Raw genomic sequence first — 115,343 nt, 5'->3', positions numbered from 1 at the left:
TAGCGTTTAGCCTATTTCTTTTATTTCCAAAATTTCACCATGTTTCACGTGGAACATAGTGTAGTTTTTCTTATTTTCGTTTTCGCTAATTATAGGGTTTAGCGCGCCCACATCAATTGCAGTAATTACTACCTGACAATTTAACTTATTTAAAGCTGTATTAAACTTTTTCCTAGAATTAGAGTCTAGTTCAGCTCCTAAATCGTCGACTAATAAAATTGCTTTTACTTGCTTAACTTCTTCTATCAATCGCATCTGAGCGAAAGTTAAAGCTACTAAAAACAACTTTTGTTGACCTCTAGATAACTTCAATTCTATGGATTTTCCATCAACATAAAATTTTAAGTCAAATTTCTGAGCGCCAGCTTGGCTATATCCTAATTGATACTCTTTTTCTTTTTGCTCATAAAGTGTATCTGATAGAGACCTATTCTTAGACCACCCCTTGTAATAACTTAAACTTACTCTATCTGCTACTTCCGGTAACAAAATAGCTATCCATTTTTCCAATTCCGAATCTAACTTCTTACAATAGATTTCTCTTAATAAAGAGAGATTCTCAGATGATTCAACAAACTCATTCGTCCAATAATCCAAATGTTCTTTAGTTAACTTCGACTTGAGTACAGCATTCCGCTGTCTATGAATCTTCGTAAACAGCTTCCACGCATGACCAAAACTATGTTCCACGTGAAACATACCCAAATCTAAAAAACGACGGCGCTCTTTTGCACCTCCGAAAAACAACTTAAAACTTTCTGGAGTAACAATCTGAATAGCAAAATCATTCGCTAGTTCTGACAGCTTCCCCAATTTACTACCGTTTTTTTTTACTATAAAGTTCGCTTGGCTACGATGCTTACTTAAACCGAAACTTGCGTTACTTTCATCTTTAATATGTACAGCAAATTCATCATGATCAAAATTACAAACCATGTCAGACTTAGTTGTTCGAAAAGATTTACCATGTCCTATAAAAAAAACAGATTCTAAAATGCTGCTTTTACCACTGCCGTTATCCCCAATAAAAAAATTCAATTGAGGATTAAGGTTAAACTTTTGTTCTTCTAGGTTTCGAAAATTTTTTACGTAAATACTTTCTATACTCATTACAGACGCATTGGCATTACTACGTAAATAGCTTCACTGGTTTCACTACCCTCAATAACAACACTGCTATTGGCATCGGCTAATGTAAATTTAACTGCACTTTCCTTTATCGCGTTTAGCACATCTAATACATAACTTACATTAAAGCCAATTTCTAAATCTTCATATGGATAGCTAATTTCAAGTACTTCTTCGGCTTGCTCTTGTTCAGGGTTATTTGCCGTGATTTTTAATTCGCTGCTTGCGAAATTTAAACGAACGCCCTTGAACTTTTCATTGGATAAAATTGAAGCACGAGATAAAACTTGTCTCAGTTGATCTTTATCTGTTTCCAGCACTTTATCACCATTTCTAGGTAACACTCTTCTGTAATCTGGAAAACGACCATCTACTAACTTACTAGTGAAGGAATATTCACTATCAATAATTCTAATATGATTAGAACCCATGAAAAGTTGTACCTCTTCTTCAACGGGATCTAACAAACGAATAATTTCTAAAATGCCTTTTCTAGGAACGATTACTTGTCTAGCAGGGAGTGCAAGCTCCGGATTACTAATCTTGCAAATAGCCAATCGATGACCATCTGTTGCAACTGAGCGTATTTCATTGCCCTCAGTCTCAATAGACATACCATTCAAATAATATCTAACATCTTGATTTGCCATAGAAAAATGAGTGCTTTCTATTAAACGTAACAAGTCAGATTTTTGAATTTTGAACTCTACGTCACCTTTCCATTCTTCTATATTAGGAAAATCAGTAGCTGCTAATGTTGACAAAGAATATTTACTTCTTCCTGTACTTATAGTGATAGCTTCTGCATTAGACTCAAATGACAATAAAGAGTCTTCAGGTAAACTTTTACAAATATCTAAAAGCTTTTTAGCTGGAATAGTAACCTTGCCATTTTCACCTTGGTTATTAACAGGTGTGCTTGCAACCATTTCCAATTCTAAATCTGTCGCCGTTAAAGTAAGCGTTTGATCGACAACATCAAATAAAATATTACTTAAAATTGGTAGAGTACTTTTACGTTCAACAGCACCCGAAACTAAAAGTAACGGTTTAAGTAATGATTCCCTGCTTAATGAAAACTTCATTCTAAATACCTGTTTTATAACGCCTTTATTAAGACGACAGTGTTCTTATTAAATTCGAATAATCTTCTTTTATATCGTGAGTTTCCTCACGTAAATCCTTAACTTTTCTACATGCATGTAATACCGTTGTATGATCTCGACCGCCAAACGCATCGCCAATTTCCGGTAAGCTGTGATTAGTTAATTCTTTAGATAATGCCATTGCTATTTGTCTAGGTCTAGCAACAGATCGACTTCTACGTTTAGATAATAAATCTGCGACCTTAATTTTATAGTATTCAGCAACTGTTTTCTGAATATTATCTATAGTTACTAACTTGTCTTGCAACGCTAACAAATCTCTAAGCGCTTCTCGCACAAAGTCGATTGTTATAGGTCTGCCCGTAAAGTTTGCATTAGCAATAACACGATTCAAAGCACCCTCTAATTCTCTCACATTTGAACGCAAACGTTTAGCAATAAAAAAAGCAACTTCATCTGCTAAGTTAACATTATTTTCCTGAGCTTTCTTTTTGAGTATTGCAACACGAGTTTCTAATTCAGGAGGTTCAATAGCAAGCGTTAACCCCCAACCAAATCGAGATTTAAGTCGGTCTTCTACCCCATCAATTTCTTTAGGGTAACGATCACTGGTTAAAATAATTTGCTGATTACCTTCTAAAAGCGCATTGAAAGTATGAAAGAATTCTTCTTGAGTACGCTCTTTATTAGCGAAAAACTGAATATCGTCAATAAGCAATGCGTCTACTGAACGATAATACTGTTTAAATTTTTCGATAGCATTATTTTGAAGCGCTTTAACCATATCCTGAACAAAACGTTCAGAATGCATGTAAGCTATTTTTGCTTTAGGGTTATTTAGAAGGATCCCATTTCCAACGGCGTGCAATAAATGCGTTTTACCTAATCCTGTACCACCATAAATAAATAGTGGGTTATATGCGGAACCAGGATTATCCGCTACTTGAGATGCCGCAGCTCTTGCTAATTGGTTAGATTTACCTTCAACAAAGTTATCAAACGTATATTTATTTCTTACATTAGTTGTTTTTGGTAGATTAGTTTCAGGCTCTTTAACAGGACTTATTTCTGCAGGAATTGCTGCTTTACTAATAGCAATAGTCTGATTGCTTGACTCGGTCGAGGGCTTACTTCCTACATCAAACCTTAATAAAGGAGGGTTACTAGTTTCAGTTAACGAAACGATGGTTGAAATGCGTTCTACATACTTATCCCTAACCCAATCTAAAACAAAACGGTTAGGTGCGTACAAAGTCATAATGTTATCTTCAACTACGCATTGCAGTGGTCTAATCCACATACTAAATTGCTGGGCTGGCAACTCTTCCTGCAGCACAGAAAGACACTTCTGCCAAAGGGACTGATCCAAGTTTAACTCCCGGAGTAATACTTCCTTCTTAGAACATAAAAGCAGGCTAAAGATCGTTTTATGTTTTTTGGGATAGGCTAAGTAATATTATTATCTGAATTGATCCATTATCGCCATAGTTATCCACAGTTGCAACAGCTTAACTAGACTTAATAATCGACTTATCCATCCAAATTCGTTAAAACATTGTTTTAATGGCATTTAATTTATTTCTTATAGCATTTTATTCCTAAAAACTGAGTATTATATTTTTTAAATATTTAAACTTAAACCGTTAAATAACTGCTGATTTTTCGAACAATGTGATTAAAGTGTGGATATTTTTTTGATCTACTAGATCTCTACAAGGATCCTTTATTAATTTATTACAGGAAAACATTGACAATCTGCCCAATACTATTTAGAATTCGGCCTCTTTTTTAGACCTGTGTGCTCACAACGGCTGTTTTGCCAGGGCAACAACAACCGAAACGGAAAAGCGTAATGAAAAGAACATTTCAACCTTCTGTATTAAAGCGTAAGCGCAACCACGGATTCCGTGCACGTATGGCTACAAAAAACGGTCGTGCCGTTTTAGCTCGTCGTCGTGCAAAAGGTCGTGCTAGCCTTAGTGCTTAATCTCTATTTAATTAGAGAAAGTAACCACGTTACTTAATGAATATGGTTACGTACGAATTTAACCGGGAGTCTAGATTACTTACTCCCGGTCAATTTCAACAAGTCTTCTCAAAATCTTCTCGTTTTGGCTCAAGCCATTTCACGATATTAATTACTTCAAACAACATTAATAAACCACGAATAGGCTTTGCTATAGCCAAAAAGCGTGTAAAACTTGCTGCTCAACGTAATAGAATAAAACGAATTACAAGAGAAAGTTTCCGCTTACAACAACACGAACTTCCAAATATAGATATTGTTGTTTTAGTAAAATCAGGTATTGATAACCTAGATAATGCCACCATAAATAAACAGTTGGTAAAAATATGGCGAAAAATAATTCAGCGCCACAAAAGCTAGCTATTTCGCTTGTAAAATTTTACCAAAAGCTTATAAGCCCTATCTTAGGGAACAATTGTCGCTTTCAACCAACCTGTTCAAATTATGCTATTGAAGCAATAAATCGCTTTGGAGTGTTAAAAGGTTGTTGGTTAGCAGCTAAACGTATACTAAAATGCCATCCACTTAATGCGGGTGGTGAAGACCCCGTACCACCATTAAACAAAGAGAAATAACACATTATGGAATCCCTACGCAGTATGCTCTTTATTGGTTTATTGGTAGTCACCTATATGCTCTATCAACAGTGGCAACTAGATTATGCCCCTGCACCGGTGCAGCCGACTACTAGCCAATTAGAAGAACAAACGCCAATATCTGACGATTTTGTACCTGCTTCTTCTGATACAGCGACACCAGCAGTAGAACCAACAAAAGCAGCTCGAAGCACGATTGAAGTAGAAACTGACGTTTTGAGAATAAAAATTAATTCTCAAGGTGGCGACATCGTTGAAGCGACCTTACTTCAATATGAAACCGAGCAAGGCAGCGGCATACCGTTCACCATAATGCAAAACGGCCAAATGAAATATATCGCTCAAAGCGGTTTAACAGGTGCCAATGGCGTAGATCGCACTGTACCGGGTCGTCCTATCTATAGTAGTGAAAAACAAACGTACACGATGACCGACGGTGAACCATTAACGGTTAAACTAAACTACCTTGGAGAGACTGGTCTTAACGTTACCAAGTCTTATATATTTACGCCAGGAAGCTACGAAGTCGCTGTTGAATATAGTGTTCAAAACAACATGAGCGCGCCGGCAAGTGTTCAAATGTATGGACAACTTAAACAATCAACTTATGTTGATAGCTCTAGCGGTTTAATTCCTACATACCGAGGTGCAGCGTACTCTACATCTGAAGAACGCTACGAAAAGTATGATTTCGACGATATTGCCGAAGCAAACCTTAATCAAACAACACCTGGTGGTTGGGTAGCAATGCTACAACACTACTTTGTATCTGCTTGGGTTCCAAAAGCCGATGCAGCTAATCAATTATATACAAGTTATTCTAATGCTGGTGATGCTGTTATTGGCTTTAAAGCACCTACTTTAAATATTGACCCGAATTCAACAGCTAAAACATCAGCAATATTTTATGTTGGACCAAAAGATCAGGAAGCATTAGAACAAATAGCAGATGGACTTGACCTAACTGTTGATTACGGATTCCTATTCATGATCAGCCAACCTTTATTCTGGCTACTATTAAAGATCCAGTCAGTAGTGTCTAACTGGGGTGTTGCAATCATCATCATCACTATCATCGTAAAAGGTGCTATGTATCCGCTAACTAAAGCACAATACACCTCGATGGCAAGAATGCGAGAACTTCAACCGAAAATGCAGCAATTAAAAGAGCGTTTTGGTGATGACAGACAAAAGATGGGTCAAGCGACTATGGAGCTTTACCGTAAAGAGAAAGTAAATCCTGCTGGTGGTTGTTTACCTATTTTAATTCAAATGCCAATATTCTTAGCGCTTTACTGGGTATTCCTAGAAAGTGTTGAGTTAAGACATGCTGAGTTTGGATTATGGTTAACGGATTTATCTTCTAAAGATCCGTACTATGTAATGCCTATCTTAATGGGTATTAGCATGTTCTTAATGCAAAGAATGACGCCTATGACAGTACAAGATCCGATGCAGCAAAAAATGATGCAATATATGCCGGTAATATTTACTGTATTCTTTTTCTGGTTCCCATCAGGGTTAGTACTTTACTGGTTCATCAGTAACGTCATATCTATCATTCAAATGAAAATAATATTTAGCTCGCTTGAGAAGGCCAAAGACAAGTAATATTTTTGAAGAAATTAAAAGGTGGCATTAGCCACCTTTTTTGTTTTACTTACAAAACGCTATAATAGCCCCTAATTGTGAATTAAAGAGTATATCTATGTCGTTGCTTTCTGCTAACACCGAAACTATTGCAGCTCAAGCTACAGCACCTGGTAGAGGCGGTGTAGGAATTATTAGAATATCAGGACCTAAGGCATCCATTGTCGCTGAAAAGCTACTGGGTAAGTGTCCTAAAGTACGCTACGCCGATTACTTAAGTTTTAACGATCTAAATGGAAACACATTAGATCAAGGTATCGCACTATATTTTAAAGGTCCAAACTCGTTTACCGGTGAAGATGTGCTCGAGCTACAAGGACACGGTGGCCCGGTTATTCTCGACATGCTGTTAAAAGAAATTCTAAAAGTTGACGGAATTCGAATGGCTAAACCTGGCGAATTTAGTGAACAAGCATTCCTTAACGACAAACTTGACCTAACCCAAGCAGAAGCAATTGCTGACTTAATCAATTCAAATTCAGAACAAGCTGCCCGATGTGCGTTGCACTCCTTACAGGGGGATTTTTCAAAGCTTGTCCATCGACTCGTAGAAAACGTTATACATTTAAGAATGTATGTCGAAGCAGCGATAGACTTCCCTGAAGAAGAAATAGATTTTTTAGCCGATGAAAAAGTAGTCAATGATCTAAAATCTATAATTACCGATGTTGAGGAAGTTCAGCAACAAGCCAAGCAAGGAAGCATTATTCGAGAAGGTATGCGGGTTGTTATTGCCGGTAAGCCAAATGCTGGTAAATCGAGTCTACTCAATGCACTAAGTGGTAAAGAAACCGCTATTGTTACCGACATCGAAGGTACCACGCGAGATGTACTTACCGAGCAAATTCATATCGATGGTATGCCATTACACATTATTGATACAGCAGGATTACGGGAAAGCCCTGATAAAGTTGAACAAATAGGAATAGAACGAGCTTGGGCTGAAATAGTAAAAGCCGATCGAGTATTGCTTATGGTTGACTCTTCTACGACTCAGAACCAAGATCCTAGAGATTTTTGGCCAGAGTTTTTTAACCAGCTACCCGAAAATATGGGTGTGACAATTGTTCGTAACAAAGCAGATATTAGCGGCGCCCGAACAGGTCTGGCTGAAGATGAAACTTATCCAGCAATTACCATATCAGCGAAAAGTGGTGAAGGCGTACAAACTCTAAAAGATCACTTAAAGGCCATTATGGGTTACCAAGGTAACATTGAGGGTGGGTTTATGGCCCGCAGGCGCCATTTGGTAGCTTTAGAAAATGCTCATCAACACCTTCAAACAGGGCTAGATCAATTAGAATCATATGTAGCAGGTGAAATACTGGCGGAAGAACTTAGGATCTGCCAACAAGAGCTTAATGAAATTACCGGTGAGTTTTCCTCGGATGATTTGCTAGGCAAGATATTCTCATCTTTTTGTATTGGTAAGTAACTCACCTACCCGACTAAATTATTCTTTAAATAGCTTTTCAGTGCCTTAATTTTAGGCGCTGTGGCACTGCTTTTTCTAAACTCTAAATTCAACGGTAGTATACCACCGTTAACTTCTGGCAAAACCCTAACCAAATCACTACCATTAGGATCAATTAAATAATCTGGTAATAACGCAATACCTAAGTCTTGTTCAGCCATAGTTTTTAATACGAAATAATCATTAACTTGCATGCTGGGTTTTAACTGCAATTTATAACTAGAATTTTTGCTAATTAATTGCCAAAACGAGTTATTTGCACTATCACCAAAAACTAAACATGAATGGTTAGCTAGATCTTCAGGACGATTAATATCAGGAGCATTGGCTAAGTATTGTTTGCTGGCAAACAATTGAAGTTCAATATCGATCAACCTTATTGATGAAATATCAGAGGAATTGGAAGTTCCATGGCGAATAACAATATCAAATTCCTTTTCCACTATATCCTCCATTTGTTTTGTTAACACTACATCTAGTGATAAATGTGTGTATTGTCGACGGAACTCTGCTAAATGATAGGCTAGAAATTCTTGTCCTATTCCTACAGGACTGCATATACGGATACGACCGGTAATAACACCTTCCAGTTGCTCGCTGGTAGGTGCTATATAAGCCAACTCTTCGTGAATTCTAAGGCAGTGCTGATAATATAACTCCCCTTCATCAGTCATCGCTATTGTGCGAGTAGTTCGCTCTAGTAGGCACACATTAAGTGAATCCTCCAAGCGTTTTATTCTACGAGATACATTCGATTTAGGCACCGATAGTTGTCTTGCTGCAGCGGTAAAACTGCCACTATCAACTACCGTTTTGTATATCATTAAGTCGTTTAAATCGATCATTGTTATCAAAAGTAGAACAAATCTAGTTTTTTAGAAATTTAATTACTTTATAGATAACAATCTAAAGGAATGCCAATTAATGATTTGAATAAAGCTTAAAGCGACTCTACTCGTGATAAAATATCACAATAAATTATTATCGAGATTTTTAAAATGACTCAAATTCAAATTATCGTTGGCAGTATGTTAGGTGGAACGGAATATGTTGCAGAGGCATGCCAAGAAACATTAGAGGATCTTGGCCATAATGTTACTCTTCACTTAGTGCCTAAGTTCGATGACATTTTAAAAGAAAATCAACTTTGGTTGATCTGTACTTCAACTCATGGCGCAGGAGACTACCCGGACAATATTAAATCATTTGTCGATCAACTTACACAATACACACAAGATCTTAACCACACCTCATTTGCAGTGATCGGCATAGGTGACAGTAGCTACGATACATTTTGTTTAGCAGCTAAAAACATAAATACTCTTTTGCTATCAAAAGGTTGTAAAGAGAAAATCAAGTTACTTACTTTAGATATGACGCTAGATATAGATCCAGAAGAACAAGCACAACACTGGATAAGTCAGCATAAAGATCAATTATCCTGATCTTATAAAAAGCTTATCCACATATTTAATTTATTTTCAAAGAGAATGTGGATAAATAACGTATAACCCTGTGAATTAGCATTTATTATTAAGTGTATATAAAAATAACTAATTCAGTCTGTGGATAAAACAGTGTTTTGATCAAAGCTTTTACAGCAATAGATCAAACTTTGATCACAAGATCGTATATGGGCTATATTATTGTAATTAAAGCATTTATTTACCTTATCCACAGAAAACGGCTTTACTAATAATAAGTAATAATAAGATCTTTATATAGATCTATATATTTATTCACGATCATCTATACGATCTTTTCATCAAATGATCATTCCCCTGACACTAAAAAAAATGCTAAAATACGTGTCCTTTTTCAACAGGTGTTGTTTATAAATGTGGTATCAAGACTCTTTTGATGTGATTGTTGTTGGTGGTGGTCATGCAGGAACTGAAGCCTGTTTAGCTGCTGCGCGCATGGGATGCAAAACTTTATTGTTAACCCATAATATTGATACATTAGGGCAAATGTCTTGTAATCCAGCAATTGGTGGTATTGGTAAAGGACATTTAGTTAAAGAGATTGATGCGTTAGGTGGCATAATGGCTACGGCAATAGATCACGCAGCGATCCAATTTAGAACATTAAATGCAAGCAAGGGCCCTGCAGTTAGGGCAACACGTGCTCAAGCAGACCGTGCACTTTATCGAGCATTTGTACGTCAACACCTAGAAAATCAAGAAAACTTAACAATATTTCAGCAACCTTGTGACGACTTGATCTTAGAAAACGATCAGGTAGTTGGTGTATCCACCCAAATGGGTCTTAGATTTAAAGCTAAATCTGTAGTTTTAACAGTAGGAACCTTCCTAGCTGGTCAAATTCATATTGGCTTAAACAATTATCAAGGTGGTCGAGCTGGTGATCCTGCATCGGTTAATTTAGCTCAGAAATTACGTGATATGCCGTTTAGAATGGATCGACTTAAAACAGGAACGCCACCTAGATTGGATGCGAGAACACTCGATTTTTCTGTGATGCAAGAGCAACCTGGTGATACACCAAGGCCAATCTTTTCATTTATGGGATCGCACGATGATCATCCTAAGCAAATTTCTTGCTATATCACGCATACTAATGAGAAAACTCATGACATCATTCGCGGTGGTATGGATCGCTCACCTATGTATACCGGTATCATTGAGGGAGTTGGTCCTCGCTACTGTCCTTCTATCGAAGATAAGATCACGCGTTTTGCCGATAAAGATACTCATCAAATTTTTGTTGAGCCAGAAGGGCTAACAACAAATGAAGTGTATCCGAATGGTATTTCTACTAGCTTACCTTTTGATGTACAAATGGACTTAGTACGTTCAATTAAAGGTTTTGAAAATGCTCATATTACGCGACCTGGTTATGCTATTGAGTATGATTTTTTTGATCCACGAGATCTTAAACAAACTTTAGAAAGTAAATTTGTTAATAATTTATATTTCGCTGGACAAATAAATGGTACTACTGGTTATGAAGAAGCTGGTGCACAAGGTTTAGTGGCGGCAACCAATGCAGCATTACGTGTACAAGAAAAAGAAGAGTGGATTATTGGTCGTGATCAAGCATACATGGGTGTACTTATCGATGATCTAGCGACATTAGGAACCAAAGAACCTTATCGCATGTTCACTTCTCGCGCGGAATATCGTTTGCTACTGCGTGAAGATAACGCTGATATTAGATTGACTGAAAAAGGTCGTGAATTAGGGCTAGTGTGTGACCAACGTTGGGCGAGATTCAATGAAAAAATGGAAAGTGTTGAAGCCGAACGTCAGCGATTAAAGTCTACTTGGGTACAAAAAGATCATGAGGCTGTTGCAAAACTGAATACTTTATTGAAAAACCCAATGAGTAAAGAGGCTACGTTAGAAGATATATTGCGACGCCCTGAGACTAAATATGATGATGTCATGGCTATTGAGGCATTTGGTCCTGCTATTGCCGATAAGCAAGCAGCTGAACAAGTGGAAATTCAGATCAAATATCAAGGTTATATTGATCGTCAAATGGACGAAATAGAAAAGAAAAAACGTCATGAAAATACGTTAATTCCAGTAGATTTTAATTTTGGCCAAATTTCTGGTTTATCAAACGAAGTTGTTGCTAAGCTTACAGATGCTCGACCTGAAACTATAGGCAAAGCCTCTCGAATTTCTGGTATAACACCAGCTGCGATTTCATTGTTATTAGTTTATTTGAAGAAACACGGTTTGTTGAGAAAAACAGCTTAAACTTGGAAGTTTGATGTTAAAAGAAAAATTAAAGGCGCTGATTGCCGAAACTGATATTCAAGCTACCGAAGTTCAAGTTGACCAGCTTATTCAATATGTTGAACTATTAGATAAGTGGAATAAAACCTATAACTTAACTTCTGTTCGTGATCCGAATGAAATGTTGATAAAACACATTATGGACAGTTTAGTTGTAGGTAAGTTATTAAAAGGTAATAATTTTATAGATGTTGGAACGGGTCCTGGATTACCAGGAATACCGCTTTCGATATTGTATCCTGAGCGAAATTTTGTATTATTAGATAGCTTAGGTAAACGAATAACTTTTTTGCGTCAGGTAATTTATCAACTTAAACTAACTAATGTTGAGCCAGTGCAATCTCGTGTCGAAAAATATCAGCCAGAATTATTGTTTGATGGTGTTTTAAGTCGAGCATTTTCATCGTTACAAGATATGGTTTCTTGGTGTCAACATTTGGTTGATGCTAAGGAAGGTCGTTTTTATGCATTGAAAGGGTTATATCCTGAAGATGAATTAGTAGAATTACCTAGCAATATAGAACTCGTAGAGAGCTTTCGATTAAAGGTACCTAGACTTGACGGCGAACGTCATTTAATCGAGCTGAAAAAAAATAATTAATATTCGAGGCGCTTGTGGGCAGAATAATCGCAGTTGCAAACCAGAAAGGTGGTGTAGGTAAAACAACTACATCTGTCAATTTAGCAGCATCCCTTGCTGCAACTAAACGCAAAGTTTTATTGATCGACCTTGACCCACAAGGTAATGCGACCATGGGAAGTGGTGTCGACAAATATGAAGAAATAGCGACTAGCTATGAATTACTTGTTGAGCAACAACCTTTTGATAAAGTCGTTTGCAAAGAAACTTCGGGTATTTACGATTTAATTGCCGCTAATGCCGATGTTACTGCAGCTGAAATTAAACTAATGGAAGTCTATGCTCGTGAGCTTCGCTTACGAAACGCTTTAGAGCCGATAAAGAGTCAATACGATTATATAATTATTGACTGCCCACCTTCGTTAAACATGTTAACGGTCAATGCGATGGCTGCTGCCGACTCCGTTCTCGTTCCTATGCAATGTGAATACTACGCGTTAGAGGGACTAACTGCATTAATGGAAACAATTTCACAATTGACCTCTGTTATTAATGGTGAGCTAAAGATTGAGGGGATTTTGCGAACCATGTACGATCCTCGTAATCGTCTAGCTAACGATGTTTCTGAACAATTAAAACGCCATTTTGGTGATAAAGTTTATCGTACAGTAATCCCTCGTAATGTTAGACTTGCCGAAGCACCAAGTTTTGGTGCACCTGCAATGTATTATGATAAGTCATCTACTGGCGCAAAGGCGTATTTAGCGCTTGCGGGTGAAATTTTAAGACGCGATGAATCAGCTAAAAAAGTGACTAAAGAACAAAAAGTTACAGAACAATAATTATAGATAAATAGGATTGATATGAGCCCTGCAAAACGTCGAGGTTTAGGACGCGGATTAGACGCATTATTAACGCCAAGCCCTAAAGCGGAAGCTGACCAAGATGCAGCAAGTACTGATCAGGCAGTTGATAAAGGTGAATTAAGAAAGTTACCTATCGAGCAATTGCAGCCAGGCAAATACCAACCTCGTAAGGATATGTCTCCTGATGCGTTAGAAGATCTGTCTAATTCAATTAAGTCTCAAGGTATAATCCAGCCTATCGTTGTTCGCACTATTGCTGACAATAGTTTTGAAATTATTGCAGGAGAGCGTCGCTGGCGAGCAGCACAATTAGCTGATATCGATCTAGTACCTTGTTTAGTTAAAGATGTTCCTGATGAAGCCGCGGTCGCGATTGCTTTAATTGAAAATATTCAACGTGAAGATTTAAATGCAATGGAAGAAGCGATTGCATTAGAACGTTTATTGACTGAATTTGAATTAACGCATCAAGAAGTTGCTGAGGCGGTAGGAAAATCAAGAACTACAGTAACAAACTTACTCCGTTTAAATAATTTAAATGATGAAGTAAAAACCTTGCTTGAACATGGTGATATAGAAATGGGCCATGCGCGTGCCTTGCTCTCTTTAGAAGGTGACCAACAAACAACAACTGCACGTGCTGTTGTTGCTAAAGAGCTAACTGTTAGGGAAACAGAGTCTTTAGTTAAAAAGGTACAAACTCCAGAGCAACCTAAACAAGAAAAAGTTAAAGATCCAAATACCGTATCGCTTGAAGAGCAGTTAACAGAGCGCCTTGGTTCACAAGTAAGCATTAGCCATAACAAAAAAGGTAAAGGTAAGCTTGTTATTTCGTATACCAATCTTGACGAATTAGATGGCATACTTTCTAAAATTCAATAAATATTAGCCTTTTATGAATAGCTATCGTCTATTTTGAATATTCACCAATATTTTCGCACAAATTAGGGGCTTCAGTGCCCTCTTTTGTTGCAATAAAACCGTAATTGAGTATACTTGCGGGGATTTTTTGAGATGTAAAATTATCTCAGAAAAAATGTAGAGTTTACGAAGGTTTTCGTTAGAGGTTTAAAATTTGAATCAGTTGGTTAAGCCAGGTCGAAAATTATCGCGGCAACAATTGATTTTTGCTTCTTCGTTAGTACTAGTCTCTACAGTAACAATATTTTTAAGTTGGGGGTTAAGCCATGCCCAGTCAGCACTAGCTGGTGGTTGTATCGGCGTAATCCCTAATTTTGTGTTTGCTCTTTATGCTTTTAGGTTTGCAGGAGCTAGCGCCTCGAAACAAGTAATGGATTCATTCTTTAAGGGCGCGAAAATTAAAATGGTACTAACGGCGCTATTATTTGCCTTGAGCTTTAAGTTTTTGTCTATATCGTTAGTTCCTTTTTTCAGCACATACATTTTGGCGGTGGTATCTCCCATACTTTATACCGCCTTGAGCAAGTTTACTTTTAATCAACAATAATTGGGATACAAGATGGCAGCAGATACTGGCTCTTATATCAAGCACCACTTAACTAACTGGTCGGTTAGCATTGGTGAAGGAAGTTTTTGGACACTCCACGTCGATACGTTGGGTTGGTCAATATTTCTAGGCTTGGTTTTCTTACTTACTTTCCGTTCAGTCGCGAAAAAAGCTACTACTGGCGTTCCGGGCAAAATGCAATGTGCCGTGGAAATGATCGTAGAGTTCGTAGACAAAAGCGTTAAAGAAACCTTTCACGGTAAAAACGCTTTAATCGCACCTTTATCATTAACTATCTTCGTATGGATTTTGTTAATGAATGCGATGGACTGGGTACCAGTTGACTGGATTCCGACAATTGCGGGCTTAATTGGTCAACACGCATTTGGTATGGACCCACACGATGTTTACATAAAGTCAGTACCTACTACTGATATGAACATGACATTTGCTTTATCACTTGGTGTGTTCTTCTTAATTATTTACTACTCAATCAAAATTAAAGGTTTAGGTGGTTTTGCTAAAGAATTGACTTTACAACCATTTAATCACCCTGCTTTTATTCCAGTAAACTTTATTTTGGAATCAGTAACATTGATTGCGCGTCCGGTATCATTAGCACTTCGTCTATTCGGTAACTTGTACGCTGGTGAATTAATTTTCATCTTGATTGCAACAATTGGTTTATTCCAATTACCGGTTCACTTCCTATGGGCAGCGTTCCACTTATTAGTTATTCCGCTTCAAGCTTTCATTTTCATGATGTTAACCATCGTGTACTTAAGCTTGGCGCACGAAGATCACTAACTCTTCGGGATTGAGTTAGGCGGCTGCTTTTATTTTTGGTAAAAGCAGTCAAAGAACCCGAAGGGTTTAGGACAGGATGTCCACAAAGAATTTTTAATTTTTTAACTTTATAACTTACTTTAAATAATCGGAGATAAATATGTTATATATCGCTGTTGCATTGCTAATCGGCTTAGGTGCTTTAGGTACTGCGATTGGTTTTGGTCTATTAGGTGGTAAATTCTTAGAGTCTGCTGCTCGTCAACCTGAACTTGCTCCTCAACTTCAAGTGAAAATGTTCATCGTAGCAGGTCTTATCGATGCGATCGCTATGATCGGTGTTGGTATTGGTCTATATCTTCTATTCGCTGTTGGTGCATAAGACAATATCCAACAAACCCTGCGAATTTAATAGATATTAGGAGCTAACGAATATGAATATTAATGCAACCCTTATCGGTGAATCTATTGCATTTATCGTATTTGTAATCTTCTGCATGAAGTTTGTGTGGCCGCCAATTATGGCTGCTATCGAAGACCGTCAAAAAACTATTGCTGACGGCCTTGCTGCTTCTGACCGTGCTGCTAAAGATCTTGAGCTTGCTCAAGAGAAAGCTGCTGCACAGTTAAAAGAAGCTAAAGCACAAGCTGCAGAAATCATTGAAGCTGCGAAGAAACGCGAAGCTCAAATGATTGATGAAGCTGCTGAAAAAGCACAAGCAGAGCGTGAGAAAATCATCGCTTCTGGTCATGCAGAAATTGAGTCTGAACGCAATCGCGCTACAGAAGAGCTACGTCAGCAAGTGTCTGCGTTAGCTGTTGCTGGTGCCGAGAAAATTCTTGAGCGTTCAATTGATGCCGCTGCACATAGCGACATCTTAGATAAATTAGTCGCTGAACTTTAAGAGGGAATAGAGCTATGTCTGAATTGACAACTATCGCTCGCCCTTACGCTAAAGCAGCGTTCGATTTTGCTGTTGAAGCTAAGGCCATTGATAACTGGTTAGAAATGCTAGTTTTTGCCGCTGAAGTTTCAAAAAATGAAACGATGACTTCTTACCTTTCTGGTGGGACGTCAGTAGAGCAAGCACAAGAAATATTTTTAAGTGTTTGTGGCGAACAGCTAAATGAACAAGGTCAAAACTTAGTAAAAGTTATGGCTGAAAACGAACGTCTGTTGGTGCTACCACAGGTTGCTAGTCAATTCGCTGAATTAAAAGCTGAATTCGATAAAGAAGTAACTGTAGATGTGTCGTCTGCTGTTGAATTAACAGCTGACCAACAATCAAACATTAGCGCCGCGCTTGAAAAGCGTTTGGCTCGTAAAGTGAAGCTTAATTGTGTTGTTGACGCAACAATCGTGTCTGGCTTAGTAATAAAAGCAAATGACATGGTAATCGATGGTTCAGTAAGAGGTAAACTGGACCGTTTAGCAGCAACAATGCAATCTTAACGGGGAACAGAGCATGCAACTGAATTCCACTGAAATCGCCGAACTGATCAAAAATCGTATTGAGAAGTTCGACGTAGTTAGTGAAGCTCGTAACGAAGGTACTATCGTTTCTGTAACAGATGGTATTATTCGCATCCACGGTCTTGCTGATGTAATGCAAGGTGAGATGATCGAACTTCCTGGCAACCGCTATGCAATCGCGTTGAACTTAGAACGTGATTCTGTAGGTGCGGTTGTTATGGGTCCTTACGCGGACCTAGCTGAAGGCGTAAAAGTTAAAGGTACTGGCCGTATTTTGGAAGTACCAGTAGGACGTGGTTTATTAGGCCGCGTTGTAAACACTCTAGGTGAGCCGATTGACGGTAAAGGTCCAGTCGACAACGATGGTTTCGCACCAATCGAAGTAGTAGCACCAGGTGTTATCGATCGTAAATCTGTTGATGAGCCAGTTCAAACTGGTATCAAGTCAATCGATGCAATGATTCCAATTGGTCGTGGTCAGCGTGAGCTTATCATTGGTGACCGTCAAATTGGTAAATCTGCGATCGCTTTAGATGCAATTATTAACCAGAAAAACACTGGTATTAAGTGTGTGTACGTAGCAATTGGTCAGAAAGCTTCGACTGTTGCTAACTTAGTACGTTCTTTAGAAGAGCACGGCGCATTAGACAACACTATCGTTGTTGTTGCATCAGCTTCTGAAGCAGCTGCACTTCAGTACTTATCAGCTTATTCTGGTTGTACTATGGGTGAATACTTCCGTGACCGCGGTGAAGATGCACTAATCGTATATGATGACTTATCTAAGCAAGCAGTTGCTTACCGTCAAATATCATTACTATTGCGTCGTCCGCCAGGTCGTGAAGCATACCCAGGTGACGTTTTCTATCTTCACTCACGTCTACTAGAGCGTGCTGCTCGTGTAAACGAAGAGTATGTTGAGAAGTTCACTAACGGTGAAGTAAAAGGTAAAACAGGTTCTTTAACTGCATTACCTATCATCGAAACGCAAGCGGGTGACGTATCTGCTTTCGTACCAACTAACGTAATCTCAATTACCGATGGTCAGATTTTCTTAGAATCTAACCTATTTAACTCAGGTATTCGTCCTGCTGTTAACGCTGGTATCTCAGTATCTCGTGTTGGTGGTGCTGCTCAAACTAAAATCATCAAGAAACTTGGTGGTGGTATTCGTTTAGCATTAGCACAGTACGCTGAATTAGCGGCCTTTGCTCAATTCGCTTCTGACTTAGATGACGCTACACGTGCTCAATTAGAGCATGGTCAACGCGTAACTGAATTAATGAAGCAGAAGCAATACAGCCCGCTATCAGTTGCTGAGACAGCTGTATCATTATTCGCTGCTGAAAAAGGCTACTTAAATGACGTAGCTATTAATAAGGTAGTTGATTTTGAAGCTGCATTATTATCTTACGTAAATAATGAGCAAGCTGAGTTGATGGCTACTATCAACGAGAAAGGCGACTATAACAAAGACATTGAAGCAGGTTTAGTTAAAGCACTTGATACATTCAAGTCTACTCAAACTTGGTAATAGTTAACTTTTTCGTGGAGAAATAGTCATGTCCGGCGCTAAAGAGATAAAATCGAAGATTGGAAGTGTACAAAATACACAGAAGATCACCAGCGCAATGGAAATGGTTGCAGCCAGTAAGATGCGTCGTGCACAAGACGCGATGGCTGCTTCTCGCCCATACGCTGAAAATATGCGAAATGTGATCGGTCACATCGCGCTTGGTAACTTAGAATATCGCCATCCATATTTGGAAGAGCGTGAAGTTAAGCGCGTAGGCTATATCGTTGTCTCTACTGACCGTGGTTTGTGTGGTGGTTTAAACATTAACTTGTTTAAACAAGTACTTGCTGATGCTGGTAAGCATCAAACAGCAGGCGCTGAAGTTGAATTTGCAGTTGTTGGCTCTAAAGCTACAGCGTTTTTCAACAATATGGGCGCTAATGTAAAAGCACAAATTTCGGGATTGGGTGACCATCCATCTGTAACTGACCTAATTGGTTCAGTTCGTGTTATGTTGGATGCATACGATAACGGTGAAATTGACAAGTTGTACGTGGTTTACAATAAGTTTGTAAATACCATGACGCAACAGCCAACAATCGATCAACTTTTACCTTTGCCTAAGTCAGACGATGACGAAATTAAACATCGCTGGGATTACATGTACGAACCAGATGCTCAAGTTTTACTTGATCAGTTACTTGTTCGTTACACTGAATCTCAAGTGTACCAAGGTGTTGTTGAAAACCTAGCATGTGAGCAAGCTGCTCGTATGGTTGCAATGAAAGCTGCAACTGATAATGCTGGTGATTTAATCGACGACCTACAGTTGGTATACAACAAAGCACGTCAAGCAAGTATTACTCAAGAATTGAGTGAAATTTGTGCTGGTGCGGCAGCGGTTTAAGCAAAGGTTCTTTTTAAGAGCACAAGATTAGAGGATTAAACATGAGTACAGGTAAAGTCGTCCAAATCATTGGCGCAGTTGTGGATGTAGAATTCCCACAAGATGCTGTACCTCAGGTATATGACGCGTTAAATGTAACTGAAGGTGACCTTTCAGGCTTAGTACTAGAAGTACAACAGCAATTAGGTGGTGGTGTAGTACGTACTATCGCTATGGGTTCATCTGACGGTTTGCGTCGTGGTCTGAACGTAGAAAATACAGGTAATAACATCCAAGTTCCAGTTGGTACTGCAACTTTGGGTCGTATTATGAACGTATTGGGTGAGCCAATCGATGAAGCTGGCCCAATCGGTGAAGAAGAAAGATGGGCAATTCACCGCGAAGCGCCAGCATATGCTGAGCAAGCTACGTCAAATGAATTGCTAGAAACTGGTATCAAAGTAATCGACTTAGTATGTCCATTCGCTAAAGGTGGTAAAGTTGGTTTATTCGGTGGTGCTGGTGTTGGTAAAACCGTAAACATGATGGAACTTATCCGTAACATCGCTATCGAGCACAGTGGTTACTCAGTATTCGCTGGTGTTGGTGAGCGTACTCGTGAAGGTAACGATTTCTATCATGAAATGAACGATTCAAACGTACTTGATAAAGTATCGCTTGTATACGGTCAAATGAATGAGCCACCGGGTAACCGTTTACGTGTTGCGATGACTGGTTTAACAATGGCTGAGAAGTTCCGTGACGAAGGTCGTGACGTACTTTTCTTCGTTGATAACATTTATCGTTATACACTTGCTGGTACAGAAGTATCTGCACTTCTAGGTCGTATGCCATCAGCGGTAGGTTACCAACCTACACTTGCTGAAGAAATGGGTGTACTTCAAGAGCGTATTACGTCTACTAAGAAAGGTTCAATCACTTCGATCCAAGCGGTATATGTACCTGCGGATGATTTGACTGATCCATCTCCTGCAACGACTTTCGCTCACTTAGATGCAACAGTTGTACTTTCTCGTGATATCGCATCACAAGGTATTTACCCTGCGATCGACCCACTAGATTCAACTTCTCGTCAGCTTGATCCATTAGTGGTTGGTACTGAGCATTATGAAGTGGCTCGTGGTGTTCAATCGACATTACAACGTTACAAAGAACTTAAAGACATCATCGCTATCTTAGGTATGGATGAATTGTCTGAAGAAGATAAGCAAACAGTTGATCGTGCACGTAAGATTCAACGTTACTTATCTCAACCATTCTTCGTTGCTGAAGTATTCACAGGTTCTCCTGGTAAGTATGTATCTCTTAAAGACACAATTTCTGGCTTTAAAGGTATCTTAGCGGGTGAATACGATGATTTACCAGAGCAAGCGTTCTACATGGTTGGTTCTATGGAAGAAGCTTTAGAGAAAGCTAAATCAATGTAAGGTGTTTAGCCGCAATTACTGTTAAGTAGTTCGGCTACTCGTTAGGAGGTCAAACAATGGCAGCAATGACTGTACATTTGAATGTAGTAAGTGCGGAAGAAGAGTTATTTTCTGGTCGTATTGAATCATTACAAATAACTGGTAGTGAAGGTGAACTTGGTATTATGCCTGGTCACGCACCTTTACTGACCTCACTAAAACCTGGCATGGCACGCATCGTTAAACAACACGGTGAAGAAGAAGTGATTTACCTTTCTGGCGGCATGCTAGAAGTTCAACCAAACAATGTAACCGTATTAGCTGACATAGCTACTCGAGTTGCCGATTTGGATGAACAAGCGGCAGAACAAGCGAAACAACGCGCTGAAGAGCACTTAAATGCTCATAGTGGCGATGTAAATTACGCTGAAGCTGCTTCTGAACTAGCTCGTGCGGTAGCACAATTACGTGTTATTCAGGCAGCAAAGAAAAAGCTATAAGCCACTAAGAAATTAATTCACTAAGTTTTAGTGATTAAAAGCGATTATTTACGTTTAGTAGATAGTCGCTTTTTTATTTTATGCGTTAAATTAATTGATCTATAACAATTAATTTATTTATTTTCTTCAATTACATACTAATGTTTCCTATAAATAGATAAGTACTAACTTTAGTGAACTATTTCTACCATCGAATATAATTATTTTGTCAGTGCAGCGCTTATAGCTGCAAAACTTGAAAGAGCTAATAAAGTAGCCCGCAAACTCCTAATTACCGCTAGTAACGCAAGGGCTGTAGCATTGCGCGCAGGAGAAAGTGCGGCAGGGTTTAAACCATTAACTGATTTTATTGATCAGCTAGCAAAAGTGACCATTAGTTCCTCACAGAAAATTAATAGTATTGCGGCAAAATTAAGTAAAACGTCATCGAATAAAGTGAGAGTAGATAGTGCTATTACTCATTTTGAAAAAGCTTATCGAATATCAGGTTATCAAGGTCAAATCTTATGTTTGAATGATATTTATAACGAAATCCAAGATAATCAAAATCAATTACAAACTGCATATGTTAATGAATTAGCGTCACTTTCAAATGAACTTGAGATGCTAAGTTTAGAATTACGAACAGCCATAATATTAGCAACATTGTCTAGAGTAGAGGCGTCACAAGCAGGAAGCTTATACCAAGACTCGTTAATTAATGTCGCGGATAATGTAGAGTCTTCAGCATTATCTATTAAAGCGTTAATTTACGAATCACAAAAGCTAGCCCAAGGATTAGAAACTTAATGCAAACCTATAAATTATTTGAAAATAAAAATCATCAGTGGCTCGTATTTGGCAGAGATCCAGAAAAGCCAAATAAAATAATCGATACAAATCAATACATGGTTGTAACTAAACGTAATGCGTTATTAATGGATCCAGGTGGTATTGAGTTGTTTGCTACAATGCTTGCGGCGGTGATTAAACAAGTAGCACCAGACAAATTAACGCACCTTTTTGCCTCGCATCAAGATCCGGATATTATTTCTTCATTAGGTCTATGGGACCAGGCACTTCCTGAAGCTACTTTGCACTCACCTTGGCTTTGGGAAGGATTTATTCGTCATTTCGGTATGGACAATATTACGTTTAATCCAATACCTGACGAAGGGAGTAAACTAACCTTAGACGAAACTTCATTAGAGTTTATACCTGCGCATTATATGCATTCTTCTGGTAATTTTAATGTGTATGACCCGGAAGCAAAAATTTTAATGTCGGGAGATATTGGCGCGGCGTTAGAATCTATTGATGCACCACTATTCGTAGAAAATTTTGATCGACACGTCGATAAGATGGAGATGTTCCATAAACGCTGGATGCCGTCTAATAGAGCAAAAAGTGATTGGATTGACCGGGTAAGCAAGCTAGATATAGACATGATGTGCCCTCAGCATGGTCGAATTTTCCAAGGAGATGATGTAAAACGATTTTTAGATTGGTTTGATAAGCTAGAAGTCGGCGTAGCTATTCAAGAGAAGGAATAGCATTATCCTCAATTTTTAATATCACATCAGATTAAAAGTCGTTAAAATATAGGCAATTAATAAAGGAATAATGGCTTAAACATGTCTCTTTCAGTTGTAATACTTGCTGCGGGTAAAGGTACCCGTATGCGGTCTTCTTTACCTAAAGTGCTTCACCCTGTAGCTCATAAACCTATGGTCAGTCATGTTATAGATGCGGCTCGTCAAGTTAGTGCTGAAAACATTTACCTAGTTTATGGTTTTGGTGGTGAAGTTTTACAAGAACAAGTTAAAGGAGATGACTTAACTTTTGTCGAACAAAAAGAACAGTTAGGTACGGGTCATGCCGTTGATATGGCGTCACCATTTTTAAAAGATGATGAAGATGTTCTAGTGCTATATGGTGATGTGCCATTAACTAAGGTATCGACTTTGCAGAGGCTAAAAGCTGCTAAGCCAGTTGAAGGTATGGCATTACTTACAGTTAAACTTTCAGATCCTACAGGTTATGGTCGCATAATACGTAAGGAAGGCGATGTCGTCGGTATTGTCGAGCAGAAAGACGCTAACGAAGAGCAGCTAGCAGTTAACGAATGCAATACCGGTATATTGTTAGCAAATGGTGGTGACTTAAAACGCTGGCTTTCAAATCTTTCGAATGACAATGCTCAAGGTGAATACTATCTCACCGACGTAATTGCTATGGCACATAGTGAAGGGAAGCAAATAACGACAGCTCACCCTGACACTGAAATTGAAGTAGAAGGTGCTAATAATCGCGTACAGTTAGCCGCATTAGAGCGAGCATACCAATATAGACAAGCAGAAGAATTAATGATTGCTGGAGCAAGTTTAAGAGATCCTGCACGTATTGACGTTCGTGGTAACTTACTTGTTGGACAAGAAGTTAAAATAGATATCAACTGCATATTCGAAGGTGATGTTGAGCTTGAAGATGAAGTAGTGATCGGCGCTAACTGTATTCTTAAAAATTGTAAAATTGGTAAAGGTGCTGAAATTAAGCCTAACACTATTATTGAAGATGCCGTAATTGGTGAACTTGCTTCAGCGGGTCCTTTTGCTCGAATTCGCCCTGGTTCAGAACTTAAACGTGATGCGCATGTTGGCAATTTCGTTGAAATGAAAAAATCTACATTAGGCGAAGGCGCTAAAGCTGGCCACTTAACCTATTTAGGTGATGCTGATATCGGCAGCAATGCGAACATAGGTGCAGGAACTATTACCTGTAATTATGATGGTGTAAATAAATCTAAAACCATCATTGGAGACGGCGCATTTATCGGTTCTAATGCTTCTTTAGTAGCACCTGTATCAGTCGGAGCTATGGCGACTACAGCAGCAGGCTCCGTGATTGTTAAAGATGTTAATGATAATGAGTTAGGTGTTGCACGCGGTAAACAGCGTAATATTAGTGGTTGGCAACGACCAACAAAGAAAAGCTAATACTGGTTAAATTAAAAAAGGGAGCTTAGCTCCCTTTTTTATTATTACTTTTTGTAAAACTTAACACCCGTTAACCAACGTTCTGGAAAGCCAATCCAGGCTTTAGAGTATTTTCCATTCGCCAGTTTTTGTTGAGTACCTTCGATTCTTGTTGGTAAATACTCACATTGCTGCTGTTTTAGATTACAGTTCAAAAATGCCAGAACAAAGTGTTGATTAATGCGGTTTAACTTTTCAGTACTCCAGCTGGGCTCATAATAGTGGCCTAAATCAGTATCATTTTGATAAGCGATACGTGGTGCTGGATGTGGAGCTATATTGTGGCGAGCATTTTCATAAACTAAGAGAAAATTACTATCGCTGCCAGTCTGTTCAAACAGCTTCTTAACGCCATGCTCAAAGCCAGAAATATCGTCTTGCTCACCAGATATATATAAACTTGGCACTTTTAGGTTTGCAAGAGAATCAGCGCTATGAAGGTTGTGCTCTTGCCCCCATGGTGCAAATGCAACCATTGCTTTCCATGAAGGATCTACCGTTTCCCTTCCTGCGCTACATGAACTAAATAGTGGTGCTAAGGTGTTGGCAAGTTCCTGTTTAACTCCAATTGCCATAAGGTTTGCTGGTTTTACTTCATAACAGCCACCAACAGTATTAATTGCGCCATAGCCACCCATTGAATATCCAATGACAGTAGCTTTGTTAAAGTTAGTAATGGCAGAAATTGGCGATTTTGTTTTACGGAAATAGTCTAAAACAAATTGCTGATCGCGGCTGCGATGAATTAGTGTGCTAGCAAAACCTTTCATGGGAGCGTTTGTCACGTCTATTTCTTTTGTTGTTGAATCCGTATGATCAATTGCTGCAACAATATATCCATGACTAGCTAAGTGTTCTGCTAAATAGAACAATAATGTTCTATCACCGGTATAACCATGAGAAATAACTACAAATGGAAAACTTCCTTCATCTATTGGATTAGCATTTCGTAATGCATTGCCCTTAATGGTAAATGTTTTATGTGAACGAGTAACTGCTTGGTAAGTGGCGATTGTTTTACTTTCCTTAGCCGGATACCAGAGTTCAATCGTTAATTTACGTTGGTATGTCCCATTGAAGTTATTGTGATCAAATGCCTTTGAATTAACAATGCTCTGTGTTTTTACACCAACGTTATAGCTTCCTGCTTTAGCCAGCTCAGGCATAACGCCAGATAAATCACGGTAAAGTTGCTCTGCTGCTAAAGTGACGTTTGATAAAACAACGCTTAGCAACAAAATTAAAAATGGCTTATTGGCTTTTATCATTATTTACATTATCTAAAATCTAATTAAGTAATATAAATAATATTTTACTAATGCAAAGTAAAGATAAATATTATTGATACTTGGTTTGATTTGTCGTGACTTTTTTAAGGTAACGCCGAGACTCGCTTCTTGGGTGTTTATTGGTTAACGCCCAAAAAACAGACTTTGACGAAAGTTTATTTATGTTATTGATCGCCTTTTCTCTATTGGGGTTAAACGTATTAAAGACATTACCGGCGCCACCGTTGTAGGCAGAAATAACAGAATAGTGCTTACTCTCACTATTATTAATTTTGGCTAAATAGCGTTTTTTTAATAAATGAAGGTATGCAGAGCCAATATCAATATTGTCTTCTGGTTTAAATAGTAAAGATTTGGAAGGTTGCCCAGGCTTTTGTTTCACTTTTTGATAAACATCTTTACCTGCGGTCGATGGGACCACCTGCATTAAGCCATAAGCATTGGCATGACTTACTGCAAAAGGATTAAAGCTACTTTCTGTTTCGATAATCGCGTATATAAGATCAGGCGCGATATTGTAGCGCCTTGCAGAGGCAAGCACGTACTTGCTGTATTTTTCTTTTCGTAAATGTTGGTGTCGATTAACAAGCGCTCGCTGCACACTATGTATGCCATCAGATTTGATTAGCTTTTGCTTTATTAAATAGTCTGCAAATCGATTTGCTCGCCACTGATAGCGAATGGCTTTTTCATCTTGGTCAATAATTTGTTGGTACAAGAATGGCTCAGCGCCAAGTTGTGGAGCATCACTTGAAAAGATATCAGTATCATTTGGGTTAGCTGGCGAAAGTAAGGTTGTGGCGATAGCTTGTTTGAGCTTAATTAATGGCTGTTTCTTGGCAATCGTTTCAACGGTCACCACACCCTTTTCAAAATCAACTATTGCCCTAGCTTTATAGTCATTACTGTATTTAACGTATTTCTTTGCCGATGGTAGTTTGACATTTTCTTTACCCCAGATAGATTCGACAATTTCTTTAAGTGCAGATAAAGCGAGTTTTACTTGTTTTATATCCTGCTCAATCGCCTTTTTACTTCGTTGTGTTTGTTCAATAACTCTAGGCAGGTTTTCTGGCTGCTTATTAATTTGTTTCACTAGCTTTTCAACTTCCCGAACAGAAGTTAATGACGAAGTACTTTGACAACCAGTCAATAAAATAAATAAAGCCGCAAAAACTAAACGCATAGCCAATTAATGTAAATACCATGAGACTGAGGACAGCATATATAAAAAGTAAAGGTAATTCACCCTTAGTATTCTTTATTTGACTTTATTATTATTGAAACTATAATCTTTCGAAACGAAACTTAATAAACGAAAAAATGTCGAAACGAAACACGCAACAACGCCGTCATATAATTATTAATGAGCTCAACCTACACGGTGAGATCAGCGTTGATGCGTTAGCTAAGCGTTTTGAAACGTCAGAAGTTACGATTCGAAAGGACTTGGCGGCATTGGAGAAGAGTGGCTTATTATTAAGGCGATACGGTGGAGCGGTGCCACTACCAAAAGAAATTGTTGAGTCACAACCGCAGAAAGTCTCTAAACAAAAAGATGCAATTGCCATTGAAGCTGCAAAACTCATTAAAGATCACTACCGAATTGTCATCGACAGTGGGAGAACGACATCGGCTATCGTAAATCATCTACTAGACAAGAAAGGTTTAGTAGTGATGACCAATTCACTTGCTGTTGCCAGTAAACTCAATGAACTTGAAAATGAGCCAACCTTATTGATGACCGGTGGTACTTGGGATCCAACGTCGGAATCATTTCAAGGGCAAGTAGCGGAACAGGTATTGCGTTCATATGATTTTGACCAGCTATTTATTGGCGCTGATGGCATAGATATCGATAGAGGAACGACGACTTTCAATGAACTGATTGGACTAAGCAAAACCATGGCAGAAGTCGCACGAGAAGTGATTGTGATGGTGGAGTCAGAAAAAATTGGTCGTCGTATTCCAAATGTAGAACTACCCTGGCAGCAGGTGCACACCTTAATTACCGATAGTGGTTTACCTGCTGATATTAAAAAAGAATTAACGTTAAAAGGCGTAAGTGTTATTTGCGCTGAAATAAACTAAGGATATTAAATTATGTGTGGCATTGTAGGCGCTATAGCGCAACGTGATGTAGCGGAAATTTTAGTTGAAGGATTAAAACGACTTGAATACCGTGGGTATGACTCGGCAGGTGTTGCTGTTATTGGTGGAGATAAACAGCTTCAACGCGTTCGTCGTTTAGGTAAAGTACAAGCGTTAGCAGATGCCATAGCAGAAACGCCTCTTAACGGTGGTACAGGTATCGCTCATACTCGTTGGGCAACTCATGGTGCGCCTAGCGAAGCTAATGCTCATCCTCACGTTTCATGTGAAACGATCGCAGTAGTACATAACGGTATTATTGAAAACCATGAAAAGCTTCGTACCGAGCTTAAGGCTCTAGGGTATGATTTTGTTTCGGAAACTGACACCGAAGTTATTGCTCACCTTGTTCATCATGAACTGAAATCTCATGATAGTTTATTAGCAGCAGTGCAAAGCGCAGTAAAACAATTGGAAGGTGCTTACGGCACGGTAATTTTTGATACACGAGATCCGGAACGTGTCGTGGTTGCTCGCTCAGGCAGTCCGCTTGTCATTGGTTACGGTTTGGGTGAAAACTTCATCGCGTCAGATATGATGGCGTTATTACCAGTTACTCGAAAATTTTCATTTCTTGAAGAAGGCGACGTTGCTGAAGTTACGCGCTTTGAAGTGAATATTTTTGATTTAGATGGTAACGCGGTAGTACGTGAAGCGAAGGAATCAGAGGTCTCACATGAGGCAGGCGATAAAGGTGAATATCGCCATTATATGCTTAAAGAAATCTATGAGCAGCCAACGGCTATTCGCAATTCACTTGAAGGTCGACTATTAGGTGGTCAACTTGATACAGCAACATTTGGTGCAAGTGCTGATGATATATTTAAAGATGTCGAGCATGTGCAGATTATTGCCTGTGGTACCAGTTATCATTCAGGCATGGTAGCGCGCTATTGGCTAGAGGCGTATGCAGGTGTTTCTTGTAATGTCGAAATTGCTAGCGAGTTCCGCTACCGCAAATCTCATGTCCCTAAAAATGCTTTACTCGTTACTATTTCGCAATCTGGGGAAACCGCAGATACGTTAGCCGCTCTTCGACTGGCAAAAGAGTTAGGCTACCGTGCTAGCTTAACTATTTGTAATGTTCCAGGCTCTAGTTTAGTGCGTGAATCAGATTTAGCGTTTATGACTAAAGCCGGAGCGGAAATCGGTGTGGCTTCTACTAAAGCTTTTACTACGCAATTAGTTGGTTTAATGATGATGACACTTGCACTTGGTAAACATCATGGTATGAGTGACGCCGATCAAAAGGCGATGGCACAAGCCTTAGTAACCTTGCCAAACAAAGTCGAAGAAACGTTTGCATTGGCTGAAGACATAGAAGCGTTGGCAGAAGACTTTGCTGATAAAAATCATTCGTTGTTTTTAGGTCGTGGCGATCAATACCCTATTGCAATGGAAGGGGCGTTAAAGCTTAAAGAAATTTCTTATATTCATGCAGAAGCTTATGCCGCAGGCGAATTAAAGCATGGTCCATTAGCACTTATTGATGCAGAAATGCCGGTTATTGTTGTTGCGCCGAAAAACGACTTAATTGAAAAGTTAAAATCGAATGTAGAAGAAGTGCGAGCGCGTGGTGGCTTAATGTATGTATTTGCTGATACCGAGGCAAAATTCGAAAGCGATGACACGATGAAAGTGATCAATGTGCCACATTGTGACGATATGATTGCGCCAATCGTTTATACCTTACCGCTACAACTACTTTCATATTACGTAGCAATTATTAAAGGTACTGATGTTGACCAACCTCGCAACCTAGCAAAGTCTGTTACTGTGGAATAGCAAAGTAACATATTTAAGTTGTTGAAATTTAAATGTTATATGTATTTACTTGATTGGTACTAGATTAACTAATTGATTTGATTAAAATTCTAGAAGCGACTGTTTTAACACATGGTCGCTTTTTATTTTTATAGTTGCAGGAAAAACATGGTCGAGCAAAAAGTGAAATTCGAATTTGAAAAGCTAAACAAGAATAGCGTTAGGTACAAAGAGATACCTAAAGACGGAATGCCACCTATTATTGGCAGTATCTATGTTCAAAAGTGGTTTGCTGGTGATGCCAAAGAAATAGAGATAATAATCAGTAAAAAAGATTAACTAAGGCGCTTATTTAGTTCGTACAGTATCGAATTACAAATTGCTTGTTGCTTGATTAATTTGGTTCATCTATTTCAAACTCTGTAATGTTATATGCTACGGATATATACATCTAACTGCCGGCTTCGTTGTGTGGAGTCATTTGCTTAATGTTCTTTCCTTAATGTAGTTGTCATAAATTCGTCTCGGATTTGCAATCTACCAGTCATATCTAAGCCTTTAAATAGCAGATAACTCATATTATTTGTTTAGGTTTAGGATGCAGAATGGGTATGTATGCTCAGCAAGTCGTTCAAAAACAAGATGCAAAATCTATTGAATATGCCCGCGCCTTAATAACGCGCCCTTCTATCACTCCTGAAGATGCTGGTTGCCAAGACTGGCTGATTGAGCAATTAAAACGACTTGGCTATAGCTGTCAACAATTTGAAGTTAATGGCGTGTCAAACCTTGTTGCTCGTATTGGACAAGGGGGAAAAAATATCGGCTTTGTTGGTCATACCGATGTTGTACCGCCAGGTCCATTAGATAAATGGCGTACTTCCCCGTTTGAACCAACCATCCAAGATGATTTTTTGATTGGCCGAGGCTCGGCTGATATGAAAACGGGCTTAGCTGCCATGTTGTCTGCTTTTGAACGATTTACAAACGCTGGCGGTGCCATGAATAACACTTTCTATTGGTTGATAACAAGTGATGAAGAAGGTGAAGCGGAATACGGCAGTAAGTGGATTGTAGAGTATCTTGCTAAGCAAAATGTCGCGTTGGATATGTGTATTGTCGGCGAGCCTTCCTCTACGCATAAAACAGGTGATGCGATCAAGTTGGGCAGAAGAGGTTCGTTGTCGGGCAAGCTTATTGTTTATGGTAAACAGGGGCATGTTGCTTATCCACAATATGCAGTAAATGCCATTCATATCATGGGTAAAATTGTCGCTGGTTTACAGGCGATTGAATGGGATAGCGGTACTTCGGACTTTCCTGGTTCCAGCTTACAAGTTACTCATGTTGAAAGTGGTACATTTACCGACAATCTAGTGCCAGGGCAATGCGAAGTTTGTTTTAATATTCGTTATAGCGCTAGGTACGATCGCGAACAGCTAAATATAAAAGTGAGTGAGGTTATAGAAAAAATAACTGACAATTTTAAATTAAGTTGGGATAGACCCTGTGACCCGTATTTAACATCAACAAAGAGTAATGGCTGTTTAATTGAAGCAATAGAAAAAGCTATTCATCTCAATACAGGTAGCTTTCCTATATTATCGACATCTGGCGGTACCTCAGACGGTCGATTCTATGCATCAAGTGAAACTCAAGTGGTGGAAATTGGTGTACCAAATCAAACGATTCATCAGGTTAATGAACGTATTCAGATAACAGACTTAGTATTGTTAGAAAACATCTACACAGATCTGCTAACCGAACTGCTTTAATAGTTTTATATAGTTAACAAAGCGCTAATTAGTCAGGCATGTATCGTTGGCGCTTTTTATCCTTTAGCATTTGTATATCTACTAGCACTAAGCCATCAATGCAGTCATTGAAATCTGGGTCGATATTAAAACTTAAAAATTTAACGCCACCCGCTTCTGCTATCTCTGAATATTGTTTATATAACGTGGGAATAGCAACGCCCATATTTGCTAATAGATGCTTTAGCTTAGTGAAGTCTTTTTTGTAATCTTGCCCACAAAAAGAATCCTTGAGTTCGGCAGGCAATTGATAAGGTGCCTTTGCTGTCGCCGTTGTACTGTTTCCTGAAAAATACTGTAGATAAAACTGTACCAATAAATCTTTTGCTGCTTTAGGGTAGGCGTCGCTCAAGCTTACAGGACCAAAAAGATAACGATACTGTGGGCGAGTTTTGAGGAAAGCGCCTATGCCATACCAAAGGTAGTCTAGACTTCTCTTCCCCCAATACCTTGGTTGTACAAAACTTCGTCCTAATTCTAAGCCTTGTTCGAAGTATTCATTCATCGATTCTTGGTAGTCAAACAATGTCGCCGAATATAAGCCTGCTTTACCTTGTGTTTTTATTAACTGATTTGCATCGCCGAATCGATAGGCGCCAGCAATTTCAAGATCTTCAAAGTCCCATAAAATAAGGTGATAATAATGGCTGTCAAATTGGTCGATGTCTCGGCGTTTATTGCTGCCCTCACCTACCGCTCTAAAAGCAATTTCTCGCAACCTGCCAATTTCTCGCATAATCGGAGAGCTATTTTGGTGTTGATACAAGTAAATAGCTTTTCCGTCACTTGTTTCACCTAGCAATTCACACTGCTTTTTAATTGCTTTACTAAGTTCTTTGCGATCTTCAGGCAATGCAATTGGTTTCTGGGTATCAAAAATACCGGATTTTCCACGGCCTATACGATATAGATGTTTTTTGAATAGTTTGACTTGGTGATTAGCGTTTATTTTTGTGTGGGCATAAGCATCGTAAGGTATTAATTCACCAATACGTACAGGTAAGTGCTTTTGCTTACGTGTGAACATTTCTTTAACTAGCAACATAGTAGCTAACGGTTTATATATCATGGATACACCGTAAAAAAGCGGTGAATTCCTAGCATCGATAAACACCGGAAGTATAGGGGCTTTAGCTTGTTTTGCCATACGAAGAAAGCCATTTCGCCAGCGTGTATCCATTACGCCCTGCGGACGCAATCGAGAAACTTCACCTGCTGGAAAAATCAAAATTGCTGATTCATCTTGTAAGTGAGACTGAATCGCTTGCAGATCTTGTTTGGTCGTTCCGCCTTTCATGTTGTTAACGGGAAGCAGCATACCATGCAGGGGCTCTATCGCCATGAGCATTTGATTAGCAACAACTTTTATATCACTACGCACTTCCGCTACGAGTTTAATGAGTGCCAATCCATCTAGTGAACCTATTGGGTGATTAGCAATAATAACCACTCTACCCTCACTGGGAATTCGTTCTTTTTCTATGTCGCGTATAGAGTAGCTGATCTTGAAATATTCCAGCACTTGCTCGGCAAAATCGACATTTTGTAAATGAGGATAGGTTTCACCAAATTCGGCAATTTCTTTTTCGTGAAGCAGGTGTCTAAGCACAAAACTCAGCGACTTAAATAGCCATGGGCGCTCAGCTACTTTAGGGTAATGCTTATTTAGAACATCATTGACTGTAAACATGGTAGACCTTCATGAGTATTATGCATATTAGCAGGCGGCTCTATGCCGCTCGTTTGTTTTTTGCTTTACGGTTATTGGTGATTTCAACAAGGTGCTGTTTTGCTTTGACATGAGGCCAATGTAGCAATGACAAATCGCCTTGGTGCGATTCAACGATGGCGGTACAGTTTTCAATCCAGTCGCCATTGTTCAAATAGGTAATGTCATTATCATGGTAGATTTCAGGATGATGAATATGGCCACAAACAATGCCGTCTAGTTTCATTTCTCTCGCTCGTTGACAGCAGGCATTGCGGTAACGTTGAATCGCTATGTTTGCGCCTCTGATATGAGATTTGATGTATCCAGCTAACGACCAATAGTCGCCACCTGAACGAATGCGTAACCAGTTGTACCAACGATTTATAAATAACAGTAGGTCGTAAGCTTTATCTCCTATCCACGCATGTATTGCGCCGAAGCAGACTTCTTGATCGAATTGATCACCATGAAGTAATAACAGACTTTTACCTTGAGCTGTCGTGTGTATGTGTTGTCGCTTAATCTTTACCTGTCCGAAATCCATGCCATCATATTTTTGCAATGGTTCATCGTGGTTGCCAGGTAGGTACATCACATTAGTGCCAGAATAGCTAAGAGAAATAATATGATGCAGTACTTTATTGTGGCAATCGGGCCACCTAAATTGTCGGCTCATCGCCCACATATCAACAATGTCACCAACCAAATACAGGTTATCAATATCACTATGTTGTAAAAAATCTAGCAGATACTCTGCTTTACAATCTTTGCTACCAAGATGGATATCTGATAGCCAAACCGTTCTGTAATGTGTTTTGTTCATCACGAGTTCCCAGTACGATAATATTATTGCTCTGGGAAAGACAGATTACTGAGCAGTATTGACATTTAAATGAAGGAATTTTGACGTTAACGTGACAAGAGAATGTTTAAAATTACTGAGTAAGAAAAAACATTCCTATACCAGTAGAAAATAGCAAGCTACCCCAAAGCGTGTGTTCCAGGATAACTATCGGCGTAGAACGAGTTTGCATATAACGATAGCCAAATAAAATGCCAGCAAACATAGAAAGAATGACAGCTATCCAATTTGCGTAAACAACATGAGCTAATCCAAAACACATGCTGCTTGCTATCCAGCGCCATGCTTTGCTCGGAATAATTTTTTTGTATCTATGGAAGAAAAAAGTCCTGAAAATAATTTCTTGTGGCACGACAGACACTAGCGGGTATATTAATAACGTTAGTAACCATAACTGAGTATGTTGTAAGGGTAAGGTAAACGCATGCTCTGGAGCTATCGAATATAGAACTACTAACAGCAGAGTCGCCGACGGAATAAATAACAAAATACTGGAACGAAAGTGTTGGCGAAATTCTACGATATTAATTAAACGAAAGCGTTTAAACGTTGGATCGACTAATAACAGAACTAAGCAAACCATTCCTATCGCGCCTAAAATAGGCATAAGCCAAGTATTGAGATCTGATACCAAGCGCATTAAGAGTAATGGGGTACATAAAAAAAAGGCCGTTAACTCTAACCACCGCAGTATATGTATCGTAGAAGGTTTAGTTGTCATTTTATAAGTTTAGTCAGCAATGAATAAAAATCAGTTTTCAATGTGCTTTCTTTTTAGGGTTAGGCTCATTTATTCTTATCAAAACTAAAAGTAGTACCGCTGACTTTAGGCTGTGGTAGGAATGCTTAATCGTTAAAGTAGTTATGATGGCGGCATTAGCTGCCTAAAAGAGTAATACAAGCCAAGAATATGATAGACATCATTTTATATTCTGAAGTTATGTAATCAAACATGGCAGTTGCCACTTAATTGTGTGTATCATCACTCTGTATAAGACAAATAAGAATAAGGTAACAAAGTGAACGAACACTCATCATTATGGCAACGGGCTAAGCATAAGCTTAATTCTCTGCTTATTCGTTTAATGATACGGTTTAAGTGTGTTCGTGAAGTCAAATATAGCCAACAAGAATTAAATGAGATGTTGGCAACAAACTTTCCTCATTCTATGTCGTTATCATTGCCTGGTAGTCAAGGCATGTTAACTCTGCTCAATGCTGAGTTATCAATGCCAAGCGATGACAGTCACCTCCATATTCAACTGTTTTGTGGTTTTACTGTAAGCGTAGCGGGTCATGACATTTATCGCGCTCATTTGTTAGTTGTAGGCACTGTTACGCCCTATTATGTAGCGAGTGAAAAGTCGATTCGGTTAAAGCAAATGCAGTTAACAGAAGTGCGATTGGTTAACGATGACTATGCGTTTATTGGCTCTTCTACACAAATTGCTACTTTATTTATGCCCAAGGCATTTAAGTATTTATTAGCAACTACTGTGCATATAGGTTTGTCACTGCTTAAAGGGCTCATTCCAAGTGAATTAATGAATTATCTGGGCTTGTATTCTAATGGAAGCAAACAGAGTGTATTGGATTATCATAAACCAGAAATAGAAAGGCTAATCATTGCTGAAGTAGAACAAGACGACTGGTGCTATCAACTTGATGAAACAGATTTTGAAGAACAGCTATTTGCAGAGCTTGGCCAAGAAATAGCTGTCGAAAATGGCTTTTTAGTGTTTAAGTTCCATTTAGATTAGCTCAATTAGCGCGCTATGTTTTATGATTGCTTGTGTGTTCAGCGTCCGAAGTTTTATGGGTAAAGTGGTCTTCCAATAACGATTTAACGGGCTTATTCCTAATTTCACCTAGATCATCTATGGTTAAATCTGGATTATCAACACATTGTTGCAGCAACTCAAATGCTTCATGGAAGTATTCAGCCAATGGTTCGAGCGATTTAATGTCTTTGTCACAGCAAACTAGCCCAATGTCTAAATTATTACAGTATGTGATCATCGTAATGTTGACGCCACCACCGGGTGTTAATGTCGAAATGGGGTAAAGTGCTTCAAGCTTACTATCTTTAAAGTATTTAGCTTCTGCTGGCCCTGGCATATTAGAAATCAATATGTTGCCAATGGGCCTAAATAGCGCAGACAGTCTGATTGTTTCAAGTACTAAGGCCATGCCTTGAATTAATATCGTGTAGTAGCTAAACGATGCAGGGTAAACACGTTTGGCGACTCCTTTAACAATGCGATGATTTTCAATAATCTGCCTTAATCTTAAGTATGGATCTTTTTTTCCATGTGCAAGTTCTACGGGCACAATCGCAATTTTATTGCCACCAACGGGATCATTAGGCTTACGCATATTAATCGGCATCTGAGTGATAAGCGGCTTATCAAATTGCTGACCGTAACCTTTTAAGAATTTGTGAATGCCAATGTCAAAGCAACACAGTATGACTTCATTTGCCGATGCACGCATTCTATGCGCTAATTTTCTAACTTCATCAAAGTCAATTTGCGTTGTAGCAACCACTCTGCCTGCGCTTACTTGTCCGGTTAATACGGTTTTTGTGCCTGAAAACGGCAGTGGCATATATACCGGATAAATTCTTAAAAATTTAAGCAATAGTCGAAAATGTATGACGGCGATATCAAATAAAATGACCAAAAAGTGCCATGCATTGGTGAAAAAGGTTTTGTAAGGGTTTTTCTTTGGTATAGCTTTACGTTTTCGCTTAGCCGACCATATAGGTGTGAATTTGTCAGATGGAGACGATTGGTAACTGTCTTTAAACCATTTCACTAGCGAAGCACCGTCGCCATAGAGGTGGTGAACTTTTAGAAAAGCGGCATAAGTCTCGCTTTTTTCATCGTCTACAAGGTGAATCTGCCAAAGAGGCTTGTCGCGATCAAGCATATGTTCATGTATTTTAGCGATGTAACGATGTAATGCTTGAACATCGTTAACATCATCTACCTTGTGATATTTCACATGGTAATCCATGTCCATTTTTTTGACTTTCCTAAAGCCAAGCGCAAACCGAAAAAATGAAAAAATGCGGCAATTAAAAGGGAAGTACGCTTTGTCGTGTTGCTTTAACTCTTCAGACAAAACTTTGCAGTAATCAGCCTTAGCACTTTTAGGTTTTTTCAGCACCTGAAAGGCAGCGACATGCTTAGGGTTATTACGAGTTTCAGTAAGCCAAAATGACCAGTCTAAAAAGGATAATCGCTTTGCCATTGTTCCTCGTCCCTAGGTTGCCTGTTAATTAATATTACAACTCATGTGCTGAAATTGCCGAGAGCACCGAGTGCTTTTCCGGTTCGCTAATCGATAAGTAAGGTGAAATGGCATGAAAAATCCAAGTTAAACCGTCAAAACAATTATCTTCATCGTTATCTTCTTCCCCTTTAAGTAAAAAGTAACTTTGTGACTGGGTAAATACTAAATTGATAATTTGTGCTAAAGATTGAGTTTGTTCACTTGTAACCTTCATTAACCCTATACTGCTAAAGTGCTGAATAATGGCGATAAAGGCTTCTTCTTTACTTTTGACTAGTCGCTTAAAGTGCCTTGAGATACTCGGGTATTTATGCATTAAATCAGTAGGGTTACGATAAATAAAACGAAATATGTGAGCGCTTTCTAGCAGGCGAAGCAAATAATGAAAAAACAGAGTAATATCTAAGTCTTCGGTATTTGGCGAAATCAATATTTTACTACTGCGCTGCATATACATATCGAACAACGCACTGACAATGACCTCTTTGCCTTTGAAGTGATAATACAAATTGCCAGGGCTGATCTCTAACTCAACGGCAATATCAACACAGGTGATATTGGCTTCACCGTGTTCATTAAACATTTCCAAACTGGTTAGTAGAATTTTCTCTGCCGTTTTCATGTTATTGATTATTCTTATTTTTGCTTATATTTATCTTAGCTTGATAATACAAACTGACAATGTCAGTTTGATTAAAGTTTGAACTACATCATAAATGTAGTTGAATAAAAAATAATCTGGCGAGCATTTAATGTATTTATAACGCTACGCAGGTAGGAATATATAAAAAAGTTGTAATACACCTGCTATGCCGCCAAGAATCGCACCTGTTACGATCAACTTCCATTCGTCTTGTTGGTAGGCCGGTCGCAACACACCTTCGAACTCTTCAGGTGATAGTGATTGCATTTTCTCGCGTAGATCTGGGCCAATATTTAACGCGTTATCGGCATATTCGTGCATATAAAGTAAGTACTTTTCAGAGCTGTCAAAAATACTCTTAATCGCCTTTTCTTTCATTTTAAAGTAGTTTTGTGAGCCGACACCTAAGCCAAAATAAGGCTGGGCAATTGCTACATAGCGCTCTATCGCGTCGTTTACATGCAACTCGACAATTTCAAATAACTGATCAGAGCCAGAGCCATACAACACAGAATGGACGATGTTTTCTGAATTCATTAGTTTCTTTTCAATCAACCGCGAATAGACATCAGCAACTTCATTTTGTCGTTTTAAAAACATGCCCTGAATAGTAAACGGGCCAATTTTAATTGGTTGTTTTGGTTCGAAAATAATTTTTAGGGCAATCCAATTTGTTAAGTAGCCAACAATCAAGCCTCCTAATGGCAGAATCCACCATGCTTGGTAAAAATACCAAAACGCCATCGTTGGCAAACCTAGTAGGAAACCAAAATAAAAACCTGAACGAATAATAAAAGGAAACTCTTTACTGCCTGCTGAAAGGAAAATTTCATTGATAAGTGTAGGATGATCCGACAGGTACTCAACTACTAGCTCTTTAATGTCTAATATTTCAATAACGTTGTCTTGAAAGTCGCGCACCATTTTTTCAACAACGTTGGGAATGTCTGCTTCAACTCGCGCATAAACTAAATCTTTGCCTTGCACTGGAAGCGCTGCCCACACCGTTGGTGCCGACTCTTGCATAACGTCATTAATAATTTTTTTAAGGACTTGGCGCAGCCTGCGTTCAATTGCTTCGCTAACTTTTTCTGGCTCTAACCTAGCTGCTAGCTCTTGTACGCTGAGTAATTTACCTAACACTAAATCAACAGAAATTTCCGCCATTTTACGGCGCTTTTGTGGGATAAGCCCTTGCCAGCCTAAATAAGGTGCTTTGATACCGACAAATTTGATCGGGTAAAACATCATTTTTACGGCTAAATAGTTGGTTAACCAACCAACAAAAGCACTTATAAATGGGATAAGTAGCAATAGCTTATGTTCAATAATCCAATCCATGTTTTTCTAATGACACTTTGGTTGTTGAAGGCGTTAATAATGATGTTCTTGTTAATATCAAGCTAACCATTTGGTTACAAGCAGTCAATGGAAAATAACAGGTTTTAGCCTGATATTTGTTTAGAATCAGCAAAATAGCATTGCTTTGTGAAGTAAACATTAAGTTAGGTGGTAATTTCTAACTTTTTCGTGTTTCCTAAGAGTAAGGCAGGAGAACAGCGTTTATCCTTATTTGGCTTATGTACGAAATGGACATTCGCCGTAGTCAGGAACTGTAACTAATCATAGGTAGTTATTATGAGCAAGCAAACACTAAACAGTCTTGAACAAGCAATCGATAATGCGCAGAGTTATCAAGAGTACAAAGAAGCTTGTGCTGAGCACGATATATTATCTGGTGCCCGCGATTGGCAGCAAGAAGAAGCGTGCGATTTATACGACTACAAGTTAATACGTAAGCGAGTAAACCGCATTCGTGCTGCAAAAGAGAAAAAAGATGCGGCCAGTCTAATGTTTATTCTACATGAAGGTATTCATGGCAATTTAGGTAATATCGCCAATCCAGAATTGGCGAACCACTCCAAGCTTGGCACTAAAGACTTAATTGAAGAGTTCCTTTCAGAAGTTGTCGGTGCTATGGAATTTATTTACCAGGCCGACGAAACCGAAGTCGACTTTTATGACAAACTGGCTTTTTTTGAAGAAACCAGCCACGCCTTTGGTCAAAGCTGTTTAATGTTAAGCGGTGGCGCAGGCTTAGGCTTCTTCCATGCTGGCGTTATTAAGGCGTTAACAGAACAGAATTTATTACCCAATGTCGTGTCTGGCGCTAGTGCTGGTTCAATTATGGCGGCGCTTATCGGTACACGAACCGATGAAGAACTTATCGATATTCTTACGCCTGAGTCCATTTATGAGAAGTTTCATCGTTGGGGGGTTTGGAAGGGGGTGTTTGAAGAGTCATTGCTAGATAGCACCAACTTAGAAAATGCCCTAATTGAACTGTTTGACCTAACGACATTTGAAGAGGCGTTTAACAAAACTGGTCGTCATATTACTGTGACGGTATCGCCTGCCGATTTACACCAGTACTCAAGGCTGTTAAATGCGCGTACTTCTCCCAATGCAATTATCACGCAAGCGGTTAGAGCGTCTTGCGCTGTGCCTTATATGTTTAGCCCTGTACAGCTAAAAGCGAAAAACCAGGCCGGCGAAGTTGTGCCATATATCCCGAATCGCAAGTTTGCTGATGGTTCGGTGATGGCCGATATGCCATTTAATCGACTTGCCCGCCTATATGGTGTTAACCATAGTATTGTCAGCCAAACTAACCCATTAGCAGTGCCGTTTTTATCGCGCACTAAAAAACACAGTAATGGCGTCTTTGCCTTAACTAAGCGTCACTTTGTTAAAATGTTAAAAACCAACAGTGTTTACGCCTGCGATATGGTGGAAAATATGGTGACCGGTAAAACGGCAAAAATGGGTATTCATAAAGTGAGATCGATAATCGATCAGCAATATGTCGGAGATATCAATATTCTGCCGGCACGTGGCTTTAGAAATTTAGCCTATGTGCTGTCAAACCCAACACAAGAAAGTATTACCCATTTAATCTCAACCGCTGAACGAGCCACTTGGAGCCAACTCGAGTTAATTGAGCGCAGTACACGTATTAGCAAAACGTTTGATCAGTACTTAAGACAACTCAGGGTGCAAGAGCAAGAACGTTTGCACCATGAGCATGAACTAAGGTTGGTGAGTAGCCGTTAAATAGTAAGCAATTCCTATAGATTAGTTTTACTTGCATCGCTTATTACCGAAAAAGCTGCTTGGTGCCCAATAAATAGAAAGTGCCATAAATACAACAAATAATGGAGCTCACTACCCAAAAAGTAATGGAGTTTTGATGTACTACTGGGTCTGAGGTAACGAAGGGTAGAATTAATCCTGCTACTCCGCGAATTAAGTAAACTGCCGTTATTAATACTAAGCATGTTTTTAATAACGGTAGTTTTACTATCAAGCCGGCGCCAGAAAATGCATAAAAACCCCAACCACTCAAAATAGCCGCGATAACTAATGTCGCAATTGTTGGGTAGCTGTCACCAGCCGCCGCCATTTGTGCCATTCTTTCACCAGCGCCAAAAAAGCGATACCATTCTGGGCCACCAAAGATACAACTAATGTGGAGTACCGCTGCCAAAAAACTTAAACAACCGGCAATTATCAGTACATTATTTCTTGGCATGCTTTTCCTTTTTAATGTGCATTAACTTCTTACTCACTATTGACTATCAGCATTCTAAATTTCACCAGTAAAATATAAATGCTTTGTGAGCTTTTATTTATCAGAATATTCAATGAGCTCTTCAACATACAAATAATCTTTTTGTATTTGAGTTAGCTTTATAAATGTTTTCAACCTTGGCGCGTATAAGTACACATCTTCTGTGTCAGCACTATAGCCTCGAGAGTTTGTAATTTTTCCTTTGTATTTGATGGTGTAAGCCATAAAGGTTCCTGCGGCTACCGTTTCTTCCTTAAAAGATATAATTTCAGCATCTTGTATGGTTGAACCTTTGGTACCGTCTTCGCTTGTCCAATGCTCTTCAAAAGTCCATGTCTTGCCTACACTTAATGGCCAGCTGTACCTAGGAGTTTTGCTTTTATTGGGTTTAACAATATCGGTTAGTGGAATCGTACTATGTAGAGTTACCATTTTTAGGTCGCCATTTTGGCTTACTATTTTTTTGGTATCTTTTCCGTCTGCACGGACTTCCCCGGCTGAAGTAACCCCTTTATATTTCCAAACCCATTTTTCACCACTTTTGTAATCTGCTAGCGTCGGCTGTTCTGTGTCAGCAAAGCACGTTTTACTTGCAAAACCACTCAGTATGATAAACGTACAAATAAGCAAATATTTACTTCGCATTTCAAATTTCCTTTTAACTATTTTTGCTATAACAACACTACAACTTTACGGTTCAATTGATACAGGTAACGCCTTACTATGAGACGTATAATTGCTTGTTAGCTATTTACCCCAATCCTCATCAAGTACATCTTGTCTCTTGGATTCATACTCTTCAGTGGTAAGAAGACCTTCACGATACAATTGTTCGATCTGGCGAAGACGCATAGCATGGCTTTTATCTGGAGTTGTCGTATTCGACGTGTTTTGTTTATTAAAACCTGACACTTTTAAATTATGATCTGTTACCTCATGATGAAGGCTTTGATTAGAAAATATTGAATTTCGATAAGATTGGTATATTTGCGCACATACAACAAAAATCCAAATCACGATGAATAACTTACCAAACGCGGGCATCTCTGAGAAATCAAAAGCCATAAAGGCAAATAGAAGCATTCCTATGCTAACAATTAAACCTACGGTTGAATTATATTTAGACTCTTTCGTTTTTGATGTTCCGTTGATTCTCATTATTACTCTAAATCTCCTTGAGTAGCTAACGCCCTGCACCCAATGGCTTGTTAGAGCACTTTATTTATACGGTTATAAAAGAACTCTTTTTCTTTTTGATAAGACTCTTTATCGTTTGGGTACTTAGCATGTAAGTTTTGTTTAACCTGATTTAATTCAGTAATTAGCTCTTTGTTACCTTTCATCACCTTAACGAAATTCAAGTGCTTTTGTACATTTGCATCACCAATTTGGAAAATGTGCAAATGAACTTTTCGTTGTTTTTTAGAAAAGTACTCTCTTCCTGAAATACCGTATTCACCTTTGTAATCATAACCAAGGTTAATAATACTTTGCTTTAAGGTTGAAACCTCTGAAATCTTTTCGACAACGCCTAACAAGTCTAAGCAATTTTTCGCATATAACCCTTTAATCGCAGTAGAGCCGATATGATAAATTTCAATTTCTGCTCCATACGCAGAAATTATTGAATTTTTCTCTTTTTCAAACTCTGCTGTCCATTTATTATCATGCGGAAATAAATACATAACTTAAGTGTGCTCTAACTGATAATAGCTTGCAAAAAAGTAAAGCGAGCAAGCTATTAGCCATCCCGCTGCCGTAATGGCTTTTTATATGTCATTTTCACCATTTATAATATCTTTTGCAGAATGCAGTAAATACATACTGCCTGTTTCTAGCCAAGTTTTTATTGCTGCTCCACCAGAAAGGCCACCTATGATTAAAAACACATCTTTGGAAAAGCTCCAACTATTTATAATGAAGTTAGAGATAGGCTGAATTTCAAATGCAGTTAGTAGGCAAGTAACTGATAGCACAGACAGTGACCAGCGCTCTACTCGCTTTCTTCTAAAGTATGAGTCAACACGCTCTAAAAATTCTGATTTTTGCATGATTCTTCCCTCTTGTACTGATATATAAAGCCCTCGTTGTCAGGCAAATTTGGTTGGCTATAATCTTGAGCAGAGCGAAATCAGCTAACTGAAATTTGTTCGCTTAAACGGCTTTTTATGAAGCTTTATCGCTAGCATTAATACCTTCTTGAAACCCCTTTACAAAGTCAGGTCCAGCAAGCCCTACTAATAAAAAAATAGACGCAACAAGCATCAAATTACGACAGCTCTTTCTATATCCTACTGTTGTCAGTATGACAAAAATCACCGACGCAATAATTTCAAAATAAATCATGGGTAATTTTTTTAATTTTCGATATTTGATTGAGACACTTATAGCTTAATAACGCCATTTTTAATGAACGAAATAATGTTGGTTATACTTGTGAAGCGAAATCTAGCCAAACTACAGCCCTGCTTGAACAATTTGTTAGCTGTTTTTATTTTGGCCATTTTGTAATGTTAATTCACAGTTACCGTTATTTAGGTGATGTATTGAATAACCAGTAGCTGTGATATGTCGATTGCCAAACTTAATATGAAATTGATTATCTACATACCTTGCTCTAACGGCACAGTTTTTTAATGTCAATGATGATATATATGTTGTTGCGGCGTCTGATATATTTGACGTGCTATTGGTAACTACGCTGCCTGATAACACATAATTATCTTTGACGCTTGCGCAACCACAAACAAATAAAATTAATACGGATACTATAAACCTCATTAAACCTCCATGTCTTCCTGGAACAGCTAGCGCTTATTTAGACGCCTCAGTAATTTCCGCCTACAAACTTGTCTTTAAATTAACAGAAAATTCTAATAAATCAATTTGTTAAATTAACAATACATCAGTTTAATTGGCTAGTTAGTCGCTAAATCAAACTTGTACGTGGTTATCCAATACAAAAAAGGCGTCTAGGTTAAATACCTAAACGCCTTTAATTAATTAGGGGTAATATTTACTTAGTGTCGGCCGCTGGCTTTTGGGCAGTGGTTTTGGCTGCTGCAGTCTTAGGTGCAGTTTTGGCCTTTGGTGCTGCTTTAGTTGTCGGCTTTTTAGTTGCTACTGGTACTTCTTTTTTGGCAGCAACAGGCTTCTTAGCTGTTGTTTTAGCCACTGTTTTAGCTGGTGCGCGCTTTGCTGGACTTTTCTTGGCTGGAGCTTTGGCTTCTATTGCTTTTTGCGAACGAACTGCCACTAACTTTTCTACCGCTTCGGTTAGCGCATCAACCTTTTTACTCAGCACGGCTAATTTATCATCAGCACTTGCTTCAACACCAAGTTTTACTTTTAGCTCAGCAATTTTATTGTCGAGTACATTATTACTTTTAATTTTTTCTTTTAAGTCGGCTTCAATTTTTTCGCCGTTTTCAATTAGCTCGTTTACTAATTGGTTAGTATCGTCAAATGTTGTGCTGACTTTACCGGATATGATTTCCCAACCCTTGGCATATGTACCAATAGTGGCTAACCAAGCTTTACGGCCTGTTTTTTCAAGCGCTTTTAAATTAGTCATGATCTATACCTCAAGTTAACTGGAACCAACAATACTGATTATTGGTTCCAGATTTTAGTTACTTAGCAAGTTTTGCTACAGCATCGGTTAATGCGTCGATTTTAGCCGACAATTCTTCAATTTTCTTGTCAGTATCGTCAGCGTCTAAACCGAGTTTAGTTCTAACTTCAGCTACACGAGCATCAACATTATTCTTCACTTTTTCTTTTTCAGCTTCGAATTTGTCTTTTGCTTCAACTTCTAGCTTTTCACCTTTTTCAACAAGCTCTTCAAATAACTTAGTTGCTTCGGTATTTAGTTTTTCGTACTGCTCTTGCGCTTCGTCAAACCCTTTACCGTATGCGCCAATACCTGCTAACCAAATTTTACGAGCTAGGTCTTCTGCTTCATTTACTTTTGTTTTGATTGCTTCGATCTTAGTCATTTTTCAATCTCCTTTTTCGGGGTATGTGTATATAGTAAAAGTGAAAATTAGAAACCGCTGTCTAATTCTTGAACTTTTTTAAATATTTTTTATTTGTATAAAAATAAAGGGCTGGCGGTAGAAAAACCGCCAGCTAAGCATGTGTTTATCTATTGCGACCGTATTTTTCGTGGGACGAAACCCAGTCGGACGACGAGATTGCCGACGCTAGTGATATTTCGCCTGCTAATACAACAGAGGCGACAATTTCGGCAAACTTCATAACGCGTCCTTTGCCATAACAGTCCATGGTTTCTAACGCTTCTTTTTGACTGCCGATGCCAGTACCTCCGCCATAGGTGGCGACGATTAACGATGGGATAGTAATCGAAAGGTATAAGTCGCCATCATCGGTTAGCTCGGTATAAAGTACAGCCGCCGAAGATTCAGAAACGTTCGCTACATCCTGACCTGTCGCAATAAACATTGCGGTAATGCCATTAGGTGAATGTAGGCCTGTATTATTAACACCAGATAAGAACGAACCGACACCCGCCACTCTGGCATGGTAGTCGAGCTGTTTTGGATCTACTCGCATGTTTTGAATAAGTATGTCTTTTTTCAAGGTGATTTCTGCGATCACCCGTTTACCACGCGTGCGCATAATATTAATTTGCGACGCTTTTTTATCGGTCGCGAAGTTTGATTCTAAATAAAAATCTTTAATGCCGTCATAGTGATCTAATATCCAGCTACAGGCAGCAAAGGTTGCTCGCCCTACCATGTTTTGTCCTGCCGCATCGCCAGTTTTAAAATTAAAGCGACAGTAAGCAAATTTGCTGGCAAAAAAGTTATCAATATAGGTTAACTCAGCAACCGATGAGGTGGCTTCGGCTTCTTCTTTGATTTTAGGGAAGTATTCACGCAACCACTTAATGAAGCTTTTTGCACCCCGAGCATCTTCAAAGACGAATACAGGCGCCCGTTGCATGGCATCATCAACAACGGTGGCCTTTATGCCACCACAAAGGTTGGCGACTTTTATGCCACGATTATATGAAGCGATTAACGTACCTTCTGTGGTAGCCATTGGAATGAGATATTCACCATCGGCGTGTTCACCATTTACTTTTATTGGCCCTGCAAAGCCCATAGGTACTTGTGCTACGCCGGTAAAGTTTTCGATATTGCCGCCTAACGTTTTTGGATCGACAGAATATTGCGGCGCATGCTTGAGCTCAACGCCTGTGTATTCTTTTACAAACGCTTGGCGTTGTTTTATGACGTCTTCACCGTAGTCATCCATATCGTTACGTGGCATGCGTGTTAAGTGTTTAGTGCACTCAGAAATGGAGTCTTCGACTTTGAAACTTAATTTACCAAATGGCGAGGCGCGGAAAGAAATTTCAATTTCATGTTTTTCAAATGGTAGCTCTTCATCATGGTCAATTAAAAACTGTGCGACAGAACGCAGTGGAAAGTCTAGATGCCCGTCGTTGTTTAACGTAGAAGCGGCTATCGTGTCACTACCAGCAATTTTTAACGAAATGTTGTCTGGGTGAAATTCTTGTCCATTAATCTTAATGCTAATCAGCTCTTTGATTTTGGCATCTTTTAAGCGGTTTTTTAGTAAAAATGACAATCCTGAATCTGTGTTCGATAAACTGCCGCGCGTATATAGTTGTTTAAGTAACATGCTAGGTACAAACATAAGGCCTTCTCTTGCTGATTATTAGTGTAATTCTCCAATTGTGTAATAAAAAAGTATTGCACAATATTTAAACAATGGATCAGTTTGGAAAAACTATTCTTGTTCAATATCAAGTTCTTGTTACTTTTTAACCATAAGTTTTAATTTTATGAACAGATTTGGCTTAGAAAATAAGATTTAAAATAGCTTTTTGTTAAATACTGGTTAAAAAACGATGTTAAAAACAACAATTTGCTCAAAAAAGCGTCTACAATCATTAAGGACAGGTTTTGTCGTTGTCATATTAAGTAAGCCTTGCGCTAAGCAGACATAAAGTAGGGAGAGCCTTGTGGGTAAACAAGCAGCGAACGGTCATGATACAACACCGGAATTAAGTAACCAGCTCGGTCAACTTAGAGATATATTATTTGGTGAAGATAAAAAGGAGTTTGAAGCACACTTCAAAGATATTGAACAGAAAAACTCTATTCAAATAGAGCAATTAAATGCCTTCATTAATCAAGAGCTTACCAATCTAAAAACAGATATGGATAAGCAGTTTGATTTATTGACTAATCAATTGAATGATTTTGATCACCTGCATAATGAACGAGAAGATCAATTACAAGGTTTTGCCGAATCAACCGCACAGCAACTTGCGAGCTTTGAAAAGTCAGTTGCACAGTCATCGAAAACATTGCAGGAAAAATTAGCGAGTGATGCTGATAAACTCAATGAGCACCTCGAACAACAGTTCTCTTCACTCACTGACAAAATAGATCAAATTGCAGCGTCGCTTGAGCATAACAAAGCAGATCGTTCTTTATTGGCTGAAGTGTTGGTGCAGGCAGCGGAAAAAATATCCAGCCAAGGGGCAGACTCTGCTGCTGAGCAGAATTCGAAAGCGTAATACTCGTCAATGGATAATAAGTCTGTGCCAAATTCCGACATTAAAAATGTCCAGTCATTGCTGTTAGGCGAGAATAACGAGCTGATCACCGATGCTGTGCGAAAAGATGCTAGGAATATAGTAGGTGAAGTCGTAACTGAAGCGATACATGATCGGCAGGCTAAAGATGGCAGCTTAGTGAAAACTATCGCGCCTATGATGGAGAATGCCATCTCGCAAAGTATAGAAAATAATAAAGCCACTTTCGTTGATGCTATGTATCCCGTAGTAGGAAGTCTGGTACGAAAGTCTGTCAGTGTTTTTTTCAATAGCTTTTTAGAAAAACTCAATCACTTAATAGAATATAGCCTTACCCTTAAAGGCATAAAGTGGCGCATAGCAGCATGGCGTCAAGGTGTTTCCTTTACTCAGTATATTCTAAAACAAACCTTTGTTTATCGGGTAGAAGATGTGCTGTTAATTCACAAAACATCAGGCACCTTGCTACTTGATGTTGCAGCCGAACAAAGTGAATGCAACGACCCAGAGTTAACCTCTGCGATGTTAACCGCCATTAATGACTTTATGATGGATTCATTTAAACACAACGAAGAAGTCATACTTGATACCATAAAAACACAAGAATTAACTTTGGTACTGGCAAATTCTCCTAAGGCTATTTTAGTGGCCGCTGTTTCGGGAATTCCTCCTGTCGAGCTACAAACACATCTTCAGCAAACATTAGATGACATTCACCAGTTATATTTTACTGAGCTTGATGAATTTGTTGGTGATACCGCACCTTTTATAAAAACTGAATCGCATCTACGTAGCTGTTTATTGTCTGAACTTAACCAAAGTGAGCAAGAAAAAAAGGCGCCGTGGTTAGCAATTGCTTTACTCGCTATTTTAATGCTGCCATTAAGTTATTTGGGCTTTCAGCAATGGAAAACACAGCAAGTTGTAAATGCTTTAATGGCGATGCCAACAACCCCAGGCTTGCATTTAGAAAGTGTAGAAACTGACAGTGGCAATATTCTGCTAACGATAATGCGCGATCCAGTGGCTGTTCACACTAAAAGTTGGCTAGCGAGTAATGAACTGGATTTAGCCAATATTGTTATTATTGAAAAGCGCTTCGCATCATTAGCACCGGAAGTTATTCATTTAAAAGCGCAAAAAATATTGGGCAATACTGAGTTTAAGTTTCATATTGAGGGTAACGAATTAAGGCTAACCGGTGGTAATAGTCGCCAGCTTTCCAACCAGTTGTTAAGTGAACTGAATTCAATTCCAGGGATAAATCAACTAAATACTGCAGCGGTAAGACCGATTAGACAACCTCAAATGAGTGAGAACCAAGCGGCAACATTATTGTTTGATCAATTAAAGAAGGAACTGGCATCACTTACCATTACATTTGATAAACAAAGTGCTGATATAGCCAGCAATATGTTGCCTTTTGTAGTGTCAGCTAAAGTGCATATACTTAATTTAATACAATTGGCAAAGCAATTATCAGTACCGATAGGCATCGTTATTTCAGGCTATAGCGATAGTACAGGGAATCAGGCGCAAAATTTAGCGCTAAGCCAACAAAGGGCTGAACAGGTTAAGTTGAGCTTGGTTGCTGAAGGAGTGCCTAACAATATGCTGCATGCTGTAGGTATTGGAGAGGTACCATTTGCTCAAGTTGAATTTGAAGCACGTGCAGTAATGTTCTCACTGATTAGCTTAAGCCCGCAAAACCAAGCAAGGAACGCAAATGATTAGTTTAAAAATTTGTTTGATTGGTGGCTCGGCTGTCGGAAAAACGAGTTTAGTTCGCCGTTTCGTAGATGGTATTTTCTCAGAAAAATACTTGACTACAATTGGTGTCAAAATTGATAAAAAACAAATTGATTTTGATGAATCAGCTGTGCAGTTATTAGTGTGGGACATTGAGGGAACTGATAAATTTAGTGGGTTTAATCCAAGGTACCTAAATGGCGCTGCAGCCTACATTGTTGTGTTAGATCAGAGCCGGCCTGATACGTTAGAAGATGCCATTTCACTTTATCAGCAAGCAAAAGTAGTCAGTCAGTCGCCGGCATATTTAGTGATAAATAAATCTGATTTACCGTCTAAACTAACCCAAATACAACTAGATTCATTGGCTGATTTTGAGTTTAGTCATGTGATCACAACAAGCGCTAAAGCTGGTGATAATGTCGAAAAGTTATTTGAATTAATTGCTAAGCAAGCCTCAATGGAGTGTGAGCCTAATGGAGAATGATCTCAATCAGGTACTAAAGTCGATTGATTGCATTGCCTTTAAATTTCAAGGAAGCGGGCAGTTTGACACGATATTTAATGATACTGAATGGTCACCAAAGTTATTAAAAAACTTATTGGCAGGTAATCCGGTTAGTCTTTATGGGAACTCACTTTTCTTAGACGACTTTCTTCGAGACGCTGAAGCTTTTTGGCAGCAAACAGCATCAAGCAATACATTAAGTTCAGGTGTTTGGACAGAGCAATTTGATAATGGCGTTTTAGGTCATTTTGAAGCACAAGCGATTAAGGCAGATAGATACCAGTTACTTGTCATTAAGAACCTTGCAGAGCAATTTGATGAAAAGCAGAAAACACTGCAAGTCGCCCGGGAAATGATATTAGCTAATGAAAATATTTTGGCTCGCCATGATTATGCACAAGAGCGTGTAGCTTCACTTGTTTCTGAGTCAGACAATTTAAAATCAATTCTTGATTCGGTTTCTAGGGCGGTAGATGCAATAAATACTGGCATCTTAATAGCAGACAACGAATTTAATTGTTTGATGGAGAACCCTGCTGTTTACAACTTGTTTAATCTACAAGCCGATAAAGACAACGGCAAAGCTTTGACCATAATTTTGCAATTGTTAGATAAACAATATCCAGAGTTTAACCGCATTATTTGTTCTGATCAGTCTTGGCAGGGTGAACTTTGTTGGATGCAGCCGCCTTTTAGTATGAAGTGGCTAATGTTATCGATAATTCCGGTGAAAAATAGCCAAGACAAATTAAGCCAATGGATTTTTATCGCTACTGATATTTCTAGAGTTAAGCACCTACAACAACAAAATGAAAAGTTGACGTTAATTGATAATTTGACGGAATTGCCGAACAGGCAATATTTTTGGAATGCTTTAGAGAGCTTTATTGCTCGGGGTATGCCTTTTTATGTGCTTTATGTGGACATCACTAATTTTAAAATTATTAATGATGAATTTGGTCATAATATTGGCGACGAAGTGCTGTTTTTGATATCTGAGCAGATTAAAAAATCGGTGAAGAAAGATGATATTGTTGCCAGAATTGGTGGCGATGAATTTGGTGTAATTTTGCAGGGCGTTATTACTGACTCGCAATGTAAGAAAATCCTCGAAAGAATTACCAATTTAACCTTTGTGCCCTACTTCCATCAAAAAATAAATAATTTAAATATAGCCTTAAAAGTTGGCGTTGCGGCTTACCCTCAAGACGGCGACAGTGTAGAGCGATTGATAAAATGTACCAGTATCGCGGCGAGTTATGTGAAAGACGCTGCTGAATTGCCTTATGCCTTCTATACAGAAGAAATGGAGTTAGAGTCACAACGACTGCTAAAACTAAAAAAAGAGCTTGATAACGCACTAGAATACAATCAATTTGAGCTCTATTTTCAGCCTATTTATTTCACGCCAGACAAAAAGGTCGCGAAGGTAGAAGTATTAGTGCGGTGGAATCATCCTGAACTAGGTCTAGTTATGCCCGGAAGTTTTATTCCACTTGCTGAAGAGACTGGTTTGATAATCCCGCTAGGCAAATGGGTTATAGAACATGCTTGTCAGGCACTTGGCGAGTTAAATTATCGTGGTATTGATATTGGCATGGCGATCAACTTATCGCCACGACAGCTTAGTGATCGGACACTGGGCCCCTTTATTGAACAAACCATTCAGGAATTTAAAATTGATGCTAAAAAAATAGAGTTGGAAGTCACTGAAGGCTTACTTATCTATAATTTTGAAACAGTATTGAGTCAGCTACAGGCGTTACGTGCCGTTGGGATTAGCTTATCTGTTGATGACTTTGGTACAGGCTATAGCTCTTTATCATACCTTAAGCGCTTACCTATCAATGCGTTAAAAATAGATCGCTCTTTTATTATGGATATTGCCAATGATGCAAACGATAAAGCGATTGTCTCAGCCGTTATAGCGATGGCACATAAACTTAATTTGCTTGTTGTTGCGGAAGGCGTTGAGCAACAAAACCAACTACAATTTTTAGCTGATAATCATTGCGACTTTATTCAAGGTTTTTTATTGTGTAAGCCGCAGCCTTTTGAACGACTTTGCTTAACACTTGAGCAAAAGTAGGCATTTCTTACAGTAAGTTCGAATTAACCACGAAAATTAATACACAAATGCGTAACTTTGTTATGTAATAGTGTTCCTTGAAAATGGATAGGTAGATAGGAAGAAGTCCAATGTTAACCCAGTTGCCAGAATGGCAGAAACTCACTGAACATTTTGATCAACAACAAGATGTTCATATGAAATCGCTTTTTGAAAAAGACAGCGAGCGATTTGAACGGTTTTCGTTAACTGCCGCCGGTATGATGCTGGACTATTCAAAAAACCATATTACTGACGAGACTATATCGTTACTGGTTGACCTTGCTAATGCAAATAAAGTGGCTGAAACACGCGACCAAATGTTTTCTGGGCATGAAATTAACGTAACAGAGCATAGAGCGGTATTGCACACCGCACTTAGGAACTTCTCGGGCCAACCGGTTTATGTTGATGGCAAAGATGTGATGCCGGAGATTGAAGCAACGCGGTTGCAGATGAAAGAGTTCGTTGAGTCGGTGTCAACCGGTGAAAGAAAAGGCTATAGCGGAAAAGCATTTACGGATGTGGTTAGTATTGGCATAGGCGGATCGTTTTTAGGTCCAAAGATTATGTCAGAAGCATTAAAACCTTACCGCCAAAAGCAACTGGATGTGCATTTTGTTGCTAACGTTGATGGCTGCCACTTACGTGATGTTTTGGCAAACCTCAACCCTGAAACTACGCTAATAGTTACGTCGTCTAAAACGCTTACGACACAAGAAACCTTACGTAACACGCAATCAGCTAAAGAGTGGTTTTTAAAAACCGCCACACAAGCTGACGTTAAACATAATTTTGCTTGTGTCTCGACTAATATTGAAGCGGCGGAAACCTTTGGTATTGATAAAGCGAATATATTCCCGATGTGGGATTGGGTTGGCGGTCGCTACTCTGTATGGTCAGCCATTGGTTTACCATTAGCTTTAGCTATTGGTTACGATAATTTTCAAGAATTTTTAAAAGGAGCGTTTGAGCTTGATCAGCACTTTCAACAAGCACCTTTAGATAAAAATATGCCGGTAATCTTAGCATTATTAGGTATATGGTATCGCAATTTCCGTGGCGCTCAATCTCAAGTATTGCTGCCTTATTATCATTATTTACGCGGTTTACCTGCTTATATTCAACAGCTGGATATGGAAAGTAACGGTAAGTCGGTGACTTTGAATAATGAAGAAGTTAAGTATGCAACTGGCCCTATTATTTGGGGCAGTGAAGGTACCAATGGTCAGCATTCTTTTCATCAGCTAATTCACCAAAGCAAAACGCCTATTCCAGTCGACTTTATCATGCCGTTAATTCCTGATTGTGACTATAAAACTCATCATGACATGTTAGCAGCCAACTGTTTTGGCCAAAGCCAAGCGTTAATGGAAGGTCAGACAGAAGAGCAAGTTATCGCTGCAATGGCAAAAGCGAAATGCAGCCCAGAGGAAATTAAGAACCTTTCCAGTCATAAAGTCATGAAGGGGAATAAGCCCAGCAATACGTTATTGTTTGATAAGCTTGATCCTAAAACGCTAGGTAGTTTGATTGCGCTATATGAGCAAAAGGTCTTTGTTCAAGGTGTTATTTGGCAAATAAACTCATTTGACCAATGGGGTGTAGAGCTTGGTAAAGCGTTAGGAAATAAAGTGTTGAGCAAACTGTCTGACGCAAACTCCACACTTACTATGGATGGCTCCACAAATGGGTTAGTCAAACTCTATCGTCAGCGAAAGTAACAATTACACTAATAAGTTAACAAGGCTATTTCTTAGAATACATATTTTTCATATTCAGGGTGCAATTCGATGTAATCGCACCAGGTACTAAAGTTTTTAGCGTTATAACGTTTGTCTGTTGCTTTGTACCACTTAGAATGTCCTCTAGGTGGTAGGCGAAATTTCACTCTCCTACCATCAATGGCGACATAGCAGGCAAGTACCCGTATTGTTTCGTTAATGACTTTAATGCGCATAAACCCTTCATTGTTGCGCTTAAATTCGGTTTTAATCTTAGGTATGGCTAACGCCTGATGCCATGGTAAAAGCAGCAAAACAACGCCTAAAATGACTCGACTAATTACCATTATATTTACCTCTTACCTGCTCTTTCTCTAACCACCATACGGCACAAAATATTATAGCAGCGCCGATAAATAATCGGCTTAAATCAGCTTGTTCATTAAAAATTGTGACGGAAAATAAAACGGCAAAAGGAATATAACCATTGTTCATAACCGCAAGTTTTTGTGCAGATACTTTCTTGGCGCCGTAATTCCATGCCGCAAAGCCTAGCCCAGAAGCTATTACGCCTAAATATAAAAGGACTGCCCATTGCCTTGTTGAAATTTGAGGTATATCAACATAGCTTTGCTCAAAAAGTACTGCAATCAGCATAAAAATAGCGGCACCTACATACATAATGGCCATATTATTTAAATGCGAGCTTTTAGCTTGCTCAGCAAGCCTTTTGTACCCGACTTGTCCCAGTGCAAAGGCAATGTTTGCCACTTGCAAAATCGCAAATCCAGTCAACCATGTATTATCTTTAGGCGCCTTAAACACTATGATCGCAGCGCCAATAATTGAAGCAATTACGACCAATAGCAGGTTAGAAGAAAAGGTTTTGGTAATTAGACTATGTAATAGATAGACATATATCGGAGTGAAAATAGTAAATACAGCAACTAGGTAGCCAGGTAGGTGCTGATAAGATTGAATGTAGGCCCAATACATCAAGCCAAATTGTATGGCACCAAGCCCTAATAATTTAATGCTTAATTGGTTGTTTGTTGAAAGGCGCATAAAAGGCAAAAAAATAAGTGCACATAATAGTAGGCGAATTGCTGATACTAAACTTGGAGCGATACCTGTTAATTCGCCTTTTATTAAGCCAAAAGAAAATGCCCAAAGGAGTGAAACGAAAATAAGTGCTTTCAATGGTGGCTTCCAAGAAATATAAATTAGATGTTTTATGGTAGCGCCTAGTCGCTGTTTTTTTAAGGTTTTTTAATTTATATGTAACTTTTTTAATAAAATTGCTTGAAAGCGCAATGGTGCGGCACCATGTCTTGCTCTAACCAAGAAGAAAAATAACATAGATGCCATTGCGGTATTGTGTAAAGTTAGAAGAAGAGAATTATTGCTATGGCAAATTTAGCCCCGATTAGAAAAGAACAACATCAGAACTTAAAAATTGCTGCAAAGCGCAGCCTTAAACACATTGCTGGTTTACATATTGTGCCAATTACTGCAGCGGAATACGCTAAAGGAGCAATGAGCTTCCCTGTATTTATCGTAAACGACCCAGAAACTAAGCGTTTTCGTAGTGTAGCGATGTTAGGTTTAGAAACAGGAGAAAACTTGTTTTTAGATGGTGACAACTGGACGGCATTATATGCACCACAAAGCGTAGGTATGGCGCCATTTGCTTTAGGTTTAGACCCAGATAAAGAAAAAACATTAACAGCTTGTGTTGATCTTGATAGTGAATTTGTTGGTGAAGACAAAGAATTACCATTATTTGATGAAAGTGGTAACGAAACTGATCTAATGAAAAATGTTCAAGAAACATTAGGTCGTTTATATGAAAATGAAGTGATGACTGAAAAGTTCATCAAAGAAATGCAAGATGCTGACTTACTAGAAGAAGTTGAGTTAGTTATTGCTTTTGCTAATGGTGAAAAGAAAAAAATCGTTGGTGTTCATACAATTAAAGAACCTAAGTTACGTGAATTAACAGATGAGCAAGTGCTTGATTTCCACAAGCGTGGTTTGTTCATTCCAATTCACTCTATGCTGTCGTCAATCGGTCAAATTAACCGTTTAGCGCAATTGCGCAATGAACGTAAAGAAGAAAAAGTTGCTGGCGTACAGATTGTCCCTGTAGAAAAGTAATAAAGTCTTGATTTTAAAAGGGCCTTTAGGCCCTTTTTTTATGCCTACTGTTTGTCTACAACGTTTATAAATGTTAACAAGTATTACAAGCTGTGATAGTTTAGTGGACATTGCTAAGTTATGTGGTTAATAACGAGGAAAACATGGTAGATAAGATTAAGCTCACTAAGGAAATGGAAGAGCAAATACAAAGCCTAGCGAGTGAAGTTTATATTCAAGTAGAAGAGAAAATGGCAAACATTTTGTCCTCTTATCAAACACCTGTTTCTGAGCAAGATATTCAGCAACACAGCCTATTTCAAGAATCACTCGAAAAGCAGCAACAATTAGAGAAGTCCTTAAATCAAGCCTCTGATAATGCGACGCAACAACAACAAGCGATCGAACAAATTCAGGCAAAGCTTGATGCCAGTGAACTTGAAGTAAAAAATATGTCTGAGCTTAACTCAGCAAAGTTGACTGATACAGAACAAGTTTTAAAAGAAAAACTCGACGCTTTGAATAAGGCTGAAGAAGCGTTAAGTGCCCTAACTGCGAATTTAGAAAATAATGAAAAAGCCTTGGTTGACGCTCAAGGAAGTGCAGAATCGCTTGCCGCTGAAAATAAAATGCTGTCGGAAAAGGAGCAGAATTTACTTAAGTCAGATAAAGCAAAAACTGCGACACTTGAAGTTCAAAATCAACAAATATCAGATCTAAATACTAAGTTAAATGAAGCGACGAGCGCATTAGAACATGCGCAATCACAGCAAGGTCGAGAGTCTCAGGCATTGGAAAAATCCTTATCTGCGGCGCAAAGCAAAGCTGATAGCCTTGAAGGTCAGGTGTCGTCATTAACAGAGCAATTAAACCAAGCTCAAGAAAACAGTGAGCAAGACCAGTCTGATTTAAAAGCTAAGGTTAGCGAATTGGAGCAGAATAATGCTGAGTTAGTGAAACAATTAACAAGCAGCCAAGCTGAAGCAGAAAATGCTAAACAAAATATTGAACAAAGTAATCAAGCACAAACTGCGGCATCTGAAAAACTGGCAAAATATGAGCAGCAGTTAGCCGCAGCAAATCAAGCGAGTATTGAAAAAGAACAAATCATTGCTTCGTTAAACCAACAAGTGGCTTCTTTCGGCGACAATGAGCAAAAAGCGCAATCAAACATAGCGCTTGCGGAAGCAAAAGTGCTTGAACTTAAAGCTGAGCTAGAAAAAACGCAAAGTGTTAGTGAACAACAAGGTCAAGAGCATGCTGATAGTGTTGCTAAACTTAATGCTGAACACCAAGATGTGTTAGCGAAATACCAAGCAGAAGCGACCAGTCAAACACAGCAAATCGACCAATTGCAATCTTCTAAAGGTGAGCTGCAACGTAATATCGACGTGTTGCAACAACATGTGAAAGATTTTAAAGAACAGGCGGCAACCTTAACGGAGCAAGTAACGCTTGCCCAGAAGAAGCAAGAAGAAAGTCAGCAAACAATAACTGAACTTGAACAACAGTTAGCGGCTGGTGAGTCGCAATTTACAGATCAAATTCAAGCACTAACTTCGCAAGTAGAAAAGTTAGAAGCTGCCGAAAATACTGCCAATCAAAAGGTGGAAGGCTTACAACACAGCATTGAAAACCTAAATAAACAACTACATGATGCAGCAGAATCTGAACAAAAAGCGACACAAAAACTCGCATCTGTTAAAGAAAAGTTTGAGCAAGATAACAATACCACGCGTGAAACAATTAAGTATCTACGCGATGAAAATATGGAATTGAATACTAAGCATGAACAGGAAATTACCGAATTAGAAGATAAAATTAGGGAATTCCGTTTGAAATTCGAATATGCCCAGAAGCAACTTCAGCAGGGGTAAACATTTTCTATAAAGCAAAGCGGCAGTATTGCCGCTTTTTTTATATCTGTTTTGGTATACTAGCGACAATCAATAGTAAGAGACCTTCAATATGGCAATTCGTCTACCATTAGCTAAGCTAAGCGTTTGGCAACAAACCGCTTTATGTTGCGCGTTATTAGAACGCATGTTGCCGAATTACGTTATGTTTTCTCACGCGGCTGAATTTGGTGATGCTGCAATATTACGAAATCAATTAGACTTATTGTGGCAAAAGCTCGATAGTAATCAAAAAATTAAGGTTAATGTTCAAGCACAGTTAGAAAAGCTTGAGCTTCAAATACCAGATCCTGAAGCGTTTGATTTTTTTGGTGTCTTCCCTGCGTTAGATGTTTGTATGGCGATGATGTCATTGTTACAGGCCACACAAAATAAAGAAGCAGACGAATTTGCTAATGTTTCGCGTTTGTCTCATAACAGTGTTAGTTATTATGTTGAGCTTGTTCTAGCCGAATCTATGGAAGAAGGCGAAGACATTCCCGTTAAAGCAATTAATGAACACCCTTTAATGGTTTGGGAAAAAGCTATGCAAGATGAGTTGTTTGATTTCCTACAAACAGCCCCTGAAAACAAAGCAACCTGCCAACAGTTGAAATCAATGGCCCTAGAAGAAGGTCTGTCTAATTTAGGTATAGAAATTGACGGTTAATTGAACAAGAGAACTTTCATGGATGAAGTAACCAGCAATCATATTGATAGAGTGATCATGCAATCACAGCAAGAAAATAAAGCCCCTTCACTCTTTGCTACTGCCTTTTGGGCGATAGTACTATTTATTCTTCCCGGCTCAATTGTTGGTTTTGGGTTTGGCGTCTATAGCGACATGGTTGCCATTGAAAATACTAATGCGTGGTTTGCACAAGTAGAAGTCATGATTGCCATGACATTTTGTATCTATTTTCTTATTTTGCCTATGGTATTTTTATTAGTGCGCGCTTTTGGTGACAATACTAGCGTGAAGGACTATCTCAATTTAGCATACCACCCGTTGGGTCTATGGGGGAAAATTACGCTTCTCACAATATTATTTTGGGGGCTATTCACCTTGCTAGGATTTATGCTCGATATTCCAGAAGAGCCCTTTATGTTGCAATTGAAAAACTCTTCCCTTCCAGTTTGGTTTATCGTGTTAAATGTGTGCGCATTGGCTCCGATTGTTGAAGAGTTGGTTTTTAGAGGCTTTTTATTTAAACGAATTGAACTGACCAAGCTAGGCACAGTAGGAGCTGCAGTCATCACTAGCCTAATATTTGCAGCAATTCACAGCCAATATAGTGTTATTGGTGTGGCGATGGTTTTTCTATTGGGTCTTTATTTTACTTGGCTTAGAGTAAAGTATCGTAGCACCAGCTTATGTATTGCTTGTCACAGTGTCTGTAATATTTTAACCATGGTTGCGCTGTATTTTTTTATGTGAGCTGATACAAGCGGCACGCAACTTGGCCCGCTTTTTTTTCTTTGATTATTTGCCAGTTTTCTGGGGTTGTAGGTGCCGCTAGTTCAGCTTCAGTTTCGACATAAACTAAAGCCCCTGCGTTTAACCAGCCGTTGGCAAGTAAATTGATAGTTTGTTGAGCCAAGTTTTGTCTAAAAGGTGGATCGACAAACACGATGTCAAAGCACGTGTTGGGTTGGCTTAAGTACTGAGTAGTGTCTGTGTGTTCAACGTTAATATTGTTAGCGTTAAGCTGTGCTTTATTTTCATTTAATTGATTGGCGGCAGCTTTATTAAGCTCGAGCATAGTTACCTGTTCAGCACCTCTAGAAAATGCTTCAAACCCTAAACTTCCAGCACCAGCAAAACAATCTAAACATATACTGTCTTGGATATAGACCATTAACCAATTGAATAAAGTTTCTTTAACTCGATCGGTTGTTGGCCTCAACCCTTCTGCATCTAACACAGGTAACTTACGGCCTCTATGTTTACCTGCGATTAGACGAATAGAATTCGTTGCTTTTGCCTTGGAACTTGCTTTATTTGGCTTTTGGCGTCGAGCTTTACTCATTTAAACACGGCCTTTTGTTTTGTGAAGGTAAATTAGATGATAAACTAGCCGCCAATTTTATCCCTTATCCTCTGTGTTGGCTATGTAAATTGGCCTACTGTGTAGTAATAGATAGTAAAAACAATGGCAAAGAAAAAAGGTTTATTTTCCTGGTTAGGTCTAGGAGCTGAAAAAGAGCAAGAACAAGAGCAGGCGCAATCATCTGAATCCTCAACAGAGGAAGCCGTTGAAGCACCAATTGAACAGCAAAAGCTTGCTGAAGAAAATGGTACAGCAGATAATGTCTTGCCAGAGCCAGAGCCAGAGCCAGAGCCAGAGCCAGAGCCAGAGCCAGAGCCAGAGCCAGAGCCAGAGCCAGAGCCAGAGCCAGAGCCAGAGCCAGAGCCAGAGCCAGAGCCAGAGCCAGAGCCAGAGCCAGAGCCAGAGCCAGAGCCAGAGCCAGAAGAAAAAACCGGCTTCTTCTCTCGCCTCAAGAAAAGCTTAACGAAAACACGCCAAAATCTTGGTGGTGGTATTTTTGATTTGTTCCGTGGTAAGAAAATTGACGACGAACTTTTCGAAGAGCTAGAAACTCATCTGCTGTTGGCTGATGTCGGTGTCGATACCACTATGAAGATTATTGATTCCTTAACTGAGTCTGCTTCACGGAATCAGTTAAAAGATGCTGAAGCACTTTATGATCTGCTTAAGTTAGAACTGAAAAAGCTAATTGAACCAGTTGCAAAACCGTTAGATATTCCTAAAAGTGATTCGCCTTATGTCATTTTAATGGTTGGCGTAAATGGCGTTGGTAAAACAACGACGATTGGTAAGTTAACCAAGCAACTTCAAGCTCAAGGTAAGTCAGTAATGTTAGCTGCAGGTGATACTTTCCGTGCCGCCGCAGTTGAGCAGTTACAAGTATGGGGCGAGCGTAATGATATTCCAGTTGTTGCGCAGCATACCGGTGCAGACAGTGCTTCAGTCATATTTGACGCGATAAGTGCGGCGAAAGCACGTGGTGCCGATGTACTGATTGCAGACACCGCAGGTCGACTACAAAACAAAGGTCACCTGATGGAAGAGCTGAAAAAAGTCGTTCGAGTGATGAAAAAACTAGATGACAGTGCGCCGCATGAAGTTATGTTGACAATCGATGCAGGTACAGGTCAAAACGCGTTGAGCCAAGCGCAATTATTCGATGAAGCGGTAAACCTTTCGGGTATTACGTTAACCAAGTTAGATGGTACAGCTAAAGGCGGCGTAGTTTTTGCCATTGCTGATAAATATTCCATTCCAATTCGTTTTATCGGTGTAGGTGAAGGTATAGACGATTTACGTTCTTTTGATAGTGATGACTTTATCGAAGCACTGTTTGCAAAAGAATAATTGCATTTAGCACCATACTTGATAAAAATAGAACGGTAACTGAAATTTGGCCACGTACAATCGTGGCCTTTTTATAAGAATAAAAAATGATCCGCTTTAATCAAGTTAATAAAACTTACCCAGGTGGCTTTCTTGCTTTAAAGAATGTCAGCTTTCAAATCGCCCCTGGTGAAATGGCCTTTTTAACCGGGCATTCCGGTGCCGGCAAAAGTACCTTATTAAAGCTCATTAGCCTGATGGAAAAACCAAGTTCAGGCACTATTCATATAAACAATCAAAACTTAGACAATGTTGGTTATCGCCAAGTGCCTTATATGCGTCGCCATATAGGTATGATTTTCCAAAACCACAACTTGTTAATGGATCGCACCGTTTTTGACAATGTCGCTCTGCCACTAATTATTGAAGGCTATAGTCAAAAAGAAATTCGTCGTCGAGTTGAAGCGGCGCTTGAAAAGATTCAATTATCCGATAAACAAAAATGCTTTCCTTATATGTTGTCAGGTGGAGAGCAACAGCGTGTAGGTATTGCCCGAGCTATTGTTAACAAACCTCCGATTTTGTTAGCGGATGAGCCGACCGGTAATTTAGATCCAAAACTGTCACTAGATATCATTAAGCTTTTCGAAGAGTTCAACGCCGCCGGAGTTTCTGTATTAATTGCTACTCATGATTTAGGACTTATTGCTAGGATGCGTTATCGAACGTTAACGCTGAAAAGTGGCAACATGATCACAGATGGTATCGTTGATGGTTTGCATTCACAAACGGAGGTTGTAAGTGAGTAATTACTTTAAACCTTCCCCAGAAAACAAGGTTAGTACGGGTCAAAAATTAATGTCGATACCGTTAAGGCATCTTCAACAAGCGATTGGTAGTTTAGGTGATCTATGGCGAACACCGTTTACAACTTTTATGACCTTGTTGGTACTTGGTATTAGTTTAACTTTACCCGCAACCTTACATTTGTTCGTTAAAAATGCGAATAATGTGGTATCGCAATGGGATTCGGCGTCGGAAATAACCTTATTTTTAAAACTCAATATTGATGATAAAGCAGGGCAAAATCTAGCGAGTCGCTTAGAGCTTTATCCAGAAATAGCGGCAGTGACTTATATTTCTGCTGAACAGGCATTAAAAGATTTTAAGCTGCACTCTGGTTTTGGCGATGCTCTGACTTATTTAAGTGAGAATCCATTACCCGCGACTATTTTAGTCACTCCAACTAAACGTTCAGGTCAGGCCGTTGCGGCAAAAGATTTGTTGTTGAAATTGGAGAAAGAGCGAGAAGTTGATCAGGGAAAATTAGACTTAGAATGGCTTTCTCGTTTAGAGGCGATGGCTAAATTGATCGAAGATATTGTCATTGCTGTTGCTTTACTGCTTTGTTTATCTGTAATTTTAATCATTGGTAACACAATACGGTTAGCAATATTAAATCAAAAAGATGCAATTGCTGTGATGAAGTTAGTTGGGGCTACAGATAGCTTTATTCAACGTCCTTTTATGTATGCAGGTGCATGGTACGGCATTTTTGGCGGAATTTTCGCGAATATAGCTATATTCACTCTTGCTCACTATTTATCTAGTGCTATGACAGAACTAACAGCGCTATACCACTCAAGTTTTACATTAGAAACATTATCATTTACTGAAACTGTCGGTTTAATGGGATCAGCAATTTTGTTGGGGTTGATAGGAAGTTACTTATCGGTACGTCAACATATAAGAGCTATCGAGCCAACAGCCGACTAAGTCTATTGATTAAGCATGCTGTCTGCCCAAGCGATAGCGTCTTGGTGAATTTGGTTGCAGGCTTCAATTGGTATGCGAAATTGCTTAGCAATGCTTTCACAGTGCAACCATTGTCCTTGCTCTGAGTGCTTTGCTAAATCTAAATAGCTGGTTAAGTAAATATTCTCACCAAGCAATGCCGCTTTGATTTCTTTATCTATAGGAAGGATATCTACCACCGAGCCTATGTCGTGATCTAATATTCCATCAATCATTGATAACATACCAGTAAGAAATGCTTTAGGTGGATCTTCATTGTCTTGCATAGCTTGCCCAACTAATTCGCAATACTTTGCTCTAAATAGTGATAAGCGCATTATTTCGTTTGGCTTATTCTGTGCTAAATCTGAAAGCGCTAATAGCGCAATGAACTTTTTAAGTTCAACTTCACCAATATAAATTAATGCGTGTTTTAGTGAGGTGATCTCCTGGCTTCGACCATAAATAGGACTGTTAATAAAGCGAAGTAGCTTATACGTGAGGCCAGGATCACTACTAAAAATTTCGCTAATGGTGTCGAAATTAAGCTGGCCATGGCTCGCTTGATTTATCAGCTCTAATATATTTTGTTTGGTTGTGGAAATTTTCTTTTGCTTGAGCATTTCTGGTTTAGCAAAAAAGTAACCCTGAAATAAAGTAAACCCCAACATTTTCAATTGCTCAAATTGGCGAGCGGTTTCCACTTTTTCTGCGAGTAATATTTTATTGTGATCTTTAATTCGGTTGATATAGCGGCTGATTTCAAGAATTGAAATTGCCAGCACGTCAACTTTAATAATATCCACATAGGGTAAAAATATGTCCCATTTAGGATCAAAGTCATGATCATCTAACGCTAATGTGTAGCCTTTTTCTTTTAATGAAATACAAGCTGCTAATAACTCGTCACTAATTGGCACGTCTTCTAAAATTTCTATAACAATTTTTTTAGGATCTAAAAAGCTAGGAAAATGCCTGATTAGTGTATCGGCATGGAAATTTATATATGCCGTGAGATCACCTGTGACTTGTTCAACACCCATGGTTAAATGGTTGTTTGTCAGAATATTTGATGTCGCCTGATCTGGGTTTATATCAGGAAAATGATTGCTTTGACCGTCTCTAAAAAGTAATTCATAGGCAATACACTGCTGCTGCAAGTTGAGAATAGGTTGACGGGCGACATATGAATACACAATTATTTACCTTTAATTACGACAGATAATAATAGTTTTTGTTATCTTAATTCAGCTGAAAAGCACGCTGTCATTATTTTGTAACCTAGTAATACTTAGAATGTACAGCTTATTCGTAATAAAAATGAAATAAAAACGAGTAGTTAACGGTCTGTTAACAAAAATAGTGGTTTTATGGTCGCATCAGTAAATAAAGCATGCTAATATCGCGAGCCGACTATATGAAAATCATCAATAGTTTTTTAAGTGTAAATCGAGGTTTTAAATGAGTGAATCAATGCAATCAATGGCGTTAACTGTCCCACAAAGTGGCAGCATTGAAGCATATATGCAGTCTGCTTACAGCATTCCAGTGCTAAGTGCGGAGCGTGAGCATGAGTTAGCGACTCGTTTATATAGTCAAGATGATTTACAAGCGGCACAAGAACTTATTATGTCGCATTTACGTTTTGTAATTCATATTGCCAAAAGCTATTCAGGCTATGGTTTACCTCAAGCTGATTTAATTCAGGAAGGTAATGTTGGTCTTATGAAAGCGGTTAAACGCTTTAACCCTGAAGTGGGTGTGCGTTTGGTTTCGTTTGCCGTGCATTGGATCAAAGCAGAAATACATGAATATGTGCTTAAAAATTGGCGCATAGTAAAAGTTGCAACTACAAAAGCTCAACGTAAATTGTTCTTTAACCTACGTAAGAATAAAAAACGTTTAGGTTGGTTTAGCAATGAAGAAGTAAATACGGTTGCTGAAACACTTGGTGTAAGCACTAAAGACGTGATGGAAATGGAATCACGTATGAGTAGTCAAGATCAAGCATTTGAGCTTTCTTCAGATGACGATGACAATGCAAGTGCTAGTGGTAGCTTTTCACCGGCACAGTATTTAGAAGACAAGCAGTCTGACTTAGCGGTTTCAGTTGAAGAGTCAAACTGGGAGCAGCATGCTAATCAAAAGCTTAGTTCTGCATTGATTACGCTAGACGAGCGTAGTCAGGACATTGTTCGCACTCGTTGGTTAGAAGATAATAAAGCAACATTGCAGGAACTAGCCGATAAATATCAGGTATCTGCTGAGCGTATTCGTCAATTAGAAAAGAATGCATTAAACAAATTAAAAGGTGCAATGAGCCTTTAATTTTAAAGTTCACTTTAAATAAAAAACCGGCTTTATGCCGGTTTTTTATTGCTCGCGATTTAATTAGCCTTATCAGGCACCTACTTACTTAAATTTTTAATATATTTTTATCTTATGTGTATAAAAAACATACATAGCAAGATAAATACTTCGCACGCTAAGATACGAAAAACAACCAGTTGTTATTAATTTGTAGTGTTTTGCTGGTCTGGTTTCATTTAGTTACAGTTAGGCGACATAAGGGTACAAACCTCTACATTTTTAAACGAACTTTTTCATATGACTCACGCATTATTTGGGCAGGTCAGCAGGATAGCTACCAGCAAATAGATAATAATTTTTAGTGAGGAATACCCATGAAATCATCTCAGTTATGCGCAGCTATTCGTTGTGCTCTTTTCGTCGGTGCCGCGAATACGGCACTTATCACAACATCAACATTTGCCGAAGAACTAGGTGTCGAGAAAGCAGTAGAAAGAATTCAGGTTACGGGTTCTAGAATTAAGCGTGCAGATATGGAAACGGCAAGTCCAGTAACGGTTATTGATGCTAGTGAAATTAGTGCTTCCGGCGTTACATCCATAGACCAACTATTACAAAAAACCACTGCAGCTAGTGGCGCGATGACCAACCCTGGTATAAACAATGGTTCAGGTGGTAATGCCACTATAAACCTTCGTGGTTTAGGCGCTCAGCGTACATTAGTATTGGTTAATGGTCGCCGCATGATCAATTCAGGTACCGGTGCTTCATCAACTGTAGATTTAAATACTATTCCAGTAGCCATGATCCAGCGTGTTGAGGTGCTTAAAGACGGTGCCTCTGCAGTTTATGGCTCGGATGCGGTTGCTGGTGTTGTTAATATTATTTTAAAGCGAGATTTTGAAGGCTTTGAAATGAATACTTCGGGTGGTATTTCTGGCGAAGGAGATGCCGAAGAAGTCGGTATTGATATTACGATGGGTACTACATTTGATAGAGGGAACCTAGTTGTAGGCTTACAATTTATGGATAGGGGGGATGCCAGCCAGGCCGATCGCGATTTTTCAGACTGTCCGATAAGTGAAAAAGTTGGTGAAGATGGTAAGCCCGAATTATATTGTGGTGGTTCAAGCTATACACCTAATGGCCATATTTGGGGTCCAGATGGAGAAAGTTTACAAGGAAACCCTGATGGCTCATGGCATGAATTCAGCGACAGCGATAAATATAATTACTCCGAGGTTTCTTACCTATCGACTCCGATGAAGCGCTTTAATGTTACGGCGCTAGGTACATATGAATTAACTGATTACAGCACTTTCTTTTCAGAAGTTATGTACACCAAACGTTGGTCCGAACAACAAATGGCTCCTCAGCCTGTATGGTTTGATTTTACTTACGAAGAATGGATGGGCGACTCGTTAATTGAACATGGTTTAGCATATGGAGATGAACTTTCCTATGGTCGTCGTATGACTGATACGGGTCCAAGACAGTTTAAACAAACGGTTGATACTTTTAGAACCGTAATCGGTGTAGAAGGCGAGTTGGATAATGGCTGGTCATGGGATACATCAGTTAATTTTGGCCGCAATGATTCAGTGGAGCAGCTTGCTAACTTACACAATATGGGGCTAATTCAAGAAGATATTAATTCGGGTACTTTCAACCCACTAGATCAAGATTCTTGGTCACAAGAAAACTTAAGCACATACACATACACGGAGCAAAACTCTGGCGGTAGTCAAAGCCTAACGTTAGCGGCTAGTCTTTCTGGTGAACTATTTGAATTACCTGCAGGCTATGCAGGCTTTGCCGCGGGCATTGAAAAGCGTACAGACAAAGCATGGTATACGCCGGATTCGCTGACTTCTCAGGGCATGGCTAATGACCCACGTGTTGAACCAACATCTGGCTCTTATGATGTACATGAAGCATATATGGAATTGGCACTACCGCTATTAGCCGATGCGCCTCTTGCCGAACATGTTGAACTAAGCACCGCTGTGCGTTATTTCGATTACTCTACTTTTGGTGATGATGCGACTTGGAAATTAGGCTTAACTTGGAAATTAAATGATCAATTAATGGTAAGGTCTGTAGCATCAACCGCTTTTCGGGCACCAACTGTAGATGAGCTATTTGGCGGTGAATCACCATCTTTTGATCAGGTGAATCATTCTGCTACTGATCAAGATCAAGCCGAAGTCACCGTTGGTGGTAACGAGCAGTTAACTCCTGAAGAAGCGGATACATTAACTTTTGGTATTGTCTATGAGCCAAGTTGGTTTGACGGTTTCTCGGTTACCGCTGATTACTACAGAATAGAAATTGATAATGCCATTACTAAAGTTGACTCTCAGTACATCGTTGATCAATGTTTAGGCGATGATGGGACGCCGATAAATACAGAAAGTGCACTATGTAAATCCGCTGATATTAGTATGGATAATTCAGGCCGTATAAAATTTAATAATACGCTACAAAATATTGGTGCTGAAAACATTTCTGGCTTAGATATCAACTTGGCGTATAGCTTTCAAGCGGCTGGTATTGATTGGCGAGCAAACCTAGATACGACATTCTTAAATGAGTATGAAGTTGAAGTTACTGGCGAGACAACAGACTATTCAGGCCTAATAACCGGTGGTATTGGTAGCTATGCAGAGGTTAAATCTAACTTCTCATTAACTGCGAGTGGCAGTGACTGGAATGCCACCTATAAAGCACGTTATATCGCAGGTATGGATAGTGCTTCTTGTCTAAGTGACCCCTCGGCATGTTATGCACCTTCAACACCTAGTATTGTTTATCATGATATCAATGGTTCATATAACTTTAGTGAAACATTAACCTTGTCAGGTGGTGTTAATAATTTGTTTGATAAAGAAGCCCCGTATTATACAGGTAATAATGACTCTAATACTGACCCATATACGTATGATGTCATTGGTCGCTATGTATTTGTAAAAGCTTCGGTAGCTTTTTAAGTAAGCTTATTCACATATTAAAAGGGCTGCACTATATGTGTAGCTCTTTTGTTTGTTTTTCAATCTGTGCATTTTGGAAGTTTTACTAGCCAAGCGAGTTTTATTTGTTATATTAGCTGCTTAAAAATAATACTAATACCGATAATAATAAAGAAGACGTTCCTTGAGCGGTTCAATAATTACGGAAGATAAGCTCGCACAGCGGCAAATTCCAAAACTAAAATCACTATTGAAAAAGTATCGTCAAGTTAAGACGATGCAAGCTAGTTTGCTGCAGCTCTCGGAGCTTGCGAGCACAGTAACCGATCTCAATGATTTTTATGCTTCTCTCGTCCATATTATCGATTCGCTATTAACTACCAATAGTGTACATATCGCGTTAGCCAACCCAGAAAAAAATTTAGAAATTGTTTATTGCCATAATCCTGTTGAAGACAGGTTAGCTCAACGAGTTGAGTTTAAAGATTGGCGTAAAGGTTTAACGGGTTTAGTTTTTTTAGACAAAGCTCCTCTGCATTGCAGTGCTGCCGAGCGAATGGCGCTAGCTAAAGCTGGTAAAATAGTATTATACGGTTCGTCATTTGTTGATTGGTTAGGTGTACCACTTAGACGGGGCAATCAAGTTATCGGTGTTATTGCTCTTCAAAGTTACGATCATAACCTATATTTTGATGACCGGGACTGCCAATTGCTTGAATTTATTGCTGAACATATAGTAACGGCAATAGATCGAGTAAAAAGTCGCGCTATGCTCGAACAATGTATTGAGCAAAGGACACGTAAATTAACGGATGCAAATCGTCGTTTGCAAATGGAAATTTCAGAGCGGCAAAAAGCTGAAAATATGCATCAGGTGTTGCTGGAAGTTTCGGCCGTTGTCGCTTCTACTAAAGAGTTATCCGAAGTTTTTTCAAAAGTTCATCAACAAATAGCTCGCTTGATTACTAGTCAAAGTTTTTATATTGCGACTAAAGTTAGCGGCTCTAAAGAATTATCATTTCCTTATTATCAAGACGAGGTGGTGGTTGATATTGATGCGAGTAAGAGAACGGAGATATTCGTTGAACTGGCATTAAAGGCTGCTAAGCCTGTGCTGATATCACAAGGGCAAATGATTACGCTAAATCATGATGGCACTAAAGAGCGCATGCCTTATCTATTGAATTTTGATAAGAAGAATCAACCACAAACCTGGTTGGCAGCCCCTTTAATGGAAAATAATCAAGCAATCGGGGTCATAGCGACACAGCATTATTTTAGTGATGATGTATTTGAAGAGAAACATCTCGAACTATTTAGGTTTGTAGCACAGCAAGTTGCTAGTGCAATCGTGAGAGAAAGAGACTTAAGTGTTGTAGAGCAGAGTAAAGAATCGCTAGAACTGATCGTCAATGAACGTACTGAGGCGCTGCAAGCCACTAACCTCAATTTACGAATGCAGATTGAAGAGCGCCGAAAAGCTGAGTCTCGCTTATATTATGAAGCACATCATGATGCACTAACAAAGTTGCCTAACCGCGCTATGTTCACCGACCGATTAACCCATGCTTTACGGCACATGAAAAGGCACCCAGAGCGCAGTTTTGCTGTGTTGTTTATTGATCTTGACCGTTTTAAAGTGATTAATGACACACTAGGGCATCATACCGGTGATAAGTTCTTAATTGAAATTGCATCACGACTAACTGACTGTGTACGGGATAATGATGTACTGGCTAGATTAGGTGGAGATGAGTTTGTTATTTTACTCGATTCACCAAGTTGTATTGATGATGTTGAAGAAGTGGCTGATCGTATCATTACAGCGATTGAACAACCTTTTGAAATTGATGGCAATAGCTTATATTCCAATGCCAGTATTGGTATAGCGCAATGCGCTGCAAGTTATCAAGAAGCCAGTGAAATATTACGTGATGCCGATGCAGCAATGTATCAAGCGAAAAGCTTAGGTCGTGGTCGATATGTGTTCTTTGATGACAGTATGCGAGAGCAATTATTAGCTAGCATGACATTGGAGCAAGAGCTTCGCGTCGCAATAAAAGAAGGTCAATTCGAACTTCATTATCAACAAATTTCGGACCTTGCTCAAAGTCATACCATAGGTTTTGAAGCTCTACTTAGATGGCAGCATCCTAGTAAAGGTTTATTAACGCCGAGCGAATTTCTTTTCATGGCAGAAGAAACCGGTATGATCTTGGATATTGAGCACTGGATTATTCAAGAAGTTGGCATGCAGTTAAAGCTATGGCAGCTTGAACAAGAATATCAAAACGCCTTAATTGGTATAAATTTATCAGGTCGCTATTTAACTCAACCTAACCAATTAAAAGAATTATTAACACACATCAGTAATAATCATATTGAACCTCAACGGCTTATTATAGAATTTAGTGAGTCAGCGATTAGCCAACAACCCGATTTAGCCTTAGCAAGTTTGAAAAAACTGCGTAAGATTGGAGTGAAGTTGGCTTTAGATGATTATGGCGCGAGTTCTTCTTCATTTAATTATATTCATAATTACCCATTTGAATTTATTAAACTTGATCGATCTCTGACTCGAAGTTTAGGTGCAAACGAAAAACATTTAGCACTTGTGACAGCGCTTCAAGCATTGGGAAATCAATTTGGTTATAGACTGGTCGCTGAAGGGATAGAATCTGAAGAAGTGTTAGAAAAGCTTAAACAGGCCGGCTGTGACTTCGGGCAGGGTTATCATATAGCAAAACCAGCCAGACTAATTTCAACAGAACAAGAAAGTGACGATAAATCCTGCGCTTAGTTAGTGCTTGGCACATAACATTTACCGTTAATCGTTCTTATAAAAATAACCTTCAACTCGAAATGCAATACCGGGTGTCGTAGTGTAATTTTCATTTTCAGGCCATTCTAAGAAAGGTTCTACTTCAAAGAACAACCAACGTTTGTAAGCATTGAAACGGTAGCGATAACTTAGCGTATATTTGTCTATGATAAAGCCTTCTTTGCCATTACGTTCCCCTTGTACCACTAACCCTAGCGCACCTGCTTTATACAGAGAAAATTGGTGTAGATGATATAAGCCGTGTTTCCACCGAATACCACTAAATGATTCTGAACCACGTATTGAATAGTTGAATCGAATTTGGTCCCGCAATGTAGATTGATAATCATATTCCAATAGCAATCTTGCTCCGACGCCATCATCTACATAATAGTAAATAGCAGGCTCGAATTTGAGACCATGAGTTTTTTGCCATGAAAGACGTTTTTTGTATCGAGCGCGGAGAAATATGTCGCCTGAGGAGATGCCTAGTCTAGTATCCGTTAACTCATTGTCACCGCTATGGTGTACAAAGCGAACTGCAGCCGCGAAGGAGTCTTCGTTAATTTGAGGTTTAGTATTAACTGTCTCTAAAGGTAAGTTGTCAATATCGTCTTCTTCATCGTCTGACAAGATTAAATCTAGTTTGTCTTTAAAGTGCGGTAGCTTTAAACGCACTCTAAATTTATTATCGTATTCTGCCCAATCTCGAGCTTTAGGTTCCCATCCTATTCTTATTCTGGCATTAACATAAGGACGCTCTTGCTCTGTGTCGTCTTCTGTGAAAAAACCGTCAAACCAATAGGCTGAGCGGAAAACAGTATTACTGACTTTGCTATGTAAGCTTTCAATCCAATCTATTTCTGCTTGAGTGACACTACCTTTAATTGTGAATTTTTCAATTTCCTCGGTTTGTTGTTCTTCTAAGTTTTGTGCTGTCGATTCATCCTGAGCTAATGCAATATTAGCACTACTGATAAGCAATAATGTGCAACAAAGTATGTAAATAGTATGTGCGTTATAGCCTGTCTTTATCATCAAACAACTTCTAAACTTGATCTAACTAAACAAATATCGGAAAAGTCACGATAAATTAATGAATTGAAAAATGCTTTTTAAGCATACATGAGTATAATAGGATGAGCTTGTTTTTCATATTCAGTATTAAATTTTAAACTACTGAATAACACCCACCAAGGTGTAATCAATATTTTTAGGAGACTTATATGGGCGGTATTAGTATTTGGCAGTTACTTATTATTGCAGTAATTGTAGTGTTATTGTTCGGAACCAAAAAGTTACGTGGTATGGGCTCAGATTTAGGTTCTGCAGTTAAAGGCTTCAAAAAGGCAATTTCAGAAGAAGACGAAGCAGCAAAGAAAACTGAAACTATAGCCGACAATAGCGATACTGAGCAGACAGTAGCTAAGAAAGAACAAGAAAAAGACCACGCTTAATTTATGTTCGATATTGGTTTTTGGGAGTTAATGGTCATTGCTGTTATAGGTCTACTAGTTTTAGGCCCCGAACGGCTGCCTGTCGCTATTCGTACTCTTCGAGGTTGGATGAGCAATGTTAGGCAATTTAGTCAATCAGTTAAAACTGAACTAAGTGAAGAACTCCGGATTAAAGAGCTGCATGATAATTTAAAAAAAGCGGAACAAAGTGATTTTAAAAATATGTCGCCTGAAGTGGAAGCATCTTTGAAGTCACTTAAAGAAGCGGCGGAAATGGTAACTCGACCTTACGAAAACACGAATAAGCCGTCTGAGCCATCTAATCAATCACAAGAGAAAAAATCGGCTAATGACCAACAGCCAAGCTAATTACACCCTATTTGACCACCTGATAGAACTTCGAACTAGACTATTACGCGCTATTTTTAGCGTGCTAATTGTCTTTTGTTGTTTAGTATATTTTGCCCAAGATATTTATCAGTATTTGGCAGAGCCTTTACTGGCGACTATGCCTGAAGGCACACAAATGATTGCAACTGATGTTGCATCACCTTTCTTTGCGCCTTTTAAACTAACGATTGTAATATCAATTTTTATTGCGATGCCGTTAATATTATTCCAAATATGGGGCTTTATTGCACCAGGCTTATATAGCAATGAAAAACGTTTAGTGGCGCCACTCATGTTTGGCAGCACGATATTATTTTACGGCGGTATTAGTTTTGCTTATTTTGTCGTTTTTCCATTGGCGTTCTCATTTTTCACATCAGTAGCACCGGAAGGTGTGACGATAGCAACTGACATTAGTAGTTACTTAGATTTTGTCCTGAAATTATTTTTTGCGTTCGGCGCAGCTTTTGAAATACCTATTGCGATCATGCTGATGTGTTGGACTGGCATGTCAACGACAGAGAGCTTGAAGAAAAAACGTCCTTATATTGTTGTCGGGGCCTTTATCATCGGTATGTTGTTAACGCCGCCAGATATTATCTCGCAAACGTTATTAGCTATTCCCATGCTACTACTATTTGAATTAGGATTGATACTTGCGTCCTTTTATCAGAAAAAAGAAGATGCGGAAGCATCAGAGGAAAATTCGTGAAGAAAATAGCATTACTTTTTGCCGTTGTATCTGGCACTGCATTTGCGCAAGTTGATATTCAGCAACAGATGATTGCATGTAAAAGTGAATCTGACAGCCTTAAACGATTGGTTTGTTATGATCAAATAACTGAATTATTAGTAGCAAAAACTGACTTTACTAAAACTTCCACTGCTGAAGTTAACGTAGTAAACGAAGCTGCAGTTAAGCCTATTGCTGCTGTAAGCGCGGTAAAAGCTGATGAGACTAACCCAACTAAGTTAGCAGAGAAGCCTCAAGCTAATAGTGCAAGGGCGGAAGCTATTTTTGGTCAAGAACAAAAGCAACGCGATGATATTGTTGATGAAGTGCACTTTGTTATTAAGTCTGCAAAACTTTCACTACGAAAAAAATGGCAATTTGTTTTTGAAAATGGTCAACGATGGGAGCAGAAAGATACTGATCGATTTGCAAAATTCGAGGCAGGACAAGAGGTTATTATCAAACGTGGTATCATGAATGCTTTCTATCTTAAAAAGCAAGATGCAAACCGAACCATCCGAGTTAAACGTACTAAGTAATTGAAGTGATTGATATTGGCGTTAATCTGACCAGTGCTCGATTTGACAAAGATCGAGCACAAGTGTTGGAAGATTCATTAGCGCAGGGAGTTACGCAGTTATTAATTACAGGTACTAGCGTAGAAGAGAGCCAACAAGCGCTGCAGCTTACTCACTCACAACCTGAAATTTTATTTTCTACTGCTGGCGTACACCCTCACTATGCCGATCAAGTTAGCGCAGACTATTTGTCACAAATTACCCGCTTAGCAAATCACCAACAAGTTAAAGCGATCGGTGAATGCGGCTTAGACTTTAATCGAAACTTTTCAACGCCAGAAAACCAGATTCGTGTATTTAACGAACAAGTCGAGCTTGCAGCTAAGTTAGCAATGCCATTGTTTCTTCATCAAAGGGATGCTTTTGATGCCTGGATTAAAATATTAGCGCCGTACCTAACAAAAGTGCCGGCGATGGTTTCTCATTGTTTTACGGGTAATAAAAGCGAATTACTGCGTTGTGTTGATGCAGGAATGTATATTGGTATCACGGGGTGGGTATGTGATGAAAGACGAGGTGCAGAGCTGCAAGAGGCCGTAAAGTATTTACCACTTGATCGATTAATGATTGAAACTGACGCTCCTTATTTAACGCCTCGAACGATAAGACCACGCCCTAAAAGTAGCCGTAATGAGCCTAAATATTTACCATATGTGGTACAAGCAATTGCAGAGATTAAACAAATAACAGAACAAGAAGTTATTGAAACAAGTACTAACAATGCAAAGCGAGTATTTAATTTATGACGAATGTTCGAATTATGTATATGATTTTGCTGATAGGTTTAGCTTTGGTACTAAGCAATGTAAACCTAACGTATGCTGCTGAACAGGAACAATTAAAACCATTACAACTGCAAACTGTTCACTTTACACACAATGAGAATATTGCGCAGCTGACGCCAGAACAAATAGAAGCTCTCCCTGCGGCTGATTGGCAAAAAGTCAATGATACCTCTACAGGTATTAAAGTTCGTGAAGGTGTCAATTGGTATAAATTGGCCATTTATAATGTTAATTCTGCACCGTTAAGCAATCATTTAGTTTTAGGTAATCGTTTTGAAGTGGGTGAAGCTGAACTCTATGTAGAAAGTGTACGCTATAACATAGCGCCGATTTCCTTTTCTTTGTTAAATACAAATGACTGGTCAGGACATCTAATAACCGCCGCGAATAGTCAAGTTAACTTGTATTTAAAAGTCATTAGCGATACCGAAGAACGTTTACCTTTAAACATTTATGAGTCAACAACCTTCTTAACTAAGCATAGCGATAAGCAGTTTTATTTCGCCTTAACTATTGGTGGCGTGTTATTTGTTGGTTTTGTCTTTGCTCTATTATTTATAGCGGTTCACGACAAGTCATTAATATATCTTGCTGGTTATTTTGTATGTAGAGCAGCAATGTTGTCGGTTCTTTTAGGTAGCCACTTGTTTTACTTAATGCCAGATACTCCTGAGCTGCGAGGCTTTGAATTTCCTTGGTTGGTAGCAATAAGCTCTATTTTCTATCTGTTTTTTACTTCAAGGCTATTTAGTTTAGTAGATGTGTTACCTAAAGCAGAAAAAGTACTTAAATTAGGTGCTGTTTTAATTGCCGCTTATGCTCCGTTAAGCCTATTTTTACCTGTTGATTTGAATATTTTTATTAGCGGGATGATTATGATGGCGGTTATGGCCTTGCTGGCAGTTGTTGGCATAAAGCTGCATAGCCAAGGTCAGCGCTTAGCGTTTTTGTTCTTTATCGCGATGGCTATTCAATTAACGTTTACCATTGTGATATTGATAGGTGCATATTTAGAAGTCCCATTGTTGAGCGATCGTGAATCGCTGCATATTGCTTCCTTTACACTAAATACCTTATTAATCGTGTTTATTATTGCTCGCCAATACTTTTATTTACTGCAAGATAAACAACATGCACAACGAGAAGCATTGACTAATGCGATGGCAACTAAAAAAGCTAATGAAAAGTTATTGCAAGTACAAGCTGATAGTCAGGAAGACTTAGAGAATAGAGTTCAAGAGCGAACATTAGAATTGAATATTGCCTTGAATGAACTTGAAGAGTTGAATCGTGAACTGGAACAAAAAAACACAATAGATGAACTAACAGGCCTATATAACCGTCGTTTTTATGAACAACGTATCTTAGCGGAATATCGACGTAGTAAACGAAATTTAACCTCGCTTAGCATTGTTGTTATTGATATAGATTTCTTTAAGAAAGTTAATGACAATTATGGTCATTTGGCGGGAGATCAGTGCTTAAGTTGGTTATCACAGCATATTAAACAGAGTTTAAAACGCAGTACAGATGTTGGGTGCCGATATGGTGGTGAAGAGTTCTGTTTAATACTGCCTGATACAGAGCAAGAAGGTGCTATTGCACTAGCAGAAGACCTTAGAAAAGCAGTAGAAGCGTTCGACTTTATTTATCAAGAACAACATATTTCGTTAACGATAAGTTGCGGTATTGCTACTTATACACAGCAAGACAATATTGAACCTGAGCATATTTTCTGTGCTGCCGACAAAGCCCTTTATCAGGCTAAGCGCAGTGGCAGAAATCAGGTTCAATATCAAAACATTACTCAAGATCTATTAATTCAGGAGCATTCAAATGACTAATGCCTTTGGTCAGTACCCTGCACGCCGTATGCGCCGGATGCGCAAAGATGATTTCTCACGCCGTTTAATGGCAGAAAATCAATTAACTGTTAATGATTTAATTTACCCAGTGTTTGTTTTAGAAGGCGACAATCAGCGTGAAACTGTCGCTTCTATGCCCGGTGTAGAGCGTAAAAGTATTGACTTATTATTAGAAGAAGCACAAGAGTTGGTTGACCTAGGAGTACCAGCAGTTGCGTTGTTTCCAGTAACACCACAAGAGCAAAAGTCTCTGATGGCAGAAGAAGCTTATAATCCAGAAGGCTTGGCACAACGTGCGGTTAAGGCGCTTAAAGCTAAATTCCCTGAACTCGGTGTAATTACTGATGTGGCCCTTGATCCTTTCACAACTCATGGTCAAGACGGCATCATTGATGATGAAGGTTATGTGCTAAATGAAGTAACCAAAGACATATTAGTTAAACAGGCATTATCACATGCTGAAGCCGGCGCAGATGTTGTTGCACCTTCAGATATGATGGACGGTCGTATTGGTGCGATTAGACAAGCGCTAGAAGCGCATGGACATGTTAATACTCGAATTCTCGCTTATTCAGCTAAATATGCGTCAAATTACTATGGACCATTTAGAGATGCGGTTGGTTCAAGTGGCAACCTAAAAGGTGGTAATAAAAACACCTATCAAATGGATCCAGCTAATAGCGATGAGGCGCTTCATGAAATCGCACAAGACGTTGCGGAAGGCGCAGATATGGTAATGGTTAAACCTGGTATGCCATATTTAGATATTGTTCGCCGAGTTAAAGACAACTTCTCAGTACCTACATATGCATATCAAGTCAGCGGTGAGTATGCTATGCATATGGCTGCTATTCAGAATGGTTGGCTTGCGGAAAAACCATGTGTAATGGAAGGTTTGTTGGCGTTTAAACGTGCTGGTGCCGACGGTATTTTAACTTACTTTGCTAAGCAAGTCGCAAGGTGGCTTAAAGAAGACGCTCGTTAAGCGTGTGTTTGGCGACTTTAGGTGATTAAGCTCCATAGTGCGGTTTTACTTTTTGCATTAGCGGGCTTGTTTGCCAAATGGCTACCTTTATCGGCATATTGGCTAGTGCTGGGCCGCACTAGCTTTGCCGCGATAACCTTATTTGTTTTTTTGTTTGTTACGCAGCGAAACGCTTTAAAAATAGGCCGTTCAGATATACCAAGTATTATCTTTTCTGGAGTATTGTTACTGCTCCACTGGCTAACATTTTTCTATGCTATTCAATTATCAACCGTGGCTTTTGGTTTATTAGTTTTTGCCAGCTTTCCTATTTTTACGTTAATCATTTCAGCTATTACTGAGAAAACACTGCCAACTGTTACAGATTACCTACAAGCAATTGCTATGGTATTAGGTATTGGCTTACTGGTCTGGGATAGTGGCCTTGTCGCTAATTTAAACGCGCTTTTGATGGGGCTTAGTTCGGCATTAACTTTTGCATTATTACTTACCATAAATAAAGCTTTAGCAAGACAATATCGTTCAGCAACAATTGCCAGCTATCAAAATTTAGTTGCTTGTTTATTTGCTCTACCATTTATTGGTTTTGCTCAAGAGCCACTTCATCAAGTGTATGAGTATTTACCTGAATTGATCATGTTAGGGGTTGTATTTACTGCACTTGCGCATTCGTTGTTGACTAGTTCGTTACGGTTATTATCTACGTTTATGGTGAGTCTAGCGATATGTTTAGAGCCAGTTTACGGAACTGTCGCTGCGGTATTGTTACTTAACGAAACGTTGACCTTAGGCGTGATTTTAGGAGGAACGATTATTTTGTCGGTAAACTTCTATCATGCATTAACAAGCAATAACTAGCTTTAAATTTATACTAGCTAAGTGTTTATTTTCTTGAAGAAGCTCATCAGCAATTAGCGGATGTTGAGTTACCCATGTTGGTGATAGACATAACATAATAGCTTTACCTTCTATGTTAGTTTGATATTTTGGCAGCACATCGCCCTTTCTCCGACGACATAAAATAACGGCCAATCTAAATATCGCAAGTAATTTCGCGGCCGCACTGGCTTCCGTAATTGCTAGCTGCTGCAAAGAATCTGCATCAATATCGCCTTTATATTGCTTAATTAATGCGACCATTAATTGCCGTTCCGTCTGATCATAACCCGGTAAATCAGCATGTTGAATGATATAGGCACCGTGATGTTGGTGATATTTATAAGATAGCAGCAAGCCAACTTCGTGAAGTCTACAGGCACTAGCCAGCACTTGCTTTAGGTTGTCGTCATTCAGTTGCCACTTTTCTGCATAGCAATCATATAAATGCATAGCTTGTTGGGTAACCCTGTCTGCGTGTGCTTCGTCAATATGAAATCGCTCAACCAACGAGTTAATGGTGCGAGTACGAATGCTTAGCTTGCGCATATCGGGCAACATTTCATAAAGTAGCCCTTCGCGAATTGCACCACTAGAAAGTTGCAATGCAGATAAATCAAAGCTCTCAAATATTGCGATAAGAATTGCAAGGCCACTTGCTAAAACCGGCACTCTATCGCTAGGCAAACCATCAATATTGACTAATTTTATCTCACCAATGTTCATTAGTTGTGCTGCAATACTTTGCATAAAAGGTAATGTAATTATCGCGGGCTTATTCTGATAGACCAGAATTTCAGCCAATGCTTGCATGGTCCCGGAACCACCTAGTACAGTTTGCCAACCAAATGTACTGTAACTTTCTAAAAAGGGTAATAGTTGAGATTTGGCGTGAGCGACAGCGTCGTCAAATTGTTCAAGTGTAATGCGACCATCAGCAAAAAATTGTTGGTTGAATGTGACACAACCCATATTCAAACTAATGGCTTGATGAATTGAAAAGTGCTCGCCGACAATTATTTCAGTGCTGGCGCCACCTATATCTATGACTAAACGCTTTGCACTACAGCTACTGGTGTGGGCAACGCCTAAATATATACGTTCAGCTTCTTCAATACCTGACAGCAATGTTACAGGGCGCTTAAGCACTTGTTTTGCTTGGTCAAGGAATTCATTGGCATTGTTGGCAATACGCAATGTAGCGGTTGCAACTATTCGGATATTTTCAGGTGCAATATCTTGCAGTCGCTCAGCAAAAAAGCTTAAACATTCTAGGCCCCGCGACATCGCTTCATCTGATAAATTGTTGTTTTTATCTAACCCAGAGGCCAAGCGAACTTTTCGTTTTACTTTATCTACCGTTTGAACACCATCGGCCACCAGCCTTGTGATTAACATATGAAAGCTATTCGATCCTAAGTCGATAACTGCATAAAGCGGGCTGGTTTGAGTGGCGTTTGGCGTAGTCATAACCTGCTATCTGCGTCCTTGGCGGCCTCTATTTTGTCCACCATTATGTGGACGATGTCGGCGTTGACGCGGTTTTGGTTTAGGTAAATCTGTTAATAACGAGTCTGGATCGTATTTACTTACTGGCAATGCGTGATCAATATAGGTTTCAATTGCTGGTAAATTAAATACATAGTCTTCACATGCAAAACTAATGGCGTGCCCTGAAGCACCAGCTCGGCCAGTACGACCTATACGATGCACATAATCTTCAAAATCATCAGGTAAGTCGTAATTAAAAACATGCGTAACGGCTGGGATATGCAAGCCTCGAGCAGCAACATCGGTAGCCACTAAAATATCAAGCTGGCCTTTGGTGAACTGCTCAAGAATCTTTAAACGCTTCTTCTGCATAACGTCACCGGTCAGTAAACCAACGCGAATTTTATCTGCATCTAAGTGCGCGTGAATATTTTCACAACTGTGTTTAGTGTTAGCAAAAATAATGGCTTTATCAGGCCACTCTTCTTCAATTAGCGTTTGTAATAAAGCCATTTTGTCTTCATTAGAAGGATAAAAAAGTTCTTCACTAATACGGGTATTGGTTTTTTGCTCTGGCTCAACTTCTACACTAACGGGTTCATTCATATGTTCGAACGCTAGTTCTTTCACTCGAAATGATAATGTCGCGGAAAACAGCATATTAATTCGATCGGTAGCCGCAGGCATTTTGCGGAACATATAACGAATATCTTTAATAAAACCTAAATCGAACATGCGATCGGCTTCGTCAAGCACTACAGCTTCAATATTATTGAGCTGATAAACACCTTGCTTAAAGTAGTCAATTAGGCGGCCACAGGTACCAATTAAAATATCAACACCTTGTTCTAATTCTTGACGTTGAGATTCGTATCCTTCGCCCCCATATACAACACCAAGACGCAAGCCAGTACTTTTAGCCATTGCCTTTGCATCATTGTGGATTTGTATTGCTAATTCTCGTGTTGGCGCCATGATTAAGGCGCGCGGTTGATTGTGCCCTGGAGCAGGTTTTTGTAGCAAATGGTGAAAAGTAGCTGACAAAAAAGCGATAGTTTTACCTTCACCTGTTTGTGCTTGCCCAGCAATATCTTTACCTTCAAGTAATACAGGTAAAGATTTAGCTTGGATAGAAGTGCAGTATTGAAAGCCCATAGCTTCCAATCCGGTCACTACTTGCGGAGCAAGATTAAGGTCGGTGAATTTGGTTTTAGTTAAATGTGTTTTCATGCAGCAAGCTTAACAGGTTATCAAGTGTTAAAGAATGCTTGATGACTAAGAATTAACATAAATCTTGAGTTAACCAAGAGCAAAACAACTGATTTGGCACTTGGTATAATAAAAAACTCTATTGAATTGTTCGCATTCATTTATGAGACAGGTATACTCTTGCTCATAATAGCATGCAAGGCATCTACGAACGGAGAAAGAAATGAGCGATAAAATACTTCAGCTAACTGACGACAGCTTTGATGCTGATGTAATTAATGCATCAGGTTTAGTACTAGTTGATTTTTGGGCTGAATGGTGTGGTCCTTGTAAAATGATTGCCCCTTTACTTGATGATATTGCTGATGAATATCAAGGCCAAGTAACAGTTGGTAAATTAAATATTGACCAAAATGCGGGTACACCACCTAAATATGGTATTCGCGGTATTCCAACGTTGTTACTATTTAAAGATGGTAATGTGGCAGATACGAAAGTAGGTGCTTTATCTAAAACTCAATTAAAAGAGTTTATAGATAACAACTTATAATAAAAGAGCCCGGTTTAGCCGGGCTTTTTTATGTATAAACGCATAAAAAATGGCAATAATAAGATAAAAGTTCGCTGTTACTTTACCTAAGCAAATTTTAATGCTAACTTTAGCCGTGTAGTTTTATCACTTACCCAAACCCTATTCTAAATATCATACATTGCCACCAGGCAACACATAACAAATATTTAATAGTTTAAGAACTCTTACTATGAATCTTACCGAACTCAAACAAAAGTCTATAAGCGAATTGGTTTCTCTTGCAGAGTCAATGAAGCTAGACAACTTAGCCCGTAACCGTAAACAAGATATTATTTTCGCTATATTAAAAGCCCATGCTAAAAGTGGTGAAGATATTTTTGGAAGCGGTGTTTTAGAAATTCTACAGGATGGCTTTGGCTTCTTGCGTTCTGCAGATTCATCTTACCTAGCTGGTCCAGATGATATTTATGTGTCACCAAGTCAAATTAGACGCTTTAGTATGCGTACCGGTGATACCATTCAGGGTAAAATTCGACCGCCAAAAGATGGCGAACGTTATTTTGCATTATTAAAAGTTAATGAAGTTAACTTTGATCGCCCTGAAAATTCACGCAATAAGATTTTATTTGAAAACTTAACGCCTGTTCACTGTAATTCTCGTATGGTGATGGAACGCGGTAATGGTTCAACTGAAGATATTACCGCACGTGTATTAGACCTCGCCTCGCCAATAGGTAAAGGCCAACGTGGTTTGATTGTTGCTCCGCCAAAAGCGGGTAAAACATTACTACTGCAAAATATTGCCCAAAGTATTGCCCATAACCATCCTGAGTGTGAGTTAATGGTATTACTTATTGATGAGCGTCCAGAAGAAGTAACTGAGATGCAGCGTCTTGTAAAAGGTGAAGTAGTTGCATCAACTTTCGATGAGCCAGCAAGTCGTCATGTTCAAGTGGCTGAAATGGTTATCGAAAAAGCTAAACGTTTAACTGAACACAAAAAAGACGTTGTTATTTTGCTTGATTCGATTACGCGTTTAGCTCGTGCTTATAACACGGTAATCCCTTCGTCAGGTAAAATATTAACGGGTGGTGTAGACGCTAATGCATTACATCGTCCTAAACGCTTCTTTGGTGCGGCGCGTAATATTGAAGAAGGTGGTAGTTTAACTATTATCGCTACCGCTCTTGTTGATACTGGTTCTAAAATGGATGAAGTTATCTACGAAGAGTTTAAAGGTACTGGTAATATGGAATTACACTTATCGCGCAAAATTGCCGAAAAACGTGTATTCCCTGCTATTCACTTTAACCGCAGTGGTACTCGTCGTGAAGAGTTACTTACTAAGGCTGATGAACTACAGAAAATGTGGATCTTACGAAAGATTGTTCATGAAATGGGTGAAATCGATGCAATGGAATTCCTTATCGATAAATTGGCCATGACCAAAACCAATAATGAATTTTTTGATTCGATGAAGCGTAAGTAGTCGTTTGAATATAGAGAAAAGAGCCAGCGTAATGCTGGCTTTTTTTATGGCTGAATTTTTTGATAATAGCCATCAAATAACGTTTGCCAATGCTTACCTTTGTCTGTGCTTGTTTGCCAAACTTGATTTACTCTGCCATCGCTCAGTTTCTTCCAGCTGATTTTATTCAGTACTTCTTGCCCTTTATTATCTACTGTCAGGCCTGATAAAGTCATTACGCCTTGCTTAAACTCACCATTGAGTTGTAGTAGCAAACCGGTATTATCAACCCAAGTTTGATGCCATTGTTTAGTTTGTTGGTTGTATATATTAAGACTTTTTCCTTGGTAACCGCTCGGAGTTTGATATTCTTCTAGAATTGAACAGTTATTATTAATCAGGGATATTTTGCTTATACTCACTTGGTTATTCGCAGGGTTAGTGACTTGCCATTCGCCAATCCAGAAATCAAATTGGCGATATTCTTCACTTGAACAGGCCAGTAACTGCCAAGAAAGACATGAAAAAAGTAAGGTGAGCAATTGTGTTTTCTTCATATAGAGTTCTCATTTTGTGAATTAGAGTATGTAAAAATTTCTTGCCTATTTTGTTTATTGTTGTTTATTTTTTATACGACAACTTGTCATAACTATAGTAAACTGCGCCCCCCTTTGCAGTTAGTCTTTTATTAGGAGTATGCTATTTTGTTGAAATTGCTGTCGGCATTGCTTGTGGTTGCATGGTTGTTACCAAGAGTATCCTTTTCTAAGGACTTTCATCTCAGAGTCGTAACAGAGGATGCATATCCGCTGCAATATCAAGAAGGTGGAGAGCTTAAGGGGCCTGCTGTTGAATTAATTAAAGCGGTCCTTGAAAAAGCTGAGGTTAACTATTCGCTAGAAGTGTTACCTTGGGCTAGAGCATATGCAATTTCGACCACTCAACCTAATACACTTATTTTTTCTATTGCGCGAACACCTCAGCGCGAGTCATTGTTTCACTGGGTTGGTTCGCTAATGGAATTGAAGTATTACCTTTATGGTCTTGCAAGTAATTTTCCAGATGATGTCTATATAGAAAACGACTTAAAAGACAGGAAAGTCGGTACTATTTTAGATAGCGCTACTTATCAATATTTAAGCAAAAATGGGTTTAGTCGGTTATATGCTGTGGCTAACCCAAAACAAAACTATGAAAAACTGTTGTCTGGCCGTATTGAATTATTTCCTGCCAATGCCGCTAGCTTTATGTCTTCTTGCGTAAAATTCGGTAGTGATTGTACTGACATTAAACCGATAGTGTTACTGAGTTTACCAGCGACCAAGCTTTATTTTGCTTTAAATAAAGATACTGACGAAATACTGGTGGCGAAAATCAAAGGCGCCTATAAAAATTTACTTAAGCAGAACTTAATTTCAGCTGAATTAAAACCAGAATTGTTTATGCAGAGTAGTGAATAGATTCCGTTAGCCGTTAAGATATCTGCACGCTATAATGCCCTCATACTTAACCATTAATATTTAATATGAAATACAGCGATTTACGCGATTTTATTGAGCAATTAGAAAAAATAGGTCAGCTTAAACGTATCAAGCAACCTATTTCGACTGAGTTAGTGATGACTGAAATAAGTGATCGTACGCTACGAGCTCAAGGCCCTGCATTATTATTTGAAAACCCTATTGGTTACGATATTCCAGTATTGACCAACTTATTTGGCACACCAGAACGCGTAGCACTTGCGATGGGGCAACAAGATGTAAGCTCATTACGTGAAGTGGGTAAGTTGTTAGCTACATTGAAAGAGCCAGAGCCGCCAAAAGGTTTTAAGGATGCGCTCGACAAGTTACCTGTTTATAAACAAGTATTAAATATGCCCACTAAGGTGTTAAAAAAAGCGCCTTGCCAAAAGGTGGTGTTTACTGGTGACGAAGTTGATTTAACTAAACTTCCCATTCAACACTGTTGGCCAGGTGATGTTGCTCCGCTGATCACTTGGGGTTTAACGATTACTCGTGGACCACACAAAGAAAGACAAAACTTAGGGATTTATCGTCAACAGTTACTTAGCAAGAATAAGTTAATCATGCGCTGGTTATCACATCGTGGTGGTGCAATAGATTTTCAAGAATTCAAAAAAGCTAACCCAGGCGAAAGGTACCCTGTTTCTGTTGCGTTAGGTGCAGATCCTGCCACTATTCTAGGCGCAGTAACGCCAGTGCCAGATACGTTATCTGAATATGCTTTTGCTGGTTTATTACGTGGAAGTAAAACAGAAGTCGTTAAAAGCATTAGTAATGACTTAGAAGTGCCGGCATCGGCTGAAATAGTTTTAGAAGGCTATTTAGAGCCAGATGAAATCGCACCAGAAGGACCTTACGGTGATCATACGGGTTATTACAACGAAGTAGATGATTTCCCAGTATTTACTGTGACTCACGTTACTATGCGTGAAAATCCGATTTACCACAGTACATACACCGGCCGTCCACCAGATGAACCTGCTATATTAGGTGTGGCGTTAAATGAAGTGTTTGTACCTATTTTACAAAAGCAATTTCCTGAAATCGTAGATTTCTATTTACCGCCAGAAGGTTGTTCATATCGAATGGCCGTAGTGACCATGAAAAAACAATACCCTGGTCATGCTAAGCGTGTGATGATGGGCGTGTGGTCGTTTTTGCGTCAATTTATGTACACTAAATTTGTTATCGTATGTGATGACGATGTAAATGCTCGCGATTGGCAAGACGTTATTTGGGCGATTACGACACGGATGGATCCAGCGCGTGATACGTTAATGGTTGAAAATACCCCTATAGATTATTTAGACTTTGCATCCCCTGTATCGGGCTTAGGTTCAAAAATGGGGATGGATGCTACTAACAAGTGGCCAGGAGAGACTGACCGTGAATGGGGCGAGCCGATCGTGATGGATGAAGCGGTTAAGCAGGAAGTCGATGAAATTTGGCAAGAATTAGCGATATTCGCGCCTGAAACTAAAGAGTAAAATATTAATGAATACTGTCGAATGTCGGGTTGAACTAATTAGCAATTTAACCCCTTTTGTTTATAAGGTGCTGTTAAAGCCTGCTGAAAAGTTGTCGTTTAAGCCGGGGCAATATTTAAACCTAGTGATGGCTGAAGACGATAAACGCGCATTTTCTATCGCAAGTGCTCCACATAATGATCTGATTGAATTGCAAATTGGTGCGTTTGGTGAAGACAGTTATGCGATGCAAGCTATTGAAAAAATTAAATCTAGTGATTCAGTTACTATTGAAGCACCGTTAGGTACTGCTTTTTTAAGAGAAGATAGCCAGAGACCGATATTGCTGTTGGCAGGTGGTACTGGTTTTTCATATATCAGATCTATGTTTGAACATTTAGCGGAGCAGAATAGCGATCGCCCTCTGATGGTTTATTGGGGCTTAAGAACAACTGAAGCTAGTTATGAACTGGAAGAAACTAAGGCGTTAATTGAATCATTACCTCATGCTAGTTTTATCCCTGTTGTAGAGCAAGCGGAAGAAGGATGGCAAGGAAAAGTGGGCTTAGTGCATGAAGTGGCCATGAAAGATATTGTTAGTTTTGAACCTTACGATATTTACTTAGCGGGTCGATTCGATATGGTGGGCTTAGTACGTAATGACTTTGTAGAACACGGAGCAGAAATAGAGCATATGTTTGCCGATGCCTTTGCCTTTATCTAAACCTTGAAATAGTTAATATATTAAAAAAGGCTGTAAGGTTATGTGCTTACAGCCTTTTTGTTTGGTTTTGTATCAGCAATAAATTACTGAGCAAGCAGTAGTTCCGCAGCGGGCTGATATTTGCCTTGTTCGGTTAGTGCCTTAGCGTAACCTTGAACATCTTCTGTAGCCATCTGATGGTCAGCATTGCTATTTAAACTATGAAAGGCTCTTTCTGCTAATGACCAGTCTTTACCTGCTAAGGCAAAGTGTCCTAGACAACTCAACCAAAAGGTATTGTGCTGATCACTGTGTAAATGCTTTTGTGTTGCTGCGATCAAATTGTCTGGTTTAGCTATGGGCAATGCTTTAATGGCATTAATTAAATCGATATTTCGAGCTTTTTTCACTACTGGCACTAAGAGCTTATCGAGTGGTTCGGTAATTTGGTTTTCTGCTAAGACTAAGCAATAGGCATGAACAATTATATCATTTTGCTTTTCTTTACGTGATAAGCCCTGCCAAAAATCATTGAGTGCTTGGTTATCTTTTTCCCGAATAATTTGTTCAAATTGACCTAAATAGGCTTTTGCATCCCACTGTTTGATTTGTTCTGCACTAATATCTTTTAGTTTTCTCGCTTTGGCGATAAAGCTAATGGCATTCTCAAAACGCGATTCTAAAATACTCAGCTTTATTTCTAAGGCAAGTAGGCGACTGTCTTGACCAATGTAGCTGTGATATTGATCTAATAATTCGCGTGCCTTAGTAAATTCTTGCTGAGATATAAAAATGTCTAGGTTGACTAAAACACTTTCCAGACCTTTGTTTTTTAGCGTTTCACCATGATGCTCTAATAGTTGTAAATAATGGGCAGCATTTGCCTCAAGAGATTGCGCTTGCGCAGCTTTTGCCGCGACTAAATAAGCGGTAGGTTGTTGTGATGAAGGTTCAGCACTCTTTGCTAAGAGATGTTCAGCTTGTTGATAATCGCCGAGTAAATATGCAGCAATACCTTTTCGGTAGTCACGTTCTCCGCGGCGTTTGCTAGCAAATGCTACTTTATTCCATGTGCCGATACTAAGCTTCAATCCACCCCGGAAGGCCTTTAATGCAACTAATAAAACGACAAAAAGAACAATCAGAAATAGACCTGCGGTTACGACAGTTGATTCTATTGTCAGATCACCCATAGCAATTAAAATATAGCCTTTCTCACCAATTAATATTGGGCTAATTGCAACGGCTGCAAAGAATAATAAAACTAAAACGATAAACTTGATCATATAATCGCTCCGTTATCGCCATTAGTTGTTTTGTCTTCCTTAGTTGGCAATTCCGGTACATTTCCCTCTTTAGGTATCCCTTTTATTTCTGACTCTTTTGTCTCTTGTAAAGGTACTTGTATTTCCTTCTGGTGCTCGAAACGTTGCGATTTACCTTTAATAATGGCGCGGATAGCTTTAAGTGAGTCTAATTTTTTCGGCAGTGTTAGCTCGATAATTTCGCTTTTCAATAGCTGAATGGCTTGATGAAAGTTCTTCACTTTTTCATCATCCATATCGAAGTAGTCTGCTAACCAAGCTTGAATTTCTGTCAATGAGGTATCGTACAATGCATTGTTATGCTGGCTTGCCGCCCATTGGCTTAATTGCATCTTTAGCTGTAAATTTTGACGAAGGTTTTGTTGTTGTGACGGAGTTAGCAAGGCTTCTACATTAGCTGTACGACGTTTGACTTTAACGAAATCAGCCATAAATTTTTGCCAAGTCTTTGTTAAGTTTTCTCGCCAATCTGTAGCATTCTCTGTTAGCTCAAAATCAGCAGCGGCCTCTGTAGTATCAGGTAAGTGCGCCATAGCGATAGGCAAATCACTAATTTGGCCGCTTAATGCGATGAGCTTAAGAATGACATCATCAGTAGCTAATTTTGGTAGCAACTTAAGACTTTCAATATCTTGATTAATAAACTGGCGAACAGGTAAATATTGAGGGTCGTTCAGTTCTTTTATACGAATGTCAGCATCGATTAGTAAATCAATGGCAACTTTTGCGTCTTTTTCCAGCCACATGGCGCGAGATGCTATACGGATTAAATACTCGGCTTCATGGACTAACCAGTCAGTTGGGTCATTTTGCTTTAATGATTCGGTAACTGAATTAAGTTGGGCAATTTCTTTTTGAACTGGTTTTAAGGCATCAAAAGCCAATTTTTCTGCACTTGCCAGTGTAGCTGTTTGTTGCTGGTTAATAAGTTGCTGAAGTTGTTGTTCTGTCGCTTGAAGCTGCGCTTGGTTTTGCGCGACTAACTCTTGCATTAACCCCATATGTTGTTGGTTTTGCCAAACATATCCACCACCAAGACCCGCTAATGCAGCAACAGAGCATATTAGTGCGAGCACAGCAGTTTTTGAACGCTTTCTTACTGGCGCAGCTATAGCTGATTTTCTAGTGGAAGTAGTCGGTTTAGCCCTATTTTTTATAGCCGATGCTGGCTTAGGGTTGTCTGTGCTTTTTGTACTATCGCTACTAGTTGGTGGCGTTTGCTTATCTGTCATTGATCAGTTCCAATTTATTCAACGCATTTATAAATACTGTATCACTTGCACCATGTGTACAAACAACATGCTTTAATCCTAGCTGTTTTGCATTTGTTGCAATTCGTTCGCTGGCAACAAACCATAAGCACGTGTTTTGCCAGTAATTATCATTATCTTCTGTTAATTGTACAACGCTTTCGAGTATTGCGTTACTGGTAATCCAAATTGCCTTTACTTGTTGCTCAAGCCAATTTGATGCCGTGTCCTTTGGCAGGGTTAACCATTTACGTTGGTAGCTCTCAAAGTATGTAACCGTTGCGCCACGCTCACTTAGTTGCTGAGCGATTAACTCTCTACCGCCATTACCTCGAACTATGATGATTGATTGGCCATCTATATGACTTAGCTCTGGTAATGCGAGTATGCCTTCACTGTCATGATATTCAGGAGTTATTACCTGCTGAACGCCATACGAGTTAAGTGCGTCACGAGTAGCTGTGCCAACGGCAATACAGTGTGATGCGGACCATTGGTTAATTGGTAAAGTCTGTTCGGCAAAGTCTACCGCGGCTTTACTAACAAAAATTAATATTGGTTGGTTGTTGCTAGACAATAAGCTTTGTAAGTGGCTAATTTTGTCTTTTGATTCGTACGTAAAAAGTGGCTGGCAAATAGCGCGATAGCCAGCGCTCGAAAGCTTGCTGGCTAACTGTGATGCCTGTGGTTCAGGACGGGTAATTAATAGGCAAGAATTAGCTACCATAAACCTGCTTTAAAATGCGTTCAGCGCCTAAACCTAATAAAGTTTGCGCTAATTTATCACCAAGTTGTTCTGCTTGGTCAATGTTACCTGTGATATCGCTTTCGATTATTTCGCTGCCATCAACCGCTCCGACTAGGCCACGTAAATAAAGCTCGCTTTCATTCACAACTGCAAAGCTACCAATAGGTACCTGACAACCACCTTCTAGTGCTTTGTTCATTGCTCGCTCAGCTAAAACACGTACGCGCGTTGTTTTACACTCAAGAGGTGCTAATAATTGCTTAATAGTTTCGTCATCAGTACGACATTCGATACCTACTGCTCCTTGGCCGTTAGCTGGTAACATTTGCTCTGGCTCAATGAATGCTTTGATTCGCTCAGGCATTTCAAGGCGAATTAAGCCAGCAGACGCCAAAATTATCGCATCGTATTCGCCATCATCCAGTTTTCTAAGTCGGGTATTTACATTGCCACGTAAATCACGAATATCTAAATCGGGACGTTGTGATTTTAATTGGCATTGGCGACGTAAGCTTGAAGTACCAACAATTGCACCTTGCGGCAGGCTGTTTAAGTTGTCATAAATATTTGATACAAATGCGTCACGTGGATCTTCGCGAGGGCAAATAACTTCCAAGCCTAATCCGTCAGGAAACTCGACAGGGACGTCTTTCATCGAGTGAACAGCAATATCTGCACGCCCTTCAAGCATGGCAACTTCTAGCTCTTTCACAAACAAGCCTTTACCGCCAACTTTGGCTAATGGCGTATCCAAAATGATGTCGCCTTTAGTGGTCATAGGTACCAGTTCTACATTGATACCAGTGTGAAAGTGTTCTAATTGTGCTTTCACGTACTCTGCTTGCCAAAGTGCTAAGGCGCTTTTACGGGTTGCTATTCTTACTGTTGTCATGATTATCTCGATGAATACTATTCTTGGTAAATGTTATATTAGGCGTTGTTAGTTAGCTGCTAAGCTGACTTCTATCTCCGCCTGGACACTAACGGCATTGGAAATAAATTGCCAAAACTCGTCGCCGCCTCGCTTATCAATCCATTGTTCATCTTGATAAACAAAATGGTGACCATTAAATTTTGTCGCAACCCAAACTTCATGTAGTGGTGCTTGCTTATTGATGATGATTTTAGTGCCGTTTTTAAAGCTTAAGGTTAGTAAGCCGCCAACACCTTCATAATCAATGTCGGTGCCGCTATCTTCAATGGCTTCTTCAACGGCTAATAACAGCTCGTCGGCAATAAAATTATATTGGCTATCGTTCATTTATCAGATCCAGAAGTGATAAGACTTGTATTTGTTGATATGCATGTGCGTATAATACCAATCACTTGTCGTAATACCAGCCAAGTACCGTAAATTTGTCCTTAAATTTGATGGCTATCAAAATAACAATGAATGTGAAAATAAAAAATCTCCTAATTTGTCTGCTTAGTTTAAATTTTATTGTCGGTTGTGGACTTAAAGGGCCCTTATATCAAACGCCTCAAAAAACTGAACAAACTCAGAAAACAACTACAGATAAAGGTACTGATAATCAGGAGCAAAGGTAGTGGATTATTTTAACTATCAAGGCAATACATTGTTTGCTGAACAATGTGCTGTTTCAACATTAGCTCAACAATACCAAACACCTCTTTATATTTATTCTCGTGCAACTATAGAGCGACATTGGCATGCGTTTGATCAAGCCGCAGGCGAATTGCCGCACTTAGTATGCTATGCGGTAAAAGCGAACAGTAATTTGGCTGTTCTTAATGTCATGGCACGATTAGGTTCTGGATTTGATATTGTTTCGCAAGGCGAGTTGGCAAGAGTGATTGCTGCAGGTGGCGATCCGTCGAAAGTCGTGTTTTCCGGTGTTGGTAAAACTTCCGAAGAAATAGCCTATGCGCTGGATAAAGGTATTTATTGTTTTAATGTTGAGTCTGAAGCAGAGCTTGAACGAATAAATGAGGTGGCGGGGAATAAAGCTAAGATTGCACCTGTGTCGTTTAGAGTAAACCCAGATGTTGATGCCGGGACACACCCTTATATTTCTACGGGTTTAAAAGAGAACAAATTTGGTATCAGTATTGAAGAGGCACCCAAACTTTATCAGTACGCAACGACATTATCGAATATTGCGATAAAAGGGGTTGATTGCCATATCGGTTCGCAGTTAACCGAAGTTCAGCCATTTTTAGACGCCTTAGATAGAGTGTTGGTATTAGTGGATACATTAGCCGAACAAGAGATTCATTTATCACATATAGATGTCGGTGGTGGTCTAGGTGTATGTTATGACGATGAACAACCACCACACCCAAATGACTATGCAAAAGCCATAGCCGAAAAAATCGCCGGTAGAGACATCACGTTAATTTATGAGCCTGGTCGCGCCATTATGGCAAACGCTGGCATTTTAGTAACGGAAGTTGAATTTTTAAAAACCAATCAAGAGAAACATTTCGCGATAGTTGATGCTGCAATGAATGATTTATTGCGTCCTTCGCTATATCAAGCTTGGCAGAATATTATTCCTGTTGAAAAACGAACTGAAGGTACCGACAAAAGTTATGATATTGTTGGTCCTATATGCGAAACGGGCGACTTTTTAGGTAAAGATAGAGCACTGAACATTGAACAAGGTGATTTATTAGCCGTTCGGTCTTCAGGAGCCTATGGCTTTACTATGAGTTCAAACTATAATAGTCGGCCTCGAGTTGCAGAAGTAATGGTTGATGGTGAACAAAGTTCATTAATACGTGAACGCGAAACCATTGAACAATTATGGCAAGGCGAACACTTACTACCTTAAACAAATAAGAACTATTGATGCTGGTAAATTTTTCAAAAATGCATGGCCTAGGCAATGATTTCATGGTTATTGATAATGTAACCCAAAATGTCTACTTGCCAAATGACCAAATAAAGAAGCTTGCTGATCGTAATTTTGGCGTCGGCTTTGACCAGTTATTAGTTGTGGAGCCCCCTTACGACCCCGACCTCGATTTTCATTATCGAATTTTTAATGCGGATGGCAGTGAAGTTGGGCAATGTGGTAATGGTGCTCGATGTTTTGCTCGTTTTGTTCGAAGTAAAGGACTGACTAACCGTAATAAAATTCGAGTATCGACACAAAGTGGGAAAATGACGCTTTATATGGAGCGAGACGGTAATATTTCAGTCAATATGCCAATTCCTCAATTTGAGCCGAGTCAAATTCCATTTAAGGCTCAAAAAGTAGAAGGTACCTATATTCTTAGAGCAGAAGATGAAACTGTGCTTTGTGGAACGGTATCTTTGGGCAACCCCCACTGTGTAGTTACGGTAGATAATATTAAAAGTGCGCCAGTAGAAACGCTAGGTCATCAGCTTTCAACCCATGAGCGCTTTCCAAAGCAAGTTAATGTTGGCTTTATGGAAGTTGTTGCGCCTGACTTTATTAAACTGCGAGTATATGAACGTGGTGCTGGTGAAACTCTAGCTTGTGGCAGCGGCGCATGTGCGGCTGTCGTTATCGGGCAAATGCAAAAAAAATTAAATAAACAAGTTACCGTCGAATTACCTGGCGGCAAATTAAGAATATTTTGGAAAGGGCCAGGACATCCAGTAAAAATGTCTGGACCTGCCACCCAAGTTTTTGATGGTCAAATACACCTATGAATGAACAAAATCCAATGCAAGCTGATGATTTACCTTTAACTGATGAATTAGTAGCAAGTTATCTAGAAGATAACCCAGAGTTTTTCTCACGTAACCCTCATTTAGTAACAGGCTTGCGTTTGCAGGACAGTCAACGAGGCACGGTGTCTTTAGTTGAACGTCAGCAACAGCAGTTACGCCAAAAAGTACAAGGATTAGAAGAAGAAATTACTCATTTGATGTCAGTGGCTAATCACAATGAAAACTTATTTAAGCTATACAGTGATTTATATTTGCAGCTAATTGATAGTGAAGATTCAACGCAATTGCTTGATATAATTCAGCGAGCAACGTTAGAGCTATTATCATTATCGGCACTAAAACTATGGTTGGTACCCGAGTTTTCAATTGCGCATGACTGCATCACCTCGAATGATTGCCAAACAATTGTCGACACGCGCTTAGCGAAAGAAGATTATTACTTTGGACGCCTACAACAAAGTGACCAACAACAAATATTTGGTGATGTTAATACAGGTTCAGTGGTACTTATTAAATTAGCTCATCATGAGCAATTAATTGGTTTTATGGCAATTAGTTCAAGTGATGCGGATCACTTTGACCCTAGAATGGATACATTACTACTTAGCCAATTTCAAAAGTTAGTGGCTAAATTGCTTTCACAACATTTAGCTAAATAAGGTTGTCCGGTTAAGTGAAATTTTATCGCTCATTAGCACCGATAAAGGCGATTAGTTTTGATTTGGACGATACTTTATATAGTAACCGCCCTGTTATGCTGGCGACTGAGCAGGCAATGTTGCCGTACTTTAGTCAGTTACTGTCACCTTATTGCCAAAGTCGCAATATTACCTTTGATAAAAACTTTTGGCGCCCATATCGAATTGCTGCTTTTAAGCAAAACGAAGCATTAATAAATGATGTAACTCAGCTACGATTAGCGACCTATACCATGGGCATTGCAAGTCTTAATGTTACAGCAGAACAGGCACAGGAATTGGCACAGCAAGCGATGGCTTATTTCTTAACTAGGCGCTGTGATTTTACTGTTCCAGATACTAGTTTAGAGCTACTTTCACAGTTAAGAGCTAAGTATCCGCTAGTAGCAATTAGCAATGGCAATGTTGATACTAATGCCATAGGTTTAGATAAATACTTTGACCATATCTATCATGCTGGTAATGGTTTAGATAAAAAACCTGCGCCTGATCTATTTATGCGTGCCGGTGATGAATTGGCGATTCCATGTCGACATATACTGCATGTTGGTGATTGCGGCTATGCTGATATAATTGGCGCCTTAAGAGCTGGTATGCAGGCGGCTTGGTTGTCTTGTTATGATGTTGGTAAGCCAATAACCGTTCTTCCCCATATAGAAATTAATAATGTTGCAGAGCTTGCGGCATTAACCTAATAAAGAGCACAACAAACGATGGACGTATCTGAACTACTCGACGGTTTAAATGACAATCAACGAGAAGCAGTCGCTGCACCCCAACAAAATATGTTGGTATTGGCAGGCGCTGGTAGTGGTAAAACTCGTGTGCTTGTTCACCGTATTGCATGGTTAATGCAAGTAGAGCAAGCATCGCCACATAGTATTTTGGCAGTAACCTTTACTAATAAAGCCGCAGCTGAAATGAAAGGGCGAGTTGAACAAACTGCTGGTGGTAATGTTTTTGGTATGTGGTTAGGCACATTCCATGGTTTGGCTCATCGCTTGTTACGCATGCATTTCCAAGAAGCTAAGTTGCCGCAAAGTTTTCAGGTGCTTGATTCAGATGATCAATTACGCTTAGTTAAGCGAACTATTCGCGCATTGAATTTAGATGAGAAAAAATGGCCAGCAAAGCAGGCGCAATGGTATATCAATGGCAAAAAAGATGAGGGGTTACGACCTAAGCATATCGATGCTCAGTTTGATCCAACAGAGCAAACCTTTATCAATATCTATCAAAGTTATCAGGATGCCTGTGACAGGGCTGGTTTAGTAGATTTTGCCGAGTTGCTATTAAGAGCCCATGAATTATGGCTCAATCATCCTGTGTTACTTGAGCATTACCAACAAAGATTTAAGCATATTTTGGTAGACGAATTTCAAGATACTAACTCAATTCAATATGCCTGGTTAACTATGCTTGGACAGCATCAAAGTAAGGTGATGATTGTTGGTGATGATGATCAATCAATTTATGGTTGGCGTGGTGCTCGTATCGAAAATATTCAGCGCTTTTTAAAAGATTATCCAGGTGCAGAAACTATTCGCTTAGAGCAAAACTACCGCTCGACTGCCAATATTCTAAAAGCGGCTAACAAGTTAATTGCTAATAACAATAACCGGTTAGGTAAAGATCTTTGGACGCAAGATGCTGAAGGCGAAAAAATATCTATTTACACGGCATTTAATGAATTAGATGAAGCGCGATTTATTTCGGGACGCATAACGGCTTGGCGTGAAGAAAATGGCTCATTAGATGATGTGGCGATTTTATATCGAAGTAATGCACAATCTCGTTTATTGGAAGAGGCCTTATTACAGGCACAGTTGCCATACCGTATATACGGCGGCTTACGCTTCTTTGAACGTCAAGAAATTAAAGATGCGCTGGCTTACATGCGACTGCTAAATAATCGTGATGACGATGCTGCGTTTGAGCGTATTATTAATACGCCAACTCGAGGCATAGGCAACCAAACGGTTGCGTTGATTAGAGATGCAGCTAAGTCAATGGAAGTGACTTTATGGCAAGCGTGTAAACAAATGCTGGATGAACAAACGCTAAAAGGACGTAGTGCTAATACTATTACTAACTTTATAAACTTAGTTGATCAGCTCGAAGATGATTCGAGTAACTTAGACTTAGATCAGCAAGTTAATTTTGTTATCCGTCATAGTGGTCTAAAGGCTATGTACCAAGCTGAAAAAGGTGAACGAGCACAAGCACGTATTGAAAACTTAAATGAATTGGTGACAGCTTGCCAAACATTTGAAATAGACCCAGAGCAGGAAGAAGAGCTTACTAAACTAACCGCATTCCTAACACATGCTGCATTGGAAGCTGGCGAACAACAGGCCGATGAGTATGAGCCGGCAGTTCAGTTGATGACTATGCACTCAGCAAAAGGCTTGGAATTTCCACTGGTATTTATAGCCGGTCTTGAAGAAGGGATGTTTCCGTCTCAGCAGTCTCAAGAAGATATCAGCCGTCTCGAAGAAGAGCGCCGCCTTTGCTATGTAGGTATGACAAGAGCAATGCAGAAGCTTTATTTATGTCACGCAGAGAGTCGCAGATTATACGGGCAAGAGAAGTATCACAAAGCTAGCAGATTCTTGCGAGAGCTCCCGCAAGAGTGTGTTGAAGATATTCGTTTGCAAAGTCAAGTTTCTCGCCCCGCGACAACTGGGCGTTTTTCGACTACATTTACTACAGAAACATTTGAAAACTCAGGTTTTAGTTTAGGTCAGCGTGTTTTACATCAAAAGTTTGGTGAAGGTGTCGTATTAAATTACGAAGGCGCTGGCGCACAAAGCCGTATTCAAGTAAATTTTGAACAAGTCGGTATTAAATGGCTGGTAGTATCATATGCCAATTTAACGGCGCTGGATTAGTGAAAAATAGCAGGAGAAGGAATGGCAGAGCGTTTATTGGTTGTCGAAGACAGCAAAGCAATCGCAAAACTTATTGAGCAAATTGCTAAGTCTTTAGGTTTCGATGTCACTATTGCCTACAGCTTGGCAGAAGTAGAAAACATTTTACAAGGTGGTAAAGAGTTTTTTGCTGCGACCATAGATTATGCGTTACCTGATGCTCCTGATGGAGAAGCAATTGCTTGCGTGTTATCTCGTGGCATACCTGGTGTAGTAATGACTGGCCGGATGGATGATGAAACGCGACAAAAAATCTTAGCACAAGCTGTGGTCGATTATATTCCAAAAGAAAATAGTCAGGCTTTTCTCTATTTAAAACGCATTCTACATTGGCAATTAACTAATCGCGATAACGGTATTTTAGTCGTTGATGACAGTTTAGCTGCCCGCAATCACGTTGTAGAGCTATTAAAGCGTCGTAATTTCACTGTGTATAGTGCTAGTGATGGTGAGAAAGCGTTAGCCGTATTAGCAGAACATAAAAATATTAAAATGGTCATCACCGATATGGAAATGCCTAATATGGATGGCATAGCGTTGACCAATGAAATACGTAAAAATTATTCTCGAGATCAGCTAGCCGTTATTGGAATTTCTGGTGCAGCTAACGGTATTCATTCTGCGCGTTTTATTAAGAATGGTGCCGATGACTTTTTGCGCAAACCATTTTGCCCAGAAGAGTTTTATTGTCGCATTACGCAAAATATTGAGAACCTAAATAATATTGCGCAAATTCAACGAGCGGCTAACACCGATTATTTAACTGATTTACCAAACCGCCGTGCATTTATTCAATATGCTCAAAAGAAAATTCCAGAATATATAAGTAACAAAACGCATTATTGTTTGGCGATGCTAGATATTGATTTCTTTAAGAAAATTAATGACACCTATGGACATGAAGCAGGAGATAATGTGCTGAAAGTGATCGCTTTGTATATGCGTAGGCATTTATCAGGCGCGATGCTGGCGCGACTAGGTGGTGAAGAATTTGCCATCTTAACAACGGGTGTTGATGAAGATCAGCTATATACTCGTTTAGATGATTTGCGCCGCGAAATTTCGGTATCGCAAATACCTTATGAAGATCAGCAAATTTCAATGACGGTTAGCTTTGGTGTGATTTTTAATAGTGAATTGGCGCTGGCTGCACAAATGAATGAAGCAGATCAGGCGCTTTATCATGCAAAAGAAAATGGCCGAAACCAAATTAGTATCGCAGGGCAAGACTAGCTTTTTCTCTTATCTCATATAGTGCTAACGCTTTTAATTAAGCGTTAGCACTGAATTTTTATTAGTTTACTATTCTGGAAACACTTCCAACGTTAAGTAAAGTGAAAAGTGTTTAACATCGACATCTGCTGGTTGCGCTACTTTTTCCATCGTTTCTGCCGCTAAGAAATAAAAACCAGCTGAGTCAGGAGTAAAGTTAAAAGTACCGTCTTTCGCAACGGCTAGTTGTTGCTCGTTACGCTCATTGCGATGACGAGTTCCAGCTTTTATTACTTTTATTTTCGCCGGTTGTGTTATCGGTTTGCCTTGATAGAACAATTGGAAGTTTGCTGTTTCACCAGCGAACAAATCATTTGGGTGAGTGTCGCCACCTAACTCTACACCAACCCCCGTTGGTTTTACCGCACCAAGGTTTGGGGCATTAAAGCTGATGAATGTTTCGATTCGTGAAGAAGTAGTACGTCGCACCACATCAGTAACCCCTTCAGGTAACTTCGGGTTTTTACCAAAACGGCGAGAGAATGTGCCATCAATTTTTTTGAACGTGGTCATATTCACCTCTGGCTGTACTAAACCAATGCGATATGTGCCACTTTCCTTAAACCAAACATCTGCAACAGATAAACGAGCAAAAGCTTGCCAACGTGTATCAGTCGTTACTTCTCCGTTAGGTTTTATCACCTGATGCTCAAGCATATTAAATAAGTCTTTTAAATCACCTACATTTGCACCCGTATTACTGTCACCAAAAGGTCGATCAGGGTGAAATATTGCGTTGGAAATACTCGCTGTAACAGTAACGGCTTGGGCTTTATCTCCAGATAGCAAAGTATGTGACGGTACCATAAAGCGTTCATGGGCTTGTACTTGAACAGCCAAAGCTAAGGCAATCAGGCCACTAGATTTAGTTAATTTTGAGATAATTGACATAATTTTTCCTGCATTATTTTGCGTTATTTAATTGAAATTTGAACTGAACCTAACTCTGTTTTGCCTTGTAACTGATAGGTTTGTGTCTGATTGTCACCTAAAGTAATGATTTGCCTTATATACTCACGACTTCCTTGTTCTCGCACGGCTTCAATGTGTAAAACATATTGACCTGCAGGTACATTTTCACCAGAATTTAATTGTCCATCCCATGTAAGCTGATAAGTGCCGGGTTTGCGTGTGGCACCCGTAACGGCATCGTAGTTCGGCGTTTTATCGCGACCGATTTTTCGCCACCATTGGCGCAAATCTTTAAACCAATCCGGCTGTTCTTTCCAAAAGGCTAAGGTGTGTACACCCTTACGTCTCTTAGTTTCAACCCATATCGCTACGTATGGTTTATGGTAGGGATTTGCTTTTATCTGTGGAATTTCAACAGATACCTTGATTTCTTGGGCGTGAGTTAGGGCACTCAATGTCAATGCACATACAATGCATATCAATGCAAAAGAAAACCGAATTTTGTTCATGGATACTCCTTTATAAGATTAGTCTTGGAACGGTGAGTAAATAAATGACCATAGGTGTAAACGAACCAAGTAATAGTAAGTAAGTTGCCTGGCGGCGATGCTTAGCGTTTTGAAGTAAAATTACGATGCCAGTTAAGGTAAATAGCACCATTAAGGCGGCAGAGATGTCGATAATCCAAGACCAGAAACTGCCACTATGACGACCTTTGTGAAGATCGTTAAGTAATGCCAGTAAATCCCCCTCGACATGTTCTACTTCTATTAATTGCTCTTCAAGAATCACAGTAACAAAGGCATATCCAGCAGGTAGTGGGTAATCAAAGGTTAACTCACCTAAATCGAGCGCTAAATCGATACTACGAGGATTTGATAATCCCGTGTGTAGTTCAATATGGCGTTGAAGTTGTTTTAATGGGTATTCATCATTTTCATTGACGGTACTAAATTTGATTGGCAGCGCTAAAGTGTATGTATTTGCGGGCTTAGTATTAGCCCATTCAGGGTGATTTAGTGTAACGCCTGTAATACAAAAAAATAGTAATAAGCTAAACAGTGCGCATGAAATATAAATATGAAGCCAACGACACAAGCCAAACACTTGTTTGGCTTTGCTCGATGTAAAAAGTCGTCGCTTTTCATTAGCCTTTTGGGTGCTTAATCGATTAAAAATAAGCACCCAATGCACCGGTAATTTAACCATTAGAATTGGTAAGATACGGTTGCTTTAATGTTGCGGCCTGGTTCGTAATCTTGCAGGTATAACTCGCCAAAGCGCGGGTGGAACGAAACACCTGTACGCGAAGATTGAGATGCATAAAACTCATCAAATAAGTTATCAGCACCGACAATTAACGTTAAGCCTTCAACAGCGTCAACATCCCAACGCGCAGAGATATTGTGAATGGTGAAGCCTTCTTTACTGTTGTCTAGCGATGGACCATCTAAGTCTACACCTGCGTCAACATCATCAACGTATAGCATTTCCCAATTTAGATAAATGTTCCACTCACTCAGCTCATAACTCGCTTGAGCACTAATAGTGTCTCCTTGTTGGCGGTCTAAACGAGCATTGTCGTGATCGCCGATGTATTGTTCAAATGCATCAAGTTCACTTTCTGCCTGTGAAAAGGTGATCGATGTGTCAAACTGGCCCTCACTGTAGCCGGCATAAACTTCATAACCATCGATTTTCATATCACCAATATTGTCTTTCCAATAACGTGCACCTGAATCTGCTGGAGGGGCAGCATAGTCATAAATGTATTCTTCAATATCGGTGACAAAGTAAGTGCCGCCAATTGATAAATTGCCGTCACCAATTGTAGTTTGATAGGCAAATGCTAACTCATAGTTCACGCCTGTTTCTGCGTTTATGTCTTGGTTAGGTGTATCATTGGAGCCCGCACCGACAAACACTTCAGCAAGCTCTGGACCTTTAAATAATTCAGTTGCACTTAATTTGAATAGCAAGTCACTCGTGATTTGATATTCAAGTGCAAGTGCTAATGATGTTTCTGAAAAGCTATTATCTACTAGTGTTGCTTCAATATCATAGTCGTCGTAGCGTATACCCGGTATTAACGTCAGTTGGTCATTTAGTGTGATGCGATCTTGAACAAAGATTGCTAGATTGGTTGCCTCTTCACCGGCAGTAACTTGACCATTTGTACTTGCTGCTTTGTAGTCAGTCTCGTGCCTTACATAGTCGAAACCATAAGTGATGTCGTGAATTAAATCGCCATCAAAAGCTGTTTCAGCAATTAAGTTTGCACCAGTATTATTTGCCTCACCAGTAACGATGCCTGCCCACGCCGCATATGCTGGATTTTCTGCCCAGCCTGTTTCATCACGCCACAATTCGCTTTTGTTGTCATAGATAGCCGCTTTGAGGTATGTACTCCCTAAGCTTAATTCATAATTAAGCGTCAAGGTGTTACGAGTAAACTCTGTTGGCCATAATAGTGGCACTACTAATGAATTAGTGATCGCAAGGTCAGTAGCTAACCCCATGTCTGGGCGGTAGCTATAGTCACCTTCATCAGTATAACTTTCGTAACTGATTTGAAAACGTTGGTTGTCATCAATATTCCAACCGAACTTAATCAATGCATCGTCTAATTCACCTTCTAAACCTCGTACTTCACCATCGGTACCAGGAATAACATCGCCACTTGAGTCTTCAATATCACCACCGCCTACTTCATAGTTGTCGCGGTCGACATAGTTGTAATAAGCCAGAAAGTCTACTTGTTCACCAAGTAGACCATAGCCAGTTGCGGAATAGTTGCTGCCAGCGTTATTACCAGCACTTACCTGTATGCGACCACCAAAATGCTCTTCATCTAGCAGGAGTTCACGGGCTTGTTTAGTTTCAAAACGTACAGCTCCACCTAAACCACCGTTAATAACCGAGTTAGAACCAATTTCAATATCAACTGACTTTAAAATGTCAGCATGAATTTGCAGGTTACCCATGTGGTGGTACATATACGTGTTTTGTTTTGCACCGTCGATGGAGATATCAAGATCTTTATCGTCCATACTTCGGATAGTAATACGTTGATTCAGTGAATGAGCACCACCAACGTCAACACCGGGAATTGTGCGTAATAAATCACTGATATGGTCTGCTTGCTTATTGGCAATTTCTTCGCCTTTTAAATAAAGTGAGGAAGCTTTAACTTCTGTGCTCCAAACCGCAATACGTTCAATATCGTCTGTATTTAACGCATCGTCTGCGTAGGTGGCAGGAGAAATCATTGCGGCAGCAATCGCTGCAGCTGTTGCGCTTCGAGCAAAACGCTTGGTAAGCATGGTGGTTCCTTAAAATATATTAACTATAAAATCTAAATAAGAATGATTCTCATTATTGTATCAGTGTGCTAATGTAATGTTTCTGTAAAGTGTTTTGCGAAATCGCCAAGCTGCTATGCGCAATCGTCATGATGGATTTTGAATATGAATTTGGAAGGAAAACAGCAAATAACGACTAAGGAATTGGTGAGAACATTAAATGATGCTGGCTATAAACATACGCTAGTTGAGCAATCTAGTGGTGATGAGCAACCAATGTTAGCGGGAGAGTTGTGTTTTAATAAGTTGCCGTCAGGTATGCGCATACACTGCACTGACATTGTAGAGCAGAAAACAGGTAAAACGGCTTCTGAGATTGATGCCGGTATTAGTATTAATTTTTTGCTCGCTGGATCGGTTGATTTTGCACTAGATAATCATCAATACCATTTTTCTGCGAATTCAAAGCCGTTAATATTTATCAATGTGTTAGGTCAATCGCAAATATTTACCCGTTATTTCAAGCAAGGCATGCAACTTAGGAAACTGAACATTTCGGTGAGTAAAAGGTGGTTGCTATCTCGCTGTCAAAATAAAACGGAGCGTATCGCTATTGCGCAACTTTTCGCGAATAAGCGGGCGGTATTTCAATGGCCTTGTATTGAGGATACGTTAGTTTTAGTGGAGCAATTATTTACCTATCACAATACGAACAATATAGGTTCACGATTAATGTCAGAACAACTTGCTTTCCAGTTGTTTGCAAACAGTTATCAATTACTCATGTTGTCATCGAAACCTAATGTCACACCACGTATACAACGATGCGATTTGGTAGGGAAAGAAGCGGCATCCTACGAACGTAAACTGAACGACTTATTATATAAGTCGCCTTCGCTGGCGCAAATAGCTTCTCACTTAGGTGCTAGTATTAGTACCCTGCAGCGTTATTTTAAAGCCAAACATCAAGTAACGATTAATGAATATATTCGCCACCAAAAATTGGAACGTGCCAGACGTACACTTATTTTTGATAAAAAAAGTATTGGTGAAGTGGCGTATATTGCTGGGTATAACCACACATCAAATTTTGTCACTGCTTTTAAAAAGTATTTTAAAATAACACCCGCCGAATTACAGAAACGACACTTAAGTTAATTTGCGATTCGAACTAGGCGTTTTTTGTCTTTCGTTGCTTTCTGGCTTTCAATGAGTCGAGACTAAAAACAACTAACGCCGTCCAGATGAAAGCAAAGGTTGCGAGTTTGGCTGGTGCTAAAGGTTCTTGATACAAAAAGGTTGCAAGTAAAAACATTATACTAGGCCCTATGTACTGAAAGAAACCTAATGCAGCTAACGTTAAACGTTTAGCTGCTGCGGTAAAGCATAGTAGTGGTGCCGTTGTAACTACACCAGCTAGGATTAAAATAATATTTAAGTGGCCACTATTTTCGAGCATGTTGCCGGTTGGACTATCGATAAACCATAGCCAATAGATAAGTGCGATAGGTAGCATCATTAGCGACTCTACCAATAGGCCAACAAAAGAGTCTACGTGTAGTTTTTTACGTATTAACCCGTAAACGCCAAAGGTACCAGCAAGTAATAACGAAATAACTGGCAATGTACCAAGCATAACAACTTGAATACCAACACCAATCACAGCAAGAGCAACGGCGAATGACTGCCATTTCCTTAAACGCTCGCCCAGAAAAATCATACCGAGTGCAACATTAAGCAGTGGGTTAATGTAATAACCTAAGCTAGCATCAAGTAAGTGATCATTGTTTACCGCCCAAATAAATAAAAACCAATTGCTGGCTAAGATGACGGCGGTAATGGTGAGCTTGAAGAGTAATTTAGTGTCTGCCAGTATTAGGGTAAATTGACGCCACTTTTTTATTGCTATTACTATCAAGAGTAATAGCACTGTAGACCAAATAACTCGGTGTACTAGGATTTCGACTGAACCAACATCGACCAGTAGCTTAAAATAAAGCGGTGCAAATCCCCACATCAAGTAAGCAAAAATGGCGTTAATTACACCTGAATTCGAAGAATCGCTTTGTTGTGCTGACATTGGCATTATCAATAGCTATTTAAAGGCGGCGAATTCTAGCATAGCCCCCTGGCATACACTAGCAAAGCTGGTTAACCAACCATATAAGTGCCGGTACCAAAAGCGATATGGTCACCGTTTTCGTTATGTAACTCCATACGTGCTACTGCGACTTTGCTACCACTTCGAATGATATGCGCTGTAGCAACAAAATGCTCTCCTCGGCCAGGACGTAAGAAATCTGTGCGCAAGTCTATGGTGCCTAATTTTCTGATGTTTTCCTGTACTGATTCAGGGGTTATTTCATCTAAATTCGCTATGACATTAGCTGCTGCAACTACGCCACCAGCGACATCGAGCACTGCTGCGGTTACACCGCCATGTAATATTTTTTGAATAGGATTACCGATTAGCTTGTCATCCCAGCGAAATGAAATTTCAGCTTGCTTATCGTCAAATCGAGTAATTTCAAAACCGAGCAATTGGTTAAATGGCATGTTTTTATTCCAACTCTCAGCAAGGTACTGAAATATTTGTTCTTTATCCATAAGCAATGAACTATCTGGTCTGATCTGACAAACAGCCTAGCAGCTTTTTGAAAAATTGTTAACTTCTGGCTAGGGAATCCCTCGCCATTACGATAAAATGCCAGCGATAAATAATAACTTGGATAACACTTGACTGACGCCAGCCAATTGAATGAAGCGCAATTGCTTGATTCCCTTAAACACCACTTCGGTTACACAACATTTCGCAATGGCCAAGCAGACATTATTAAACAAGTAATGTCTGGTCGTGACTGCTTAGTGTTAATGCCTACTGGAGGTGGTAAGTCGTTATGTTATCAGTTACCTGCTACTTTGCTTGATGGTATTACCATTGTTGTATCGCCGCTAATTTCTTTGATGAAAGATCAAGTTGATAGTTTGACAAGGCAAGGTATTAGCGCCGCTTATGTAAACTCTTCGCTTAGTACCGAACAGGTCAATGATATTTTTCAGCGTTTAAATGCTGGCAAAATAAAATTGCTGTATGTTGCACCAGAGCGACTTACACAGCATTACTTTTTGCAAGGATTGCAGAGCCTCCCGATTAAGCTATTTGCCATCGATGAAGCGCACTGTATTTCCCAGTGGGGACATGATTTTAGGCGCGCATATACCCAATTAGGCTGTTTAAAACAGTATTTTCCGCATATTCCAGTGATGGCGCTAACCGCAACTGCTGATGTTACGACCCGTAAAGATATTCTTAACCAGTTGGGTTTTATTGACCCCTATGTGCACCTAGATAGCTTTGATCGCCCTAATATTCGCTTTACCTTGGCTGAAAAATATAACGGTCAAAAACAAATTTTGTCCTATATTAAGCAGCGAAAAGATGACTCCGGCATTGTCTATTGTAGTAGCCGCTGGCAAGTGGAAAAGCTCAGTGAATTTTTAGCTAAGTCTGGTGTTAATTGCGCTGCCTACCATGCGGGAATGGAGGCAGATATTCGTGGTGTTGTACAAGATGGCTTTACAAAAGATAACGTACAGGTCGTTATTGCTACGGTTGCTTTTGGATTAGGGATTAATAAGCTCAATGTTCGATATGTTATTCATTTTGAACCGCCGCGTACGATAGAGTCTTATTATCAAGAAATTGGTCGTGCTGGTCGTGATGGTTTGCCTGCAGAAGCGTTGTTCTTGTGTGATGAACAAGATATGGCGCGTATTAAAAAGCGTATTAGTGAACATGAAAACGAGCAACGTGCTCAAGTAGAGCTTCAGCGCTTTCAAGCAATGACCGATTTTGTAGATGCCCAAACCTGCCGTCGACAAGTGGTGCTTAATTATTTTGCGGAATTTACAAAACAGCGTTGTGGGAATTGTGATATTTGCTTAGATCCGCCAACCGAATTTGATGCAACAGAAGTCGCTCAAAAAGTACTATCTTGTGTGTTTCGCATTGAGCAAAAAGGTGATGTGCAGTATTTGGTAACTATTCTTAGAGGGCAAATATCGCCTTTAGTGCAAAAAAATGGTCATGAGAATGTATCAACGTTCGGTATAGGAAAAGAGAAAACACCTAGCTATTGGTTTGCTATTATTCGTCAATTAATTCATTTGGGGTATTTACAGCAAGACATTGCTCAACAGTCTCATTTGAAACTAACCGAGGCGGCACGAAGTGTATTAAAGGCCGAAGAGCGATTAATGCTTGCCTCTCCGCGTTTGCAAAAAGCGAGTTACTGGCGACAATCCTCGGCAACCAAACAGTATGACAGAAAGCTATTTGCTAAATTACGCTCATTACGAAAAGAAATTGCTGATGCCGAAGATGTTGCTCCATTTATCGTCTTTAATGACGCGACACTATCTGAACTTGCCCGCATTCAACCAACCAATAACCATCAAATGTTGACAGTAAGTGGTGTAGGCGATACTAAATTAGCGCGCTATGGCGAGCCTTTTTTGTCGTTAATTAAGGCCCACCAAAGCAGATAACCTGCGGTTAGATAGTAAACAACAACTTTATAAGCGTCGCCCTAGACGCTTTTCAATTTGCTTTTTCTCCCATTCAGCATCAAATAGACTGAAAATTTGAAAAGTTGTCGCAGCATGAATCGCAAGACCAACCCCCCAACCAAGCATTGGAAACCAAAACCACTGATATTGTGGTGTTAAAAATAAATTAAGCGCTATAAGTGCCGGAATAACAATGATGTAAGCGGCTAAATGGCCATAAAAATCTTTTAAACCTTGTACATATTCCATTGCGCGTTTTTCTTCGAGTGTCACGGCTAAGTTATCAGACGATGTTGTCATCTCAGATGTCTCCTGTTGCAGTATGTTGAGTTCCACTTCAAAAACAGCAGCTAAAGACTTTAACGATTCTAGTCCGGCAGTTTGGCCGCGTTCGATTCGCTGAATAGTACGGACACTTAACCCCGATAACTGGGATAATTGTTCCTGTGACCATCCACGTTTCAATCGTAATTTTTTAACAATCATTTAAACTTTTCCTTGCTGTCGTTTGAATAGCCATCTTGGATAACTAAGGTAGTTTTTACCACGTCATACAGCTGACACAAACACGACACTTTAATAATAACAATGAGTTACGATTAATTTTACAGTAATTATTATTTGATTATAAACACCTGACTGTGGCGTAGCGAGCTTGATTAAGCAAAAAAAAGCCGCAAGATAGCAGCTTTTTTAAAAGTGTTAGCACGATTAGAAAGTTAATGGCACTTCAAAATTATTTACATTTACGCTATTCGAACTCGTCAAATGCTTTCATCAATAATTCTTGATAGCCAACTAGACCTAAGACTTCTTCTGACTCAATAACAGGTGCACAACTTAAGCCAAACTTGTCAAACAAGCGTGCGCAATAACGAATATCCATTTCAGGTGGAACGGATACAACAGGCTTTGACATGACTTCATAGATATTGACTCTATCAAGCGACCTATCTTTGGCGAGTACTTGTTTTGCAATGTCTGCAAGCAATAGTATGCCGAAAGCATCATGCTGATCGCGTTTGTTTACAATAATGACTTGTGTGTTGTTTTCCTTCATGGCATTTAGTGCTTCACGAACAGTTTGCATGCCATCAAGCTTAACAAAGCTTTGAGTCATTACTTCTTTTGCATTGACTTTGGTTTTCATATTCACAGCTCATTCTCCACGCTGGAAGTTAATTGACTAATTTGATGATTGACGCCAACCGCATCTTCAACATCTACTTGGAATGCGATACCAGTGCCTGGTTTTTCTTCAAATTTTCCGACCCTAGCAATTTCTTCTAGAATGTGTCGGCTCATATGCTCTTCAACTAAAAACAATAAAACGTCTCGCTGGGTATCTAAGGTTAAGCCAAAAAAGGTGGTCGACTTATTTAGACCTTCTCCACGAGCGTTATTTATAACTGTTGCGCCAGTAGCGCCTGCTTCTCGTGCAGCATCCATTATTTTCTCGGTTCTACTATCTTCAGTAAATACGATGATCATTTTAAAACGCATTTATAATATCCTTAGCGATTTTCGCTTTTATTGGCTTGTTTTCGTTCAGTTAACCATTGTGATAATTGTGCGTAGGCCATTACCGACATGATAGGAAACAAGCTAGCAAAGGCGATTAAGCCAAAGCCATCAATTAACGGGCTGCGACCAGGAACGGTTTCTGCTAAACCTAGTCCTAGTGCTGCAACCAAAGGTACAGTAACTGTAGAGGTGGTGACACCACCAGAATCATAAGCCAAAGGTATAATGAGTTTTGGCGCGAACATGGTTTGAATGACCACGATAATATAGCCAGCGATGATATACCAATGAATAGGGTCACCAACAACAATACGATAGCAACCCAAAGAAATGCCAACGGCAACACCTATTGCCACTGAAATTCTTAATCCCCATACGCCAATTGCTCCACCGGAAACTTCATTGGCTTTAATCGCCACAGCAATCAATGAAGGCTCGGCTATGGTCGTACTAAAGCCAATTAAAAAAGCAAACAGGTAAACCCAACCATAGTCTTGCCATGATAAGTTGATGGTCGCCTTAGCGGCTTCAATGATTTCACCTCCGGCAATAAACACTGGGTCGGTTAATTGCTGAGCCATTAGCTTTCCTAATGGGAATAGCGCTAACTCAAGGCCTACTAAGAAAAATGATAGGCCTACTAACACCCAAATAAAGCCAAAAATAACTTTACTGAAATTTGGAACTGGTTGACGTATAACAGCAAATTGGAAGCCAAAAATGATAGCGGCTATCGGTAATACGTCACTGATAGTGCCAACAACGGTTTGCCAAAGGTGTGTAAATAATTCACCGATCATGACAGCATCACCATGCCGTATGCCATTACAAAGATCATTGGCGTTAGCGATGCCATAGCAATCAAGCCAAAACCATCAATCATTGGATTTCGACCTTTAATTGAAGACGCGAGGCCAACACCTAATGCCGTCACTAGCGGCACAGTAATGGTTGATGTAGTGACACCGCCTGAATCATAGGCAATACCGATAATTTCTACAGGTGCAAACATAGTCATTATAACAACTAGTACATACCCGCCAATAATGAGCCACTGAATTGGCCAGCCTTTTAAAATTCGGAAAACACCTAAGACAATGGCGAGACCTACAGAGAATGCTACGGTAAGCCGTAAACCATTCGCATATTCATCCATCGCCTGTTCAGTATTGGCAATCATTTCGCCAACAGCTGCTACTTTTGCTGCTTCTGCGGCTACGGCAATTAGGGCGGGCTCAGCGACAGTCGTGCCAAATCCCAGCGCAAATGCGAATATCAATAACCAAAAAACACTGCCTTTCTTAGCGAAGGCATGGGCCATTGATTCACCAATAGGAAATAAACCTTGCTCTAAGCCATGAATAAAAAATGTCAGACCGAGCAATACAAACAAGACCCCTATTAATACTTGCGCAACATTAGGTAAAGGTTGTTGGATGATAGCCAGCTGGAAAAATAGGATAACAGCAATAATCGGAGCTAAGTCCCTAATACTGCCAAGCATAAATCCAGTCAGTTTCTTAATGGTTTGTTGCAAGCGAGCTCCTATCGCATAATTTTAATTAAACTTAGCAAAAATTCATTTTTTTACCTTGATTTAAAACAAATCTCTATTGGAATAGGCTTTGTAATGTTTGCTGATTTTCTTCATCTTCAAGTAACTGATTTAGCAAATCAATAAGGCGTCTATTTTTGTCATTCGGATAAAGTGCCAAATAGAATGGCTGTTTGGGTAAGCAGCCTGCATTGCGCAAAAATGACTGTGACGTATTGTGCTGTGCCAGTTGCCATGCAACTACTTTTTTATCTTCAACAAATATATCAATACGGTCATTTAACAACATGTCCACTAAACGCTTAGTCCCTAAATCGCCTGAAATTTTAATGACTAATGATTCTGCGGAGCTTTTTAAAATGTAGGAATCTAAAGGCTCTCCATATCCATAATCTTGAATAACCCCTAATCGCATACCTGTGAAATCAAGTGGTATTTTATAGCGCCAATCTTGGTTGTTACGTGTAAAGAAGCAAACTTGATAGTCGGTAATAGGGGTGTCGGTTAAGAGTAAATTCGGTGCTTCACTTTTAATCGCAGTTAGCAAACCGTCAACCGCACCAGAATTTGCTAAATTTATCGCTCTAGACCAAGGGTAGCTTTGTATATGTACGTTTATATTATGTTTGGCTAATACTTGCGTGATGTAATGACCAATAATACCAAATTCAAATGGTTCAAAATTGCAGGTATAGGGACACCAAGCCGTAGTGGCTAACGACAACTCCTGATGTTTTTGTGAAAAAGCTAACGGATTATTTAATAGCAGCAACAAAAATGCTCCCGCCAGTACTTTTCTTATTAATGGTGTGATATTTAAAGACGTAACGTTTTAAGTATAGATTACTTGATTGAATATTATGAAAATTTATATACGCCCAACATATGCAAGCGACGTAGAGGATGTTATTCCTTTGATGTTCAGTGCTGGCCCTGAAGCATATCGCTATGTATTTTCTCAGCAGTCTTCAAATCAAGCACTAGAATTTCTACGAGAAGCCTATTTGCGAGGTGGTGGTGAGTTTGGATTTAGTAGCCATTTTGTCGCGTGCCAAGGTGATCGTGTTATTGGTTTGCTTGGTTTACGTCAACCTAACAATAATTGGCCTTATGCTTGGTCAGCTCTGACTAATATTCTTCGCTATTACTCTCTTGTTGATGCCTTGAAAGTGCTAGTGCGAGGGTTGAAATTTGAACAAATCGTCAAACCGACTGTTAGGAACCGATTGTGTATTCACAATTTGGCTGTGTCTGAATCTTGTCAGGGCTTAGGGGTCGGCAGACAATTAATTGAGTATGCAGTAAACCAAGCACAAGCACTTGGTTTTAGTCATGTTTGTTTAGATGTTGCCGAGACTAACCCTAAAGCGAAAGCGCTATATCAACGTTTGGGCTTTATTACTCAAAGTCACCATGTAGGGAACCTGAACAGTACCTATGGCAAAGGTGTTAGCCATGATTACATGGAGTTGATACTCAAGTAATTCCAGAAAATTATGCTTTGAGGGCCTTAACCATAAATAGTAGTGCAGCTACTGCAAACCCCGACGCTGGTATTAACATGGCCTGGCTTGCTAATAATGCAGTAGTTACCATGGCACCTGCAGATAAAATCGAAAAGCTTAACTGAGCAGATTTAGATTGTTGCTGTTGGCTAATTTTACTGAGTAATTCAATTTGTTTTATATGGTTCTGCTTACCTGAATTTAAGTAATCGTAAATTAAGTCAGGAATTTCAGGGAGCTTCTCATTCCAAAATGGGAGGTTATCTTTTACTTTGTTAAAGACTGCTTTAACTCCCATTTGCTCCTGTACCCAATTTTCTAAAAACGGTTTTGCGGTCTGCCATAAGTCGAGTTGCGGATAAAGCTGACGACCTAAACCCTCAATATAAAGTAGGGTTTTTTGCAGCAGAACAAGCTGTGGTTGCACTTCCATATTAAAGCGTCTAGCAGTATTAAATAAATTGACTAATACTTGGCCGAATGAAATTTCCGCTAACGGTTTATTGAAAATTGGCTCGCATACTGTTCGTATAGCAAATTCAAACTCATCGACACTTGTGTTTCTAGGCACCCAGCCCGAATCAACATGTAATTGTGCAACTTTGCGATAATCACGATTAAAAAATGCCACAAAATTTTCTGCTAAATAGCGCTTATCTTCTTTATTTAATGTGCCGACGATACCGCAATCGATTGCTATCCAAGTTGGATCTGCGGGGTTAGTCGCATCAACAAAAACGTTACCAGGGTGCATATCTGCATGAAAAAAACTGTCTCGAAAGACTTGGGTGAAAAATACTTCTACGCCGCGCTCAGCAAGTAATTTCATATCGACACCAAGCTGGGTCAATGTTTCAACTTCACCGACACCTATTCCGTAAATACGCTCCATTACTAATACATTTTTATGAGAAAAACTGCTGTAAATTTCAGGTACATACAGGTGGTGATCTTGCGGTCGGTCTAGTGAGAAGTTGCGTTTTAATTGAATGGCATTTGCTGCTTCTCGGTTTAAATCGAGTTCATCAAGTATGGTTTTCTTGTATTCATTAACCACTTCTTTCGGACGTAAGCGCTTGCCATCAGGTAACCATTTAGCAACGATGCCAGCAAACATCAGCATGACTTTTAAGTCTGCCAGAATAATTTTTTCGATACCTGGGCGTAGTACTTTAATGACGACTTCATGTGCTTGTTGTTGCTCGTCAAGCAAGGTAGCGGTATGTACTTGCGCAATCGAAGCGGAAGCTAGTGATTGAGTATTGAAATCTTTAAAGTGTTGCTCAAATTCAACTTCGCCTATTGCCTGTTTAATTAGTTTCAACGACAGTTCACCATCAAACGGTGGAACCTGATCTTGCAATAATGCTAATTCTTCGGCGAACTTCTGAGGCAATAAATCTCGCCTAGTTGATAACATTTGCCCGAATTTAATAAATACTGGCCCTAACGACTCAATGGCAAGGCGAAATCGTTGTGCTTTTGTTTTATCTTTATGTTTATTCCGTAGCCAAAATACCGCTATTCGAGCAATTTTGACGTACCAAGGAATAGCATTTCTTGGCAGTAGCTCATCAAGCCCATATTGAAGAAATGTTTTGATTATTTTGTATATTCGAATACTACGCACGTGAGCTTTCCATATTAAGCAGTTAGTTGCTTACCGATTCTAACTTATTAGTTAACGCTAATACTCGCTGTTCAAGTATAGATACTTGTTGTTCACTTTCGTTAATACCAAGTAGTAAACGAGATAATTCGTGTTTTGCCACAACTAATTTTTGCTCGTGGACTAAATATTCACTAGCATCACTTGTGATTTGCTTTTTAGCAAATTTAGCTTTGTGACTTATATTTTTGGCAAGCGTGATGAGTTTGTGAGTGGCGATATCACCTATATGCTTTTCAAGCTCTGCGGGCCAATCAATATCAATATTTTCTATCAATGCTGCGAGCTTTTGTGCAACTTTGATATCACCTTGAATATCGAGTTTATCTTGCTTGATTAACTCAGTAAGTTGGTGCTCACTTTTAATCTCATGAAGGGTAGACAGGCTAGTGGTGATTATGCAATCAGCAGTTGCCGGTGGCTCATTAGTGTCGCTTTTAGGGCTAGTTACTAATAGCTTATCGTCGATAACTTGTAGCTGAATCGCAAAACCAAGTTCACTTAAACTAAGTATTAAGGATTTTTCAGATAATTGTGCCAACGCATTTGCTGAACTTTTGCTTAGCTCGATAGCTTTGTTGGCAATGACTTCTATAACACTGCAAAACAATTGCGGGTGCATAAAGGTATTCATAGTTTAGAACTTGTACCCTTTATGAAGTGCTACAATGCCACCTGTTAGGTTGTGATAAGTGGCTTGTTCAAACCCAGCGTCTTCCATCATTGTTTTTAACGTTTCCTGATCAGGGTGCATACGAATTGATTCGGCTAGATATTGGTAACTGTCGCCGTCTTTTGCAACAAATTCGCCCATTTTCGGCAAAATATTGAATGAGTAAAAGTCGTAAGCTTTATTTAGCAATTCGTGTTCTGGTTTGGAAAACTCTAAAACTAGTAAGCGTCCACCAGGCTTTAACACGCGGTAGATTGATTGTAATGCACGATCTT

At 39.3% G+C, this 115,343-nt stretch carries 115 protein-coding genes (2 of these 115 running past the window's edge); 65 read left to right on the top strand and 50 right to left on the bottom strand.

What is annotated here, in order from left to right; translation table 11 throughout:
* The 4 genes in view from gyrB to dnaA are tightly spaced (at most 28 nt apart) and all read right to left on the bottom strand, a layout consistent with a single transcriptional unit that may run on beyond the window.
* Position 1: a 1-nt sliver of a DNA topoisomerase (ATP-hydrolyzing) subunit B gene (gene gyrB / locus HII17_RS04475; protein ID WP_169074084.1), read on the bottom strand. It extends 2,435 nt beyond the left edge of the window; just 1 of its 2,436 coding nucleotides falls inside the window; its start codon straddles the left edge of the window (only 1 of its three bases is visible, at position 1); its stop codon lies off the left edge, out of view.
* A 5-nt stretch (positions 2–6) separates the two neighbouring features.
* Entirely contained in the window at positions 7–1,110 is a 1,104-nt protein-coding gene (gene recF, locus HII17_RS04470) for a DNA replication/repair protein RecF (RefSeq protein WP_169074083.1), read from the bottom strand.
* Positions 1,110–2,213 (bottom strand): DNA polymerase III subunit beta, encoded by a 1,104-nt coding sequence (gene dnaN, locus HII17_RS04465; protein WP_169074082.1) that lies wholly within the window; start codon positions 2,211–2,213, stop codon positions 1,110–1,112. The genes recF and dnaN overlap by 1 nt, the downstream gene beginning before the upstream one ends.
* Positions 2,214–2,241: 28 nt before the next feature.
* On the bottom strand, positions 2,242–3,603 hold the full coding sequence (dnaA, locus tag HII17_RS04460; protein ID WP_169074081.1) for a chromosomal replication initiator protein DnaA: 1,362 nt from the start codon (positions 3,601–3,603) through the stop codon (positions 2,242–2,244).
* 483 nt (positions 3,604–4,086) lie between these two features.
* Between dnaA and rpmH the strand changes: the two genes are divergently transcribed.
* From rpmH to mnmE, 5 genes are all read left to right on the top strand, one after another.
* Positions 4,087–4,221, top strand: a complete 135-nt coding sequence (gene rpmH, locus HII17_RS04455) for a 50S ribosomal protein L34 (protein ID WP_118959841.1) — start codon at positions 4,087–4,089, stop codon at positions 4,219–4,221.
* Between the two features lie 36 nt (positions 4,222–4,257).
* A complete protein-coding gene (rnpA, locus tag HII17_RS04450; RefSeq protein WP_235938632.1) occupies positions 4,258–4,620 on the top strand; it encodes a ribonuclease P protein component in 363 nt (120 codons plus the stop codon).
* Positions 4,587–4,835 carry a membrane protein insertion efficiency factor YidD gene (gene yidD, locus HII17_RS04445; RefSeq protein ID WP_169074080.1) on the top strand — a complete coding sequence of 83 codons (249 nt, stop codon included), beginning with the start codon at positions 4,587–4,589 and terminating at the stop codon, positions 4,833–4,835. Before rnpA ends, yidD begins: the two co-directional genes overlap by 34 nt.
* A gap of 6 nt (positions 4,836–4,841) precedes the next feature.
* A complete protein-coding gene (yidC, locus tag HII17_RS04440; RefSeq protein ID WP_169074079.1) occupies positions 4,842–6,467 on the top strand; it encodes a membrane protein insertase YidC in 1,626 nt (541 codons plus the stop codon).
* 97 nt (positions 6,468–6,564) lie between these two features.
* Positions 6,565–7,941 (top strand): tRNA uridine-5-carboxymethylaminomethyl(34) synthesis GTPase MnmE, encoded by a 1,377-nt coding sequence (gene mnmE, locus HII17_RS04435; RefSeq protein ID WP_169074078.1) that lies wholly within the window; start codon positions 6,565–6,567, stop codon positions 7,939–7,941.
* 5 nt (positions 7,942–7,946) lie between these two features.
* Here mnmE and HII17_RS04430 read toward each other — a convergent pair whose 3' ends face one another.
* On the bottom strand, positions 7,947–8,825 hold the full coding sequence (locus tag HII17_RS04430; RefSeq protein WP_169074077.1) for a LysR family transcriptional regulator: 879 nt from the start codon (positions 8,823–8,825) through the stop codon (positions 7,947–7,949).
* A 153-nt stretch (positions 8,826–8,978) separates the two neighbouring features.
* Here HII17_RS04430 and mioC point away from each other — a divergent pair, with 153 nt between their 5' ends.
* The 17 genes from mioC to glmU all read left to right on the top strand — a co-directional run bounded on the left by mioC (position 8,979) and on the right by glmU (position 24,225).
* Positions 8,979–9,425: an FMN-binding protein MioC gene (mioC, locus tag HII17_RS04425; RefSeq protein ID WP_169074076.1), complete on the top strand. Its 447-nt coding sequence runs from the start codon at positions 8,979–8,981 to the stop codon at positions 9,423–9,425.
* A gap of 393 nt (positions 9,426–9,818) precedes the next feature.
* Positions 9,819–11,708, top strand: a complete 1,890-nt coding sequence (gene mnmG / locus HII17_RS04420; protein WP_169074075.1) for a tRNA uridine-5-carboxymethylaminomethyl(34) synthesis enzyme MnmG — start codon at positions 9,819–9,821, stop codon at positions 11,706–11,708.
* A 13-nt stretch (positions 11,709–11,721) separates the two neighbouring features.
* On the top strand, positions 11,722–12,348 hold the full coding sequence (gene rsmG / locus HII17_RS04415) for a 16S rRNA (guanine(527)-N(7))-methyltransferase RsmG (protein WP_169074074.1): 627 nt from the start codon (positions 11,722–11,724) through the stop codon (positions 12,346–12,348).
* A gap of 14 nt (positions 12,349–12,362) precedes the next feature.
* Positions 12,363–13,169 carry a ParA family protein gene (locus HII17_RS04410; RefSeq protein WP_169074073.1) on the top strand — a complete coding sequence of 269 codons (807 nt, stop codon included), beginning with the start codon at positions 12,363–12,365 and terminating at the stop codon, positions 13,167–13,169.
* A gap of 21 nt (positions 13,170–13,190) precedes the next feature.
* Positions 13,191–14,075, top strand: a complete 885-nt coding sequence (locus tag HII17_RS04405) for a ParB/RepB/Spo0J family partition protein (RefSeq protein ID WP_169074072.1) — start codon at positions 13,191–13,193, stop codon at positions 14,073–14,075.
* Between the two features lie 193 nt (positions 14,076–14,268).
* Positions 14,269–14,661 carry an ATP synthase subunit I gene (locus tag HII17_RS04400; RefSeq protein WP_169074071.1) on the top strand — a complete coding sequence of 131 codons (393 nt, stop codon included), beginning with the start codon at positions 14,269–14,271 and terminating at the stop codon, positions 14,659–14,661.
* A gap of 12 nt (positions 14,662–14,673) precedes the next feature.
* A complete protein-coding gene (atpB, locus tag HII17_RS04395; RefSeq protein ID WP_169074070.1) occupies positions 14,674–15,468 on the top strand; it encodes a F0F1 ATP synthase subunit A in 795 nt (264 codons plus the stop codon).
* 139 nt (positions 15,469–15,607) lie between these two features.
* Positions 15,608–15,829, top strand: coding sequence for a F0F1 ATP synthase subunit C (gene atpE / locus HII17_RS04390; RefSeq protein WP_089153031.1), 222 nt, complete (start codon positions 15,608–15,610; stop codon positions 15,827–15,829).
* A gap of 52 nt (positions 15,830–15,881) precedes the next feature.
* A complete protein-coding gene (gene atpF, locus HII17_RS04385) occupies positions 15,882–16,352 on the top strand; it encodes a F0F1 ATP synthase subunit B (protein ID WP_169074069.1) in 471 nt (156 codons plus the stop codon).
* A gap of 14 nt (positions 16,353–16,366) precedes the next feature.
* Entirely contained in the window at positions 16,367–16,900 is a 534-nt protein-coding gene (atpH, locus tag HII17_RS04380) for a F0F1 ATP synthase subunit delta (RefSeq protein ID WP_169074068.1), read from the top strand.
* A gap of 13 nt (positions 16,901–16,913) precedes the next feature.
* Positions 16,914–18,455: a F0F1 ATP synthase subunit alpha gene (atpA, locus tag HII17_RS04375; RefSeq protein ID WP_169074067.1), complete on the top strand. Its 1,542-nt coding sequence runs from the start codon at positions 16,914–16,916 to the stop codon at positions 18,453–18,455.
* Positions 18,456–18,483: 28 nt separating this feature from the next.
* Positions 18,484–19,344, top strand: a complete 861-nt coding sequence (gene atpG, locus HII17_RS04370) for a F0F1 ATP synthase subunit gamma (protein ID WP_169074066.1) — start codon at positions 18,484–18,486, stop codon at positions 19,342–19,344.
* A 41-nt stretch (positions 19,345–19,385) separates the two neighbouring features.
* The gene (gene atpD, locus HII17_RS04365; protein WP_169074065.1) at positions 19,386–20,771 is read left to right on the top strand and encodes a F0F1 ATP synthase subunit beta; all 1,386 of its coding nucleotides are present in this window, start codon (positions 19,386–19,388) and stop codon (positions 20,769–20,771) included.
* A 56-nt stretch (positions 20,772–20,827) separates the two neighbouring features.
* On the top strand, positions 20,828–21,250 hold the full coding sequence (locus tag HII17_RS04360) for a F0F1 ATP synthase subunit epsilon (RefSeq protein ID WP_169074064.1): 423 nt from the start codon (positions 20,828–20,830) through the stop codon (positions 21,248–21,250).
* A 300-nt stretch (positions 21,251–21,550) separates the two neighbouring features.
* Positions 21,551–22,039, top strand: a complete 489-nt coding sequence (locus HII17_RS04355; RefSeq protein ID WP_169074063.1) for a hypothetical protein — start codon at positions 21,551–21,553, stop codon at positions 22,037–22,039.
* Positions 22,039–22,782, top strand: a complete 744-nt coding sequence (locus HII17_RS04350; protein ID WP_169074062.1) for an oxygen-binding di-iron domain-containing protein — start codon at positions 22,039–22,041, stop codon at positions 22,780–22,782. Before HII17_RS04355 ends, HII17_RS04350 begins: the two co-directional genes overlap by 1 nt.
* 81 nt (positions 22,783–22,863) lie before the next feature.
* A complete protein-coding gene (glmU, locus tag HII17_RS04345; protein WP_169074061.1) occupies positions 22,864–24,225 on the top strand; it encodes a bifunctional UDP-N-acetylglucosamine diphosphorylase/glucosamine-1-phosphate N-acetyltransferase GlmU in 1,362 nt (453 codons plus the stop codon).
* A gap of 44 nt (positions 24,226–24,269) precedes the next feature.
* On the opposite strand, the gene HII17_RS04340 is transcribed toward glmU, so the two are convergent.
* Together HII17_RS04340 and HII17_RS04335 are read right to left on the bottom strand one after the other, a co-directional pair.
* Positions 24,270–25,532, bottom strand: a complete 1,263-nt coding sequence (locus HII17_RS04340; protein ID WP_169074060.1) for an alpha/beta hydrolase family protein — start codon at positions 25,530–25,532, stop codon at positions 24,270–24,272.
* A 70-nt stretch (positions 25,533–25,602) separates the two neighbouring features.
* The gene (locus HII17_RS04335) at positions 25,603–26,739 is read right to left on the bottom strand and encodes a murein transglycosylase domain-containing protein (RefSeq protein ID WP_169074059.1); all 1,137 of its coding nucleotides are present in this window, start codon (positions 26,737–26,739) and stop codon (positions 25,603–25,605) included.
* 137 nt (positions 26,740–26,876) lie between these two features.
* On the opposite strand from HII17_RS04335, the gene HII17_RS04330 reads away from it, so the two are divergent.
* From HII17_RS04330 to dapE, 4 genes are all read left to right on the top strand, one after another.
* On the top strand, positions 26,877–27,644 hold the full coding sequence (locus HII17_RS04330; protein ID WP_169074058.1) for a DeoR/GlpR family DNA-binding transcription regulator: 768 nt from the start codon (positions 26,877–26,879) through the stop codon (positions 27,642–27,644).
* Between the two features lie 12 nt (positions 27,645–27,656).
* Positions 27,657–29,489 carry a glutamine--fructose-6-phosphate transaminase (isomerizing) gene (gene glmS / locus HII17_RS04325; RefSeq protein ID WP_169074057.1) on the top strand — a complete coding sequence of 611 codons (1,833 nt, stop codon included), beginning with the start codon at positions 27,657–27,659 and terminating at the stop codon, positions 29,487–29,489.
* A 147-nt stretch (positions 29,490–29,636) separates the two neighbouring features.
* Entirely contained in the window at positions 29,637–29,807 is a 171-nt protein-coding gene (locus HII17_RS04320) for a hypothetical protein (protein WP_169074056.1), read from the top strand.
* A 266-nt stretch (positions 29,808–30,073) separates the two neighbouring features.
* A complete protein-coding gene (gene dapE / locus HII17_RS04315; RefSeq protein WP_235938631.1) occupies positions 30,074–31,243 on the top strand; it encodes a succinyl-diaminopimelate desuccinylase in 1,170 nt (389 codons plus the stop codon).
* A gap of 28 nt (positions 31,244–31,271) precedes the next feature.
* Here dapE and HII17_RS04310 read toward each other — a convergent pair whose 3' ends face one another.
* The 3 genes from HII17_RS04310 to HII17_RS04300 all read right to left on the bottom strand — a co-directional run bounded on the left by HII17_RS04310 (position 31,272) and on the right by HII17_RS04300 (position 34,438).
* Positions 31,272–32,972: a GNAT family N-acyltransferase gene (locus HII17_RS04310; RefSeq protein WP_169074055.1), complete on the bottom strand. Its 1,701-nt coding sequence runs from the start codon at positions 32,970–32,972 to the stop codon at positions 31,272–31,274.
* Positions 32,973–33,012: 40 nt separating this feature from the next.
* Positions 33,013–33,816 (bottom strand): UDP-2,3-diacylglucosamine diphosphatase, encoded by an 804-nt coding sequence (locus HII17_RS04305; protein WP_169074054.1) that lies wholly within the window; start codon positions 33,814–33,816, stop codon positions 33,013–33,015.
* A 112-nt stretch (positions 33,817–33,928) separates the two neighbouring features.
* The gene (locus HII17_RS04300) at positions 33,929–34,438 is read right to left on the bottom strand and encodes a CPBP family intramembrane glutamic endopeptidase (protein WP_235938630.1); all 510 of its coding nucleotides are present in this window, start codon (positions 34,436–34,438) and stop codon (positions 33,929–33,931) included.
* Positions 34,439–34,874: 436 nt separating this feature from the next.
* Here HII17_RS04300 and HII17_RS04295 point away from each other — a divergent pair, with 436 nt between their 5' ends.
* The gene (locus tag HII17_RS04295; RefSeq protein ID WP_169074053.1) at positions 34,875–35,615 is read left to right on the top strand and encodes a DUF1439 domain-containing protein; all 741 of its coding nucleotides are present in this window, start codon (positions 34,875–34,877) and stop codon (positions 35,613–35,615) included.
* A gap of 13 nt (positions 35,616–35,628) precedes the next feature.
* Here the strand turns inward: HII17_RS04295 and HII17_RS04290 are convergent, their stop codons facing one another.
* The 3 genes from HII17_RS04290 to HII17_RS04280 all read right to left on the bottom strand — a co-directional run bounded on the left by HII17_RS04290 (position 35,629) and on the right by HII17_RS04280 (position 39,136).
* Positions 35,629–37,110, bottom strand: a complete 1,482-nt coding sequence (locus HII17_RS04290) for a wax ester/triacylglycerol synthase domain-containing protein (RefSeq protein WP_169074052.1) — start codon at positions 37,108–37,110, stop codon at positions 35,629–35,631.
* 34 nt (positions 37,111–37,144) lie between these two features.
* A complete protein-coding gene (locus tag HII17_RS04285; RefSeq protein WP_169074051.1) occupies positions 37,145–37,774 on the bottom strand; it encodes a TetR/AcrR family transcriptional regulator in 630 nt (209 codons plus the stop codon).
* A 144-nt stretch (positions 37,775–37,918) separates the two neighbouring features.
* Entirely contained in the window at positions 37,919–39,136 is a 1,218-nt protein-coding gene (locus tag HII17_RS04280) for a DUF445 domain-containing protein (protein WP_169074050.1), read from the bottom strand.
* 297 nt (positions 39,137–39,433) lie between these two features.
* Between HII17_RS04280 and HII17_RS04275 the strand changes: the two genes are divergently transcribed.
* Positions 39,434–40,909, top strand: coding sequence for a DUF3336 domain-containing protein (locus tag HII17_RS04275; RefSeq protein WP_169074049.1), 1,476 nt, complete (start codon positions 39,434–39,436; stop codon positions 40,907–40,909).
* A 43-nt stretch (positions 40,910–40,952) separates the two neighbouring features.
* On the opposite strand, the gene HII17_RS04270 is transcribed toward HII17_RS04275, so the two are convergent.
* From HII17_RS04270 to HII17_RS04230, 9 genes are all read right to left on the bottom strand, one after another.
* Complete coding sequence (locus HII17_RS04270; protein WP_169074048.1) at positions 40,953–41,387, bottom strand: hypothetical protein; 435 nt, start codon at positions 41,385–41,387, stop codon at positions 40,953–40,955.
* Positions 41,388–41,480: 93 nt separating this feature from the next.
* Positions 41,481–42,071: a hypothetical protein gene (locus HII17_RS04265; protein WP_169074047.1), complete on the bottom strand. Its 591-nt coding sequence runs from the start codon at positions 42,069–42,071 to the stop codon at positions 41,481–41,483.
* A gap of 102 nt (positions 42,072–42,173) precedes the next feature.
* Complete coding sequence (locus tag HII17_RS04260; protein ID WP_169074046.1) at positions 42,174–42,584, bottom strand: SHOCT domain-containing protein; 411 nt, start codon at positions 42,582–42,584, stop codon at positions 42,174–42,176.
* A gap of 50 nt (positions 42,585–42,634) precedes the next feature.
* Positions 42,635–43,111: a GrpB family protein gene (locus tag HII17_RS04255; RefSeq protein WP_169074045.1), complete on the bottom strand. Its 477-nt coding sequence runs from the start codon at positions 43,109–43,111 to the stop codon at positions 42,635–42,637.
* 84 nt (positions 43,112–43,195) lie between these two features.
* Positions 43,196–43,477: a hypothetical protein gene (locus HII17_RS04250; RefSeq protein WP_169074044.1), complete on the bottom strand. Its 282-nt coding sequence runs from the start codon at positions 43,475–43,477 to the stop codon at positions 43,196–43,198.
* Positions 43,478–43,907: 430 nt separating this feature from the next.
* Positions 43,908–44,207 (bottom strand): hypothetical protein, encoded by a 300-nt coding sequence (locus HII17_RS04245; RefSeq protein ID WP_169074043.1) that lies wholly within the window; start codon positions 44,205–44,207, stop codon positions 43,908–43,910.
* Between the two features lie 235 nt (positions 44,208–44,442).
* A complete protein-coding gene (locus tag HII17_RS04240; protein ID WP_169074042.1) occupies positions 44,443–45,000 on the bottom strand; it encodes a hypothetical protein in 558 nt (185 codons plus the stop codon).
* A 58-nt stretch (positions 45,001–45,058) separates the two neighbouring features.
* Positions 45,059–45,424: a phasin family protein gene (locus HII17_RS04235; RefSeq protein ID WP_169074041.1), complete on the bottom strand. Its 366-nt coding sequence runs from the start codon at positions 45,422–45,424 to the stop codon at positions 45,059–45,061.
* A gap of 145 nt (positions 45,425–45,569) precedes the next feature.
* Positions 45,570–47,114 (bottom strand): hydroxymethylglutaryl-CoA reductase, encoded by a 1,545-nt coding sequence (locus HII17_RS04230; RefSeq protein ID WP_169074040.1) that lies wholly within the window; start codon positions 47,112–47,114, stop codon positions 45,570–45,572.
* Positions 47,115–47,442: 328 nt separating this feature from the next.
* On the opposite strand from HII17_RS04230, the gene HII17_RS04225 reads away from it, so the two are divergent.
* From HII17_RS04225 to pgi, 5 genes are all read left to right on the top strand, one after another.
* Complete coding sequence (locus HII17_RS04225; protein ID WP_169074039.1) at positions 47,443–48,003, top strand: hypothetical protein; 561 nt, start codon at positions 47,443–47,445, stop codon at positions 48,001–48,003.
* Between the two features lie 9 nt (positions 48,004–48,012).
* Positions 48,013–49,755 carry an OmpA family protein gene (locus HII17_RS04220; protein WP_169074038.1) on the top strand — a complete coding sequence of 581 codons (1,743 nt, stop codon included), beginning with the start codon at positions 48,013–48,015 and terminating at the stop codon, positions 49,753–49,755.
* Positions 49,748–50,257, top strand: coding sequence for a Rab family GTPase (locus HII17_RS04215; protein WP_169074037.1), 510 nt, complete (start codon positions 49,748–49,750; stop codon positions 50,255–50,257). Before HII17_RS04220 ends, HII17_RS04215 begins: the two co-directional genes overlap by 8 nt.
* Entirely contained in the window at positions 50,247–52,367 is a 2,121-nt protein-coding gene (locus HII17_RS04210) for a sensor domain-containing protein (protein WP_169074036.1), read from the top strand. Before HII17_RS04215 ends, HII17_RS04210 begins: the two co-directional genes overlap by 11 nt.
* A 110-nt stretch (positions 52,368–52,477) precedes the next feature.
* Positions 52,478–54,109, top strand: a complete 1,632-nt coding sequence (gene pgi / locus HII17_RS04205) for a glucose-6-phosphate isomerase (protein ID WP_169074035.1) — start codon at positions 52,478–52,480, stop codon at positions 54,107–54,109.
* A gap of 32 nt (positions 54,110–54,141) precedes the next feature.
* On the opposite strand, the gene HII17_RS04200 is transcribed toward pgi, so the two are convergent.
* The gene (locus HII17_RS04200; RefSeq protein WP_169074034.1) at positions 54,142–54,456 is read right to left on the bottom strand and encodes a hypothetical protein; all 315 of its coding nucleotides are present in this window, start codon (positions 54,454–54,456) and stop codon (positions 54,142–54,144) included.
* On the bottom strand, positions 54,446–55,309 hold the full coding sequence (locus tag HII17_RS04195; RefSeq protein WP_169074033.1) for an EamA family transporter: 864 nt from the start codon (positions 55,307–55,309) through the stop codon (positions 54,446–54,448). Before HII17_RS04195 ends, HII17_RS04200 begins: the two co-directional genes overlap by 11 nt.
* 207 nt (positions 55,310–55,516) lie before the next feature.
* On the opposite strand from HII17_RS04195, the gene HII17_RS04190 reads away from it, so the two are divergent.
* The 4 genes from HII17_RS04190 (at position 55,517) to HII17_RS04175 (ending at position 59,578) form a co-directional block, all read left to right on the top strand.
* Positions 55,517–56,266, top strand: a complete 750-nt coding sequence (locus tag HII17_RS04190) for a SapC family protein (RefSeq protein WP_169074032.1) — start codon at positions 55,517–55,519, stop codon at positions 56,264–56,266.
* 143 nt (positions 56,267–56,409) lie between these two features.
* Entirely contained in the window at positions 56,410–58,122 is a 1,713-nt protein-coding gene (locus HII17_RS04185) for a hypothetical protein (RefSeq protein ID WP_169074031.1), read from the top strand.
* Positions 58,123–58,213: 91 nt separating this feature from the next.
* Complete coding sequence (locus tag HII17_RS04180; RefSeq protein ID WP_169074030.1) at positions 58,214–58,810, top strand: YjaG family protein; 597 nt, start codon at positions 58,214–58,216, stop codon at positions 58,808–58,810.
* A gap of 18 nt (positions 58,811–58,828) precedes the next feature.
* Positions 58,829–59,578 (top strand): CPBP family intramembrane glutamic endopeptidase, encoded by a 750-nt coding sequence (locus HII17_RS04175; protein ID WP_169074029.1) that lies wholly within the window; start codon positions 58,829–58,831, stop codon positions 59,576–59,578.
* On the opposite strand, the gene rsmD is transcribed toward HII17_RS04175, so the two are convergent.
* Positions 59,571–60,170: a 16S rRNA (guanine(966)-N(2))-methyltransferase RsmD gene (rsmD, locus tag HII17_RS04170; protein ID WP_169074028.1), complete on the bottom strand. Its 600-nt coding sequence runs from the start codon at positions 60,168–60,170 to the stop codon at positions 59,571–59,573. The genes HII17_RS04175 and rsmD overlap by 8 nt on opposite strands.
* A gap of 123 nt (positions 60,171–60,293) precedes the next feature.
* Between rsmD and ftsY the strand changes: the two genes are divergently transcribed.
* From ftsY to ftsX, 3 genes are all read left to right on the top strand, one after another.
* On the top strand, positions 60,294–61,538 hold the full coding sequence (ftsY, locus tag HII17_RS04160) for a signal recognition particle-docking protein FtsY (RefSeq protein WP_211185237.1): 1,245 nt from the start codon (positions 60,294–60,296) through the stop codon (positions 61,536–61,538).
* Between the two features lie 86 nt (positions 61,539–61,624).
* Positions 61,625–62,326 carry a cell division ATP-binding protein FtsE gene (ftsE, locus tag HII17_RS04155; RefSeq protein WP_169074027.1) on the top strand — a complete coding sequence of 234 codons (702 nt, stop codon included), beginning with the start codon at positions 61,625–61,627 and terminating at the stop codon, positions 62,324–62,326.
* Positions 62,327–62,375: 49 nt separating this feature from the next.
* Complete coding sequence (gene ftsX / locus HII17_RS04150) at positions 62,376–63,293, top strand: permease-like cell division protein FtsX (protein ID WP_169074183.1); 918 nt, start codon at positions 62,376–62,378, stop codon at positions 63,291–63,293.
* A gap of 2 nt (positions 63,294–63,295) precedes the next feature.
* Here ftsX and HII17_RS04145 read toward each other — a convergent pair whose 3' ends face one another.
* Positions 63,296–64,507, bottom strand: coding sequence for an EAL and HDOD domain-containing protein (locus tag HII17_RS04145; RefSeq protein WP_169074026.1), 1,212 nt, complete (start codon positions 64,505–64,507; stop codon positions 63,296–63,298).
* Between the two features lie 265 nt (positions 64,508–64,772).
* Here HII17_RS04145 and rpoH point away from each other — a divergent pair, with 265 nt between their 5' ends.
* The 3 genes from rpoH (at position 64,773) to HII17_RS04130 (ending at position 71,390) form a co-directional block, all read left to right on the top strand.
* Positions 64,773–65,639, top strand: a complete 867-nt coding sequence (gene rpoH, locus HII17_RS04140) for an RNA polymerase sigma factor RpoH (protein WP_169074025.1) — start codon at positions 64,773–64,775, stop codon at positions 65,637–65,639.
* Positions 65,640–65,995: 356 nt separating this feature from the next.
* Positions 65,996–68,611: a TonB-dependent receptor gene (locus tag HII17_RS04135; protein WP_169074024.1), complete on the top strand. Its 2,616-nt coding sequence runs from the start codon at positions 65,996–65,998 to the stop codon at positions 68,609–68,611.
* A 163-nt stretch (positions 68,612–68,774) separates the two neighbouring features.
* Positions 68,775–71,390, top strand: coding sequence for a bifunctional diguanylate cyclase/phosphodiesterase (locus HII17_RS04130; RefSeq protein ID WP_169074023.1), 2,616 nt, complete (start codon positions 68,775–68,777; stop codon positions 71,388–71,390).
* 27 nt (positions 71,391–71,417) lie between these two features.
* Here the strand turns inward: HII17_RS04130 and HII17_RS04125 are convergent, their stop codons facing one another.
* Complete coding sequence (locus HII17_RS04125) at positions 71,418–72,449, bottom strand: hypothetical protein (protein ID WP_169074022.1); 1,032 nt, start codon at positions 72,447–72,449, stop codon at positions 71,418–71,420.
* 188 nt (positions 72,450–72,637) lie between these two features.
* Here HII17_RS04125 and tatA point away from each other — a divergent pair, with 188 nt between their 5' ends.
* Genes tatA through HII17_RS19300 form a run of 8 tightly spaced genes read left to right on the top strand, consistent with a single transcriptional unit; the run spans position 72,638 to position 79,062 of the window.
* Positions 72,638–72,868 carry a Sec-independent protein translocase subunit TatA gene (tatA, locus tag HII17_RS04120; RefSeq protein ID WP_169074021.1) on the top strand — a complete coding sequence of 77 codons (231 nt, stop codon included), beginning with the start codon at positions 72,638–72,640 and terminating at the stop codon, positions 72,866–72,868.
* A 3-nt stretch (positions 72,869–72,871) separates the two neighbouring features.
* Positions 72,872–73,237 carry a Sec-independent protein translocase protein TatB gene (tatB, locus tag HII17_RS04115; RefSeq protein ID WP_169074020.1) on the top strand — a complete coding sequence of 122 codons (366 nt, stop codon included), beginning with the start codon at positions 72,872–72,874 and terminating at the stop codon, positions 73,235–73,237.
* On the top strand, positions 73,218–73,970 hold the full coding sequence (gene tatC / locus HII17_RS04110; protein ID WP_169074019.1) for a twin-arginine translocase subunit TatC: 753 nt from the start codon (positions 73,218–73,220) through the stop codon (positions 73,968–73,970). The genes tatB and tatC overlap by 20 nt, the downstream gene beginning before the upstream one ends.
* Positions 73,967–74,530, top strand: coding sequence for a hypothetical protein (locus tag HII17_RS04105; RefSeq protein WP_169074018.1), 564 nt, complete (start codon positions 73,967–73,969; stop codon positions 74,528–74,530). The genes tatC and HII17_RS04105 overlap by 4 nt, the downstream gene beginning before the upstream one ends.
* A gap of 5 nt (positions 74,531–74,535) precedes the next feature.
* Complete coding sequence (locus HII17_RS04100; RefSeq protein ID WP_169074017.1) at positions 74,536–75,315, top strand: TatD family hydrolase; 780 nt, start codon at positions 74,536–74,538, stop codon at positions 75,313–75,315.
* Positions 75,312–77,198 carry a GGDEF domain-containing protein gene (locus HII17_RS04095; RefSeq protein ID WP_169074016.1) on the top strand — a complete coding sequence of 629 codons (1,887 nt, stop codon included), beginning with the start codon at positions 75,312–75,314 and terminating at the stop codon, positions 77,196–77,198. The genes HII17_RS04100 and HII17_RS04095 overlap by 4 nt, the downstream gene beginning before the upstream one ends.
* Positions 77,191–78,204, top strand: a complete 1,014-nt coding sequence (hemB, locus tag HII17_RS04090) for a porphobilinogen synthase (protein WP_169074015.1) — start codon at positions 77,191–77,193, stop codon at positions 78,202–78,204. The genes HII17_RS04095 and hemB overlap by 8 nt, the downstream gene beginning before the upstream one ends.
* Positions 78,205–78,225: 21 nt before the next feature.
* The gene (locus HII17_RS19300; RefSeq protein WP_169074014.1) at positions 78,226–79,062 is read left to right on the top strand and encodes a DMT family transporter; all 837 of its coding nucleotides are present in this window, start codon (positions 78,226–78,228) and stop codon (positions 79,060–79,062) included.
* Here the strand turns inward: HII17_RS19300 and HII17_RS04080 are convergent.
* Both HII17_RS04080 and rhlB read right to left on the bottom strand, forming a co-directional pair.
* Positions 79,045–80,550 (bottom strand): Ppx/GppA phosphatase family protein, encoded by a 1,506-nt coding sequence (locus HII17_RS04080; protein WP_169074013.1) that lies wholly within the window; start codon positions 80,548–80,550, stop codon positions 79,045–79,047. The genes HII17_RS19300 and HII17_RS04080 overlap by 18 nt on opposite strands.
* Before the next feature lie 6 nt (positions 80,551–80,556).
* The gene (gene rhlB, locus HII17_RS04075) at positions 80,557–81,801 is read right to left on the bottom strand and encodes an ATP-dependent RNA helicase RhlB (RefSeq protein WP_169074012.1); all 1,245 of its coding nucleotides are present in this window, start codon (positions 81,799–81,801) and stop codon (positions 80,557–80,559) included.
* A gap of 202 nt (positions 81,802–82,003) precedes the next feature.
* Between rhlB and trxA the strand changes: the two genes are divergently transcribed.
* On the top strand, positions 82,004–82,330 hold the full coding sequence (trxA, locus tag HII17_RS04070) for a thioredoxin TrxA (RefSeq protein ID WP_169074011.1): 327 nt from the start codon (positions 82,004–82,006) through the stop codon (positions 82,328–82,330).
* Positions 82,331–82,541: 211 nt separating this feature from the next.
* A complete protein-coding gene (gene rho, locus HII17_RS04065) occupies positions 82,542–83,801 on the top strand; it encodes a transcription termination factor Rho (RefSeq protein WP_169074010.1) in 1,260 nt (419 codons plus the stop codon).
* 44 nt (positions 83,802–83,845) lie between these two features.
* On the opposite strand, the gene HII17_RS04060 is transcribed toward rho, so the two are convergent.
* Positions 83,846–84,337 (bottom strand): hypothetical protein, encoded by a 492-nt coding sequence (locus tag HII17_RS04060; RefSeq protein ID WP_169074009.1) that lies wholly within the window; start codon positions 84,335–84,337, stop codon positions 83,846–83,848.
* 147 nt (positions 84,338–84,484) lie between these two features.
* Here HII17_RS04060 and HII17_RS04055 point away from each other — a divergent pair, with 147 nt between their 5' ends.
* The 3 genes from HII17_RS04055 (at position 84,485) to fre (ending at position 87,493) form a co-directional block, all read left to right on the top strand.
* Positions 84,485–85,240: a substrate-binding periplasmic protein gene (locus tag HII17_RS04055; protein WP_169074008.1), complete on the top strand. Its 756-nt coding sequence runs from the start codon at positions 84,485–84,487 to the stop codon at positions 85,238–85,240.
* Between the two features lie 65 nt (positions 85,241–85,305).
* Entirely contained in the window at positions 85,306–86,790 is a 1,485-nt protein-coding gene (ubiD, locus tag HII17_RS04050; RefSeq protein WP_169074007.1) for a 4-hydroxy-3-polyprenylbenzoate decarboxylase, read from the top strand.
* A gap of 7 nt (positions 86,791–86,797) precedes the next feature.
* Positions 86,798–87,493 carry an NAD(P)H-flavin reductase gene (gene fre / locus HII17_RS04045; RefSeq protein WP_169074006.1) on the top strand — a complete coding sequence of 232 codons (696 nt, stop codon included), beginning with the start codon at positions 86,798–86,800 and terminating at the stop codon, positions 87,491–87,493.
* Between the two features lie 83 nt (positions 87,494–87,576).
* Here the strand turns inward: fre and HII17_RS04040 are convergent, their stop codons facing one another.
* Genes HII17_RS04040 through cyaY form a run of 5 tightly spaced genes read right to left on the bottom strand, consistent with a single transcriptional unit; the run spans position 87,577 to position 92,056 of the window.
* Positions 87,577–88,758, bottom strand: a complete 1,182-nt coding sequence (locus HII17_RS04040; protein WP_169074005.1) for a heme biosynthesis HemY N-terminal domain-containing protein — start codon at positions 88,756–88,758, stop codon at positions 87,577–87,579.
* Positions 88,755–90,029 carry a uroporphyrinogen-III C-methyltransferase gene (locus HII17_RS04035; RefSeq protein WP_169074004.1) on the bottom strand — a complete coding sequence of 425 codons (1,275 nt, stop codon included), beginning with the start codon at positions 90,027–90,029 and terminating at the stop codon, positions 88,755–88,757. The genes HII17_RS04040 and HII17_RS04035 overlap by 4 nt, the downstream gene beginning before the upstream one ends.
* Complete coding sequence (locus HII17_RS04030; RefSeq protein WP_169074003.1) at positions 90,019–90,774, bottom strand: uroporphyrinogen-III synthase; 756 nt, start codon at positions 90,772–90,774, stop codon at positions 90,019–90,021. The genes HII17_RS04035 and HII17_RS04030 overlap by 11 nt, the downstream gene beginning before the upstream one ends.
* Positions 90,764–91,687, bottom strand: a complete 924-nt coding sequence (hemC, locus tag HII17_RS04025; RefSeq protein WP_169074002.1) for a hydroxymethylbilane synthase — start codon at positions 91,685–91,687, stop codon at positions 90,764–90,766. Before hemC ends, HII17_RS04030 begins: the two co-directional genes overlap by 11 nt.
* A gap of 48 nt (positions 91,688–91,735) precedes the next feature.
* A complete protein-coding gene (cyaY, locus tag HII17_RS04020; protein ID WP_169074001.1) occupies positions 91,736–92,056 on the bottom strand; it encodes an iron donor protein CyaY in 321 nt (106 codons plus the stop codon).
* Between the two features lie 286 nt (positions 92,057–92,342).
* Between cyaY and lysA the strand changes: the two genes are divergently transcribed.
* From lysA to HII17_RS03990, 6 genes are read left to right on the top strand one after another with little or no spacing between them, the layout of a single operon-like run.
* Positions 92,343–93,590, top strand: a complete 1,248-nt coding sequence (gene lysA, locus HII17_RS04015) for a diaminopimelate decarboxylase (RefSeq protein WP_169074000.1) — start codon at positions 92,343–92,345, stop codon at positions 93,588–93,590.
* A 17-nt stretch (positions 93,591–93,607) separates the two neighbouring features.
* A complete protein-coding gene (gene dapF, locus HII17_RS04010; RefSeq protein ID WP_169073999.1) occupies positions 93,608–94,438 on the top strand; it encodes a diaminopimelate epimerase in 831 nt (276 codons plus the stop codon).
* A complete protein-coding gene (locus HII17_RS04005; protein WP_169073998.1) occupies positions 94,435–95,118 on the top strand; it encodes a DUF484 family protein in 684 nt (227 codons plus the stop codon). The genes dapF and HII17_RS04005 overlap by 4 nt, the downstream gene beginning before the upstream one ends.
* A gap of 14 nt (positions 95,119–95,132) precedes the next feature.
* Positions 95,133–95,852, top strand: a complete 720-nt coding sequence (locus tag HII17_RS04000) for an HAD-IA family hydrolase (RefSeq protein WP_169073997.1) — start codon at positions 95,133–95,135, stop codon at positions 95,850–95,852.
* An 18-nt stretch (positions 95,853–95,870) separates the two neighbouring features.
* Positions 95,871–98,048, top strand: a complete 2,178-nt coding sequence (gene uvrD / locus HII17_RS03995; RefSeq protein ID WP_169073996.1) for a DNA helicase II — start codon at positions 95,871–95,873, stop codon at positions 98,046–98,048.
* Positions 98,049–98,069: 21 nt separating this feature from the next.
* Positions 98,070–99,320: a diguanylate cyclase gene (locus HII17_RS03990; protein ID WP_169073995.1), complete on the top strand. Its 1,251-nt coding sequence runs from the start codon at positions 98,070–98,072 to the stop codon at positions 99,318–99,320.
* Positions 99,321–99,389: 69 nt separating this feature from the next.
* Here HII17_RS03990 and HII17_RS03985 read toward each other — a convergent pair whose 3' ends face one another.
* Genes HII17_RS03985 through HII17_RS03970 form a run of 4 tightly spaced genes read right to left on the bottom strand, consistent with a single transcriptional unit; the run spans position 99,390 to position 103,594 of the window.
* Entirely contained in the window at positions 99,390–100,250 is an 861-nt protein-coding gene (locus HII17_RS03985; protein WP_169073994.1) for a DUF4198 domain-containing protein, read from the bottom strand.
* Positions 100,251–100,273: 23 nt separating this feature from the next.
* Entirely contained in the window at positions 100,274–100,780 is a 507-nt protein-coding gene (locus HII17_RS03980; protein WP_169073993.1) for a DUF2271 domain-containing protein, read from the bottom strand.
* Between the two features lie 10 nt (positions 100,781–100,790).
* Positions 100,791–101,480 (bottom strand): PepSY-associated TM helix domain-containing protein, encoded by a 690-nt coding sequence (locus HII17_RS03975; RefSeq protein WP_169073992.1) that lies wholly within the window; start codon positions 101,478–101,480, stop codon positions 100,791–100,793.
* Positions 101,480–103,594: a TonB-dependent receptor domain-containing protein gene (locus HII17_RS03970; RefSeq protein ID WP_169073991.1), complete on the bottom strand. Its 2,115-nt coding sequence runs from the start codon at positions 103,592–103,594 to the stop codon at positions 101,480–101,482. The genes HII17_RS03975 and HII17_RS03970 overlap by 1 nt, the downstream gene beginning before the upstream one ends.
* 144 nt (positions 103,595–103,738) lie before the next feature.
* On the opposite strand from HII17_RS03970, the gene HII17_RS03965 reads away from it, so the two are divergent.
* On the top strand, positions 103,739–104,731 hold the full coding sequence (locus HII17_RS03965; RefSeq protein WP_169073990.1) for a helix-turn-helix domain-containing protein: 993 nt from the start codon (positions 103,739–103,741) through the stop codon (positions 104,729–104,731).
* A gap of 13 nt (positions 104,732–104,744) precedes the next feature.
* On the opposite strand, the gene rarD is transcribed toward HII17_RS03965, so the two are convergent.
* Together rarD and HII17_RS03955 are read right to left on the bottom strand one after the other, a co-directional pair.
* Complete coding sequence (rarD, locus tag HII17_RS03960; RefSeq protein ID WP_408033875.1) at positions 104,745–105,653, bottom strand: EamA family transporter RarD; 909 nt, start codon at positions 105,651–105,653, stop codon at positions 104,745–104,747.
* A 71-nt stretch (positions 105,654–105,724) separates the two neighbouring features.
* Positions 105,725–106,180 carry a thioesterase family protein gene (locus HII17_RS03955; RefSeq protein ID WP_169073988.1) on the bottom strand — a complete coding sequence of 152 codons (456 nt, stop codon included), beginning with the start codon at positions 106,178–106,180 and terminating at the stop codon, positions 105,725–105,727.
* A gap of 129 nt (positions 106,181–106,309) precedes the next feature.
* Here HII17_RS03955 and recQ point away from each other — a divergent pair, with 129 nt between their 5' ends.
* Positions 106,310–108,121 carry a DNA helicase RecQ gene (gene recQ / locus HII17_RS03950; RefSeq protein ID WP_235938629.1) on the top strand — a complete coding sequence of 604 codons (1,812 nt, stop codon included), beginning with the start codon at positions 106,310–106,312 and terminating at the stop codon, positions 108,119–108,121.
* Positions 108,122–108,148: 27 nt separating this feature from the next.
* Here recQ and HII17_RS03945 read toward each other — a convergent pair whose 3' ends face one another.
* The 6 genes from HII17_RS03945 to HII17_RS03920 form a co-directional block, all read right to left on the bottom strand.
* Positions 108,149–108,628: a 2TM domain-containing protein gene (locus HII17_RS03945; protein ID WP_169073987.1), complete on the bottom strand. Its 480-nt coding sequence runs from the start codon at positions 108,626–108,628 to the stop codon at positions 108,149–108,151.
* 265 nt (positions 108,629–108,893) lie between these two features.
* Positions 108,894–109,292 (bottom strand): CBS domain-containing protein, encoded by a 399-nt coding sequence (locus HII17_RS03940; protein WP_169073986.1) that lies wholly within the window; start codon positions 109,290–109,292, stop codon positions 108,894–108,896.
* A 2-nt stretch (positions 109,293–109,294) separates the two neighbouring features.
* The gene (locus tag HII17_RS03935) at positions 109,295–109,645 is read right to left on the bottom strand and encodes a P-II family nitrogen regulator (protein WP_169073985.1); all 351 of its coding nucleotides are present in this window, start codon (positions 109,643–109,645) and stop codon (positions 109,295–109,297) included.
* An 11-nt stretch (positions 109,646–109,656) separates the two neighbouring features.
* On the bottom strand, positions 109,657–110,466 hold the full coding sequence (locus tag HII17_RS03930; protein WP_169073984.1) for a DUF1538 domain-containing protein: 810 nt from the start codon (positions 110,464–110,466) through the stop codon (positions 109,657–109,659).
* Positions 110,463–111,170, bottom strand: a complete 708-nt coding sequence (locus HII17_RS03925) for a DUF1538 domain-containing protein (protein ID WP_169074181.1) — start codon at positions 111,168–111,170, stop codon at positions 110,463–110,465. The genes HII17_RS03930 and HII17_RS03925 overlap by 4 nt, the downstream gene beginning before the upstream one ends.
* 106 nt (positions 111,171–111,276) lie before the next feature.
* Positions 111,277–111,996: a substrate-binding periplasmic protein gene (locus HII17_RS03920; protein ID WP_169073983.1), complete on the bottom strand. Its 720-nt coding sequence runs from the start codon at positions 111,994–111,996 to the stop codon at positions 111,277–111,279.
* A gap of 85 nt (positions 111,997–112,081) precedes the next feature.
* Between HII17_RS03920 and HII17_RS03915 the strand changes: the two genes are divergently transcribed.
* Positions 112,082–112,705: a GNAT family N-acetyltransferase gene (locus HII17_RS03915; RefSeq protein WP_169073982.1), complete on the top strand. Its 624-nt coding sequence runs from the start codon at positions 112,082–112,084 to the stop codon at positions 112,703–112,705.
* Between the two features lie 10 nt (positions 112,706–112,715).
* On the opposite strand, the gene ubiB is transcribed toward HII17_RS03915, so the two are convergent.
* The 3 genes in view from ubiB to ubiE are tightly spaced (at most 22 nt apart) and all read right to left on the bottom strand, a layout consistent with a single transcriptional unit that may run on beyond the window.
* The gene (gene ubiB, locus HII17_RS03910) at positions 112,716–114,356 is read right to left on the bottom strand and encodes a ubiquinone biosynthesis regulatory protein kinase UbiB (protein WP_169073981.1); all 1,641 of its coding nucleotides are present in this window, start codon (positions 114,354–114,356) and stop codon (positions 112,716–112,718) included.
* A 22-nt stretch (positions 114,357–114,378) separates the two neighbouring features.
* Positions 114,379–115,029 (bottom strand): ubiquinone biosynthesis accessory factor UbiJ, encoded by a 651-nt coding sequence (locus HII17_RS03905; RefSeq protein WP_169073980.1) that lies wholly within the window; start codon positions 115,027–115,029, stop codon positions 114,379–114,381.
* Between the two features lie 3 nt (positions 115,030–115,032).
* Positions 115,033–115,343: the end of a bifunctional demethylmenaquinone methyltransferase/2-methoxy-6-polyprenyl-1,4-benzoquinol methylase UbiE gene (gene ubiE / locus HII17_RS03900; protein ID WP_169073979.1), read on the bottom strand. The gene runs 466 nt beyond the window's last position; only the last 311 of its 777 coding nucleotides appear in the window; the start codon falls outside the window, past its right edge — the gene reads right to left on this strand; the stop codon is at positions 115,033–115,035.

Origin of the sequence: Thalassotalea algicola (assembly GCF_012932965.1) — a bacterium.
GTDB lineage: Bacteria > Pseudomonadota > Gammaproteobacteria > Enterobacterales > Alteromonadaceae > Thalassotalea_F > Thalassotalea_F algicola.
The sequence above is the reverse complement of the archived record's forward strand: the minus strand, read 5'-3'. Positions and strand labels throughout refer to the sequence as shown.

Coding starts and splice junctions, on each gene's coding strand:
- HII17_RS04190 (WP_169074032.1), top strand. CDS start 55,517: ATGGCAAATTTAGCCCCGATTAGAAAAGAACAACATCAGAACTTAAAA.
- HII17_RS03915 (WP_169073982.1), top strand. CDS start 112,082: ATGAAAATTTATATACGCCCAACATATGCAAGCGACGTAGAGGATGTT.
- HII17_RS04340 (WP_169074060.1), bottom strand. CDS start 25,532: ATGATAAAAGCCAATAAGCCATTTTTAATTTTGTTGCTAAGCGTTGTT.
- HII17_RS04310 (WP_169074055.1), bottom strand. CDS start 32,972: ATGTTTACAGTCAATGATGTTCTAAATAAGCATTACCCTAAAGTAGCT.
- dapF (WP_169073999.1), top strand. CDS start 93,608: ATGCTGGTAAATTTTTCAAAAATGCATGGCCTAGGCAATGATTTCATG.
- HII17_RS03970 (WP_169073991.1), bottom strand. CDS start 103,594: ATGCTTACCAAGCGTTTTGCTCGAAGCGCAACAGCTGCAGCGATTGCT.
- atpE (WP_089153031.1), top strand. CDS start 15,608: ATGTTATATATCGCTGTTGCATTGCTAATCGGCTTAGGTGCTTTAGGT.
- HII17_RS04330 (WP_169074058.1), top strand. CDS start 26,877: ATGTCGAAACGAAACACGCAACAACGCCGTCATATAATTATTAATGAG.
- cyaY (WP_169074001.1), bottom strand. CDS start 92,056: ATGAACGATAGCCAATATAATTTTATTGCCGACGAGCTGTTATTAGCC.
- HII17_RS04260 (WP_169074046.1), bottom strand. CDS start 42,584: ATGAGAATCAACGGAACATCAAAAACGAAAGAGTCTAAATATAATTCA.
- HII17_RS03945 (WP_169073987.1), bottom strand. CDS start 108,628: ATGATTGTTAAAAAATTACGATTGAAACGTGGATGGTCACAGGAACAA.
- HII17_RS04060 (WP_169074009.1), bottom strand. CDS start 84,337: ATGAAGAAAACACAATTGCTCACCTTACTTTTTTCATGTCTTTCTTGG.
- ubiD (WP_169074007.1), top strand. CDS start 85,306: ATGAAATACAGCGATTTACGCGATTTTATTGAGCAATTAGAAAAAATA.
- HII17_RS04350 (WP_169074062.1), top strand. CDS start 22,039: ATGCAAACCTATAAATTATTTGAAAATAAAAATCATCAGTGGCTCGTA.
- rho (WP_169074010.1), top strand. CDS start 82,542: ATGAATCTTACCGAACTCAAACAAAAGTCTATAAGCGAATTGGTTTCT.
- tatB (WP_169074020.1), top strand. CDS start 72,872: ATGTTCGATATTGGTTTTTGGGAGTTAATGGTCATTGCTGTTATAGGT.
- HII17_RS04180 (WP_169074030.1), top strand. CDS start 58,214: ATGGCAATTCGTCTACCATTAGCTAAGCTAAGCGTTTGGCAACAAACC.
- HII17_RS04305 (WP_169074054.1), bottom strand. CDS start 33,816: ATGAACAAAACACATTACAGAACGGTTTGGCTATCAGATATCCATCTT.
- hemB (WP_169074015.1), top strand. CDS start 77,191: ATGACTAATGCCTTTGGTCAGTACCCTGCACGCCGTATGCGCCGGATG.
- HII17_RS04285 (WP_169074051.1), bottom strand. CDS start 37,774: ATGAAAACGGCAGAGAAAATTCTACTAACCAGTTTGGAAATGTTTAAT.
- HII17_RS03935 (WP_169073985.1), bottom strand. CDS start 109,645: ATGCGTTTTAAAATGATCATCGTATTTACTGAAGATAGTAGAACCGAG.
- HII17_RS03930 (WP_169073984.1), bottom strand. CDS start 110,466: ATGATCGGTGAATTATTTACACACCTTTGGCAAACCGTTGTTGGCACT.
- mnmE (WP_169074078.1), top strand. CDS start 6,565: ATGTCGTTGCTTTCTGCTAACACCGAAACTATTGCAGCTCAAGCTACA.
- HII17_RS04125 (WP_169074022.1), bottom strand. CDS start 72,449: ATGATAAAGACAGGCTATAACGCACATACTATTTACATACTTTGTTGC.
- uvrD (WP_169073996.1), top strand. CDS start 95,871: ATGGACGTATCTGAACTACTCGACGGTTTAAATGACAATCAACGAGAA.
- HII17_RS04095 (WP_169074016.1), top strand. CDS start 75,312: ATGACGAATGTTCGAATTATGTATATGATTTTGCTGATAGGTTTAGCT.
- HII17_RS04235 (WP_169074041.1), bottom strand. CDS start 45,424: ATGACTAAGATCGAAGCAATCAAAACAAAAGTAAATGAAGCAGAAGAC.
- ftsE (WP_169074027.1), top strand. CDS start 61,625: ATGATCCGCTTTAATCAAGTTAATAAAACTTACCCAGGTGGCTTTCTT.
- HII17_RS04215 (WP_169074037.1), top strand. CDS start 49,748: ATGATTAGTTTAAAAATTTGTTTGATTGGTGGCTCGGCTGTCGGAAAA.
- rpmH (WP_118959841.1), top strand. CDS start 4,087: ATGAAAAGAACATTTCAACCTTCTGTATTAAAGCGTAAGCGCAACCAC.
- rpoH (WP_169074025.1), top strand. CDS start 64,773: ATGAGTGAATCAATGCAATCAATGGCGTTAACTGTCCCACAAAGTGGC.
- HII17_RS04265 (WP_169074047.1), bottom strand. CDS start 42,071: ATGCGAAGTAAATATTTGCTTATTTGTACGTTTATCATACTGAGTGGT.
- hemC (WP_169074002.1), bottom strand. CDS start 91,687: ATGACAACAGTAAGAATAGCAACCCGTAAAAGCGCCTTAGCACTTTGG.
- HII17_RS04335 (WP_169074059.1), bottom strand. CDS start 26,739: ATGCGTTTAGTTTTTGCGGCTTTATTTATTTTATTGACTGGTTGTCAA.
- HII17_RS03985 (WP_169073994.1), bottom strand. CDS start 100,250: ATGTCAATTATCTCAAAATTAACTAAATCTAGTGGCCTGATTGCCTTA.
- HII17_RS03940 (WP_169073986.1), bottom strand. CDS start 109,292: ATGAAAACCAAAGTCAATGCAAAAGAAGTAATGACTCAAAGCTTTGTT.
- yidD (WP_169074080.1), top strand. CDS start 4,587: ATGGCGAAAAATAATTCAGCGCCACAAAAGCTAGCTATTTCGCTTGTA.
- atpF (WP_169074069.1), top strand. CDS start 15,882: ATGAATATTAATGCAACCCTTATCGGTGAATCTATTGCATTTATCGTA.
- HII17_RS04040 (WP_169074005.1), bottom strand. CDS start 88,758: ATGATCAAGTTTATCGTTTTAGTTTTATTATTCTTTGCAGCCGTTGCA.
- HII17_RS04300 (WP_235938630.1), bottom strand. CDS start 34,438: ATGGTTTGCTTAGTTCTGTTATTAGTCGATCCAACGTTTAAACGCTTT.
- tatC (WP_169074019.1), top strand. CDS start 73,218: ATGACCAACAGCCAAGCTAATTACACCCTATTTGACCACCTGATAGAA.
- dapE (WP_235938631.1), top strand. CDS start 30,074: ATGGGTATGTATGCTCAGCAAGTCGTTCAAAAACAAGATGCAAAATCT.
- tatA (WP_169074021.1), top strand. CDS start 72,638: ATGGGCGGTATTAGTATTTGGCAGTTACTTATTATTGCAGTAATTGTA.
- ftsX (WP_169074183.1), top strand. CDS start 62,376: ATGTCGATACCGTTAAGGCATCTTCAACAAGCGATTGGTAGTTTAGGT.
- glmS (WP_169074057.1), top strand. CDS start 27,657: ATGTGTGGCATTGTAGGCGCTATAGCGCAACGTGATGTAGCGGAAATT.
- HII17_RS04005 (WP_169073998.1), top strand. CDS start 94,435: ATGAATGAACAAAATCCAATGCAAGCTGATGATTTACCTTTAACTGAT.
- atpD (WP_169074065.1), top strand. CDS start 19,386: ATGAGTACAGGTAAAGTCGTCCAAATCATTGGCGCAGTTGTGGATGTA.
- HII17_RS03925 (WP_169074181.1), bottom strand. CDS start 111,170: ATGCTTGGCAGTATTAGGGACTTAGCTCCGATTATTGCTGTTATCCTA.
- HII17_RS04275 (WP_169074049.1), top strand. CDS start 39,434: ATGAGCAAGCAAACACTAAACAGTCTTGAACAAGCAATCGATAATGCG.
- ftsY (WP_211185237.1), top strand. CDS start 60,294: ATGGCAAAGAAAAAAGGTTTATTTTCCTGGTTAGGTCTAGGAGCTGAA.
- HII17_RS04290 (WP_169074052.1), bottom strand. CDS start 37,110: ATGGCAAAGCGATTATCCTTTTTAGACTGGTCATTTTGGCTTACTGAA.
- HII17_RS03955 (WP_169073988.1), bottom strand. CDS start 106,180: ATGGATAAAGAACAAATATTTCAGTACCTTGCTGAGAGTTGGAATAAA.
- HII17_RS04210 (WP_169074036.1), top strand. CDS start 50,247: ATGGAGAATGATCTCAATCAGGTACTAAAGTCGATTGATTGCATTGCC.
- HII17_RS04320 (WP_169074056.1), top strand. CDS start 29,637: ATGGTCGAGCAAAAAGTGAAATTCGAATTTGAAAAGCTAAACAAGAAT.
- rhlB (WP_169074012.1), bottom strand. CDS start 81,801: ATGAAAACACATTTAACTAAAACCAAATTCACCGACCTTAATCTTGCT.
- mnmG (WP_169074075.1), top strand. CDS start 9,819: ATGTGGTATCAAGACTCTTTTGATGTGATTGTTGTTGGTGGTGGTCAT.
- HII17_RS04255 (WP_169074045.1), bottom strand. CDS start 43,111: ATGTATTTATTTCCGCATGATAATAAATGGACAGCAGAGTTTGAAAAA.
- atpB (WP_169074070.1), top strand. CDS start 14,674: ATGGCAGCAGATACTGGCTCTTATATCAAGCACCACTTAACTAACTGG.
- HII17_RS04405 (WP_169074072.1), top strand. CDS start 13,191: ATGAGCCCTGCAAAACGTCGAGGTTTAGGACGCGGATTAGACGCATTA.
- HII17_RS04245 (WP_169074043.1), bottom strand. CDS start 44,207: ATGAGGTTTATAGTATCCGTATTAATTTTATTTGTTTGTGGTTGCGCA.
- HII17_RS04360 (WP_169074064.1), top strand. CDS start 20,828: ATGGCAGCAATGACTGTACATTTGAATGTAGTAAGTGCGGAAGAAGAG.
- HII17_RS04220 (WP_169074038.1), top strand. CDS start 48,013: ATGGATAATAAGTCTGTGCCAAATTCCGACATTAAAAATGTCCAGTCA.
- HII17_RS04270 (WP_169074048.1), bottom strand. CDS start 41,387: ATGCCAAGAAATAATGTACTGATAATTGCCGGTTGTTTAAGTTTTTTG.
- atpA (WP_169074067.1), top strand. CDS start 16,914: ATGCAACTGAATTCCACTGAAATCGCCGAACTGATCAAAAATCGTATT.
- rnpA (WP_235938632.1), top strand. CDS start 4,258: ATGAATATGGTTACGTACGAATTTAACCGGGAGTCTAGATTACTTACT.
- HII17_RS04135 (WP_169074024.1), top strand. CDS start 65,996: ATGAAATCATCTCAGTTATGCGCAGCTATTCGTTGTGCTCTTTTCGTC.
- HII17_RS04035 (WP_169074004.1), bottom strand. CDS start 90,029: ATGACAGATAAGCAAACGCCACCAACTAGTAGCGATAGTACAAAAAGC.
- HII17_RS04030 (WP_169074003.1), bottom strand. CDS start 90,774: ATGGTAGCTAATTCTTGCCTATTAATTACCCGTCCTGAACCACAGGCA.
- HII17_RS03905 (WP_169073980.1), bottom strand. CDS start 115,029: ATGAATACCTTTATGCACCCGCAATTGTTTTGCAGTGTTATAGAAGTC.
- pgi (WP_169074035.1), top strand. CDS start 52,478: ATGTTAACCCAGTTGCCAGAATGGCAGAAACTCACTGAACATTTTGAT.
- HII17_RS04175 (WP_169074029.1), top strand. CDS start 58,829: ATGGATGAAGTAACCAGCAATCATATTGATAGAGTGATCATGCAATCA.
- HII17_RS04430 (WP_169074077.1), bottom strand. CDS start 8,825: ATGATCGATTTAAACGACTTAATGATATACAAAACGGTAGTTGATAGT.
- HII17_RS04080 (WP_169074013.1), bottom strand. CDS start 80,550: ATGACTACGCCAAACGCCACTCAAACCAGCCCGCTTTATGCAGTTATC.
- trxA (WP_169074011.1), top strand. CDS start 82,004: ATGAGCGATAAAATACTTCAGCTAACTGACGACAGCTTTGATGCTGAT.
- HII17_RS04240 (WP_169074042.1), bottom strand. CDS start 45,000: ATGACTAATTTAAAAGCGCTTGAAAAAACAGGCCGTAAAGCTTGGTTA.
- HII17_RS04250 (WP_169074044.1), bottom strand. CDS start 43,477: ATGCAAAAATCAGAATTTTTAGAGCGTGTTGACTCATACTTTAGAAGA.
- atpG (WP_169074066.1), top strand. CDS start 18,484: ATGTCCGGCGCTAAAGAGATAAAATCGAAGATTGGAAGTGTACAAAAT.
- atpH (WP_169074068.1), top strand. CDS start 16,367: ATGTCTGAATTGACAACTATCGCTCGCCCTTACGCTAAAGCAGCGTTC.
- HII17_RS03965 (WP_169073990.1), top strand. CDS start 103,739: ATGAATTTGGAAGGAAAACAGCAAATAACGACTAAGGAATTGGTGAGA.
- yidC (WP_169074079.1), top strand. CDS start 4,842: ATGGAATCCCTACGCAGTATGCTCTTTATTGGTTTATTGGTAGTCACC.
- HII17_RS04185 (WP_169074031.1), top strand. CDS start 56,410: ATGGTAGATAAGATTAAGCTCACTAAGGAAATGGAAGAGCAAATACAA.
- HII17_RS04230 (WP_169074040.1), bottom strand. CDS start 47,114: ATGTTTGTACCTAGCATGTTACTTAAACAACTATATACGCGCGGCAGT.
- rsmD (WP_169074028.1), bottom strand. CDS start 60,170: ATGAGTAAAGCTCGACGCCAAAAGCCAAATAAAGCAAGTTCCAAGGCA.
- glmU (WP_169074061.1), top strand. CDS start 22,864: ATGTCTCTTTCAGTTGTAATACTTGCTGCGGGTAAAGGTACCCGTATG.
- recF (WP_169074083.1), bottom strand. CDS start 1,110: ATGAGTATAGAAAGTATTTACGTAAAAAATTTTCGAAACCTAGAAGAA.
- rarD (WP_408033875.1), bottom strand. CDS start 105,653: ATGTCAGCACAACAAAGCGATTCTTCGAATTCAGGTGTAATTAACGCC.
- fre (WP_169074006.1), top strand. CDS start 86,798: ATGAATACTGTCGAATGTCGGGTTGAACTAATTAGCAATTTAACCCCT.
- HII17_RS04200 (WP_169074034.1), bottom strand. CDS start 54,456: ATGGTAATTAGTCGAGTCATTTTAGGCGTTGTTTTGCTGCTTTTACCA.
- dnaN (WP_169074082.1), bottom strand. CDS start 2,213: ATGAAGTTTTCATTAAGCAGGGAATCATTACTTAAACCGTTACTTTTA.
- HII17_RS03975 (WP_169073992.1), bottom strand. CDS start 101,480: ATGGTTAAATTACCGGTGCATTGGGTGCTTATTTTTAATCGATTAAGC.
- HII17_RS03990 (WP_169073995.1), top strand. CDS start 98,070: ATGGCAGAGCGTTTATTGGTTGTCGAAGACAGCAAAGCAATCGCAAAA.
- mioC (WP_169074076.1), top strand. CDS start 8,979: ATGACTCAAATTCAAATTATCGTTGGCAGTATGTTAGGTGGAACGGAA.
- HII17_RS03980 (WP_169073993.1), bottom strand. CDS start 100,780: ATGAACAAAATTCGGTTTTCTTTTGCATTGATATGCATTGTATGTGCA.
- rsmG (WP_169074074.1), top strand. CDS start 11,722: ATGTTAAAAGAAAAATTAAAGGCGCTGATTGCCGAAACTGATATTCAA.
- HII17_RS04280 (WP_169074050.1), bottom strand. CDS start 39,136: ATGGATTGGATTATTGAACATAAGCTATTGCTACTTATCCCATTTATA.